The sequence below is a fragment of the Salegentibacter maritimus genome, from assembly GCF_016236975.1.
GTDB lineage: Bacteria > Bacteroidota > Bacteroidia > Flavobacteriales > Flavobacteriaceae > Salegentibacter > Salegentibacter maritimus.
This window is the reverse complement of sequence record NZ_JAEHNY010000001.1, coordinates 115344-230686: the sequence shown is the minus strand read 5'-3', so window position 1 is coordinate 230686 and position 115343 is coordinate 115344. Positions and strand designations below refer to the sequence as shown.

At 36.5% G+C, this 115343-nt stretch carries 113 protein-coding genes, 3 tRNA genes and 1 pseudogene (1 of these 117 only partly in view); 86 read left to right on the top strand and 31 right to left on the bottom strand.

The window, feature by feature from the left end:
- From I6U50_RS01110 to I6U50_RS16135, 9 genes are all read left to right on the top strand, one after another.
- Positions 1-775, top strand: the 3' portion of a protein-coding gene (locus tag I6U50_RS01110) for an anhydro-N-acetylmuramic acid kinase (protein WP_198637555.1). It extends 290 nt beyond the left edge of the window; 775 of the gene's 1065 nt are visible here — the last part of the coding sequence; the start codon falls outside the window, past its left edge; its stop codon occupies positions 773-775.
- A gap of 65 nt (positions 776-840) precedes the next feature.
- Positions 841-2067: a Glu/Leu/Phe/Val dehydrogenase gene (locus I6U50_RS01105; RefSeq protein ID WP_198637554.1), complete on the top strand. Its 1227-nt coding sequence runs from the start codon at positions 841-843 to the stop codon at positions 2065-2067.
- Positions 2068-2290: 223 nt separating this feature from the next.
- Positions 2291-2992, top strand: coding sequence for a MotA/TolQ/ExbB proton channel family protein (locus tag I6U50_RS01100; RefSeq protein WP_193710404.1), 702 nt, complete (start codon positions 2291-2293; stop codon positions 2990-2992).
- A gap of 1 nt (position 2993) precedes the next feature.
- Entirely contained in the window at positions 2994-3386 is a 393-nt protein-coding gene (locus tag I6U50_RS01095) for an ExbD/TolR family protein (RefSeq protein ID WP_198627506.1), read from the top strand.
- A gap of 8 nt (positions 3387-3394) precedes the next feature.
- Positions 3395-4213 (top strand): energy transducer TonB, encoded by an 819-nt coding sequence (locus I6U50_RS01090; RefSeq protein ID WP_198637553.1) that lies wholly within the window; start codon positions 3395-3397, stop codon positions 4211-4213.
- A gap of 30 nt (positions 4214-4243) precedes the next feature.
- On the top strand, positions 4244-5434 hold the full coding sequence (locus I6U50_RS01085; protein ID WP_198637658.1) for a bifunctional folylpolyglutamate synthase/dihydrofolate synthase: 1191 nt from the start codon (positions 4244-4246) through the stop codon (positions 5432-5434).
- A gap of 66 nt (positions 5435-5500) precedes the next feature.
- Positions 5501-5575, top strand: a tRNA-Val gene (locus tag I6U50_RS01080).
- Positions 5576-5668: 93 nt separating this feature from the next.
- Positions 5669-5743: transfer RNA gene (locus I6U50_RS01075), tRNA-Val, on the top strand.
- A 46-nt stretch (positions 5744-5789) separates the two neighbouring features.
- A complete protein-coding gene (locus I6U50_RS16135) occupies positions 5790-6047 on the top strand; it encodes a GIY-YIG nuclease family protein (protein WP_198637552.1) in 258 nt (85 codons plus the stop codon).
- A gap of 98 nt (positions 6048-6145) precedes the next feature.
- On the opposite strand, the gene I6U50_RS01065 is transcribed toward I6U50_RS16135, so the two are convergent.
- Positions 6146-7198 carry a flavin-containing monooxygenase gene (locus I6U50_RS01065; RefSeq protein WP_198637551.1) on the bottom strand — a complete coding sequence of 351 codons (1053 nt, stop codon included), beginning with the start codon at positions 7196-7198 and terminating at the stop codon, positions 6146-6148.
- Between the two features lie 93 nt (positions 7199-7291).
- Between I6U50_RS01065 and I6U50_RS01060 the strand changes: the two genes are divergently transcribed.
- The 3 genes from I6U50_RS01060 to I6U50_RS01050 are packed head-to-tail and all read left to right on the top strand — an operon-like array spanning position 7292 to position 9103.
- On the top strand, positions 7292-8065 hold the full coding sequence (locus I6U50_RS01060) for a creatininase family protein (protein ID WP_227740305.1): 774 nt from the start codon (positions 7292-7294) through the stop codon (positions 8063-8065).
- A 13-nt stretch (positions 8066-8078) separates the two neighbouring features.
- Positions 8079-8411: a CidA/LrgA family protein gene (locus I6U50_RS01055; RefSeq protein ID WP_198637550.1), complete on the top strand. Its 333-nt coding sequence runs from the start codon at positions 8079-8081 to the stop codon at positions 8409-8411.
- Positions 8411-9103, top strand: a complete 693-nt coding sequence (locus tag I6U50_RS01050) for an LrgB family protein (protein ID WP_193710410.1) — start codon at positions 8411-8413, stop codon at positions 9101-9103. The genes I6U50_RS01055 and I6U50_RS01050 overlap by 1 nt, the downstream gene beginning before the upstream one ends.
- Here I6U50_RS01050 and I6U50_RS01045 read toward each other — a convergent pair.
- Positions 9092-10363 (bottom strand): cation:proton antiporter, encoded by a 1272-nt coding sequence (locus I6U50_RS01045; RefSeq protein ID WP_198637549.1) that lies wholly within the window; start codon positions 10361-10363, stop codon positions 9092-9094. The two genes, I6U50_RS01050 and I6U50_RS01045, sit on opposite strands and share 12 nt — an antisense overlap.
- A gap of 167 nt (positions 10364-10530) precedes the next feature.
- On the opposite strand from I6U50_RS01045, the gene I6U50_RS01040 reads away from it, so the two are divergent.
- From I6U50_RS01040 to I6U50_RS01020, 5 genes are all read left to right on the top strand, one after another.
- Complete coding sequence (locus I6U50_RS01040) at positions 10531-10917, top strand: hypothetical protein (protein WP_198627511.1); 387 nt, start codon at positions 10531-10533, stop codon at positions 10915-10917.
- A gap of 10 nt (positions 10918-10927) precedes the next feature.
- A complete protein-coding gene (gene ppsA, locus I6U50_RS01035) occupies positions 10928-13294 on the top strand; it encodes a phosphoenolpyruvate synthase (RefSeq protein WP_198637548.1) in 2367 nt (788 codons plus the stop codon).
- Between the two features lie 11 nt (positions 13295-13305).
- On the top strand, positions 13306-15933 hold the full coding sequence (locus I6U50_RS01030; protein WP_198637547.1) for a cation-translocating P-type ATPase: 2628 nt from the start codon (positions 13306-13308) through the stop codon (positions 15931-15933).
- Between the two features lie 79 nt (positions 15934-16012).
- Positions 16013-16453: a hypothetical protein gene (locus tag I6U50_RS01025; RefSeq protein WP_198637546.1), complete on the top strand. Its 441-nt coding sequence runs from the start codon at positions 16013-16015 to the stop codon at positions 16451-16453.
- 91 nt (positions 16454-16544) lie between these two features.
- Positions 16545-16844, top strand: coding sequence for an HPF/RaiA family ribosome-associated protein (locus I6U50_RS01020; protein WP_198637545.1), 300 nt, complete (start codon positions 16545-16547; stop codon positions 16842-16844).
- Positions 16845-16948: 104 nt separating this feature from the next.
- On the opposite strand, the gene I6U50_RS01015 is transcribed toward I6U50_RS01020, so the two are convergent.
- Positions 16949-17446 carry a DUF456 domain-containing protein gene (locus I6U50_RS01015; protein WP_198637544.1) on the bottom strand — a complete coding sequence of 166 codons (498 nt, stop codon included), beginning with the start codon at positions 17444-17446 and terminating at the stop codon, positions 16949-16951.
- 100 nt (positions 17447-17546) lie between these two features.
- Here I6U50_RS01015 and I6U50_RS01010 point away from each other — a divergent pair, with 100 nt between their 5' ends.
- The 6 genes from I6U50_RS01010 (at position 17547) to I6U50_RS00985 (ending at position 22230) form a co-directional block, all read left to right on the top strand.
- On the top strand, positions 17547-18080 hold the full coding sequence (locus I6U50_RS01010; protein ID WP_198637543.1) for a hypothetical protein: 534 nt from the start codon (positions 17547-17549) through the stop codon (positions 18078-18080).
- Positions 18081-18193: 113 nt separating this feature from the next.
- A complete protein-coding gene (locus I6U50_RS01005; protein ID WP_198637542.1) occupies positions 18194-18556 on the top strand; it encodes a BlaI/MecI/CopY family transcriptional regulator in 363 nt (120 codons plus the stop codon).
- Positions 18556-20004 carry a M56 family metallopeptidase gene (locus I6U50_RS01000; protein WP_198637541.1) on the top strand — a complete coding sequence of 483 codons (1449 nt, stop codon included), beginning with the start codon at positions 18556-18558 and terminating at the stop codon, positions 20002-20004. The genes I6U50_RS01005 and I6U50_RS01000 overlap by 1 nt, the downstream gene beginning before the upstream one ends.
- A 22-nt stretch (positions 20005-20026) precedes the next feature.
- Positions 20027-21142: a tetratricopeptide repeat protein gene (locus I6U50_RS00995; protein ID WP_198637540.1), complete on the top strand. Its 1116-nt coding sequence runs from the start codon at positions 20027-20029 to the stop codon at positions 21140-21142.
- Positions 21143-21181: 39 nt separating this feature from the next.
- Positions 21182-21592: an ExbD/TolR family protein gene (locus I6U50_RS00990; protein ID WP_198637539.1), complete on the top strand. Its 411-nt coding sequence runs from the start codon at positions 21182-21184 to the stop codon at positions 21590-21592.
- Positions 21593-21660: 68 nt separating this feature from the next.
- Positions 21661-22230: a hypothetical protein gene (locus tag I6U50_RS00985; protein WP_232804618.1), complete on the top strand. Its 570-nt coding sequence runs from the start codon at positions 21661-21663 to the stop codon at positions 22228-22230.
- Positions 22231-22398: 168 nt separating this feature from the next.
- On the opposite strand, the gene I6U50_RS00980 is transcribed toward I6U50_RS00985, so the two are convergent.
- Together I6U50_RS00980 and I6U50_RS00975 are read right to left on the bottom strand one after the other, a co-directional pair.
- Positions 22399-22683, bottom strand: a complete 285-nt coding sequence (locus I6U50_RS00980; protein ID WP_198637538.1) for a YciI-like protein — start codon at positions 22681-22683, stop codon at positions 22399-22401.
- Position 22684: 1 nt separating this feature from the next.
- Positions 22685-23731 (bottom strand): glycosyltransferase family 2 protein, encoded by a 1047-nt coding sequence (locus I6U50_RS00975; RefSeq protein ID WP_317192002.1) that lies wholly within the window; start codon positions 23729-23731, stop codon positions 22685-22687.
- A 274-nt stretch (positions 23732-24005) separates the two neighbouring features.
- On the opposite strand from I6U50_RS00975, the gene ruvC reads away from it, so the two are divergent.
- The 10 genes from ruvC (at position 24006) to I6U50_RS00925 (ending at position 31521) form a co-directional block, all read left to right on the top strand.
- The gene (gene ruvC, locus I6U50_RS00970; protein ID WP_198627524.1) at positions 24006-24557 is read left to right on the top strand and encodes a crossover junction endodeoxyribonuclease RuvC; all 552 of its coding nucleotides are present in this window, start codon (positions 24006-24008) and stop codon (positions 24555-24557) included.
- Positions 24558-24580: 23 nt separating this feature from the next.
- Positions 24581-25708: a radical SAM family heme chaperone HemW gene (hemW, locus tag I6U50_RS00965; RefSeq protein ID WP_198637536.1), complete on the top strand. Its 1128-nt coding sequence runs from the start codon at positions 24581-24583 to the stop codon at positions 25706-25708.
- Between the two features lie 40 nt (positions 25709-25748).
- On the top strand, positions 25749-25982 hold the full coding sequence (locus tag I6U50_RS00960) for a hypothetical protein (RefSeq protein WP_198627526.1): 234 nt from the start codon (positions 25749-25751) through the stop codon (positions 25980-25982).
- Complete coding sequence (locus I6U50_RS00955) at positions 25966-26271, top strand: type II toxin-antitoxin system RelE/ParE family toxin (RefSeq protein ID WP_198637535.1); 306 nt, start codon at positions 25966-25968, stop codon at positions 26269-26271. The genes I6U50_RS00960 and I6U50_RS00955 overlap by 17 nt, the downstream gene beginning before the upstream one ends.
- 44 nt (positions 26272-26315) lie before the next feature.
- Positions 26316-27062, top strand: a complete 747-nt coding sequence (locus tag I6U50_RS00950; RefSeq protein WP_198637534.1) for a cyclase family protein — start codon at positions 26316-26318, stop codon at positions 27060-27062.
- The gene (locus I6U50_RS00945) at positions 27059-27409 is read left to right on the top strand and encodes a DUF4260 domain-containing protein (RefSeq protein WP_198637533.1); all 351 of its coding nucleotides are present in this window, start codon (positions 27059-27061) and stop codon (positions 27407-27409) included. The genes I6U50_RS00950 and I6U50_RS00945 overlap by 4 nt, the downstream gene beginning before the upstream one ends.
- Position 27410: 1 nt before the next feature.
- On the top strand, positions 27411-28025 hold the full coding sequence (locus tag I6U50_RS00940; protein WP_193710430.1) for a DUF4230 domain-containing protein: 615 nt from the start codon (positions 27411-27413) through the stop codon (positions 28023-28025).
- Positions 28026-28162: 137 nt separating this feature from the next.
- On the top strand, positions 28163-28528 hold the full coding sequence (locus tag I6U50_RS00935; protein ID WP_198637532.1) for an MmcQ/YjbR family DNA-binding protein: 366 nt from the start codon (positions 28163-28165) through the stop codon (positions 28526-28528).
- Positions 28521-30299 carry a MutS-related protein gene (locus tag I6U50_RS00930; protein ID WP_198637531.1) on the top strand — a complete coding sequence of 593 codons (1779 nt, stop codon included), beginning with the start codon at positions 28521-28523 and terminating at the stop codon, positions 30297-30299. Before I6U50_RS00935 ends, I6U50_RS00930 begins: the two co-directional genes overlap by 8 nt.
- A 214-nt stretch (positions 30300-30513) precedes the next feature.
- Positions 30514-31521: a metal-dependent hydrolase gene (locus I6U50_RS00925; RefSeq protein WP_198637530.1), complete on the top strand. Its 1008-nt coding sequence runs from the start codon at positions 30514-30516 to the stop codon at positions 31519-31521.
- A gap of 22 nt (positions 31522-31543) precedes the next feature.
- Here the strand turns inward: I6U50_RS00925 and I6U50_RS00920 are convergent, their stop codons facing one another.
- On the bottom strand, positions 31544-31840 hold the full coding sequence (locus I6U50_RS00920; protein WP_198637529.1) for a type II toxin-antitoxin system RelE/ParE family toxin: 297 nt from the start codon (positions 31838-31840) through the stop codon (positions 31544-31546).
- A complete protein-coding gene (locus I6U50_RS00915) occupies positions 31828-32010 on the bottom strand; it encodes a hypothetical protein (protein WP_193710435.1) in 183 nt (60 codons plus the stop codon). The genes I6U50_RS00920 and I6U50_RS00915 overlap by 13 nt, the downstream gene beginning before the upstream one ends.
- 160 nt (positions 32011-32170) lie before the next feature.
- Between I6U50_RS00915 and I6U50_RS00910 the strand changes: the two genes are divergently transcribed.
- Together I6U50_RS00910 and I6U50_RS00905 are read left to right on the top strand one after the other, a co-directional pair.
- Positions 32171-33880 carry a DUF885 domain-containing protein gene (locus I6U50_RS00910; RefSeq protein WP_198637528.1) on the top strand — a complete coding sequence of 570 codons (1710 nt, stop codon included), beginning with the start codon at positions 32171-32173 and terminating at the stop codon, positions 33878-33880.
- A 94-nt stretch (positions 33881-33974) separates the two neighbouring features.
- Positions 33975-34556: a PhnA domain-containing protein gene (locus I6U50_RS00905; RefSeq protein ID WP_198637527.1), complete on the top strand. Its 582-nt coding sequence runs from the start codon at positions 33975-33977 to the stop codon at positions 34554-34556.
- A 3-nt stretch (positions 34557-34559) separates the two neighbouring features.
- On the opposite strand, the gene I6U50_RS00900 is transcribed toward I6U50_RS00905, so the two are convergent.
- The 4 genes from I6U50_RS00900 to I6U50_RS00885 all read right to left on the bottom strand — a co-directional run bounded on the left by I6U50_RS00900 (position 34560) and on the right by I6U50_RS00885 (position 38487).
- Positions 34560-35258, bottom strand: a complete 699-nt coding sequence (locus I6U50_RS00900; protein WP_198637526.1) for an ABC transporter ATP-binding protein — start codon at positions 35256-35258, stop codon at positions 34560-34562.
- A 45-nt stretch (positions 35259-35303) separates the two neighbouring features.
- Positions 35304-36020 carry an O-methyltransferase gene (locus I6U50_RS00895; protein ID WP_317192001.1) on the bottom strand — a complete coding sequence of 239 codons (717 nt, stop codon included), beginning with the start codon at positions 36018-36020 and terminating at the stop codon, positions 35304-35306.
- 146 nt (positions 36021-36166) lie between these two features.
- Entirely contained in the window at positions 36167-36532 is a 366-nt protein-coding gene (locus I6U50_RS00890; protein ID WP_198637524.1) for a four helix bundle protein, read from the bottom strand.
- Between the two features lie 89 nt (positions 36533-36621).
- Positions 36622-38487 carry an ABC-F family ATP-binding cassette domain-containing protein gene (locus I6U50_RS00885; RefSeq protein WP_193710441.1) on the bottom strand — a complete coding sequence of 622 codons (1866 nt, stop codon included), beginning with the start codon at positions 38485-38487 and terminating at the stop codon, positions 36622-36624.
- Positions 38488-38629: 142 nt separating this feature from the next.
- On the opposite strand from I6U50_RS00885, the gene I6U50_RS00880 reads away from it, so the two are divergent.
- The 3 genes from I6U50_RS00880 to I6U50_RS00870 all read left to right on the top strand — a co-directional run bounded on the left by I6U50_RS00880 (position 38630) and on the right by I6U50_RS00870 (position 42494).
- A complete protein-coding gene (locus tag I6U50_RS00880) occupies positions 38630-39448 on the top strand; it encodes a polysaccharide biosynthesis/export family protein (RefSeq protein WP_232805845.1) in 819 nt (272 codons plus the stop codon).
- Positions 39449-41920: a polysaccharide biosynthesis tyrosine autokinase gene (locus I6U50_RS00875; RefSeq protein WP_198637522.1), complete on the top strand. Its 2472-nt coding sequence runs from the start codon at positions 39449-39451 to the stop codon at positions 41918-41920.
- A 208-nt stretch (positions 41921-42128) separates the two neighbouring features.
- Positions 42129-42494, top strand: coding sequence for a four helix bundle protein (locus I6U50_RS00870; RefSeq protein WP_198637521.1), 366 nt, complete (start codon positions 42129-42131; stop codon positions 42492-42494).
- Between the two features lie 172 nt (positions 42495-42666).
- Here I6U50_RS00870 and asnB read toward each other — a convergent pair whose 3' ends face one another.
- From asnB to neuC, 3 genes are read right to left on the bottom strand one after another with little or no spacing between them, the layout of a single operon-like run.
- Positions 42667-44487, bottom strand: coding sequence for an asparagine synthase (glutamine-hydrolyzing) (gene asnB / locus I6U50_RS00865; protein ID WP_232805844.1), 1821 nt, complete (start codon positions 44485-44487; stop codon positions 42667-42669).
- A complete protein-coding gene (locus tag I6U50_RS00860; RefSeq protein WP_193710445.1) occupies positions 44432-45124 on the bottom strand; it encodes an acylneuraminate cytidylyltransferase family protein in 693 nt (230 codons plus the stop codon). The genes asnB and I6U50_RS00860 overlap by 56 nt, the downstream gene beginning before the upstream one ends.
- Before the next feature lie 21 nt (positions 45125-45145).
- Positions 45146-46303, bottom strand: a complete 1158-nt coding sequence (neuC, locus tag I6U50_RS00855) for a UDP-N-acetylglucosamine 2-epimerase (RefSeq protein WP_193710446.1) — start codon at positions 46301-46303, stop codon at positions 45146-45148.
- Between the two features lie 786 nt (positions 46304-47089).
- On the opposite strand from neuC, the gene I6U50_RS00850 reads away from it, so the two are divergent.
- On the top strand, positions 47090-47929 hold the full coding sequence (locus I6U50_RS00850) for a polysaccharide pyruvyl transferase family protein (RefSeq protein ID WP_198637520.1): 840 nt from the start codon (positions 47090-47092) through the stop codon (positions 47927-47929).
- Positions 47930-48257: 328 nt separating this feature from the next.
- Here the strand turns inward: I6U50_RS00850 and I6U50_RS00845 are convergent, their stop codons facing one another.
- The 4 genes from I6U50_RS00845 to I6U50_RS00830 form a co-directional block, all read right to left on the bottom strand.
- Positions 48258-48554, bottom strand: coding sequence for a type II toxin-antitoxin system RelE/ParE family toxin (locus I6U50_RS00845; protein WP_198637519.1), 297 nt, complete (start codon positions 48552-48554; stop codon positions 48258-48260).
- Entirely contained in the window at positions 48544-48771 is a 228-nt protein-coding gene (locus I6U50_RS00840; RefSeq protein WP_198637518.1) for an addiction module family protein, read from the bottom strand. The genes I6U50_RS00845 and I6U50_RS00840 overlap by 11 nt, the downstream gene beginning before the upstream one ends.
- 213 nt (positions 48772-48984) lie before the next feature.
- Positions 48985-50121, bottom strand: a complete 1137-nt coding sequence (locus I6U50_RS00835; RefSeq protein WP_198637517.1) for a glycosyltransferase family 4 protein — start codon at positions 50119-50121, stop codon at positions 48985-48987.
- Between the two features lie 13 nt (positions 50122-50134).
- Entirely contained in the window at positions 50135-51463 is a 1329-nt protein-coding gene (locus I6U50_RS00830) for a CDP-glycerol glycerophosphotransferase family protein (protein ID WP_198637516.1), read from the bottom strand.
- A gap of 283 nt (positions 51464-51746) precedes the next feature.
- Here I6U50_RS00830 and gmd point away from each other — a divergent pair, with 283 nt between their 5' ends.
- From gmd to I6U50_RS00770, 12 genes are all read left to right on the top strand, one after another.
- On the top strand, positions 51747-52859 hold the full coding sequence (gene gmd / locus I6U50_RS00825) for a GDP-mannose 4,6-dehydratase (RefSeq protein ID WP_198637515.1): 1113 nt from the start codon (positions 51747-51749) through the stop codon (positions 52857-52859).
- Positions 52859-53794: a GDP-L-fucose synthase family protein gene (locus tag I6U50_RS00820; protein ID WP_198637656.1), complete on the top strand. Its 936-nt coding sequence runs from the start codon at positions 52859-52861 to the stop codon at positions 53792-53794. Before gmd ends, I6U50_RS00820 begins: the two co-directional genes overlap by 1 nt.
- A gap of 615 nt (positions 53795-54409) precedes the next feature.
- Positions 54410-55270: an ABC transporter permease gene (locus tag I6U50_RS00815; RefSeq protein WP_198637514.1), complete on the top strand. Its 861-nt coding sequence runs from the start codon at positions 54410-54412 to the stop codon at positions 55268-55270.
- A 386-nt stretch (positions 55271-55656) separates the two neighbouring features.
- Positions 55657-56934, top strand: coding sequence for an ABC transporter ATP-binding protein (locus I6U50_RS00810; RefSeq protein ID WP_198637513.1), 1278 nt, complete (start codon positions 55657-55659; stop codon positions 56932-56934).
- Complete coding sequence (locus tag I6U50_RS00805) at positions 56921-57679, top strand: TylF/MycF/NovP-related O-methyltransferase (protein ID WP_198637512.1); 759 nt, start codon at positions 56921-56923, stop codon at positions 57677-57679. Before I6U50_RS00810 ends, I6U50_RS00805 begins: the two co-directional genes overlap by 14 nt.
- 6 nt (positions 57680-57685) lie before the next feature.
- Positions 57686-58390 carry a class I SAM-dependent methyltransferase gene (locus I6U50_RS00800; RefSeq protein WP_198637511.1) on the top strand — a complete coding sequence of 235 codons (705 nt, stop codon included), beginning with the start codon at positions 57686-57688 and terminating at the stop codon, positions 58388-58390.
- 213 nt (positions 58391-58603) lie between these two features.
- On the top strand, positions 58604-59704 hold the full coding sequence (locus I6U50_RS00795) for a glycosyltransferase (protein WP_198637510.1): 1101 nt from the start codon (positions 58604-58606) through the stop codon (positions 59702-59704).
- Positions 59705-59714: 10 nt separating this feature from the next.
- Positions 59715-60713: a glycosyltransferase family 2 protein gene (locus tag I6U50_RS00790; protein WP_198637509.1), complete on the top strand. Its 999-nt coding sequence runs from the start codon at positions 59715-59717 to the stop codon at positions 60711-60713.
- 98 nt (positions 60714-60811) lie between these two features.
- Positions 60812-61783, top strand: coding sequence for a glycosyltransferase family 2 protein (locus I6U50_RS00785; protein WP_198637508.1), 972 nt, complete (start codon positions 60812-60814; stop codon positions 61781-61783).
- A gap of 17 nt (positions 61784-61800) precedes the next feature.
- Complete coding sequence (locus I6U50_RS00780) at positions 61801-62634, top strand: glycosyltransferase (RefSeq protein WP_198637507.1); 834 nt, start codon at positions 61801-61803, stop codon at positions 62632-62634.
- Positions 62635-62664: 30 nt separating this feature from the next.
- The gene (locus I6U50_RS00775; RefSeq protein ID WP_262894720.1) at positions 62665-63603 is read left to right on the top strand and encodes a glycosyltransferase family 2 protein; all 939 of its coding nucleotides are present in this window, start codon (positions 62665-62667) and stop codon (positions 63601-63603) included.
- Entirely contained in the window at positions 63594-64523 is a 930-nt protein-coding gene (locus I6U50_RS00770; RefSeq protein WP_198637505.1) for a glycosyltransferase family 2 protein, read from the top strand. The genes I6U50_RS00775 and I6U50_RS00770 overlap by 10 nt, the downstream gene beginning before the upstream one ends.
- On the opposite strand, the gene wecB is transcribed toward I6U50_RS00770, so the two are convergent.
- Complete coding sequence (wecB, locus tag I6U50_RS00765; RefSeq protein WP_198637504.1) at positions 64497-65588, bottom strand: non-hydrolyzing UDP-N-acetylglucosamine 2-epimerase; 1092 nt, start codon at positions 65586-65588, stop codon at positions 64497-64499. The two genes, I6U50_RS00770 and wecB, sit on opposite strands and share 27 nt — an antisense overlap.
- A gap of 258 nt (positions 65589-65846) precedes the next feature.
- Between wecB and I6U50_RS00760 the strand changes: the two genes are divergently transcribed.
- The 6 genes and pseudogenes from I6U50_RS00760 (at position 65847) to I6U50_RS00735 (ending at position 72673) form a co-directional block, all read left to right on the top strand.
- Positions 65847-67079 (top strand): glycosyltransferase family protein, encoded by a 1233-nt coding sequence (locus tag I6U50_RS00760; protein WP_232805843.1) that lies wholly within the window; start codon positions 65847-65849, stop codon positions 67077-67079.
- A complete protein-coding gene (locus I6U50_RS00755; protein WP_198637502.1) occupies positions 67080-68225 on the top strand; it encodes a glycosyltransferase family 4 protein in 1146 nt (381 codons plus the stop codon).
- The gene (locus I6U50_RS00750; RefSeq protein ID WP_198637501.1) at positions 68225-69313 is read left to right on the top strand and encodes a glycosyltransferase family 2 protein; all 1089 of its coding nucleotides are present in this window, start codon (positions 68225-68227) and stop codon (positions 69311-69313) included. The genes I6U50_RS00755 and I6U50_RS00750 overlap by 1 nt, the downstream gene beginning before the upstream one ends.
- A gap of 49 nt (positions 69314-69362) precedes the next feature.
- Positions 69363-70232: a methyltransferase domain-containing protein gene (locus tag I6U50_RS00745; protein WP_198637500.1), complete on the top strand. Its 870-nt coding sequence runs from the start codon at positions 69363-69365 to the stop codon at positions 70230-70232.
- 464 nt (positions 70233-70696) lie between these two features.
- Positions 70697-71600, top strand: a pseudogene (locus I6U50_RS00740) (IS982 family transposase).
- 68 nt (positions 71601-71668) lie between these two features.
- Positions 71669-72673 (top strand): N-acetylneuraminate synthase family protein, encoded by a 1005-nt coding sequence (locus tag I6U50_RS00735; RefSeq protein WP_198637499.1) that lies wholly within the window; start codon positions 71669-71671, stop codon positions 72671-72673.
- A gap of 348 nt (positions 72674-73021) precedes the next feature.
- Here I6U50_RS00735 and I6U50_RS00730 read toward each other — a convergent pair whose 3' ends face one another.
- Complete coding sequence (locus I6U50_RS00730) at positions 73022-73342, bottom strand: GIY-YIG nuclease family protein (RefSeq protein WP_193710472.1); 321 nt, start codon at positions 73340-73342, stop codon at positions 73022-73024.
- Between the two features lie 387 nt (positions 73343-73729).
- Between I6U50_RS00730 and I6U50_RS00725 the strand changes: the two genes are divergently transcribed.
- The 13 genes from I6U50_RS00725 to I6U50_RS00665 all read left to right on the top strand — a co-directional run bounded on the left by I6U50_RS00725 (position 73730) and on the right by I6U50_RS00665 (position 88547).
- On the top strand, positions 73730-75265 hold the full coding sequence (locus I6U50_RS00725; RefSeq protein ID WP_198637498.1) for a glycosyltransferase family 2 protein: 1536 nt from the start codon (positions 73730-73732) through the stop codon (positions 75263-75265).
- A 7-nt stretch (positions 75266-75272) separates the two neighbouring features.
- Positions 75273-77120, top strand: a complete 1848-nt coding sequence (locus tag I6U50_RS00720; RefSeq protein ID WP_198637497.1) for an asparagine synthetase B family protein — start codon at positions 75273-75275, stop codon at positions 77118-77120.
- Positions 77110-78087 carry a glycosyltransferase family 2 protein gene (locus I6U50_RS00715; protein ID WP_198637496.1) on the top strand — a complete coding sequence of 326 codons (978 nt, stop codon included), beginning with the start codon at positions 77110-77112 and terminating at the stop codon, positions 78085-78087. The genes I6U50_RS00720 and I6U50_RS00715 overlap by 11 nt, the downstream gene beginning before the upstream one ends.
- 40 nt (positions 78088-78127) lie before the next feature.
- Positions 78128-78862 (top strand): hypothetical protein, encoded by a 735-nt coding sequence (locus I6U50_RS00710; RefSeq protein ID WP_193710476.1) that lies wholly within the window; start codon positions 78128-78130, stop codon positions 78860-78862.
- A gap of 28 nt (positions 78863-78890) precedes the next feature.
- Positions 78891-79958 carry a glycosyltransferase family 4 protein gene (locus tag I6U50_RS00705; protein ID WP_198637495.1) on the top strand — a complete coding sequence of 356 codons (1068 nt, stop codon included), beginning with the start codon at positions 78891-78893 and terminating at the stop codon, positions 79956-79958.
- Positions 79959-79971: 13 nt separating this feature from the next.
- Positions 79972-80781 (top strand): class I SAM-dependent methyltransferase, encoded by an 810-nt coding sequence (locus I6U50_RS00700; RefSeq protein WP_198637494.1) that lies wholly within the window; start codon positions 79972-79974, stop codon positions 80779-80781.
- Positions 80778-81980, top strand: coding sequence for a glycosyltransferase family 4 protein (locus I6U50_RS00695; protein WP_198637493.1), 1203 nt, complete (start codon positions 80778-80780; stop codon positions 81978-81980). Before I6U50_RS00700 ends, I6U50_RS00695 begins: the two co-directional genes overlap by 4 nt.
- A gap of 79 nt (positions 81981-82059) precedes the next feature.
- Entirely contained in the window at positions 82060-82455 is a 396-nt protein-coding gene (locus tag I6U50_RS00690) for a four helix bundle protein (RefSeq protein ID WP_198637492.1), read from the top strand.
- A 116-nt stretch (positions 82456-82571) separates the two neighbouring features.
- Positions 82572-83678 (top strand): glycosyltransferase, encoded by a 1107-nt coding sequence (locus I6U50_RS16060; protein ID WP_198637491.1) that lies wholly within the window; start codon positions 82572-82574, stop codon positions 83676-83678.
- Positions 83662-85026, top strand: coding sequence for an O-antigen ligase family protein (locus I6U50_RS00680; protein ID WP_198637490.1), 1365 nt, complete (start codon positions 83662-83664; stop codon positions 85024-85026). Before I6U50_RS16060 ends, I6U50_RS00680 begins: the two co-directional genes overlap by 17 nt.
- Complete coding sequence (locus I6U50_RS00675; RefSeq protein ID WP_198637489.1) at positions 84980-85996, top strand: glycosyltransferase family 4 protein; 1017 nt, start codon at positions 84980-84982, stop codon at positions 85994-85996. Before I6U50_RS00680 ends, I6U50_RS00675 begins: the two co-directional genes overlap by 47 nt.
- Positions 85993-87003, top strand: a complete 1011-nt coding sequence (locus I6U50_RS00670; protein ID WP_198637488.1) for a glycosyltransferase family 4 protein — start codon at positions 85993-85995, stop codon at positions 87001-87003. Before I6U50_RS00675 ends, I6U50_RS00670 begins: the two co-directional genes overlap by 4 nt.
- A 149-nt stretch (positions 87004-87152) precedes the next feature.
- Positions 87153-88547, top strand: coding sequence for an exopolysaccharide biosynthesis polyprenyl glycosylphosphotransferase (locus I6U50_RS00665; protein WP_198637487.1), 1395 nt, complete (start codon positions 87153-87155; stop codon positions 88545-88547).
- Positions 88548-88844: 297 nt separating this feature from the next.
- Here the strand turns inward: I6U50_RS00665 and lnt are convergent, their stop codons facing one another.
- Positions 88845-90437: an apolipoprotein N-acyltransferase gene (gene lnt / locus I6U50_RS00660; protein WP_198637486.1), complete on the bottom strand. Its 1593-nt coding sequence runs from the start codon at positions 90435-90437 to the stop codon at positions 88845-88847.
- A gap of 159 nt (positions 90438-90596) precedes the next feature.
- Here lnt and I6U50_RS00655 point away from each other — a divergent pair, with 159 nt between their 5' ends.
- Positions 90597-91349, top strand: coding sequence for a CDP-alcohol phosphatidyltransferase family protein (locus tag I6U50_RS00655; RefSeq protein ID WP_193710487.1), 753 nt, complete (start codon positions 90597-90599; stop codon positions 91347-91349).
- Positions 91350-91768: 419 nt separating this feature from the next.
- Here the strand turns inward: I6U50_RS00655 and lptB are convergent, their stop codons facing one another.
- The 4 genes from lptB to I6U50_RS00635 are packed head-to-tail and all read right to left on the bottom strand — an operon-like array spanning position 91769 to position 94701.
- Positions 91769-92509: an LPS export ABC transporter ATP-binding protein gene (gene lptB, locus I6U50_RS00650; RefSeq protein WP_193710488.1), complete on the bottom strand. Its 741-nt coding sequence runs from the start codon at positions 92507-92509 to the stop codon at positions 91769-91771.
- A gap of 43 nt (positions 92510-92552) precedes the next feature.
- On the bottom strand, positions 92553-92906 hold the full coding sequence (locus tag I6U50_RS00645; RefSeq protein ID WP_193710489.1) for a carboxymuconolactone decarboxylase family protein: 354 nt from the start codon (positions 92904-92906) through the stop codon (positions 92553-92555).
- Between the two features lie 2 nt (positions 92907-92908).
- Positions 92909-93736 carry a twin-arginine translocase subunit TatC gene (gene tatC, locus I6U50_RS00640; RefSeq protein ID WP_193710490.1) on the bottom strand — a complete coding sequence of 276 codons (828 nt, stop codon included), beginning with the start codon at positions 93734-93736 and terminating at the stop codon, positions 92909-92911.
- Positions 93736-94701, bottom strand: coding sequence for a KpsF/GutQ family sugar-phosphate isomerase (locus tag I6U50_RS00635; RefSeq protein WP_193710491.1), 966 nt, complete (start codon positions 94699-94701; stop codon positions 93736-93738). The genes tatC and I6U50_RS00635 overlap by 1 nt, the downstream gene beginning before the upstream one ends.
- An 84-nt stretch (positions 94702-94785) precedes the next feature.
- On the opposite strand from I6U50_RS00635, the gene recQ reads away from it, so the two are divergent.
- Positions 94786-96981, top strand: coding sequence for a DNA helicase RecQ (recQ, locus tag I6U50_RS00630; protein WP_198637485.1), 2196 nt, complete (start codon positions 94786-94788; stop codon positions 96979-96981).
- Positions 96982-97112: 131 nt separating this feature from the next.
- On the opposite strand, the gene I6U50_RS00625 is transcribed toward recQ, so the two are convergent.
- Together I6U50_RS00625 and I6U50_RS00620 are read right to left on the bottom strand one after the other, a co-directional pair.
- Positions 97113-97892, bottom strand: coding sequence for a zinc metalloprotease (locus tag I6U50_RS00625; protein ID WP_198637484.1), 780 nt, complete (start codon positions 97890-97892; stop codon positions 97113-97115).
- Between the two features lie 29 nt (positions 97893-97921).
- Positions 97922-98656: a class I SAM-dependent methyltransferase gene (locus tag I6U50_RS00620; protein ID WP_198637483.1), complete on the bottom strand. Its 735-nt coding sequence runs from the start codon at positions 98654-98656 to the stop codon at positions 97922-97924.
- A 35-nt stretch (positions 98657-98691) separates the two neighbouring features.
- Here I6U50_RS00620 and I6U50_RS00615 point away from each other — a divergent pair, with 35 nt between their 5' ends.
- Complete coding sequence (locus tag I6U50_RS00615; protein WP_198628267.1) at positions 98692-99186, top strand: YkgJ family cysteine cluster protein; 495 nt, start codon at positions 98692-98694, stop codon at positions 99184-99186.
- On the opposite strand, the gene I6U50_RS16130 is transcribed toward I6U50_RS00615, so the two are convergent.
- Both I6U50_RS16130 and I6U50_RS00605 read right to left on the bottom strand, forming a co-directional pair.
- On the bottom strand, positions 99183-99368 hold the full coding sequence (locus I6U50_RS16130) for a PLDc N-terminal domain-containing protein (protein WP_394370605.1): 186 nt from the start codon (positions 99366-99368) through the stop codon (positions 99183-99185). The genes I6U50_RS00615 and I6U50_RS16130 overlap by 4 nt on opposite strands.
- Positions 99369-99549: 181 nt before the next feature.
- On the bottom strand, positions 99550-100779 hold the full coding sequence (locus tag I6U50_RS00605; protein ID WP_198637481.1) for an exo-beta-N-acetylmuramidase NamZ family protein: 1230 nt from the start codon (positions 100777-100779) through the stop codon (positions 99550-99552).
- Positions 100780-100788: 9 nt separating this feature from the next.
- Between I6U50_RS00605 and I6U50_RS00600 the strand changes: the two genes are divergently transcribed.
- The 3 genes from I6U50_RS00600 to I6U50_RS00590 all read left to right on the top strand — a co-directional run bounded on the left by I6U50_RS00600 (position 100789) and on the right by I6U50_RS00590 (position 105285).
- Positions 100789-102021 carry an ABC transporter permease gene (locus I6U50_RS00600; protein ID WP_193710498.1) on the top strand — a complete coding sequence of 411 codons (1233 nt, stop codon included), beginning with the start codon at positions 100789-100791 and terminating at the stop codon, positions 102019-102021.
- A gap of 80 nt (positions 102022-102101) precedes the next feature.
- Positions 102102-103082 carry a PLP-dependent cysteine synthase family protein gene (locus I6U50_RS00595; RefSeq protein WP_198628264.1) on the top strand — a complete coding sequence of 327 codons (981 nt, stop codon included), beginning with the start codon at positions 102102-102104 and terminating at the stop codon, positions 103080-103082.
- A 97-nt stretch (positions 103083-103179) separates the two neighbouring features.
- Positions 103180-105285 carry an amino acid carrier protein gene (locus tag I6U50_RS00590; RefSeq protein WP_198637480.1) on the top strand — a complete coding sequence of 702 codons (2106 nt, stop codon included), beginning with the start codon at positions 103180-103182 and terminating at the stop codon, positions 105283-105285.
- Positions 105286-105345: 60 nt separating this feature from the next.
- On the opposite strand, the gene I6U50_RS00585 is transcribed toward I6U50_RS00590, so the two are convergent.
- Entirely contained in the window at positions 105346-105693 is a 348-nt protein-coding gene (locus I6U50_RS00585) for a hypothetical protein (RefSeq protein ID WP_198637479.1), read from the bottom strand.
- A 285-nt stretch (positions 105694-105978) separates the two neighbouring features.
- A complete protein-coding gene (locus I6U50_RS00580; protein ID WP_198637478.1) occupies positions 105979-106536 on the bottom strand; it encodes a hypothetical protein in 558 nt (185 codons plus the stop codon).
- Between the two features lie 59 nt (positions 106537-106595).
- On the opposite strand from I6U50_RS00580, the gene I6U50_RS00575 reads away from it, so the two are divergent.
- From I6U50_RS00575 to I6U50_RS00530, 10 genes are all read left to right on the top strand, one after another.
- Positions 106596-107300, top strand: coding sequence for an SGNH/GDSL hydrolase family protein (locus I6U50_RS00575; protein ID WP_198637477.1), 705 nt, complete (start codon positions 106596-106598; stop codon positions 107298-107300).
- 43 nt (positions 107301-107343) lie between these two features.
- Entirely contained in the window at positions 107344-108624 is a 1281-nt protein-coding gene (locus tag I6U50_RS00570) for a DUF2851 family protein (RefSeq protein ID WP_198637476.1), read from the top strand.
- 18 nt (positions 108625-108642) lie between these two features.
- A complete protein-coding gene (locus tag I6U50_RS00565; RefSeq protein WP_193710505.1) occupies positions 108643-108873 on the top strand; it encodes a PspC domain-containing protein in 231 nt (76 codons plus the stop codon).
- A 171-nt stretch (positions 108874-109044) separates the two neighbouring features.
- The gene (locus I6U50_RS00560; RefSeq protein WP_198637475.1) at positions 109045-111123 is read left to right on the top strand and encodes an amino acid carrier protein; all 2079 of its coding nucleotides are present in this window, start codon (positions 109045-109047) and stop codon (positions 111121-111123) included.
- A gap of 14 nt (positions 111124-111137) precedes the next feature.
- Complete coding sequence (locus I6U50_RS00555) at positions 111138-112004, top strand: ComEA family DNA-binding protein (protein WP_198637474.1); 867 nt, start codon at positions 111138-111140, stop codon at positions 112002-112004.
- Between the two features lie 118 nt (positions 112005-112122).
- Positions 112123-113292, top strand: a complete 1170-nt coding sequence (locus I6U50_RS00550; protein ID WP_198637473.1) for an acyl-CoA dehydrogenase family protein — start codon at positions 112123-112125, stop codon at positions 113290-113292.
- A 254-nt stretch (positions 113293-113546) separates the two neighbouring features.
- A complete protein-coding gene (gene rpsU, locus I6U50_RS00545) occupies positions 113547-113741 on the top strand; it encodes a 30S ribosomal protein S21 (RefSeq protein ID WP_070055026.1) in 195 nt (64 codons plus the stop codon).
- A 100-nt stretch (positions 113742-113841) separates the two neighbouring features.
- Positions 113842-114735: a tyrosine-type recombinase/integrase gene (locus tag I6U50_RS00540; RefSeq protein WP_193710509.1), complete on the top strand. Its 894-nt coding sequence runs from the start codon at positions 113842-113844 to the stop codon at positions 114733-114735.
- 29 nt (positions 114736-114764) lie between these two features.
- Positions 114765-115067, top strand: a complete 303-nt coding sequence (gene hpf / locus I6U50_RS00535; protein WP_193710510.1) for a ribosome hibernation-promoting factor, HPF/YfiA family — start codon at positions 114765-114767, stop codon at positions 115065-115067.
- Between the two features lie 100 nt (positions 115068-115167).
- A tRNA-Thr gene (locus tag I6U50_RS00530) sits at positions 115168-115241 on the top strand.
- Positions 115242-115343: the final 102 nt, after the last annotated feature.

Here is a 115343-nt window from a genome sequence, read left to right as displayed (position 1 = left end):
TGGCCATACTATTAAACATGAGCCAGAAAATAATTATACCTTACAAATAGGGAATTTACCCGAAATCGCTTATCTCACGGGACAAACTGTAATTTGCGATTTTAGAGTTCGGGATGTAGAACTTGGAGGGCAGGGAGCACCCCTTGTGCCTATTGGAGATCAATTGCTTTTTTCAGATTATAAGTATTGTGTGAATTTAGGCGGATTTGCGAATATTTCTACCGAAATAGGAGACAAACGAGTAGCTTACGATATTTGTGCCGTAAACACTGTGTTGAATTTCTATTCCCAAAAATTAGGTAAAGAGTTTGATGAAGGTGGGAAATTGGCCGCTTCCGGTAATTTAAATAAAGACTTGCTTCAGAAACTAAATGCCCTCTCATTTTATGAAGAGAAGCCTCCCAAGTCTTTGGGAATAGAATGGGTTAAATCTACCGTTTTTCCAATTTTGGAGAAATATAATGAGAATGTACCTGATATTCTTCACACTTATACCCTGCATATAGCCCAACAAATTGCAAAGACTTTAGATAATCAGCCTGATTCTAAGGTTTTAATGACCGGGGGAGGAACCTTTAATAATTTTCTTTTACGTCTATTGAAAGAGGAGTCTAAGTGTCATTTTACAATCCCTTCGCAAGAAATTATTGATTATAAAGAAGCTTTGATTTTTGGACTGCTCGGGGTTTTAAAACTTCGTGGCCAGGTAAATGTATTAAAATCGGTTACAGGTGCTAAAAAAGATCATTCTTCCGGAGTGATATATGAAATTTAATTTTTTTGATGAAAATTTAAAAATATATCACTTAGTTTATATATTTGTGAAAAATTAGAGCGTAAATGAAGGAATTATTAAAGCTATACGAAAATAAAGAGCCGGAAATAGTATTTAATTGGAAAGATTCTGAGACAGAAGCTGAAGGTTGGGCGGTAATTAATTCTTTACGTGGTGGTGCAGCAGGTGGCGGAACAAGAATGCGTTTAGGGCTGGACCAAAATGAAGTGCTTTCGCTAGCCAAAACAATGGAGGTTAAATTTACCGTTTCAGGTCCTCCAATAGGAGGGGCTAAATCTGGTATAAATTTCGATCCTAAAGATCCGCGTAAAAAAGGTGTTCTGGAACGCTGGTATAAAGCAGTCTCCCCTTTGTTGAAGAGTTATTACGGTACGGGAGGCGATTTAAATGTAGATGAAATTAATGAAGTAATTCCTATTACCGAAGATTGCGGAGTATGGCATCCACAAGAAGGTGTTTTTAACGGGCACTTTAAACCTAGTGAGGCCGATAAAATTAATAGAATTGGCCAGTTGCGCCAGGGGGTAATTAAAGTGTTGGAAAACAATCACTTTTCCCCTGATGTAAGTCGTAAGTACACCGTTGCTGATATGATCACCGGATATGGAGTAGCAGAATCTGTAAAACATTATTATGAAATTTATGGGGGAGATTTGACGCAGAAAAGGGCTGTAGTTCAAGGCTTTGGAAATGTTGGGTCTGCCGCAGCCTATTATCTTGCTCAAATGGGCGTTAAAATAGTAGGGGTAATAGATCGTGTTGGCGGTTTAATCAATGAAAACGGATTTACTTTTGAAGAGATTAAGGAGCTCTTCCTTAATAAAGAAGGGAATACCCTTAAACACGACAAGCTAATTCCTTTTGAAGAAATAAATGAAAAAATTTGGCAACTAGATGCCGAAATCTTCGCGCCCTGTGCGGCTTCTCGCTTAATCACTCAAGAACAAATTAACAGTTTGATAGAGAGAAAACTGGAGGTGGTTACCAGTGGTGCTAATGTGCCTTTTGCCGATAAGGAAATTTTCTTTGGCTCTATTATGGAATCTACTGATGAAAAAGTTAGCCTTATTCCAGATTTTATTGCAAACTGCGGGATGGCGAGAGTTTTTGCTTATTTTATGGAAAGAAGAGTACAAATGACCGATGAGTCTATTTTTAATGACACTTCTATGACCATTAAAAATGCTATTCAAAATACTTACGATAATAATAGTGGAAAAACCAATATCAGCAAAACAGCTTTTGAAGTAGCGCTGAAGCAATTGGTATAAATTTTTGATTAATCTTGTAATTTTAGTTGATTGAGATTATTTCTGAAAATCCCGCTTTCGAGCGGGATTTTTTTATGCGTAAACTTTAATGAATTTCGTTTCTGGAAAAAATAAAAAATTCCCAATTAAGATAAACCAGTTTGCCCTGCTAATTATTTTACTAAATTTGGTTCACAATTAAATCTGGTTTATCACGTTACATTAAAAAACCCAATAGAAACCTATGCTATACTTTTTTCAGCAGGACGGCGTTGCCGAAGCCGCCCAGGAGGCAGAGCCGGTAGTAGAAGAGAAAACCCTGTCTTTATTCGATTTAATGCTTAGTGGAGGCCTTGGAGGCCAAATTATCATTATTATACTTTTTATTCTGTTGTTTGCGGCAGTTTATATTTATTTTGAAAGGCTTTTCGCAATAAAATCGGCCAGCCAGGTAGATAAAAACTTTATGCTTCAAATTAAAGACAATGTATTAAACGGAAATATAGAATCGGCTAAAATGCGATGTGCACAAAGTGATTCTCCTGTAGCCAGATTAACTGAAAAAGGAATTTCCCGAATTGGAAGCCCTTTAGAAGATATTAATACTGCTATAGAAAATGCGGGTCGCTTAGAAGTTTATAAGTTAGAAAAAAATGTAAGTATTTTGGCAACTATTGCAGGTGCTGCACCCATGATTGGTTTCCTGGGTACGGTAATAGGTATGGTAATTGCTTTCCATGAATTGGCAACCAGTAGTGGGCAGGCTCAAATGGGGGCACTTGCAGAAGGTATTTATACCGCGATGACCACCACTGTTGCCGGACTTATTGTTGGTATTATTGCTTATATTGGATATAATCACTTAGTAGTAAAAACCGATAAAGTAGTACATCAAATGGAAGCTACTGCGGTAGATTTCCTTGACCTGTTAAACGAGCCCGCTTAATATGAATTTAAGAGGAAGAAATAAAGTAAGCCCCGAGTTCAGTATGAGCTCAATGACAGATATTGTATTCCTGTTATTGATCTTTTTTATGCTCACCTCGCCGGTAATTACTCCAGAAGCTTTAGATCTTATACTTCCAAAGGCAAAAGGAAAAACTACCAGCGTTCAAAATGTATCGGTTAGTATTACAAAAGATCTGCAGTTTTATGTAGACGACCAACGTGTAACGCAGTCTTCTTTAGAAAGTACGCTAAAAACAAAGCTGTCTGGTGAAGAGAAACCTACTATTATCTTAAGGGCAGAAGAAGGAGTGCCTATAGAAAAGGCAGTGAATGTGATGGATATTGCAAATAGAAATAGTTATAAAATCGTTTTAGCGGTTAAACCCGAATAAGCCTAATTATGTTAGATACCAAACACGAAAAAAAATCTTTTACCATCACGGTTATCTTACACGTGTTGTTAATTGCATTGTTATTTCTGTTAGGATTTAAATATTTAGACCCGCCGCCAGAGAGCGGTATTGCCATCAATTTTGGGACATCAGAAGTTGGCTCTGGAAATGAGCAGCCTACCGAGCCGGTAAAATCGGCACCTCAGCAAACTACTGTTCCCGAAACGCAAACCCAACCTGAACCGGTTATTGAAGAGGAAGTGGTAACCCAACAAACAGAAGAGGCACCGGTTATTGAAGAAAAGAAAGAGCCAAAACCGGTAGAAAAAAAGGAGCCAGAAAAACCCAAAGAAGAACCACCGGCCAAAAAGCCTGAACCTAAACCCGATAAATCAACTACCGATGCCATGAGTAGTATTCTAAATGGTCCGGAAAGATCAGGCACCGAAAGTGGAGGGGAAGGAAACGATAGTCAGGCTGGTGATAAGGGAGACCCTAATGGAGACCCTAACGCTAGTTCTTACTATGGAAGCGGTGCTGGCCTGGATGGAGATGGAAACTACCGTTTGGGAGGTAGAAGGGCGTTGAATAAAGAAAAATTTGTTCAGGATTGTAACGAGTCCGGAATTGTGGTGGTTCGTATAGAAGTTAACCAGAATGGACAGGTAATTAATGCTACGCCCGGTGTAAAGGGAACTACCAACAGTGCGTCTTGTTTAACCGATCCCGCAAGAAGGGCTGCGATGGCCACGCGTTTTAATAGCGATAGTAATGCACCCTCTCGCCAGGTAGGGACTATTATTTATAACTTTAAACTTTCTGAATAAGTGGATGCATATACAAAAACTGTTGAATGGATGTTTCAACAGTTGCCTATGTTTCAACGAGTAGGAGCGCAGGCTTTTAAAAAAGATCTTTCCCGTACCATTAAACTAGATGAATATCTGGGGAATCCGCATAAGAATTTTAAATCGGTTCATATTGCCGGTACCAACGGTAAAGGTTCTACCAGCCATATGTTGGCCTCTATTTTACAAGAAGCCGGTTATAAAGTAGGTTTATATACTTCTCCGCATCTAAAAGATTTTCGGGAACGAATTAAAGTGAACGGAAAATTTATTCCAAAGAAAAATGTAGTTGGATTTGTTGAGGGGCATAGGGATTTTTTGACTGAAAATAATCTTTCTTTCTTCGAAATGACCGTAGGAATGGCCTTCGATTATTTTTCGAAGACGAAAGTAGATATTGCTATAATTGAAGTAGGCTTGGGAGGTAGGCTCGATTCTACCAATATTATTACGCCAGAGGTATCGGTAATTACCAATATAGGCTTAGATCATACCGCCTTTTTAGGAGATACTATTGCTGAAATAGCAAAGGAAAAAGCCGGGATAATAAAAGATAATGTACCCGTAATAATTGGAGAAACCCAAAAAGAAACTACCAGGGTTTTTAAAGAAGAGGCACTAAAACATAAGTCAGAAATATATTTTGCCCAAGATCTAAAACTGGAAAATTATGATACAGATCTTAAGGGAGGGTATCAGAACAAAAATATGAAGACGGCAGTTGCCGCTATAAAAGCTTTAAGGGAAAAGGGCTGGGAAATCCCGGAAGAATGTCTTAAAAACGGACTTAATAGTGTAAAGTTGCATACATCGCTTCAGGGACGCTGGGATATTTTACGGGAAAAGCCAAGGGTGATTTGTGATACGGCTCATAATGCAGAAGGCCTTAGTTTGGTTTTTAAGCAGCTTAAGAATGAGAAATTTCAACATCTACACATTGTTTTAGGAGTGGTGAATGATAAAGATTTAGAAAAAATCCTGCCATTGTTTCCGAAAGCCGCACTTTACTATTTTTCTAAACCGGCAGTTCCCCGTGGATTAGATGCTGAGATTTTGCAACAAAAAGCCGCTGATTTTGGCCTTGAAGGAAGTTTATTTGGTTCTATTTCAGAAGCCTATGATGCTGCCCTGGATGCTGCCCTGGATCAGGATTTGGTGTTTATAGGTGGAAGCACGTTTAGTGTTGCCGAAATAATTTAATTTTTTTGAAATTTTTCTTGGTGTAGATTAAAAACTAGTCTATATTTGCATCCGCATTCAAGAATAGGGCGCGTAGCTCAGTTGGTTCAGAGCACTTGGTTTACACCCAAGGGGTCAGGGGTTCGAATCCCTTCGCGCCCACAGAATATAAAAGGCTTCTAAAAAATGAAGTCTTTTTTTAGCTTAGTGAAATTTTTAGTTTTTTAAAGAAAGCTAATTTTATTGAAAATTTTAGGGCGCGTAGCTCAGTTGGTTCAGAGCACTTGGTTTACACCCAAGGGGTCAGGGGTTCGAATCCCTTCGCGCCCACTTTTATTCCCAAATCCCAAAGTTTACCTACTTTAGGGATTTTTTTATGTCGAAACTTTACGTTTATATACTTTTTTCTGAATCACTTAATGGATATTATATTGGTTCCACCCAAAGCATTGATAACAGGCTGAAGAAACATTTGCAGAGCAATAAAGGTTTTACATCGAAGGCTAAAGATTGGTTACTAGTTTATTCTGAAACATTCGAAACCAGAACAGGAGCAGTTCGCAGAGAGCGACAAATTAAGAAATGGAAAAGCAGAAGAAGAGGTTGTCTGAAATGTCTAGCTTCGTCAAGCTGAACTCGTTTCAGCTTCTAAGATGTTTTGATTATCAATATTTTAGATGCTGAAATGAATTCAGGATGACGATTTTAATAACTTTTCAGACAACCTCTTTGTTATAAAAGGGTTTTTTCTTCGGCTTTAATATAATTGGCAAGATATTGAGCATCTTTTTTAATTCCGCCTAAAGTTGCCGAGCCTCTTGTATGTAACCAGGGAAGGCCTATAAAATATAGTCCGTCAATATTACTAACACCTCTGTGGTGTTTAGGATAACCATCCTTTGTAAGTTCTAAACCTTCTATCCAACCAAAATTTGGTCTGTAACCTGTAGCCCAAACAATATTTTTTAGTTCTTTAATTTTTTGATTTTCGGTAAATATAATTTGCTCTTTGGCATTTGTAGTTTTTCCAACGGGTAGTACATTGTCCCTTTGTAAAATACTTTTAACGTCTGTACCAATAATAGGTTGTTTAGACCGACTAAGCTTTTTTCCAAGCCAGGTTTTTCGACTAAAACTTAGAAAACCTATCTTAGTAAACCACCACCATAAGGTTTTTCCCAAAATTTCCTGTGGAAGTACCCGCACGTTAGTAGCACCGGAAAAGTAGGTAGTTCGGTTAGTTTGAGAAATTTCATCTAAAATTTGAAATCCTGAATCCCCGGCACCTACAACCATCGCAGGGCCTTCCTGCAATTGCCCGGGATTTTTATAATAGTTACTGTGAATTTGAAAAATATCTTCTGATATTTTCTGTGAAAAAGAAGGGGTGTATGGAATATGAAATGGACCGGTAGCGATCACTACATTTCTGGATTTTATTTGTCCCTTGGTATGTTTTAGGATAAAAAAATCATCTTCTTTAACAACTTCTTTTACCAGTGTATTTAAGCGAATTTCAATATTAAATTTTGCTACATATTGCTTAAAATAGGCTGCTACGTCTTCCTTGCTGGGGTAATATCCTTTTTGTGCCGGGAAATCCATTCCCGGTAAATTGTTAAATTCTGAAGGTGTAAATAGCTTTAAAGAGTCCCACCTATTTAACCAGGAAGCACCTACTTCCTCTTCTTTATCAATTATCACATAAGTTTTGCCCAATTTATTAAGATAATAGGCCATGGAAAGCCCGGCTTGCGCTCCCCCAACAATTACAAAATCTAGCATCTATCGCATTTTCAGCAAAGATAAGTTTTAATTTCCACCTGTTTAATAGCTCTAGAAAAAGCATAATTGCTAATTTTAAGGCAAAATTAGCTTATGGAAAGAAAAATTAGGCCTTATGTTCTGGCCGAAACAAACTGGAAGCAAATAAGAGATGAAGATTTTAGTGTAGCCGTTTTGCCCTGGGGTGCTACTGAAGCACATAACTATCACTTACCTTATGCTACTGATAATATTTTGGCAGAAGAAGCTGCTACAAAAGCGGCAGAAAAAGCCTGGGGACAGCAGGCAAAAGTCGTGGTTTTACCTACTATTCCATTTGGGGTAAATACCGGTCAAATGGATGTAAAGCTTTGTATGAACCTTAACCCCAGTACCCAATATGCTGTTTTAAAAGATGTAGCCCAGGTTTTGCAAATGCATAATATCGATAAGCTGGTTATTTTAAATGCTCACGGCGGAAATAACTTTAAGCAAATGATTAGGGAATTGAGCCTGGAATACCCCAACCTTTTTACCTGCTCAGTAAATTGGTGGCAGGTTACCGATGCTAAACCATATTTCGATGAACCAGGGGATCACGCCGGTGAGCTTGAAACAGCGGCGGTTATGCATTTACGCCCCGAATTGGTTTTACCGCTGGAAGAAGCCGGAGACGGAAGTGCCAAAACTTTTAAAATAAGTGCTTTAAAAGAAGGTTGGGCAAGTGCACAACGAAAATGGACTAGCGTAACCAAAGATACAGGAGTAGGAGACCCCAAAGCTGCTACGGCTGAGAAGGGAGAGGTTTTCTTTGAAAAAACCACCGATTTGATCGCCGATTTCTTTGTGGAGCTCCACGGGGCAGATTTAGAAGATATGTATCATTAATTAAAGAAAACTTATGCTTAAAGCTCTGGCCTATATCTTTGGATTTTTACTTTTAGGTGAGCTAATCACCTATTTTTTTAAAATTCCAATTGCCGGAAATATCCTGGGGATGTTTTTGATTTTTATCGCTTTAAGGCTTAAAATAATAAAACTTAAGGATGTAAAACCGGCCTCAGATAAACTTATAAAATACCTGGTATTATTCTTTATTCCCTATGGAGTAGGTTTAATGGTTTATTTTGAAGTTATAGCCGATTATTGGATGCCAATTTCTATAGCAGTTATTGCCAGCACAGTGATCACCCTGTATATTTCGGCAATTATTATTGAAAAACTGGAGCGATAATGCATGAATTCTTTCAATTACCGGTATTTGGAGTTTTTATAAGTATAATTGCTTTTGCAGGTGGCCGTGAAATACGTAAAAAGTTTAATTATGTATTACTAAATCCGGTGTTGCTGGCCATTTTATTTATTATTTCATTCTTATTAATTTTTAAAATAGATTTTGAAGATTATAATCGGGGTGGAAAATTTATAAGTTTTTTTCTGGGACCTTCTGTTGTGGCACTAGGGGTTTTCTTTTATGAGAAATATGAAGCCGTAAAGCAAAACTTAAAGATTTTTTTATTTTCTGTACTTATTGGTGGAATAAGCGGAGTCTTAACCGTAATTGTTTTTCTCTTGCTTTTAAAAGTTCCCGATTTTATTGTTGAATCGCTCGCAGCTAAATCGGTTACCACACCTATAGCTATTGAAATTACAAAGCTTACCGGAGGAATTCCTGAAATTACTGCCGGGATAGTAATTGCTGTGGGAATATTTGGCAATGCTTTTGGCCCTTTTATCCTGAAAAAATTAGGAATTAAAAGTAAAATTGCCATTGGCGCAGCCCTTGGTATTGCGGCTCACGGTATAGGAACCGCCCGCGCTTTTGAAGAAAGCAAATTGGCAGGAGTCTATGGGGGACTGGCAATGTGCGTAAACGGAATTATCACGGCACTGGTAACACCGTATTTGCTTCAGTTATTCCTGTGAAATTTCACCTGCCTGGTTTTCGCCTTTTTTAGTTTTTCGCTTAAAGTATGCAATAATTGAAGGTGCGGTAAGTCCGTGTAAAACCACAGAAATTAAAATAATATATGCGGTAATGGCATAGAGTTCTTCTTTATGTTCAAAACCATCAAATTCCATAAAAGCCCAGGAAAGGTAAAAAACCGAGCCTATACCTTTAATTCCCAGGAAACTTATAGCAAGTTTGTTTTTAAAGCTATCTTTAATCCCCATCATACTTATAACACCGGCAAGTGGCCTAATTATTAATACAAAAGCAAAGGCAAAAAGAATCCCCCTCCAGTCAGTAAGGCTAAGCATGCCATTCATGATAGAAGCTCCAAAAAGAATAATCCATACAACAAGAAGTAGGCGTTCTACCTCATGAATAAAATCGTGCATTTTTGTTTTATAATCGCCACTAACTTTTTCGTAATGTCTAAGACTTAGACCGGTAAAGAAAACTGCTAAAAATCCGTAACCATGTAAAAGTTCTGTGGCACCATAGCTAAGTAAAGTGAGGGAAAGTGCCAGAAAGCCGTCAAAAGTTCTAATCCCGGTGTACTTATGAATCCTATCCAGTAAAAAACCTATAGACTTACCAATGGCAAACCCGGCTATGGTTCCAATAATAATTTTTAAAAAGAATTTGTCTAATACCCAATCTGTAAAATCGAATGCGGCCCAGCTACCTGCCTGTGCAACCAACACGGCCATATATGTAAAGGGAAAAGCCAGCCCATCATTTAAGCCTGCTTCGGCGGTGAGCGCAAATCTTATTTTTCCTTTATACTCTTTTTCCCGCTCAGGATCGTCAAGTTGGGTTTCGGCAGCTAAAACCGGATCTGTGGGTGCTAAAACGGCAGCAAGTAATAAAGAAGAGGGAACACTCAAATACAAAAAGTTTTTCCCCAGGAAATAGGCAGAAACTATACAAAGCGGCATCGTTAAAAAAACCAATAAGAAAGGTCTTTTCCAGGCTTTAAAACTATAATTATTTCCAATTTTTAAACCGGCGCCCATCAGGGAAATAATCACAATCATTTCAGAAAAATACATAAGGCCTTTATCGGCCCATAAAGGATCTGGCCAGCTAATTGGTAAACCCAAGGCGAAGAGTAAAAACCCAATAATCAGCAATATTACAGGTCCACTAATTTTTATGCGCTTTGAGATTGAAGGCAGCCAGGCCATAATAAGCGTAGTAAAACCAATTCCGGCTAAAATCCAGTAGTGTTCTTTCATAATTTTAAAAATAACTTTTTTAATTGATCTTCCTTAAAACCTAAAGTTTTTTCACAAAAAACTAACAATATAGATGAATGGGTTTTATAGTTAATTCGCTGATATTTATCATATTAAAATAGTTTTTTAGAAGTTAACTTTGAGAGGATAACCAATGCCTATAAAAGATGGATACTTCTTTATTTCTCGCTAAGTTCTGGGGTTGGTACCTCCTTATATTCTTTTTTGTGCTCAGTTTTAATCCCAGGCGAATACAACAAATTTTTGAGGATTTAAAAGATCAAAAGTTTTTGATATTAGCCGCTTTTGCTGCTATTATTATAGGCTTGTTAAACATTCTTTTTCATAATGTTTGGGAGCTTAACTGGAAATTTATCATCACTATGCTTGGCTGGACTTCACTTTTTATAGGACTTGGTCTTTTTGTGTTTCCTGAACCTACTACACGTAAACTATCTGTACTAAATCTTAAGCTTGTACAGACCATTTATGTATTACTCTTTCTATTGGGGATTTTCCTGCTAAATATGGGCTATCAACTGGTGTTACTCTAAATAAAGGCTTATGAAGTTCATTAAAAAATTTAAGGAGATATCTATAAAAAATCTAGCTGAAGTAGGCGGTAAAAATGCTTCTTTGGGTGAAATGTATAATGAATTATCTTCAGAAGGAGTGTTGGTTCCAGATGGGTTTGCTACTACCTCTGAAGCTTTTTGGACCTTTTTGAAATCTAATGATATAGAAGGGAAATTAAAAAACCTGTTGAGACAACTAAACAGGGAAAATTATAAGAACCTTACCGGGATTGGTTCTGAAGCCAGAAAGCTAATTTTAGAAGCAGAATTTTCTAAAGAGTTTTCCGAAGAAATTATTTCAGCATATAAAGATTTGGGCAAGGGAGAAGATATTCAGGTAGCCGTGCGAAGTAGTGCAACCGCCGAAGATTTGCCCAATGCAAGTTTTGCCGGGCAGCACGATAGCTTTTTAAATATACAGGGAACAGAAACTTTACTTAAGGCGGTTAAAAACTGTTTTGCTTCGCTTTATACGAACCGGGCTATTAAATATCGGGAAGATCAAGACTTTTTACATCACGAAATTGCCCTCTCGGTAGGCGTGCAAAAAATGGTACGCTCTGATATTGGTTGCTCCGGAATTGGCTTTAGTTTGGAGCCAGAGTCTGGTTTTAGAAATATTATTCATTTATCTGGCGTATGGGGATTAGGCGAGAATATTGTGCAGGGTTTGGTAAATCCAGATGAATTTGATGTTTTTAAACCCACCATAGATAAAGCCGAAAATCCTATTATTCAGAAAAAACTTGGTCGCAAAGAACTTTCTATGGTCTACGCCGAGTCCAGTGGTCACTCTTCTACCGTAAATATTGAAACACCGCTGGCAAAACAAGATAGTTTTGTGCTAGATGATAAGGAGATTATAAAACTTTCCCGGTGGATCTTATTAATAGAAAAGCATTATAACAGGCCTATGGATGTAGAGTGGGCAAAAGATGGGGGCTCTAACCAGCTCTTTATTACTCAGGCCCGGCCAGAAACGGTGCACCAGGCTGAAGACAAACGTTTTTATATAGAATATCACTTAAAAGAAAAAGGTGAAATTTTAACCAGTGGTAGTGCCATTGGCTCCAGTATTGCTTGCGGGGTAGCCCGGTTTTTAAAGTCACCCGATGAAGGTTATAAACTAAACCCCGGAGAAATTTTAATAACCAACAACACCAGTCCAGATTGGGATCCTTTATTAAAACTGGCAACTGCGGTGGTAACCGATAGGGGAGGCAGAACCAGCCATGCTGCCATTGTAGCCCGTGAACTTGGTGTGCCGGCAATTGTAGGGACAACCAACGCTACTACAAAAATAAAAGACGGCGAAATGATTACCGTTTCCTGTGAGGGTAAAACCGGCTTTGTGTATAAAGATGCGCTGCAGTTTGAAACTAAGAAAATTGATTTCGGAAAAATTAAGCTTCCCAATACTGAAGTTAAGTTTATATTATCAGATCCAGACAGGGCTTTTCAACTCTCTTTTTATCCCAATACGGGGGTTGGTTTATTGCGAATGGAATTTATAATTACCCATAAAATTAAGATTCATCCTATGGCCCTGGTAAAATATGCTGAGGTAAAAGAGAAGGCCGCAAAAAAGACTATTGATGAGCTTACCTGGCAGTATAAAGATAAAACAGACTTTTTTGTAGAAGAATTATCCCGGGGAATAGCCGTAATGGCGGCTGCATTTTATCCAAAAGAAGTTATTGTTAGGCTTAGCGATTTTAAAAGTAATGAATATGCCAACTTAATAGGAGGTAGGCAATTTGAGCCTTTAGAAGAAAATCCTATGCTGGGTTTTAGAGGTGCTGCCCGCTATTCGCACCCTAATTATAAAGATGCTTTTAGGCTGGAGTGTAAAGCCATAAAAAAGCTTAGGGAAGAAATGGGATTTGTTAATCTAAAAGTGATGATTCCATTTTGCAGAACTATAAAAGAAGCAAAAAGCCTAATTGATACTTTAAAAGAATTTGGCCTTGAGCGTGGAAAGAATTCACTTGAGCTTTATATGATGGTTGAAATTCCTTCAAATGTGATTCTGCTGGAAGAGTTTGCAGCGTACTTCGATGGATTCTCTATAGGTTCTAACGATCTTACCCAGCTTACACTCGGCGTAGATAGAGATTCAGAGCTTATGACGCCTGTTTTTGATGAAAATAATCCGGCAGCAAAAGAAATGATTGCCACCGCAATACATAAAGCCGGAAAAGCAGGGAAAAAAATAGGCCTCTGTGGCCAGGCACCCAGTGATATTCCTGAATTTGCTTCCTTTTTGGTAAAAGAAGGGATTAACAGTATCTCGTTTAATCCTGATGCCCTGCTAAAAGGAATAGAAAATATTAATAAGGCAGAAGCTGTACGTTAAAACATCATAGAATGATTAAGGATGTGCATAGGCTCTCTATTGAAAAAGTTTTAGCAGATTTGGATGTAGATCCCACTAAGGGCTTAGCCTATCCCGAGGTTATATCTAGATTGGAAGAAAATGGTTATAACCGCTTAAAAAAGGAAAAGTCTAAAAACATCTTCCTCATTTTTTTAGAGCAATTTCTTGATCCCATTATTTATATCCTGGCTGCTGCCATGCTATTGGCTTATCTCTTTGGTGAATACATAGAAGGTACTGCTGTTTTAATTGTTATTCTTATCACCACCTTAATAGGATTTTTTATGGAATGGCAGGCGCTTCGCTCGGTAGAGGCACTGCAAAAAATGGTAGAAACCCGGGCCAGGGTTTGGCGTGATGGAAAAGAAAAGCAAATAAAGGCAGTGGGATTGGTGCCCGGAGATATTGTGCTTTTGGAAAGCGGCGATGTGATTCCTGCCGATTGCCGTATGTTAGAAACTGATAGTTTTGCCGTGAAAGAAGCAATTCTTACAGGTGAGAGTAATCAGATAGAAAAAAGTACAGAAAGCCTTTCTGCTAATTTTCCTTTGGCCGAGCGTAAAAATATGCTTTATAAAGGTACTATTGCGGTTAGGGGAAAAGCAAAGGCCGTAGTGGTGGCCACCGGAATTAATACAGAAATTGGACGCATTAGCGAGCTTACAGAAAACGCTAAAAAAGAAAGTACTCCTTTAGAGAAGAAACTTAAAAGATTGAGCCGGTGGCTTATATGGCTTACTTTATTCCTGGCCTTGCTTATTATAGTTACCGGTTATTTTCAGGGAAAAGACTTATTATTAATGATTGAAACCGGAATAGCCCTTGCGGTAGCCGCTATTCCCGAAGGCTTGCCCATAGTGGCAACTATTGCCCTTGCCAGGGGAATGCTTAGGCTTTCTAAAAGAAATGTGGTGATAAAAAAACTGGAAGCCGTTCAAACTTTAGGCGAAACCGGTATTATTTGTACCGATAAGACAGGCACCCTTACCGAAAACAAAATGAGTGTACATTATGTGATGCTTCCTTCTTCAGAATTTCCTGCTACCGAAGGCGAAAAATTCAAAAAAGATCCTGCTTTTTTAAGGTTGATAGATATTGGGTGTCTTTGCAACAATTCAAAAATGAAAAATGGCGAAATGGCCGGAGACGCCGTAGAGATCGCCCTGGTAGAATTCGCTGCAGAAATGGGTTTTAATTGTAAAGAAATTCAGCAAAAATATCCCAGAACTCAGGAAATTCCTTTTGATGCTGAAATCAAAAAGATGGCTACGGTTAATCGCGTTGAAGATGATTTCCTGGTATGTGTAAAAGGCGCCCTCGAAGCTTTGTTAGAATCTTGCGATTTAGTTTTAACTAAAGAAGGATCAAAAGAGTTTCAGGATAAAGAAAAATGGGAAAAACAGGCCGAATTAATCGCTGCCGAAGGTATGCGGGTTTTGGCTTTCGCCTACAAAGAAAGTAAAGAAAAGCCGGGCAGGGAAAACCTGATGGACAATCTCACATTTGTTGGAATTCTGGGTTTTTTAGATCCGCCAAGAAAAGATATTAAGCAAGCAATAGAAACCTATAAAAATGCAGGGATACGGGTGGTTATGGTTACCGGAGACCATCCCGATACCGCAAGAAAAATAGGAGAGGAAGTTGGACTTATCTCAACCAATGCTTCAGATAGTATAGTGGTTAAAGGTGCTGAACTGGAGGAAATAGATACTTTACCTGAGGTTAAGCAAAAGAAAATAATGGAGGCAGCAATCTTTGCCAGAATGGTTCCGGGACAAAAACTGGATTTGGTAGAATTTTACCAGAAGAACAAAGCTATTGTAGGAATGCTTGGCGATGGAGTTAATGATGCCCCGGCACTAAAGAAAGCCGATATAGGTATTGCTATGGGGATTAGGGGCACCGAAGCCGCCAAAGAAGTGGCCGATGTAATTCTAATGGACGATAAGTTTACTTCTACCGAACTGGCCATTAGACAGGGCCGTACCATTTTTGAAAATATTAGGCAATTTGTTGTTTTTTTACTTTCCTGTAACCTGGCCGAGATCATTGCGGTGGCACTGGCTTCTTTAAGTAACCTGCCTATGCCTTTACTGCCGCTTCAAATTCTATTTTTAAATCTTATTACCGATGTTTTCCCTGCCCTGGCCCTTGGCGTGGGAAAAGGAGATCCAAATATTATGAAAGCTCCCCCACGTGATCCTCAGGAACCTATTTTAACAAAAAAACTTTGGTTCGCTACCGTATTATATGGCTTAAGTATAACTGCAACGGTAATTGGAGCGGTTTTATACACCCATTTTAAAATGGGCTTAAACTCAAACCAGGTAAATAATATTGCTTTCTATACACTAATATTAGGTCAATTGCTTAATGTGTTTAACCTACCTGCCAGAAATGCTTCTTTTTTAAAAAACGAGGTGACAAAAAATAAATGGGTTTGGGCTGCCTTGGTTTTTTCTGTTTTAGTGATGCTTCTGGTATATCAAATTCCAATAATGGCCCGGGCATTATCGCTGGTGCCGCTTACTGCTAATCATCTTCTGGTGGTTGTGGTTTTTGGTACTGCCTCCCTGCTGTTATCCCAAATTTTTAAGCATTTAAAATTAGCTAACTAAACTTGTTGGAGACTGAGAGAAATCATTTTTTATAAGTCGGTTTTATGCTAATTTTCATACTACATAAATATTTAAAGTTATGGAAAATATAAGAAAACGGCCTAAGGGAGATTTTATCGCTGAAGCCAATATGGAACAACTTTATGCACTTACAAAACACTGGAATTCAGACCTTCATTTTTTTAAAGACGACCTCAGTTTTCTGCATAAACTTTTAGATAGCTATTTTATTTGGATAGATAAAGATGAGAATTATAGGATAGCTTCACGAATGAAGAATGAATTGCTGAGGCTTAGAGAGCGTTGTGATGATTTATTGGATAAAACCGAAAAGCATACGCAACAAATAGGGAAAATGATCCTTGAAAAGATGGAAGATAGCCGAATTTTTAGATTGGAGCACGAGCATTTAGAAGATGAGATTGCTGCTTTTGTAAAAGCTTTTAGGTTAAATAGGCTTGAACTTTTTAAAATAACCGAATATATAAAAGACACCGATAGGCTGCCCGAGATTTCCTGAAACACGGCAAAATTAAACGAGGCAACGTGACCGTTGTCATATTTTAAAAACAGCCTTGAATATACCTTTGTCTAAACTTAAAACTATTACTATGCTCATCAACATTCAATTTATAAAAACAAAAGGAAAACCAAATTTAACCGAGTTAGTATCAGAACACCTCAACAAATTATCAGAAAAATACGAGTGGCTTATTAGGGCCGAAGTTTATTTTAAAGAAGAAAATGATCCTACGGGAAAGTCAAAAATTTGTGAAATAGAGCTAAGTGCTCCGGGACCAAGAATTTTTGCTTCCTCTACAGAAGAAAGTTTTGAATTAGCCATCAAAAAGACCATCTTCGAACTGGAACAGCAAGTTAAAAAACGTAAAGCTGTTTTTGTAGCTCACTAGGATGTTTGCAGGGACTGTTTGAGAATTAGAAATAGAATCATTCTTTTGGGTAAATTTCAATATCCCCAAGTTGAAGTTTAATCATTTTTAAACAGTCTCTTTTTTTAAAATAGTAAATCCCTAAAGCCCCAAACTTTATAACTAAAGAAAAGGAAGAAGCCTACTGCCACTATCAATTCCATAAAGGTAGATGCCAGTAAGCCAATAAAAGACCCATAGGCCGCTCGCAAAGCCGATTTAGAGTCAGATTTATTGACGATTTCCCCAATAAAGGCCCCTACAAAAGCTCCAATTAGTATTCCTAAGGGGATGGGGGTTAAAATTCCTACAACCAGCCCTATAGTAGCACCCCACATACCAGCTTTACTGCCACCGTATCTTTTGGTTCCCATGGCCGGAATAACAAGTTGTAAGGCATAAATTATGGCGGCCAAAAAAAATGCTATGCCCAAAACCCAGTAATTTATGGGTATAGAAGGCGATAAATAGAGTAGTAGTAATCCCAGCCAACTAAGCGGTACCCCGGGCAATACCGGTAAAAAGCTTCCCAGAATTCCCAATATCATCAAAACTGCACCAATAACTATTAATAGTAAATCCATAGTGTTTTTATAAGTAGATGTTCAAATATAGATGAATTTCAAATAATTTTTCAACTAAAAAATTAGGTTAAACTAAAATCTTAGTTTATATTAGCAACTTATGGAACAGTTTAGCATAAATAGGACGGCCTCAAAGACTTTTATTATTCTATTTTTATTTACAGGAGTTTTGAGTTGCAAAGAGCACGCTCAACAAAAAGTGAAAGATATAACAGAGTTTGAGGGAGTTAATACGTTTAATTTTGATGATAAGCAGGAGTTATTGGAATATAGAGAATTAGCGCTAGATAAAACTCATCCAAATTTATTGAATCCTGAAATATCTAAATCTGAGTATAAGAAAGTGCGAAAATCCTGGGTAGATTTACATCAAAGAGTTGGTGCTTACTTATCCGAAAATAATTTTGAGTGGGAAGTAGATGATTCTACAATAGCTATAGTTCATAAGCTTTATTTCAATTCTAATGGAGAAATTGAGAATTATTTTTTTAATATTCTAAATGAAAATGTATCAGAGATAAAAAAGAAGGAATTCGCGAAATTAATTATGGAATTCTCTAAAACTAATAGAATTGACTTTAAACAGGAACAAGATTTTGCTCAATGTGGTAAAACAAAATATGTTAATAATTAGTATAGGTATTTAAAACTAGACATTTTATATAATAAGAGATTTCCGCCAGAGTGGGAAGGATAAATGCGTATAATAAGAGATTTCCGCCTTCGCGGAAATGACAAGGAAATATTATGAAACAACTAACCAAAGCCGAAGAAGAGATTATGCAAATTCTCTGGAAACTGGAGAAAGCTAATGTAGCTTCAATTATCGAAGAAATGCCAATGCCCAAACCGGCGTACAATACGGTTTCTACCATTGTTAGAATACTGGAAGATAAAGGTTTTGTAGATCACGAAAAAAAGGGAAAAGGCTATTTATATTTCCCGATTTTGGCTCGTGAAACCTATAGCAACCAAAGCATCAATAAGTTGATGAACAATTATTTTAATGGTTCCTTTAAAAGTATGGTTTCGTTTTTTATGAAGAAAAACGATATGGACACCAAAGACCTGGAGGCCATTTTAAAAGAAATCAATAAAAAAGAACAATAATGTTTGAGTATATAATTCAGGTAATCGTTTTTCAACTTGGTTTTTTACTGCTGTACGAGCTGCTGCTAAAAAAGGAAACCTTTTTTACAATAAACAGGCTGTACTTACTAGTAACACCTTTAGTTTCCCTTTTACTGCCAGTATTGAAGTTTGAAAGCCTGGCCACACTGGTACCGGCAGAATCTATCGCTGGCCTTCAGGTTTTGCTTCCCGAAGTTTATATTGGTGGTCAACCAGAAGCTAGTCAGGAGTTACCGGCGATAAAGTTAGCCGCTCAACAGGGCTTGCAAATAAACTGGTGGTTGGTTACTTATGTTGCCGGAGCAGTACTGAGTTTAATGCTTTTGATAAAGAAATACAGGGATCTCAATTATTTGTTTCGTTTCAGAAGAATTTCAGAAGATAAGGAGCTGCGAATTATTGAAGTTCCCAACTCGAAAATTGCCTGCACCTTTTATAAAACCGTGTTTTTAGGCAATAAATTATCTGAAGCTGAAAAGCAACAAATTTTATCTCATGAGTTGGTTCACGTAAAACAAAGACATAGCCTGGACCTGATATTTTTTGAAGCTTTAAAGATCATATTTTGGTTTAATCCTTTGGTATACATCTACCAGAGTAGAATTGCCGTATTGCACGAGTTCATCGCCGATGCAAATGTGGTAAAAACCACAACCAAACGCAGCTATTATGAACACTTGCTCAACTCCGCGTTTAACACGCAGAATATTTCATTCATCAATCAATTTTTTAATCATTCATTAATCAAAAAACGAATTAGTATGTTACAAAAATCAAGATCAAAAACAATTGCGAAATACAAGTACTTATTTGTGCTGCCCTTACTTTTTATGATGCTCACTTATGTGTCTTGTTCTGAAAATAGAGAGATAGATGAAAAAGAAGAACCAATCTACCAACAGTTAACCGAGATTAAATTGGCGGTTCAGGAAGGTAAAGAACTATCGCTTGAAGAGAAGGAGGAATTATTTGAAATAATGAAAGTAGTGATGGATACTGAAAAAGCTCCAATGCCACCATCGCCACCCCCTTTTGAAAAGTCTTCTACTGATAATTCAAACTCAGTTCCTTTTGGAGTGATTGAAGATGTTCCCGTTTTTCAAGGTTGTAAAGATCTATCCTCTAATGAAGAAAGAAAAAAATGTACTAGTAATAAGATTTCACAATTCGTAAATAAAAACTTTGATACTTCTATTGCAGAGAAAAGTGGTCTAACTGGAGTAAATCGTATAATTGTGCAATTTAGGATAGATGAAACAGGAAACATAGCAGATGTAAGAGCTAGAGCAGCAAGACCGGAATTACAAGAAGAGGCTATAAGAGTGATTTCTGAGCTTCCAAAGATGCAGCCGGGGAAACAAAAAGGAGAAAACATTAGTGTGATGTATTCGCTTCCTATAGTTTTTCAAGTAGGTGGTGGTGAATAAAATAAGTATAATCATTTTATTAATGTTAGCCTTTAAAGCCGAAGCTCAAACTTCGGCTTTGGCGGTTTCCGATAGTTTGTATGCCGTAGGGGAATATGCTGAGGCTATAAATAAGCTTCAGGAAATAGAACCTAAAACCGAGAGAACTTATTTAAAACTGGCTAAAAACTATGCGGCCAATCGGCAACCTGAGATTGCCCTGGAGAATTACAAAAAGGTTTTACGCAAAAATCCAAACCGGGTTTTAACCGCGGTAGATTATGGCGAATTATTAGTGAAAACTGGAAAACTACATTCAGCCGACAGTCTTTTTAACAAGCTGAGCAAAAAATATCCTCAAAATGCCAATTTTAAATATCAGCAGGGGTTAATTAAGGAGAAATTAAAAGACAGTACTGCTATGGAGTATTTCTTGTTTACCTTAGGCCTTGATACTACGCATCAGGGAGCACTGTATAAACTGGCAAAAGATAAATTGAAGAATCGCCAGTATACTATGGCGGAACATTTCAGCAAACAAGGCTTGCGTGCCAATCCTAATAATGCCTCATTGCTTTCTATCCTTGCGCAAACCTATTCATCTTTAAAACTGTATAAGGAGGCAATTCCACGTTATGAGAAGTTAATAGTATTAGGAGAAGGTACCGAGTTCATCTATAACAAACTCGGATTTGCCTATTACCGGCTTGGCGATTATAAAAAAGCCATAGCGATGTATAAGGAAGCTTTGAATTTTGAAGACCGAAATTCGGCCACGCATTACACGCTAGGGAAATTATATGCTTTAACCGGAAACTTAGATAAATCTGAAACGCATTTATTGATGTCAATTCTTATAAAAAAACAACCGGTAGATGCCGAATTTTTTAGCCTGGGACTTACCTATAAAATGCAGGAAAAGCACAAAAACGCATTGGAATATTTTAATAAGGCCCTGGAAGAAAATCCCGATCATGAAAGAGCTTTGTACGAACGAGCAGTTGCAGCAGATAATTATATGGCAGATCACGAAGCCGTAATTGGCTACTACGAGACGTATTTTAATAAATATGAGAGTATTGGAAACGACGGAATGCTTTATAGGGCAAAAACCAGAATAAGCGATCTAAAGCAAAAAATACATTTAGCTGAAAACTAATAAACTTTGCAGATTTAAGTACTATCAAACTTATTTTTAATGCTAATTAAACCTATCAAATTTAAAATCATTACATTTTTCTTCAGTTTTTTTGTTTCTATTTTCGCTACTGCACAGGAGGCTTTTGAAGTCAATATTTTTGTTGATGCCGAAAAAAACATCTATTTGGAAGAGCAAAAAGTGAGTATGAGTGAACTTTTAAAAGAAACTAAAGCTTTGATTTATAAGCAGCCGGCGTTGAAATATGACCGACTTATTTATAATATTTATGCAGACAAAAACCTGAAACACGGATTTGTTATGGATATAAATCATCAACTTTTAAGAGCCATGGAAGCTTTAAAGTCAAAGACTAATAAATATCTTTTGGAATATAAAAACCTCGATCTCGATAAGGCTAACTGGCAGTTAGAAATAAAGTCTTTAAAACTGGATGCAATAAAAGATTAGCCCTTCATTTTCAGTGGGCCTTCTCTTAATTTTCCTTACTTTTGCTTAAAGTACAAGTGTATTTGCCAATGAAAAAAGCTTTACTCAATAATCGAGATTTAAAGGCTTTAAAACCTGTCTCGAAATTAAAGTCTTATTTATTCTCTAATAGCCTTTTGATTTTTTTTCGGTATAGTCTACTTGCAGTTGCTGTTTTAATAATTGCTTCCTGTAATTTTGAAACTAGGAAAATTTCATCGGAAGAAGTACTGGAACTGGAAGCAAAGACGCTTAATTGGAAGGAAGTAGATGAATATCCGGCTTTTGAAGACTGCCGGAACGAAACCGAACTTTTAGCAGCCCGGGATTGTTTTGAGCGGGAAGTTGCTGAAAATATCTACGCTTACCTTTCTAAACAACAACCAGTAGTTACAGAATCTATAGACGATACGCTTTATCTTTACCTGGAAATAAATAGTTCTGGGCGTCCCGAAATAGATTCGGTTAAAATAGACTCTACTTTAAATAGCCAGTTACCTGAATTGCGATTGTGGTTAGACCAAAGTATAGATTCCCTTCCAAAAATTTATCCGGCAAGTAAGCGCGGGGTACCGGTTTCTACGGTTTTTAAAATGCCTATTGTAATTAAAGCAGAGTAAGGTTTAAGTTGAACATCTATATCTCTACTTAGAGATTGAAAATTGGGTTTTGACCCGGTCAAGCTGAACTTGTTTCAGTTTCTGGAATGAGGAATTATTTAAGCTTAATTTTAGGCACTAAAATCAATTCAAGCGGTTAAGAATAAACTTAAAAGAGTATTAGTTAGTCTAAACTAAATCATCCCCAATTGCCACATTCCACTTTTTTACCGACCAACTTTTTATAAGTCCGTTTTTTGTATAAGGATCGTTTTCTGCAAAAGCTTTGGCAATCTTATCACTGTTGGCTTTAAAAACCAATACAGCTTCGTTAGCCGAATCTATGGCTCCGCCAAGCAGCAAATATCCTTCATTAAAATACTCGGTTGCGTGGCTTAAGTGGTCTTTTCGATATTTTTCCCGTTCCTCCAGGTAATTTTCAGGGGTAGTGTATGTTAATATATAGTAATTCACCTTATTTTTTAAATTCCCTTCCTTTCCAGGAGAACCCATAAAATAATGATTTCAGGGCGATATAAGTGCTAAAAAAAGGATAAAAAATACTGCTCCAAAAATAGCTTTGTAATACTGTTTCTCGCTTAAAAAATTTAGCCGCACTATATATTAAAATAAAATCCAGGTTAAACTTTATCAGAAAAATTATTAAAACAGTCTGATAATTAATCAGCTGTAAAAAGACTAAAAAAGCGGCTATCACCAGGCTTACATTCATTAAGAATACAGTGATTCCGGTTATTTTAGCAAAGATACTCGTGTAAGCCGGCGCTTTGGAAGCCCATCTAATTCGTTGAGAAATTAAATTCTTAAAATTATTTTGAGCCCGGGTGTAAACAATGGCCTCTTTACTTTTTAAAAAACCTATTGGGTATTTTCTTTGTTGAAATTTTTGAAGCAAAAAAACATCGTCACCGCTGGCAATATTAGTATTTCCCGAAAACCCTAAAACCTTCAAAAAGGCTTCTTTTTTATAACATAAATTGGCGGCATTACACATAAAAGCCCTGTTTATACCAAAAGCACCCGCGGTTGATGCCTGGAGGCTTAGAATATCTAATTCCTCAAAATTCCGTAAAATATGTTTTCGTCCGGTATTGGTGTTTTCTCCGGGAAGTTGAAGTAATGCAACCGGTCCTGCAACTAAACTGCAATTGGTTTTTTGAATAAAACTATTGTAAGTTTTTAGCCAGGTTTTAGAAATTTGGCAGTCTGCATCGGTGGTGATAATATATTCAAATTTTGAAGCCTTAATAGCGGTAGTAATCGCGTCTTTTTTGGGAGCCTTTGAGGTAGGTTTATTTTCTAACAGCTTTACATTTAATTCTGAATAGTTTTCCTGAAACTCTTCGATAATTTTCACCGAATTATCTTCAGAGTTATCGTTTACCAGGATAATTTCAAGTTGTGAATTCGGGTAATTAATTTCAGCAAGGGAATTCAGTAAAGTCGGTAGGTTTTTAGCTTCATTTCTAAAAGGGACAATAATGGAAAACCGCTTTTGCACAGTTGAATTTTCCGAAGAGAATTCAGGGATTTTTTTCCAGCCATACAGCAACATGAGCATTAAGACCGAATAACAAATACAAATAATAACAAAAATGAACATACTCGGTTTTCTAATTTATTGTGCTGTAAAGTAAATTAAATCAATGTGAATTCTGAATTTATTGAAAGAAAAAAGCTAAGTTAAAAAGACTTGAAAGCGAGTAAGGAAACGAAATTGCTTAGCTTTGCGATGTTAGTTGAAATTAGGGAAGTATTATATTGAAACAGTTATTTTGAAGAGTGAGAGAATCATTTTAGGAATTGATCCCGGTACCACGATTATGGGTTTCGGACTTATAAAAGTGGAAAATAAACAGATGAAATTTATGCAGCTCAACGAATTGCAGCTAAGTAAATACAGCGATCCCTATGTAAAACTTAAATTGATTTTTGAACGAACCATAGAATTAATAGATACTTACCATCCCGATGAAATTGCGATTGAAGCACCATTTTTCGGTAAAAATGTGCAATCTATGCTTAAATTAGGCAGGGCACAGGGTGTGGCGATGGCCGCCGGACTCTCACGAGATATTCCAATTACCGAATATTTACCCAAGAAAATCAAAATGGCAATTACTGGTAATGGGAACGCCAGCAAAGAACAGGTGGCAAAAATGTTGCAAAGTTTGTTGGGTTTGAAATCATTACCGAAAAATCTCGACTCAACCGATGGGCTTGCAGCTGCGGTTTGTCACTTCTACAATTCGGGGAAAACTCAAATGGGAAAAAGCTATTCCGGATGGGCTGCCTTCGTAAAGCAAAACCCGAAGAAAATTAAATAATTTAAGCTTTTCAAATTTATAAAATGGCTGGTATTTACATTCATATTCCTTTTTGTAAGCAGGCTTGTCATTACTGTGATTTTCATTTTTCTACCTCTTTAAAAAAGAAAACTAAACTTGTGGAAATGTTATGTAAGGAATTGCTGCTTCGGAAAAATGAGCTTAATCCCCCTGAAATCCATACCATTTATTTTGGAGGCGGAACGCCCAGTTTGTTGGAAGCAGATGAGCTTCAGAAAATTTTTGAGACCATTTATGCGAATTATAAGGTTGCCGATAATCCTGAAATTACCCTGGAAGCCAATCCCGATGATTTAACCGAAGAAAAGTTGAAAATGCTTGCGGTTTCTAAAATAAACCGTTTAAGTATTGGGGTGCAATCTTTTTTTGAAGAAGATTTAAAGCTGATGAACCGCGCCCATAATGCCAAAGAAGCTTTAAAAAGCATAAAACTTGCTAAAAAAACTTTCGATAATATTTCTATAGATCTTATCTACGGAATCCCGGGAATGAGTGTTGAGCGATGGCAGCGAAATGTGGAAATTTCGTTAGAACTTGGTGTGCCTCATATTTCCAGTTATGCGCTTACGGTAGAGCCGAATACCGCATTACATAAATTTATTGAAAGGGGAAAACTAAAACCGGTAGATGACGATGCTGCTAAACTTCATTTCGAAATTCTGGTTGAAACCCTTACTAAAAATGGGTTTGAACATTATGAGTTTTCAAACTTTGGCAAGCCCGGCTATTTTTCAGAGAACAATACCGCTTATTGGTTGGGGAAATCCTATTTAGGAATTGGGCCTGCCGCGCATTCTTATGATGGCAACTCCAGGAAATGGAATATTTCTAACAATCCTCTTTACATAAAGGCTCTCGAAAATGATAAAATTCCGCAGGAAACTGAGACCTTATCACTTTCAGATAAATACAACGAATATGTGATGACGAGGCTTCGCACAAAATTTGGGGTGAATATTGCTGAGGTTTCCGAAAAATTTGGAGAAGATTACAAAAATCACTTTGTGGAGTTTGCAAAGCCATTGCAAAAGGAAAATTTACTTGAGGAAAAAAATGGGCTTTTTCATATTACTGCCAAAGGGAAGTTTTTAAGCGATGGTATTGCTGCCGATTTGTTTTTCCTGGAATAATAAATATCGAAATTAAAGTCAAAAATCGTAAATTTGAGTTATGGCTATAGATATTAAAAACAAGAAAATAGAATTAATTCAATGGTTATCCACTTTGGATAATGAAATCATTATAGATAAATTAATGAAATTGAGAGAGAGTGAGAAGGCTGATTGGTGGAATAAGATAAATGAAGGCGAGAAAAAATCTATAGGGAAAGGAATTGAAGATGCCAATTCCGGGAACTTAAAACCGCAATCTGAAGCCAGGAAACTCTATGAAAAATGGTTATAAGATTTTTTGGACTGTTCACGCACTTTCTGAACTTGAGGAAACAATAGCCTATTTAGAAGAAAACTGGACTGAAAAAGAGCTCCAAAAATTATTTAGACACTTAGATCATACCCTTGAGTTAATTTCTAAAAACCCAACCATATTTCAGGTCTCCTATAAAAAGCAAAATATTCACAGAGCTGTAATTGCAAGATTTAATACGCTGTATTATAGACTGCACAACGAAAAGATTGAAATTTTATCTTTCTTTTCTAATAGAAAGGATCCTGATAAAATTAAGTTTCAATAAATTTTACCGGCTTATTCTACCAACTCTTTTTATAATTTAGCTGAATGCTAACGAACATTAATTTTAAAGCTAAGGATTTTAAAACCGATCTTTCCAAACCCCTGGATATTTCCATTGGTTTGCGGGGCGATGCTAAAAACCCGGTGGCATGGTATTTAGGTGCTCCTAAAATAACACCGGTGAAAGACGGTGATTTTATTGGGAAAGTTTCAGAAGGCGCTTCGGTTAATTTTAATACTATTCAGTTTAATCCTCACGCACACGCTACGCATACAGAATGTGTGGGACATATTTCCAGGGAATTTTACAGCATCAATCAAACGCTGAAAACTTTCTTCTTTCTTTCTAAGTTGATTTCAGTAGAGCCTGAAACCAGGGGAGAAGATAAAGTGATTTCTGAAGCCATTTTAAAAGAAAACATCCAGGCTAACGAAACAGAAGCCTTAATTATAAGAACCCTACCTAATTTTAGGGAAAAACAAACCAAAAAATATTCGCATACCAATTGGCCATATCTTAGCGAAGAAGCTGCAGTTTACCTTAGGAATTGTGGCATAGAACATCTGCTTATAGATTTGCCCTCTGTAGATAAAGAAAAAGACGGCGGGAAACTACTGGCGCACAAGGCCTTTTGGAATTACCCGAAAAAGACCCGGTTTGAGGCTACTATTACCGAATTAGTTTATGTGCCAAATACTATTGAAGATGGTGCTTATTTATTAAACCTGCAAATAGCTTCTTTTGAAAATGATGCCAGCCCATCAAAGCCTGTTTTATATAAATTATTATGAAAATAACACTCGCACTTGAAGAACTGGCAATGTTAATGCTGGGAATCTTTGTATTTAGTCAATTAGACTTTGCCTGGTGGTGGTTTTTGGTTTTATTTTTTACACCAGATTTTGGTATGCTGGGATATCTCTTCAATACTAAAATAGGTGCTTTTACCTATAATCTTTTTCATCACAGGGGATTGGCAATTTTAATTTGGATTTTGGGATTCTATCTGCAAAATGAAGTATTTCAATTAATAGGTGTAATTTTGTTTTCACACGTGGCTTTTGATCGTATTTTAGGCTATGGCCTTAAATATGAAAAAGGTTTTAAATTCACTCATTTGGGAGAAATAGGAAATTAATATGGAATTTTTATTTATCGGATTGGCCGTGGGAGCGGTTGTGGCTTATTTTATTTTCGCCAGGTTTAATAAGGAGAAATCAAAACTTAAAACCAACGAGCAGTCGTTGGTGATTATGGATAAAATTAGAAGTGTTTGTAAGTTCATCACCGTTGAAGGCGATTTTTCTGAAGTTTATCATTACGAGAATTTAAAGGAAAAATACCTAAGCTTGCTTTTAGGAAAGAAAAAGGCCATTGTACTGGTAAATGCCAAAGCACACGTAGGTTTCGATCTTAGTAAAGTGCGAATGACCAGTGAAAACGAAAGAAAAACCATTGTACTAACCAATTTTCCGCAGCCTGAATTGCTTACGGTAGAGACAGATTTTAAGTACTACGATAAGCGCGAAGGTTGGGCAAATCCTTTTACCACATCAGACCTTACCGATATTAACCGGGATGCCAAAAACTATATTGTAGATAAAATTCCACAAAGCGGTTTGTTAGACCAGGCAAGAAAAGAGGCACTGGATACCATTTTGTTAATGGAAAAAATAGTAGAAACTATAGGCTGGAAATTAGATTATACCGCACTAACTTTGGAAGATAGAAATCAGTCAAAAATCGAAAAATAGACGATGACGTCACCCTGAATTCGTCACTTCTAGCAGAGTCGAGAAGTCAGGATCTAAGATGGTTATTGTTTTTTCATCTTAATACAAACCTGAACATTTTTTAGATTTTCGCCTGCGCGGAAATGACAATATTGCATATGGACATCGAATCACTAAGAAATTATTGCATAAACAAAAAAGGAGTGACAGAAGGACTTCCTTTTGGTCCCGATATGCTGGTTTTTAAAGTAATGGGCAAAATGTTTGCTTTGGCCAGTCTGGATGCGATTCCGCTTAGTGTAAATTTAAAATGTGATCCTGAAAAAGCAATTAGCTTGCGGGAAGCAAACGAAAACAATATTTTGCCCGGCTACCATATGAACAAACAGCATTGGAACACCGTAATCCTGGATGGTCACCTGAAGCCCGATTTTGTTTTCCAATTGTTAGACGATTCGTATCATTTGGTCATTTCAGGATTAACCAAAAAACAACAACAAGAACTTAAAGATTTAGATGAATAACCCATTAGAATTTTATACAAAACAGAAAGAAATACACAGGCAGGAATTAGCTAAGATTTCAAAAAAATTATTGGTTTCCAGCTTGATTAGGCTATTGATTTTTTTAGCGATTTGTTTTGCAGTTTATTATTTCTTCGGAAATATGAATGTAATCGTACCGGTAATTATTGGCGGGATTGCACTTTTTTTGTTCCTGGTTTCCAGGCATAGCAACCTAAAAGATGAAAGCGATAAACAAAAAGAAATCATCAAGCTGAATGAACAGGAAATAGATATTCTAAAAACCAGGTATTTTCAAGAGCTCCCCGATGGAAGTGAATTTGAAAAGCCCACACATCCCTACAGTCAGGATATAGATTTATTTGGGCGGGGATCGTTTTTTCAATATGCAAACCGAACCGCACTTTATGAAGGGACCAAAAAACTGGCGGGTATTTTTACCGAAAACAGCATAGAGAATATACCCTTAAAACAGGAAGCCATTAAAGAACTGGCTAAAAAGCCAAAATGGCGGCAGGAGTTTACTGCTTTAGCTAAATTAGTGAAGACTGAAACACCTTCTAAAACTGTTATCAAATGGTTTAAAAACTATAAGAATTTTGTTCCAGATTACGTAAAATGGTTGCCAACAGTATTTTCGGTGATTTCCATTTTGGTAATTGCCGGTTATTCGTTTGATTATTTAAAAGGGATTCACCTTTTTTTATGGTTTTTGGCGGGAGTACTTTTTACAGGGATTTACCTGAAAAAAATCAATTTATTGTCGGGTAGCGTGAGTAAAGTTCAGGATACTTTTCATCAATATCATTTGTTACTTGGCTTGCTGGAACAAGAAGATTTTTCTTCAGAAATATTAAAAAAGAACCAGGCTTTAATCCGTTCAGAAAAGAAAAAAGCTTCTGCCATTTTTAAAGAATTTTCTAAAGCAATTGATGCTTTAGACCAGAGAAATAATATGATTTTTGGCATTTTGGGCAATGGTTTTTTGCTATGGGACCTTAGACAATGCTACAAACTTGAAAAATGGATCTCAAGCTACAGGCAGCACGTAGAAAATTGGTTTGAAGTGATTGAAACTACCGATGCTTATAATTCGTTGGGTAATTTTGTGTTCAACCATCCGGCTTATGTTTTTCCTGAAGTCATAAACGAAAAAAGAGGGATTACAGCAAGAAGATTGGCACATCCACTTTTAGATCCTAATAAAAGGATTGCAAATGATTTCTCTATTGGTAGGGAAGAATTTTTTATAATTACCGGGGCCAATATGGCCGGAAAAAGTACCTTCTTAAGAACGGTTTCCCTACAAATCTTAATGAGTAATATAGGGCTTCCGGTTTGTGCAGAAGCCTGTCAATATTCGCCCATAAAACTTATTACAAGTATGCGCACCAGTGATTCGCTAAGCGATGACGAGTCTTATTTCTTTTCAGAATTAAAGCGCTTAAAATTTATTGTAGATGAAATAAAAACCGATCGTTATTTTATTATTCTGGATGAAATATTAAAAGGAACCAATAGTAGTGATAAGGCCATAGGTTCTAAGAAGTTTATTCGGAAACTGGTGAACTCCAATTCAACCGGAATTATCGCAACGCACGATTTGAGTTTATGCGAAATCACTTCAGAATTATCCCAGGTGAAGAACCATTATTTTGATGCAGAAATCATTAACGACGAACTGCATTTTGATTATAAGTTTAAAGATGGAATTTGCCAGAATATGAACGCCTCTTTCTTGCTTAGAAAGATGGAGATTGTAGACGATTAAACGCTAGAATTAAAGTTTTCGGAACCTTTTCCAGGCTTTAGTTGAGATTATATGAAATGTCTTATTTTCGTCAAGCTGAACTTGTTTCAGCTTCTAACATGATCTTATAAGCGTATTAGACTCGGAAGCAGGATGACGTGATTAAAAGCTTTATTACTATCTAGCTTTTCTTTTCGAAAAGGAGATGTTAAATCGGTAAAGAAAAAAGTTATAAATGGATTCACTAACACAAATAGTACTGGGCGCCGCGGTTGGCGAAGCAGTTTTAGGCAAAAAAGTTGGCAATAAAGCAATGCTGTATGGAGCCATTGCAGGCACCATACCCGATTTAGACACTTTTGCCAGTGCCTTTACCGATACCATTACCGCGATTGAAATTCACCGTGGTTTTACTCATTCTATTATATTTTCTATACTTTTTGCGCCCATTTTTGGCTGGTTGATCTCAAAGATTGAAAAGAAATCTAAGGCCACCTGGAAAAATTGGTCCTGGTTAATGTTTTGGGGCTTATTTACGCATCCGCTGTTAGATTCGCATACCACCTGGGGCACACAGTTATTCTGGCCTCTGGAAGTGCGCCTGGCCTATAAGAATATTTTTGTGATAGATCCACTATATACCTTACCGTTTTTAGTGTTTTTAATCCTGGCAATGCGAAAGAAAAGAGGAACAAAAGAAAGGAGAAAATTCAACAATCTTGGCCTTATAATTAGTAGCGTTTACCTATTGGTAATTACCCCGGCATTAAAACTTTATACCTTTACTAAGTTTACCGAAGCTTTAGAAAATCAGGGTATTGCTTATTATAAAATAGAAACCAAACCCGCTCCGCTAAATGCCATTCTATGGACGGCAAATATAGAGGTGGATGATGCTTATTTAATTGGGAATTATTCAATTTTTGATACACAACCAATAGACTTTGTAGCACATCCCAAGAATCACCATTTACTGGGTCCCTGGACCGAAAAGCCTAATGTAAAACGCCTTATTGCTATTTCAGAAGGCTGGTTTACCATTTCAGAAAAGGAAGGTGAGATTTATTTTAACGATCTTCGTTTTGGTACTTTGAGCCCAATAGCCAGGGTGGATGCCGATTTTGCTTTTAGCTATAAACTCGTGGAAGAAGAGGGCGAAATTAAAGCCATAGAGACCGAAAAAACACGTGGTGATGCAAAAGAACTTTTGTCGCAGTTGGGTACACGTATTTTGGGAAATTAGTGGTGTGGAATTTGAAATGAATTTAGAGATTTTCTGCCTTTAAATTTCTGGCTGAGTGATGAATAGTAAGGATGTCTATTCTTTTGTTATTCAGTATTTTATAGATAATTCGATAGTTCCCTTCAATTAACTCTCTAATTTTAGGATGATTTATTTCAGGGACCGATTTACCTGAATAGATTTGAGTATGAAGAATTTTTGTTCGATTCCTAAGTTTAATAATTTGTAGCCTAGCATATTTTTTAGAATCCCTACCAATGTATTCCCCAATACTTTTTAAATCAGATATGGCTTGAAATGTCCAGTTTATTTGAACCATTTTTCAATCTCCTTATCCAATTGTTCCTCAGAAATAACATCTCCTTTCTTTGACTGATTTATACCATTTTCTACTTTTTCAATAAAAATCAAGCGTTCTACCAACTCATCAATAGAAAATGTCTCCGGCAGTTTTTCAATCTCTTCCCTTAATTTGCTTTTTGTAAGCATTTTTACATCAATTTGAATCCAATAACAAGATACAATTTTAATCTGAGTTTAAATTTAAAGAAAGGAGCTACTGAATAAAAAATATTCGTTTATTCGTAGCAAGCTAAATTCCATATAAACTTCTTTATAAATCTTATCTTAGCGAAAATTCTACCTATTTATGAAATATTATTTGAGCATTGCTATTGTATTTTTATTTATTTCCACTTTTTCTGCGCAGGAAGCTTCCGTAAAATTAGACTCCATAATTAGCAAAATAGAAAATCACAAAGCCTACGATCGCAAAGATTTTCCTTTAGGCCTTTATACCGAAGAATATTATAAAAAACAAGCTGAATTTGCCGAAGCACGTTTAGAAGAACTCAATAATATTAAAGCTAATTCACTTAGTGAAACTGAAGCAATTTCGTTGGAAATGCTAAAGTTTAAACTCCAGGAAACCGTAGATCGTTACACCTACGAAGCCTATTTAAATCCGTTGCTTTCTGATTCTGGATTTCATTTAAGCCTGGCTTACCAGGTGCGGGATTTAAATACCTATGCACAGGTAAAGGCTTATTTAAATAAATTAAATGCCATACCAACTTATGTAGATCAGCATTTCGCTTTGTTGCGGGAAGGTTTAAAGAAAGGCAATACACAACCTCTGGTTATATTTAAAGGTTACGAAGCTACCTATAACAATCAAATTTTAGAAGATCCAAAAGAAAGTTATTTCTATGAACCTTTTCTAAACCTGCCAAAAACACTTTCAAAAACCCAAACGGATTCTGTTTTAAATGCCGCTGAAAATGCGATTGCCGAAAATGTAATTCCGCAGTTTAAAAGAATTAAAGCTTTTTTTGAAACTGAATATCTGCCAAATACACGAACAAGTTTAGGCGTTTCTGAAATTCCTAATGGTAGGGACTATTATCAAAACAGGCTGAATTATTATACAACCTTAGATTTAACAGCAGAAGAAATCCATCAAATTGGTTTAGAGGAAGTAGCGCGGATTAATTCAGAAATGAAAAAAATAATTGCCGAGGTTGAGTTTGATGGAAGTTTTGAGGAATTTATTCATTTTCTAAGAACCGATGAGCAATTTTATGCCAAAACAGGGGAAGAGTTACTAAAAGAAGCCCGTGATATTTCTAAACGTATAGATGCCAAACTCCCCGCTTATTTTAAAACATTGCCCAGGAAACCTTACGGAGTGGCAAAAGTACCCGATGCTATCGCACCAAAGTATACTACAGGACGCTATATTGGAGCTTCCAATGAAACACAACCGGGCTATTATTGGGTAAATACTTATAATTTACCTAATCGTCCTTTATATGTGTTACCATCTTTAACAGCGCATGAGGCCGTGCCCGGACATCATTTACAAAATGCTTTAAATGCTGAATTGGGTGATAGCATTCCAAAATTCCGAAGAAATATGTATTTATCTGCTTACGGAGAAGGCTGGGGCTTATATTCCGAATTTCTAGCTGAAGACATGGGGATATACACTACGCCTTATGAGTTGTTTGGAAAACTAACTTATGAACAATGGCGCGCCTGCCGATTGGTGATAGATACAGGAATTCACGCCATGGGGTGGAGTAGGGAAGAAGCGGTAGCATATTTTGAAAAGAATACAGCGCTTTCAATGCATAATATCAATACCGAAGTAGATCGATATATCTCCTGGCCCGGACAGGCAGTTTCTTATAAGATTGGAGAGATTAAAATCAGGGAATTACGTAAAAAAGCAGAAAAAGCCCTGGGTGCCCAATTTGATATTCGTGATTTTCACGAAGTGATTTTAGAACAGGGAGTGGTTACATTACCAATTTTAGAAGAAAGGGTAGAGAAATATATTGAAGAAGCAAAGTGGTAAGGAGAGAAGTTTTTAAAGTTTTATCTGCCTTTTTGTGATAAAAATATAAGCTCGGGTTTATAATACCCTATCTTCGCGACTTTAAAAATTAAGCATGAGTTTAGAAAAAGAATTAAGGAAACGCAGCGATAGTACTTGCGAACTTTGCAGTGCTACAGATAGTTTACAGGTTTATAGCCTGGAGAATTTCCCGGGGGAAGCCGTAGATGGAAGTTTTATGGCTTGCCGGGTATGTAGCGAACAATTGGAAGATTTTGATAAAGTAGAGGTAAACCACTGGCGTTGTTTAAACGATAGTATGTGGAGTACGGTTCCTGCTGTTCAGGTTGTTGCTTTTCAAATGCTTACTAAACTTAAGGCTGAAGGCTGGCCCCAGGATTTACTGGATATGCTGTATATGGAAGATGAGCTAAAAGCTTTTGCCACATCTCGGTTGGTTTCCGAAGAAAATACTACGCCAGAAGTTATCCATAAGGATAGCAATGGTGCAGTAATCGAGGCCGGAGACACCGTAGTGCTTATAAAAGACCTAAATGTAAAGGGTAGTAGTTTAACCGCTAAACGCGGAACTGCTGTACGCCGTGTTTCTTTAGTTCACGATAATGCAGAGCAAATTGAAGGTAAGGTTGAAGGACAACAAATTGTTATCTTAACAAAGTTTGTGAAGAAGGTTTAAAGCTTATTGGCTTAAGACTTCTTTTCTCTCATCACTTTCTACCATCCCATCGCGAAGCCGTATAATACGATGAGCGTGTTCGGCGATATCTTCTTCGTGGGTAACCAGGATTACTGTGTTGCCCGCTGCATGTATTTCATCAAAAAGGTTCATGATCTCTACCGAAGTTTTAGAATCCAGGTTTCCGGTTGGTTCATCGGCAAGAATTATAGAAGGTTTATTTACCAAAGCCCTTCCAACGGCTACTCTTTGACGCTGCCCCCCTGAAAGTTGATTGGGCTTATGGTCCATTCTATCGCCAAGTCCTACGTTGATTAAAACCTCTTCGGCCCGTTTTTTTCGGTCGGTTTTATTGTAGCCGGCATAGATCATGGGTAAGGCAACATTTTCTAAAGCGGTAGTGCGTGGAAGAAGGTTAAAGGTTTGAAAAACAAAGCCTATCTCTTTATTTCTAATTTCGGCAAGTTCATCGTCGCCCATTTGGCTGGCGTCTTTTCCATTTAAAATATAGGTGCCGGAAGTAGGTGTATCTAAACATCCCAGTAAATTCATTAAAGTAGACTTTCCAGATCCCGATGGCCCCATAATGGCCACATATTCACCTCTTTCAATGTCCAGGTCTATGCCTTTTAAAACTTTTACCACTTCATTTCCCAGTGGGAAATCCCGGGTAATTTGCCTAATCTCAATGACTTTACTCATGCAGAAATAATTTTGTGCTTATAGGACGCAGCTTGGCGCATTTTGTTACAAACGTATTGTAAAATGCTGTTTTGCCTGTTCTTTCCTAAAAAATATAAGTCCGAGGAAAAAGGTATCAATGCTCACTTTAACCCTGGGATGTGCCTTAATTTCTTCCCAGGCAGCTTCCATTCCGGGAGACCAATGAATATCATCAAAGATAAAAACAGAATCGTTATGGGCGGTGGGAAGCAATTGCTGAAAATAATTTAAGGTAGCTTCTTTGGTATGATGCCCGTCAAAATAAATAAGATCGTAATGGGTTTGTTGTTTGTTGTTTGTGGCTTTATTAGAAAACACTACAAATTTTGAAAGAATTTCTTCAAACTCTCCCACTTTAAGATCAACATTACTCAAACCGAACTTGTTCAATTGCACCCGGGCTACATTGGCGGTTTGTGGGCAACCTTCAATACTGGTTACTTTGCTATTTTTATTTGCCGCAAGTGCAGCAGTGCCAATTCCCAGCGAAGTGCCAAGTTCTAATATATTTTTACAGTTTAAATAATTCACTAAGCGAAATAAAAACCTGGCCCTTTTTTTCGGAATTCCTACATTTTTGGCAATCATAGCAATACTGCGCTTATTAGAAGTGAAAACCCTACTTCCTGCACCAAAGTCGGTTACGTGTATGGTTTTATTGTTTTTTAAAAGATCTTTTCGGTAATCGTTTAGAAGTGTATATGCTTTGTATTTCTTTTTATCATAAAAACATTTCGTCACCAAATCGTATACAAAGGGCGAATGTAACCCATGTTGGTTTTGGGACCTTAAAAGGAATTTTATGTAGGATTTTAGGCGCAAGCTTGCTGTTGTCAGTTATGAGTTGTCAGTTTTCAGTTTTTTTCAGTGGAGTATTTGGTTACAATTTATTTGGCCTTCCAACTCTTTTCTACGTATTGTATAAACGAATAAATCTTACCCCCCAAAAGATCGTATCTCTTTCTGAGTGTTGTTATCTCTTCAATCTCATATAACTCATCAATCATTTCTAATTGTGCTAAACACTCTAAAAGTGAAGCGTGGGCGTACACTAAAAATTTAACAAAATCCTGTTTATAACGTCTTCTACCGTAGCCCTCAACGATATTATCTTTTATACTTTTTGAAGAACGCCTTACCTGACTACCTTGCTCATATAATTCAAATTTTGGAAGTTTGAGTGAGGCTTTATGAACTTCGATAGCATATTTAAAAGAAAGATTGTAAATATCTAAATCCCGGTAACTTTTCATAGTGAAATATTTAAAAATTAATTTTAACCCACAACCCACAACCCACAACCCACAACCCACAACCCACAACTCACAACTCACAACTGAATCTACTCCATCTTCGCCCCAAGTTCAAACCAACGTTCGGTTTTGGTTTCTATGGCATCATCTATCTCCTGGAGTTTTATAGAGTTTTCTTTAATTTCATCCGGATTGAGGTTTTCCAGGAATTTTTGCTGAAATTTCTCTTTTTGTTTTTCTAGTTTCGCGATTTCCTTTTCTAATTTTCCAAACTCTTTTTGCTCATTATAACTCAGTTTTGTCCCTGAACTGGTCTTTTTCCAGTCTTTTTTGGTACTCTCGGTTTCTGAACTTTCTTCCCTGGCTTCTGCAATAGCACTGTTTTCATATTCCCTATAATCGGTGTAATTCCCCGGGAAATCCTGAATTTCGGCATTGCCCTGAAACACGAACAGGTGGTCTACTATTTTATCCATAAAATACCGGTCGTGAGAAACCACCAGTAAACAGCCCGGAAAGTCTAATAGAAAGCTTTCCAGTACGTTTAAAGTAACAATATCCAGGTCGTTGGTGGGCTCATCTAAAATTAGAAAGTTTGGGTTTTGGATAAGTACAGTACATAAATAAAGGCGCTTTCGCTCTCCTCCACTTAATTTCTCGACAAAATCGTATTGTTTTTTTCTGTCGAATAAAAAGCGTTCCAGCAGTTGTTGGGCCGAAATTTGCCGCCCTTTTTTAAGCGGAATATAGTCTCCAAACTCCCTGATTACTTCAATAACTTTTTGGCCCGGTTTAATATTAATTCCCGACTGGGTGTAATAACCAAACTTGATGGTTTCTCCAATCACTACTTTTCCGCTATCGGGTTTAATTCCCCCGGTAAGAATGTTTAAGAAAGTAGATTTGCCGGTACCATTTTTTCCGATAATACCAATACGTTCTCCACGTTTAAAATTATAGCTAAAATTTTCCAGTAGTTGTTTGTCCTGAAAAGACTTGCCAATATTGTGAAGTTCTACAATTTTGCTGCCCAGGCGCTCCATGTTTAATTCTAGCTGCACTTCATGGTCCTGGCGGCGTTTATGGGCTCGTTCTTTAATTTCCTGAAAATCGTCTATTCTAGATTTAGATTTAGTGGTACGCGCCTTGGGTTGGCGTCTCATCCAGGTTAGCTCTTTTTTATAAAGCTGTTTTGCTTTTTCGGTATTGGTAGCTTCCAGTGCCATCCTGGCATCTTTTTTATCCAAATAATACCCATAGTTTCCTTTGTAAGTATAAAGTTGCCCGTGGTCTAATTCTACAATTTCATTACAAACCCTTTCCAGGAAATACCTGTCGTGGGTAACCATAAAAATGGTAAAATTTTCTTTCTTAAAATATTCCTCCAGCCACTCAATCATATCTAAATCAAGATGGTTGGTGGGCTCATCCATAATAATGAAATTGGGTTTTTGAAGTAACATCACCGTAAGGGCAAGTCGTTTTTTTTGTCCGCCCGACAGATGTTTTACTTCTTTAGAGAGGTCGTCTAATTTTAGTTTAAACAAAATCTGCTTGTACTGGGTTTCAAAATCCCAGGCTTGTGCAGCGTCCATTTCTTCAAAGGCTTTTTGGTAAGCTTCTGTATCATCGGGGTTTTTAAGCGCTTTTTCGTAGCGGTTTATAATCTTTAGAATCTCATTATCTGAAGAAAATATAGTTTCTTCAATGCTTAAGTTTGGATCTAAGTTGGGTTCCTGTGGAAGAAAGGCTGTAGTTATATCTTTCCTATACACTACTTTACCTGCATCTGGAGAATCAAACCCGGCCAGGATATTTAGGAGGGAGGTTTTTCCGGTTCCGTTTTTCGCGATAAATCCTACTTTTTGTCCTTCGTTGATTCCAAAAGAGATATCTTCAAATAATACACGTTCGCCGTAGGCTTTGGCAATATTTTCAACACTTAAATAATTCACAGACTTGAGTTTTGTGCAAAATAAAAGGAAAATTGCGACTTAATTTTATTATTGGCCTACAAAAACTATATTTGTTAAAACTATCTAAATTAAGATGATAACTCCTTGCATAGATGTGTATTGGTGAATTTAAATTATCTTGATGTCCCGAATCAATAGCAAAATGCTGAAAAGATACACCTTCATTTTAATCTTACTGGCGGCGTTTTTAAGTTTCTCGTCGTGTATTTCTACTAAAAAAACCACTTATCTTCAGGATAAAGAGAAAACAATGGATAGTATTATCCAGGTACATCAATTAAAAAAACCATATCGAATTCAAACAGGGGATCTTTTAAGTATTCGGGTGAAAGCCCTGGACCAGGAGTTGGTAGGAATGTTTAATCCGGTAGGGGAGGCCAATAATAATGCAACTACCGAAGAAAAAGTTTATTTTGATGGGTTTACGGTAGATGAACACGGTAATATTCGTGTACCTACCCTGGGCGAAGTAAACGTTCTGGGATATACCGAAAGGGAAATACGGGAAAAAATTGAGCAACTGCTACTGGAAAATTATTTTAAAGAAGAAGCCAACCTTTTTGTTACGGTGAAACTCGCCGGAATTAGATATACCACGCTTGGGGAAATTGGAACCGGAAGCCAGGTGATTTACAAAGAAAAAGTGACCATTATGGAAGCGGTGGCCAATGCCGGCGGTATTTCTGAATATGGAGATATGGAAAATGTAAAGATTATTAGGCAATACCCGTACGGAGAGGAAATTCATAAGATAGATCTCACTAATATTGATGCTACCAAAAGCGAATATTATTATATTCAACCCAACGATCTTATTTTGGTGAACGCTTTGCCGCAAAAGGCGCTGGGGCTGGGAACCACCGGATTAGAAATATTTAGAACTGGAGTTACCATATTATCTTTTGTAACCACAACCATCTTATTATTTAGCAGGATTTAAATGGCACACGAAGACGATCATATTTCAGATGTTGGCTCAACCTTCGATTTTAAAGGTTTTGTGCTAAAAGTTATCAGTTACTGGAAGCTTATTTTGCTTTCGGTAGGGATTAGTTTGGCGGTTGCTTATTATAATAATGTTCGGAAATTACCGGTGTACAGGCTTGGAAATTCTATTTCTATAAAAGACGATCAAAACCCTTTTTTTACTAGTAATACCAGTTTAACTTTTAACTGGGGAGGAACTTCAGATAAGGTAAATACTGCCATGACGATCTTAAGGTCACGTTCCCATAACGAAGAGGTGGTAGAAGAGCTTCAATTTTATACCCAGTACTTAAAAGATGGCGAATATCAGCGTGTAGATGCCTATGGGAGTACTCCTTTTAAAGTAATTGCAGATACGGCTAGGGTCCAGGCTACTAATGTAAGTATGACCATCACATTTCTAGATTCGCTAACCTATAATTTAAAAGCAAAAGTACCCGGTAATTTAAGCCTTCAAAATTATAAAACGAAAGAAAAAACATTCCGGGAAGTAGATGCCAAAGAGTTTAGTAAGAATTACAAATCGGGGGAAAAAGTAAGATTACCTTTTTTTAACGGTACTATTGTTCGGGTAGATCAGCCGTTACAGGCCGGTACTCCTTTTTATGTGAGTTTTATGAATTTCGATTCGGCTGTAGGGAGGTATCGTAATGTAAATGTGAGTCCGGAATCCCAGGGTTCTTCGGTGTTAAGAATGAATCAAACCGGGGGGAATAAAGCCAGGCTTGTAGATTATTTAAATGGAACCGTACGAGTGCTTAGCGAAAATATGCTGGCTCGTAAAAACCTGTTTGCCACTAAAACCATTCGGTTTATAGATTCCAGTTTAGCGGTACAATCGGAAGCCCTGAAGTTGGTAGAAGCAGAGCTGAACCAGTTTAGAAATGAAAATGCCATTATGGATATTTCTGCGGAAAGCTCTAAACTTTCTAATAAACTTTCAACTTTAGATCTAAGAAAAGAAGAGATTAGAAGGCAGATTTCTTATTACGAAACTTTAAGAAATTACCTTGAAACCCGAAACGATTATTCTAATGTGCCCGCCCCTTCGGTAGCCGGTATTTCAGAAGGAAGTATTTCCAGCGGAGTTTCGCGAATTATTACATTGGCAGAAGAAAGAAGCAATTACCAGTATTCACTAAAAGAAAATTCGCCTGTTTTTGATGATATAGACCGACAAATAAATTCGGTTAAATCTATTTTGCTAGAGAACATTAGTTCTTCCAAAGGCTTGTTACGAGAAGAACAATTGGATATTAATCGGCAAATAGCGCAACTGGAGGCTGAAATTAGCAAGCTACCGCAGGAAGAACAGGATTTACTAAAAATTGAGCGGCGGTATAGTTTAAACGAAAAATCTTACAATATGTTCCTTGAGAAAAGGAGCGAGGCGGGGCTTATTAAAGCGGCGAATGTAAGTGATGTAATGGTAATCGATTCAGCTAAGGATACAGGCGGAGGTCAAATTGGCCCCAACACGCAGTTGAATTATGTGATGGCCGTATTGGTGGGTGGGGTGATTCCTTTAACCTTTGTGTTTCTGTTGGTTTTTCTAAATACCAACATCCATAATGCCCAGGAAGTAACACGTTTATCACCCATTCCTATTTTGGGAATGATAGGAAAAAGTAAGATCGACTCGAATTTAGTTGTTTTTAACAATCCAAAATCATCTATTTCTGAAGGTTTTAGGGGCTTGCGTTCCAGTCTTCAATTTATGTATAAAAAACAGGGGGTTACAGGTTCTAAAACCCTGCTTATTACCTCATCGGTTTCAGGGGAAGGAAAAACTTTTTGTGCCATGAACCTGGCTACGGTTTTTGCCCTGAGTGAGCGAAAAACGGTATTGGTGGGAGTGGATTTAAGAAAACCTAAGATTTTTGACGATTTTCAGCTGAATAACGATCTGGGAGTAGTGAATTATTTAATTGACCAGGCAAGTACCGATGAAATTATTCAGCAAAGTAAAATTCCTTATCTTGATGTGATTACTGCCGGGCCTGTACCACCCAACCCTTCAGAATTATTGATCAATGAACAGATGGATAAACTGATGGAAGAATTAAAACAAAAATACGATTATATTATTCTTGATACACCGCCAATTGGGATGGTGGCCGATGCTTTAAACCTGGTAAAACACGCCGATGCCACAATATACCTAATACGCCAGGATTATACCAAACGCGGAATGCTGGAGTCTATTAACGAGAAATATGGCAAAGGTGAAATTAAAAACATCAGCTTTGTATTAAACCATTTTGTACACCGTGCCAAATATGGTTATGGCTATGGCTATGGCTACGGTTATGGGTACGGCTATGGCTACGGGTACAACCGTTATTCTAAAGGCTACGTAGAAAAATCTGATCCCACCCGAAAACTTAAACGTTGGTGGAAAAAAGCAATGCGGAATTTTGAATAAGTAGTTAGTCTGTAGTTGCTAGTCTGTAGTCGTTAGTGGTTAGAAAAAACTATCGTCTAAAGATTAAAGTCTATCGACTATTCTTGTGCAGTCTGTAGTTGGTAGTCTGTAGTCGTTAGTTGTTAGAAAAAAACTACCGTCTAAAGACTATTGTCTACCAACTATTGTCTACCGTCTATATCGAATACGAATGCAAAAAAATAAGGAGATGGAAAATAAGCCTGTATTTAAGTTTGAAGATTTAATGGTTTATCAAAAGGCTTTGGATTTTGTAGATTTAGCTTATGAGGTATCCAAAAGTTTTCCTAAATCAGAATTATACAACCTGACTTCTCAATTTAAGCGAGCGGCGGTATCTATCCCTTTGAATATTGCTGAGGGATCTGGAGATACAAATGCGCAATTTAATAGGTTTCTTGAAATCGCAAGAGGCTCAGTAAAAGAATACGTTGTTTGTTCTACGATTGCAAAGAGACAGGGCTTTATTAATCATGAAAAGGATTTAGATAATCGAATAAAACTAGCCGAGCTTTCAAAAATGATTTCCAGCTTGAAAAAGTATTTGAAGAAGTAAATGGTTGTTAGTCTGTAGTCGATAGTCTGTAGTCGTTAGAATAAAAAAGTCCCCCTACTACGTGGAAACTACCGTCTCCCGCCTAAAGACTAAAGTCTCCCGACTATGTAGAAACTCCCGTCTAAAAACTCCCGTCTACCGTCTACCGGCTAAAAAAACTCCCGACTCCCAACTAATCTCCCATTAACAAAGCGGTGTTAATCCACTGCCAAATATGAAAACTGCTTTGGTTGTCTCCCGCCTGGTAATTTTTCCATTCTTTTTCTATTTCTTTAAAATTGAACCAATTTGAGGCTCTCGAGTATCTAAGCTTCTCTAAATTATCATCGGTAAAGGTTTTTAACTCTTTAGCCAGCCATTCTCTTTGTGGAGTTTGCAAAGGCCTTTTAGGGGCATAGCTTAAATTTTTTGGAGCAATTTCTTCAAGTATTTTTCTAATTAGAAATTTTTGAATCCCATTAAAAATTTTATGTGTTTCAGGCTGCGAAAAAGCAAATTCTACCAGTCTGTAATCCAGGAAAGGTTCCCTTAATTCGGTGCTATAAGCCATAGAAATGCGGTCATTGAACCTTAAGGCACGCGGAATTTTAGTATAAAAGAGATCCCTGTATTGCAGGTTTTGCAGGTTGTTATTAAATGGTTTCGGATATACCGGTTTTTTAGCTAATTTTTGAAATTCTGGATTCAGCACCTGCAATTTAAAAGGACTCGTTTTTCCCAATCCCTGTATAATATTAATGTTGTTAGAATTTTGATAATAGTCGTAGCCCGCCCATTGCTCGTCCATTCCCTGCCCGTCTAATAGCACTTTTATACCCTCTTTCTTTGCAGCTTCAAATAAGGCTGCATAGGCTAAAGTGGGTATGCCGGCATAAGGCTCATCCTGGATATCACTAAGAAATCGCGCTTTTTCTATAACATTGATAGGCTGTATTTTTACTTTTTTGAGGGGGTTTTGAGTAGTTTTAATCATTTTCTCAACCCAGGCTAATTCATCATAATTCTTATGGCCGGTATAAAAAGTATAAGCTCTAATTTTATTATTTTCCTGGCTCTTGTTGACCAAAGCCAATAATAGCGAGCTATCCACTCCGCCACTAATATTAAAACCTACGGGCACATCGGCTCTAAACCTTAGGGAAATACTATCCTTTAAAATTTCAGTATAAGATTGCTTTGCCTCTTTAAATGATAAAGTGCCGGAATAAGCTTTAAGTCGATTTTTAAAGTTGTACCACTTTTCAAGCTTTAAATTTCCATCCTGAAATTCCAAAAAATATCCTCCCGGCAGTTGCTGTATAGCCTGATAAAAAGTATCTCCGGGCATTCCGTAAGAACCATAAGCAAAATAATTGGCCCATACTCTTTCATTGGGGTCACTATGCTTTAAAATGCTGTTTAGGGCTTTAATCTCACTGCTGAAATAGAACTCATTATCGTTTTTTACATAAAAAAATGGTTTTACTCCAAACCTATCGCGGGCGGCAAAAAGTCTTTTTTCAAGACTATCCCAAATAGCAAAAGAAAACATGCCATTTAGCCTATTGAGACAGAATTTTCCCCAAACGCTATACGCAGCCAGTAGAACTTCAGTGTCAGAGTTTGTTTTGAAATTATAATGCCCTTTTAGCTGCTGTTTTAACTCGATGTAATTATAGATCTCTCCATTGAATGTAAGGTGATAACGTCCCGAATTATCGGTAAAAGGCTGATTGGCTTCTGCAGAAAGATCTATGATGGAAAGTCGGTTATGGCCAAGCCTGCAAAAACCTGGATCTGTATATTCTCCTGTATGGTCAGGGCCACGATGCTTCTGAAGTTTCACCATTTCCTGAAGATCTTCGATGTTATGTTTTGCTGAAATTATTCCTGCGATCCCGCACATTGCTTTTATGTATTTTGATATTTTTTGAGGTCTAATTTCGTCAGCCTCTCCTTCAACTTTTATTACCCAAAATCTCTTCCGCTCTTTTCCAATCTTCTTGTGTGTCAATATTTATATAAGGGTATGCGCTTGTATTTACAAAGCCAATGTTTTTTCCGAAAAGAGAGTTTTTGTTTAAAAGAACAGTGGTTTTAGTTAGGTAAACGGCTCCATCTCTGTGATAGGCTTTTGGTAAATCCTGCCTGCGACTTATAATTTCTTTTTCCCCGGTAGCTATACGAAGAGCTCCCTGGTTTTCTTCAAACACCCAATGCGGATTATACGCTTTGGGTACTTCTCTCACTGAAATCAACGAATCAAATCCCCCATCTTTAAATTTTTGAATGGCCTCATCTATAAGTCCGGTTTTTCTAAAAGGCGTTGTTGGTTGTAATAAACAAATCGCATCAAATTTTATTCCCTGATCCAGGTAGTAATTTAGGGCGTGCATGGCAACCTCTATACTGGAACTGGAATCCTGTGCCAGGCTAGCGGGACGTTTAAATGGAACTTCCAGGTCAAGTTGAGTTGCAAGCTGAATAATTTCTTCAGAATCTGAGCTTAGGATTAGCTTATTTAGAAGTTTAGCTTGTTTTGCTGCTTCATAGGTGTATTGCAATAATGGTTTTCCGCCCAGGATTTTACTGTTTTTACCCGGAATACCTTTACTGCCTCCACGGGCGGGAATAAGGCCTAAAATATTCATAATAAAGCAGGTTTTTTTAAGTTAATAGGTAATAGTTTTAGCATAGGTAAGCTCAGAAGTGGCTAATATCTCAGCGATCTTCTTTCCTGAATCTCCATTCCCATAGATATTTGAAGTTTTAAAATGATGGGTGCCAATCGCTTTTTCGGTTGCTTTTAAAATTTCATTTAAATCATAATTCACATCCATTACATTTTTTGTGCGCAAACGTCTAAATTGCCTGTTACCAATATTCACCACAGGAACACCCAAATAGGCACATTCCCTTAAGCCTACACTGGAATTTCCAATTAAAGCTTTTGAATTCTTTAAAAGTCTTAGAAAGTCTTTTGGTTGCATATTCTTAAAAAAATGGATGTTTTTAGGTTTTTCAAGTTCTCTAAAAGCTCTAATTCCATTAGAAGTACCATCAGATCCTGCATCTACATTAGGCCAAAACCAAAAAGCAGGCATATCTAATTTTTTAACGGCTTTTAAAGTTTCGGTTATATGTGCTTTGGCTTGCTGATATTCGGTAGTAACCGGGTGTTGCATAACCACTATATAAGCGTTCTTCCAGTTTAATGCAGAACCTACGCCTCCATATTTTTCAATAGGATCAAAATCCAGTTGGGGACTTTCCAATATTTCTTTAGCCAAATCTATAGAGGGGCAGCCGGTGTTGATCACTTTCTCAGGGTTTTCTCCCAACTTTATAACTCTTTTTCGTGCATCTTCTGAAGCTACCAGGTGAAGATCGGCCAGTTTTGTATTGGCATGTCTTACTTTTTCATCGATGCTTCCGGTAACCTCCCCGCCCTGTATATGTACCAATGGAATATTTTGATAAGCGGCAGCGATAGAAGTTGCAATGGTTTCAAATCTATCGGCAATGCTCAGTACGGCATCGGGTTTTAGGTTATAAAAAACATTGGTAAGTTCCATAACCCCAAGCCCGGTAGTTTTAGCCATGGTAGTGGGATTTTCACCTTCCAGTACCATAAATACTTTTGCAGAGATCTCAAAACCATCTTTTTCAATAAAATCTATGGCATTTCCGTAGCGATCTAATAAAGCCGAACCTGCAATTACCAATTGAAGCTCTAATTTTGGATGCTCTTTTATGGCCGTAAGAGCAGTTTTTATCCTGCTATATGAAGGCCGGGCGGTAACAACAACGCATATTTTTCTTTTGGGCATTTTCGGTTGTTAGTTATGAATTATCGGTTAATTTCCTGAAGCCTTCCATTTGGCTGAAAGGCTGGTATCGCTAAATTAGCAAATCTCTTTCGAAATGGCTTTTATTGTTTTTTGTTTTTATCCCGGGATTTTTGAAAGTAAAACTACGAGGCCACGAATGCACGAATTGATCCAGTCTTTAGTTTGTAGTCATTAGTCGTTAGAATTATAAAATCTATCGCCTGAAGGCTAAAGTCTAAAAACTAAAGCCTACCGACTAACGTCTAGAGACTAAAGTCTAAAAACTAAAGTCTAACAACTAAACGAGCGTGATAATCTTTTACTGAAATTTTTAAATGTGAAAAATAAAACTACCGACTAAACGGACGTGATAATTTTTTTGAACAGATTACTTCAGTCATTCTTCCATCGAAATGATATGGATGAATTTCCGCCACAAATACACGAATTGATTCAGTCATTAGTTTGTAGTCATTAGTCGTTAGAATTATAAAATCTATCGCCTGAAAGCTAAAGTCTAACAACTAAAGCCTACCGACTAACGTCTAGAGACTAAAGTCTAAAAACTAAAGTCTAACAACTAAACGAGCGTGATATTCTTTTACTGAAATTTTTAAATGTGAAAAATAAAACTACCGACTAGAGCCTACCGACTACCGACTAGAGACTAGAGTCTACAGCCTACAGGCTAAAGTCTAAAGACCAACAACTCCCCACTAAACATATTTTCGATATATTTGAAGTTTCGGTCCCGGAATTACTACTTAAAATTTACAGTTTTATATTTTGAAAAATCACCAACAAACTTCTTTCCAGGGAAAAGAAATTCCGTTATTCTATTGGAGTGAGATCAAATTTATTTTTAGGGATAAAGAGAATTATGGAGATTTACTATCAAAATACCTGGTAGAAAAAATTAGTGGTAAACCAGTAAAATTTGTTCAGCCTAAGAAACAGCCGTGGTATAAACGGAATAAAACAAATTTTCTGGCGGCAGGAAGCATTTTACATCATGCCGATACACATAGTATTGTTTGGGGCAGCGGAATTATAGATCATGAACAGGAAATTGCAAAAGCCGATTTCAGGGCTGTTCGGGGGCCACAAACCAGGAATTTTTTACTGAAACTCGGTTATAAGTGTCCCCAAATATACGGCGATCCGGCACTTTTGCTGCCTAAATATTATAATGCAGAGGTTAAAAAAGAGCATAAAATTGGGATTGTTCCACATTACCACGATTATAAAAAAGCTTTGGAGCTCTTTCAAAATAATTCGGCCATAAAAGTAATAGACTTGCTTACTTTAGATGTAGAGGAAACAACCAGGGAGATAGTAAGCTGTGAAAATATTATTTCTTCTTCTTTGCACGGGCTTATCGTGGCGCATGCGTATAAAATCCCGGCGCTTTGGGTAGAATTTTCAGATAAAATCTTCGGTAATGGCATAAAATACCGGGATTATTTTGAATCTGTAAAGATTCCGTATTATAAAGCCGACTTTATAAAAACTGGAAAATCGGTTGAAGAATTACTGAAATTAATGCAGGATAAACCGCTGTTACCGGAAGATAAAAAGCTGGAAGAAATACAGGAAGGTTTACTGGGTAGTTGTCCTTTTATTTAAGTTAATGTGCAGACTTATCACGAAAAATATTCGTAATAAAACAGGAACAAAGTCTAAGCTTGAGAAGCCCAAAACTCACAGTTCACAAAATTTTAAATCAATTTCTTACGATCTATGAAAAAAGGGTCAGACTATAAAAAGTCTAACCTCTGTTGTTTTAACTTTACACACTTTCGAGATAGTGTCTTTTAAAAAATGGACTTTTAAAAGCTGAAACAATACTTCCAAAAATCATAAATAAACCCCTTACCCGACGTCAGTTAAAATTTATCAAAAACCGAACTCTTTCGATATTTAAAGTGGATTATTCGTTTGGGGATGTTGCAATTCAAGCTCTATCAGTTCCTACTTTTGGATCTCTTTTGGTATGTAAAACAGCATGAACAAATACAATATTGTTTTCTATTGTATAATAAATTCCAAACGGAAATTTTTCAGTGAAACAAACCCTAATACTATTGTATCTCTTTTGGTAATGTTTGGGATTTTCCTTTAGTATTTCCATAGATTTACTAATTTCCTTTAAAAAAAGTTCGGTAAGATGAGTAGCATGAGAGTAGAACCATTTAACAGTTTCAGATATGTCCTGTTCTGCTAATGGTTTTACAATAATTTTATAGCTCATATTCTTTTTTCAAAGCATTCTGTATTTCTTCCCAACTCTTTCCCTCTTTTGGATTTTCCTGATGATATTTTAAACGCTTGTCAAGAACTTCTCTATAAGGTTTAGGCAATAATTCACCTTCATCAGCTTCTATAATAGCATTAATTATCATCAACATACGATCATCAGCACGTTCAATATATTTTCGGATCCGGTCTTTAATCTCTAATGTATCCATCTTATTGCTTTATTTCAAAAGTACAAAAATTGTTTTTGCTTTTCGTTTTTTATTTGTTCTTTATATTCTCAATATCAGTAAGTTAATTGGTTTTTGATGGTTCTGTATAAAAACATGGACATATTTGAATCTTATTTCCGGATAAGAATTTCAAAAAATTAAACCTTTATTTTCACTGCCCGGCTGAACAGTTCCGAATTAACGAATTTCCAATCAGTCAATTACCGATTTATAAAATCTAATATTCTCCTCCACAATCACCTTTGTAGAAAACTTCTCCATAACCCGCTGTCTAGCTGCTTTGCCCGTTTTCCCTGCCAGTTCATTATTGTTAAGCAATACAAGGACTTTGTCGGCATAATTAGCGTGGTTTTTAGGATTTACAGTGAATCCAGTTTTACCATCTATCATAACCTCTTTCGCCCAGCCGATATCTGAAGTGACTACAGCTTTTTCCATAGCCATGGCCTCCAGCCAGGTCATTGGGAGGGCCTCGGCAAAACTAGGTAGGGTGATCACTGCAGATCGCGCTATTTCAAGCTTTACTTGCTCATAAGACAGGCTTCCTTTCCAAACCACTTTGTCCCGACTTTCATTAGTCAGGATTTCTTCAAACAGCTCTTTTGTAGGTTTTCCCGTTTTTATATCCCTAACATCTTTTCCTACCATAACTAAACGGGCGTTGGGATTGTTTTTATGAACTAAATTAAAAATATGAGCGAGTTCCAATACTCCTTTCTTTCTGATAATACTACCAAAATACAGAAGGTTGCCGGGTGCAGCTTCCTTGATGTTGGGCTTAAAAGTATTGGTGTCTATAGAATTCGGGATAATTTTAATGTTTTTTTTAAGCTTAAAAAGCTCTCGGGTTTTATCAGCTGTAAACCTGCTCACAGAAAGTAGGTGATCGGCATTTCTTAAGGCTAGTTTTTCGAACCAGAAATTTTTTTTCTTTTGGGGCCGTCCTTCAAGTTTACAGAAATAGGAATCGCTGCCGTGCATTCTTAATACTAATGGACAAGTGAGTTTTATAAAAGCTGTAATCCCAGTCCAGTCAGGAGCTTCAATGGCATCGATTTTTTCTTCCCGAATAAGTTTGTTGAGGTAAGATTCTAAATATTTCCGGTAACGGTACCATCCTAAAAAATCGTAATTCCTTTGTTTAACAAAATGAAATTTAATGCCCGCTTCTTCAAATACTTCATTTGTCTCCTGCCCGTACACGATAAGACTAATACGAAGTTGTTTTTTAACCAATTCTTCCGCCAGGTTTTTTATACTGGTGCCCAATCCGCCCGATGGGCTTGATTTCGGGTGCGGGTATTCTGGTGTAAGGAAGGCGATGTGCATATTTAGTTTTGAGTTATCGGTTCTCAGTTTTCAGTGTGTTTTGATCCAGAATAATCTCTAATTTTCTCCAAATCCTTTCCGAAGCTTTATCTGCCGGAAAAGTATTTATTTTTTTATACCATTCAAGGGCTTTTTCAATTTTCTGCATTGGATTTTTTAAAGCTTTTTCCAGTTTTTCCGGGATTTCTTCTTTTGAATTTAACCAAAATACTTCTTTGCCTGTGGGCATAGACCTGAAGTGCACAAAATCATAGACCTTTTTATGGCTCCAGGAAGCCTTTGTTTTGGCTTTTACCTCATAATTAAGGTACAAACAAGGCTTTTTGAAAATAGCAAAATCAAAAACCATAGAAGAACCTAAATTTACTACCAGTTCTGAGTGCAAAATTGTATTTATTTGAAGTTTAAGATCTTCCTTTTTGGGCAATACAGAATTCCAATTATCCCCGGTTTTTTTCCAAATGGGGGCTATGGATGTAATGATTTCTCTATGTTTTTCTAAAACTCCATCGTAGCGGTTTGAAAAATCTACAGGACAGCGTCTAAATATGATTTCTAAGTTATGGCCTTTTGCATTTAATAGCTTTATAGCATATGCCAGGTCATTTAAATATGCCGGATCATCTGGTGAGGTGGTAATATCGTCGCCACTAAAACAGATATACTTTTTTGTATAATCGAGTCCATATTCTTTAAAAAAATCTTCCCGGCTTTGTCTCAAATCGCCGTTATAATGAGGCTCAAACTGTGGGGTTCCGGTTATATGTACTTGCGGTTCCTTTATCTGCGGGTAATATTTTAATAATTCAGCCTTCATATATTCGCTCCAAACAAAATAATAATCGGTTTCCACTACCATAGTGGCTTTTGGTAAATTGTCCCAGGAAAAAATAAAAGTAGAAGTAGGGATTTTAAGGTCCTGGGCGACGGTAAGTGGAGCGATAGCATTAACCGGCCGCTGATTGGTGCAAAATACCAGGTCTGGCTTTTCCTCCTGCAGTATTTCTTTACACTTTTGGTAGTAAGCTCCTTTACGTTCGGAAGATTTCATCTTAATTCTTAGCCTCTGTAGTCCCTTTTCATCTTTATGCGTGGCTACTAATCCCTGAACTATTCCGGTTTTTATTTTTGCTATAAGATTCTGGTGGGAATTTGCGAACTTATAGGTTTGATAGACCGGGTCTTTGAATTTTCGACTAAAATAATTGAGTTCAGCCTCAATTTTTGCTCTTTTTAGCAGGTCGGTTTTTGCATTTGCCCTGCCCTCCAGTTTTATCTCTTTATACCCCAGTTTTTCTAAATTAAAAGGAGTATGATTCCAAAAAATCACTTCCCAACCCATTTGCTCTCCGATTTTCACAAAGGAGGTAAAAGCAAAATTTCGCAGGCCAACCCCATCGGGTAGGAGAATTAATATTTTCTTTTTTGAATTCAGGGTAGTTGATGCTTAGCTTGGATTCAAATATAGGATTTTTTGTAAAGGAGTGTTTTAGAATCCAAAAAATGATAAAACTATAATTATACAGAACATCTACCTTATTTTGTTTCAGAATAAGTGCTCTTCTCTTTTGGGGAATATCTAATAATAATCTAAACTTTTATATCTTGGTCTCTTAAAGAATTTGATGAAAAAAGCATTAATAACAGGTATTACCGGCCAGGACGGAGCTTACCTCGCCGAATTGTTGCTGGAAAAAGGCTATGAAGTTCACGGTATAAAGAGAAGGTCTTCCCTCTTTAATACCGAGCGTATAGACCATCTATATCAGGATCCGCACGAGAAAAACATTAAGTTTAAACTACATTTTGGAGATCTAAGTGACTCCATGAATCTTACTCGAATAATCCAGGAAGTACAACCCGATGAGATTTACAACCTGGGAGCGATGTCTCATGTTAAGGTAAGTTTTGACACTCCCGAGTATACCGCAAATGTAGATGGGACGGGAACTTTACGACTTTTAGAAGCGGTACGGCTTTTAGGGTTCAGTGAAAAAACCCGTATTTATCAGGCTTCAACCTCAGAATTGTATGGTAAAGTGGCGGAAACACCGCAAGATGAGAAAACGGCGTTTTATCCGCGTAGCCCTTATGGGGTGGCCAAACTTTATGCCTATTGGATTACAGTGAATTACCGGGAAGCCTATAACATTTTTGCCTGTAATGGAATTCTTTTTAACCACGAATCTCCACGAAGAGGAGAAACTTTTGTTACCCGAAAAATTACCAGGGCTGTGGCCCGAATGGCACTGGGACTTCAGGATTGCTTGTACCTCGGAAATTTAGATGCCGAAAGAGATTGGGGCCACGCAAGGGATTATGTGCAGGCCATGTGGCTGATGTTGCAACAGGATGAACCCGATGATTATGTACTGGCAACGGGAATCACCACCAGTGTAAGGGAGTTTGCAAAAATGGCTTTTGCAGAAGCCGGTATTGAAATAGGCTTTTCAGGAAAAGGTACAGAAGAAGTTGGAAAAGTTATTGTATGTGAAAACCCTGATTTTCAATTGGAAATAGGCAAAACATTAATAAGAATTGACCCCGATTATCATAGGCCTACAGAGGTAGATTTATTATGTGGGAATGCCGAAAAAGCTAAAACTAAATTGGGTTGGAAACCGGAATATGATATTAAAATGCTAGTGAAAGAAATGGTACTTGCCGATCTTGAGTTTTTTAAAAAGGAAAAACTTCTTGATGCTAATGGATTTAAGGGATTAAATTACCACGAATGATGCAGAAAGATTCAAAAATTTATATTGCCGGGCACCGTGGAATGGTAGGTTCGGCTTTGGTGCGAAAACTTGAGGCAGAAGGTTTTAAAAATCTATTGTTTGCCAGGCGTAAGGACCTGGACCTTACACAACAACAAAGCGTAGCCGAATTCTTTGAAAGGGAAAAACCGGAATATGTTTTTCTTGCTGCTGCCAGGGTAGGTGGTATTGTTGCCAATCAAAATCATCCTGCAGGTTTTATGTATGAGAACCTGATGATTCAGAATAATATAATCCATCAGAGCTATCTTTCGGGAGTGAAAAAATTATTGTTTTTAGGTTCTTCCTGCATTTATCCAAAGCATGCACCGCAACCCATTAAGGAAGAATATTTGTTGACCGGGGCTTTAGAGCCTACCAATGAGGCATATGCCCTGGCGAAAATAGCGGGTCTAAAACTATGTGAGGCTTATACTAAAGAGTATGGCTGTGATTTTATTTCGGTGATGCCTACAAATTTATATGGTCCCGGAGATAATTATGATCCTGAAAACTCGCACGTTCTACCTGCATTACTTCGTAAGTTTCATGAAGCTAAAATAAAAAGTGAGAGAACAGGTAGTAATGAACCTGTTCAATTATGGGGTAGCGGTACACCCAAACGGGAATTTTTGCATGTAGATGACCTTGCTGAAGCCTGCTTTTTTTTAATGCAGCGAGCGTCTGTTAAAACTGCTCTGAATATAGGAACCGGGAAGGATATTAGTATTTTAGAACTTGCCGAGCTCATTAAAAAACTTACGGGTTATAAAGGGAAGATTGTACATGATCTTAGCAAGCCCGACGGTACCCCCAGAAAGCTTCTTGATGTATCTGAAATTAATAAGTTGGGTTGGGAAGCTAAAATTACGCTTCAAAAAGGGATTGAGCAGGTTTATAAAGATACGTTTTTGTAGTTTTTAAAAAAGCCGGCTTCGACTTTCTGAATAATCGTCCTCCCGTTCGTTTATTCAGGCTCAGCCTGCCATTCCTGGTTTGTAAAAAAAGCTAATTATTAAAACGGGTTGTCACACTGAGCCGATGGCTTTGGGGTCGAAAGCGAAGTGTTTGGTAGTTGGTCGCTAGAGTTTAAAGTTTAAAAAATCCGGCTTCGACTTTCTGAATAATCGTCCTCCCGTTCGTTTATTCAGGCTCAGCCTGCCATTCCTGGTTTGTGAAAAAAGCTAATTATTAAAACGATTTGTCACACTGAGCCGACGACTTTGGAGTCGAAAGTCGAAATGTTTGGTAGTTGGTCGCTAGATTTTAAAGTTAAAAATCCGGCTTCGACTTTCTGAATAATCGTCCTCCCGTTCGTTTATTCAGGCTCAGCCTGCCACTCCTGGTTTTTAAAAAAGCTAATTATTAAAACGGGTTGTCACACTGAGCCGACGACGCAGGAGTCGGAAGTCGAAGTGCCAAAGATAATTTTTTTTGAAAACAATTTTATAATGAAATAGATTCAGCATATTTTTCAATAAATGCCCTAACACTAAAATTTTTCTTAATTTCACCACAAATTTCTTCAAGCTTTGCAACAACCGGAAGACGATTGGCTCTACGAGATAAGCCCCAAACGTAAGATTATAGACCTGAACTTTAAAGAGATTTGGGCGTATAGGGACTTGTTGATCCTTTTTGTAAAGCGCGATATAGTCACTGTTTATAAACAAACCATCCTGGGGCCGTTGTGGTATTTTATTCAACCCCTATTTACCTCGATAATCTTTACCCTGGTATTTAATAATATTGCCAATATCCCTACCGGTAATGTTCCACCTTTTTTGTTTAACCTTGCCGGAATAACAGCCTGGAATTATTTTAATCAAAGCCTTACACAAACCTCTGGTACCTTTAGGTCTAATGCCGGGATTTTTGGAAAGGTTTATTTCCCCAGGGTGATTATGCCTTTAAAAACGGTGATTGCCGGATTGTTTAAATTCGGCATCCAGTTAAGTATTTTTGTGGTCTTTTATGGGTATTTTTTATTGAAAGGTTATAATTTACAACCGAATATAAATTTGCTTCTCCTGCCGGTTTATGTATTAATGATGGCATTATTGGGACTGGGAGCAGGAATGATAATCTCTTCGTTTACTACAAAATATCGCGATCTTAGCGTGCTGGTGGGCTTCGCAACTTCTTTACTGATGTATATCTCGGCCGTACCATACCCTTTAAGCGAGGTGTCAGAAAAAATACCGGAGTTGGCCTGGTTGGTGAATTATAACCCCCTGGCACAAATTATTGAAGGCTTTAGGTATATGCTCCTGGATACAGGGATGTTTAGTTGGAGCGGATTTTTCTATACCCTTGGATTTTCTGTACTACTTTTTTTAATCGGACTTATTGTTTTTAACAGAACTGAAAAGAATTTTATCGATACGGTCTAAAAACACAGTTTCCGGCAGGCAGTTTTTTAGTATGCAGTAAGCAGCCTCAGTTGGCAGTGGCAGTATGTAGCGATTTAAAGCTTTGGTCGCTGTGCTGGAGGAAGATAGATGCAATCTCCCTGATAAAGTAACGAACAGATCAGTTTGGAATTGAACAATCAAAATAAACAACTCTAAAAAAGGCAAGCATATTCAGGCAAGGTCAAACCGACAACTGATAACTGATAACCCCTAACCGAAAATCCCATAAATTTTTATTACTTTTCCGGCATAATCGCTGTTGTCCATGAATTATAAGGGAAAAACTTAGTCGTTGTAAAGCATTGATATTAACCCCTTTGTTTTCGGGACTGCAAACTGCTTACTCCAATACTGTAAACTAAGCCATGAGTACCATTTTAAAAGCCGAAAATATCTCGAAGCAATACCGACTGGGAAAAGTTGGTACGGGTACTTTGGGTGACGATTTAAAACGTTGGTGGTATCATCTTCGTGGAAAAGAAGATCCTTTTCTAAAGGTAGGTGGGGTAAACGATAGAAGTGCCAAAGCTACCGAAGATTATATTTGGGCCTTGCGGGATATTAATTTTGAAGTAAAGCAGGGAGAAGTTTTAGGAATTATTGGTAAAAATGGCGCAGGAAAATCTACTTTACTTAAGTTACTATCTAGAGTAACCGCTCCCACTACCGGCAGTATTAAAACTAAAGGGCGTATTGCGAGCCTTTTGGAAATAGGTACCGGCTTTCATCCTGAACTTACCGGGCGGGAAAATATTCTTATGAACGGTGCGGTATTGGGGATGACCAAAGCAGAAATTAAAACCAAGCTCGACGAAATTATCGCTTTCTCGGGCTGTGAGATGTATATAGATACTCCTGTAAAACGCTATAGTAGCGGGATGACCGTAAGACTGGGCTTTGCTGTAGCCGCACATCTCGAACCCGAGATCCTGGTGGTAGATGAGGTGCTGGCCGTTGGAGATGCTGAATTCCAAAAAAAAGCCATCGGGAAAATGAATTCGCTTTCCAAAGGAGAAGGCAGAACAGTTTTGTTTGTAAGTCATAATATGGATTCTATTTCTCTTTTAACGGATCGTGTTTTAGTATTAAGTAATGGAAAAGTGAGTTATATTGGAGAAACTAATTTTGGAATAAAAGAATATTTAAAGGCCGAAAATAATAAGGATAATTATAAGTTTACAGGGGAAATCGAAAAGCCAAAAATAAAGGAAATTAAAATTGAAACAAGTTTGCCTGGCAATATTCATGAATTTGGAAAAGAGTTAACTTTTCAATTTGATTTAGCTCTTCCTTATAGAGTAGATAACTTGGCTCTTTCATTTCAAATATTAGATGAGACGCGAAACCCAATTACTCATTTATGGATTATAGATTCAGAAAAAAATATAAAAAGAAGTAAAGGTGATTATAACTTTATTTGCTTAATCCCTTCACCTAAACTATATATGGGAAATTATACAATGAATGTGTTTTTATCCAATTCAAAAACAAAGGAAAAATTTGATATTCTAGAATCCGTTTGCAGTTTTAAAATACAAATGATGAAAAATGTGCGCCATGATTATCAATGGAAGAAAGGCACCTGTAAGTATATAGAAGAAAGCAGATGGAAAGTGTATAAAAATTTAGATGATGCTCCATAGAATTAAAAAAATAATACACAAGAATTTTTTTAAAGAATTTCATCCTAAGAAGGTATCTGGAATCAATTATTCTGATATTAGTAAGAAAGAATGGCAAATTATTGAGGCTGTAAAACCATTTACAATGACCAATCCTGAGAGAATAGTAAATCTTTGCCGTGCTGTAGAATATATTGAAGCAAACTCTATTGAAGGAAGTGTGGTAGAATGCGGTGTATGGAAAGGAGGAAGTATAATGGCTGTACTCAAAATATTATGCAAGCTTAATTCATTTGAACGAGAGATTTATTTATATGATACATTTGAAGGGATGAGTGAACCTACTGATAAGGACGAATCGTTTAGAGGAGAATCTGCGATTAATGCGTACCTTTCTAAAAATGAAGTTTGGAAAAAGATTGAATGCCTATCGCAAATAGAAGAAGTGAAAAAAAATGTGCATAGTATTGGCTATCCAAATAGTAAAATACATTTTATAGAAGGTAAGGTTGAAGACACAGTACCTAATGATATGACTCCTGATAAAATATCACTGTTGAGGTTGGACACAGATTGGTACGAGTCAACCTTACATGAAATGGAGCACTTATTTCCGAAGCTTGTAACTGGTGGTATTATAATTATTGATGATTACGGACATTGGAAAGGATGCAGGGAAGCTGTGGATGGCTATATATCAAAATATAATATAAATTTATTTTTGATTAGAGTAGATTACACTTGTAGAATAGGGGTGAAAATGTAAAGTATAATGAAAAATCAATTTGTTAATATTAATCTGGAAGATTGGAACTTGGATATTTTTATTATAAGGAAATCAATTTTCGAAAAAATTAAAGGAAATCTTGAATTTTTTACAGGTACTTTACTCGATATTGGGTGCGGTAAAATGCCATATAAAGAATATATTTTAAAGAATTCATCCGTAAAAGAATATACAGGACTCGATATAGAAGATGCGCTGCAATATGATCCGGACATAAAACCAGATTTTACCTGGGATGGGAAATCGATGCCTTTTGAAGCAGATTCTTTTGATTGTGCATTTGGTACGGAAGTTTTAGAACATTGTCCTGAACCAGAGGTTATTTTAAAAGAAGTGTTTAGAATTTTAAAACCGGATGGATATTTCTTTTTTACTGTTCCGTTTCTGTGGAACTTACACGAGGTACCCAATGATGAATATAGATATACTCCATTTTCTCTGGAGCGACATTTAAAAAATTCAGGATTTAGTAATGTAAATTTGAAAGCGACCGGTGGTTGGCACGCTTCCCTGGCTCAAATGCTCGGTTTATGGGTGCGAAGGAGCCCAATAACAGGAAGAAAACGGAAATATTTTTCTAAAATAATCAAACCGATTATGATAAAATTGATAAAAATGGATAAATCAGAAAAAATAAAATTTAAGGAAGGTCAAATGATTACAGGTTTATATGGACTTGCGAGAAAATAGGCTATAAATACTACATATTTTCATTCCATAACATTTAATTTGTAGCCTTATCCAATTTAAGATATTGTTGATTTTGAACTTTTAGTTGCTACATTCCTATAAATTATAACATAATATCAATTCTAATGCCCAATGAGGTATTTACTACGCTTAAGTACCTAGACTTTGTCTATAGGACGTATAAAATAGAATATTTTCGTAAACATTATATTTATGCCAAACATAGCAATCATTTCTCCTTCGCAAAATGCATATTCAGAAACATTTATTCAAGAGCATAAGAAATTGTTGACGGGTGAGAAATATTATTATTATGGAAGTTTACAAAATCGAATTTTAGAAGATAAAGGGAGTTTGCTTAAAAATAGAAAGAAATTGATTTTTAAGTTAAAAAGAAAAATTCTTAACAAGTCTCATTCCTGGTATTATTTACAGTTTCTTTTAGATTCTTTTAGAAAAAATGATATTCAGGTAGTACTGGCAGAATATGGCCCTACTGGTCAACAAATCCTACCAGTAGTTAAGGAATTGAATTTGCCTCTTATTGTTCATTTTCATGGTTTTGATGCCTCAGTAACTCAGATAAAGGAAAAAAATAATAATTATAAAGAACTTTTTGATTATGCTTCTTCCGTAATAGTGGTGTCTAGAAAAATGTATAAAGTTTTAATGGATATAGGCTGCCCAAAAAACAAATTGATTTATAATGTATATGGCCCTAATGATGCATTTTTCAAAGTAAAACCTCAATTTTTAAAGGATCAGTTTATTGCCGTAGGAAGATTTGTCGATAAAAAAGCACCGTACTATTTAATTCTGTCATTCTCTATAGTTATAAAAGAATATCAACAAGCAAAATTATTTATTGCAGGTGAAGGAGCATTATGGAACACGTGTAAAAATCTTATTACAGCTTTAAATTTAGAAAATAATATTTTTTTATTAGGAGTAATTTCTCCTGATACTTACAGAAAATATCTATCTGAAAGCTTGTCTTTTGTTCAACACTCGGTGGTTGCTGATAATGGGGATTCTGAGGGAACTCCAGTAGCTATTTTAGAAGCTAGTGCCGCAGGAATACCGGTGATAGCAACTTATCACGCTGGAATACCAGACGTGATCATAAATGGAGAAACCGGATTGTTAGTAGAAGAACATGATTATATTGCAATGGCGGAAAGAATGAAAGATTTTTTAAGAAACAAAGAGTATGCAAAAAAGTTAGGAAAGAAAGGTAAAAAGATAATTAGAGACAATTTCTCTCTAGATCGACATATAAAAGTTCTAGACGGTTTGATCTCTAGAGCTTTGTAAATAGAAGTCTATGGTGAGTAAAAAAAAGAAAAATAAGCTAACTAATAGGCAACCTCTAATCTCCATAATAATTCCTACCTATAATAGGGCTTATTTAATTGGAGAGACTCTAGGCTCTATTATTTCACAAACTTACCAAAACTGGGAATGTATTGTAGTAGATGATGGCTCTACTGATTATACCGACGAACTGATGGAGTTTTATTGTAATAAAGATCATAGAATACAATACCATCACCGCCCCGCAAACCACCCCAAAGGAGCCAATGCCTGTAGAAATTATGGCTTTGAATTAAGTAAAGGAGACTTTATTCAATGGTTTGATAGTGATGATTTGATGTCTCGGGATAATCTTCTGGAAAAAATAAATTTTTTGTTATCCAGTCCCAATTGCGATTTTTGTATCAGTAAGCTAACTAAATTTGAAGGAAATTTTAGAAGTAAAAAATTTGTTGCTAATGAAGCCCAAATCAGGCTTCCAAATAACCTGTATGAAGCTTATATTACCGCGAAAATCTCTATCTTAAATGTTAACCCGCTTTGGCGGAGAGAAGTTTTTAATGTTAACGAGCTTTATGATGAAAAAATTCTTCAATTCCAGGACCTTGAGCTGTATTCCCGGGTGATTTATAAAAATAATCGAATGGGTGTTATCAATAAAAACCTTGTTTTTGTAAGACGCATGAACGATTCGATTAGCACTAAAGATAATGGATTTGTTCTGAATGTAGATTCTTTTTTAAAGGTTAAAGAAAGAATTATGGATCGAACTCCTAAAAATAGAGTAATACTGGAGTATATTGTTAGGGATTTATTATGGGCTATGCGATGGTATATGGCCAAAAAGGAATATGTAAATGCAAAACGATGCTTAAGCTTAGCCTTAAAATATAAAGGTTTTTTACCTGCCAATCTCCAAAAAAAGCTTTTAAAGGTTGCCGTTTTTTTTAAATTATTTAAGACTATAAAAAGAGGAGATACTCGTTTTAGAAAATTTTTAAAGTTGTAAGTTTTTTGATAAAATAAATTTATGGGCGGAAGTCTATTATCGTGTTGCCTAACTCTGAAAAAAAAGATGCTTACATTGACCCTATAAAAAGTAATTCTATGAAGCCTTTGGTTTCCATAATTATCCCAACTTATAACCGCGTTCATCTTATTGGGGAAACCCTGGAGTCTGTATTGTCCCAAACTTACCAAAACTGGGAATGTATGGTTGTAGATGATGGCTCTACCGATTATACCGATGAGTTGATGGAGTTTTATTGCAATAAAGATAATAGAATAAAGTATCATCATCGACCCGCAAATCGCCCCAAAGGAGCCAATGCCTGTAGAAATTATGGCTTTGAGTTAAGTAAAGGTGAGTTTATTCAATTTTTAGACTCAGATGATCTAATTTCTAAAGAAAAACTTTATGGACAGTTAGAAATTTTCAAATCTGATGCTGACGTAGAACTTTCTTTCTGTGCCTGGTATTATTTTAGATTGAATTCTACGGATTATAGGGATTATGGAGTTTTTAAGTCACTTCATAAATGTACTACGCCTAAAAAACTGTTTGATTTTCTAGGGAATAAATCTACCTTTTTAGTGCCTCATGTTTATCTTACAAAAAGAAGTCTATTACAAAGATCCGGTCTATGGAATGAGTATTTAACTATTAATCAGGATGGAGAATTTTTCTCTAGAGTTTTATGCTTTGCAACTAAAATAAAATTTAGTGATAAATCTAAAGCATTTTACAGACAGAATTTAGGCGTGGAAACTTTGAGCACTTTAAATTCAGATAAAAAAATAAAGGATGCTATACGTAGTTGGAGACTAATTGAAAAATATCATAATATGAGATATGCAAATGGGACTATGCCATATATTAGAAATGGGAAAGAAGCTTTATTCCAAAGCCTTTTAAAAATTAAAACCGAAGAAATAGATTTAAATAAAGACTTCTTTGCATATGAAATCAGACAAAATAAATTCAAATCAAAGGCCGTAAAAAAAATTAATGAACTGAGAAATTGCTTTGGTAATTTTGTAAAAAAAATAAACGTTTTAAATATTTTTGATAAACGATAATAAAAATCAAAGGAAGAATGTCAGATATTGAATTATCCATCATAACTCCATGTTATAATCAAGCTGAATATTTAGAAGATTCTTTAGGATCTATTCTTAATCAAGAATATAAAAAATGGGAATGTATTATTGTCGATGATGGGAGTACAGATAATACCAGAAAAGTTGTAAAAAAATGGTTGATTATAGATAAGAGATTTAAATATATATATCAATCAAATGCTGGCGTATGCAATGCGAGAAATAAAGGTATTTATGCTGCGAAAGGTAAATTTATCCTTCCCCTAGATGCAGATGACAAAATTTCTAAAGAATATACATATAAAGCAATGCAAATTTTTAAAGGTAATCCGGAGCAAAGATTGGTATATTGTTTAGCTGAGAAATTTGGAATTTCTTCAGGGTTATGGGAATTGCCTCCTTTTTCTTTAAGAGGTTTGGCAGAACGTAATATGATCTTTAATTCCGCAATTTTTAAGAAAGATGATTGGAGAAGAGTTGGAGGTTATGATAATAAAATGGTAAATGGTTTAGAAGATTGGGAATTTTGGATTTCTATTTTAAAAGATGGTGGTAAAGTAGAGCAATTAAAACATGTAGGCTGCTATTACAGAATTAAAGAAATATCTAGAAATAGTAAACTCAACAAAGATAATACAATTGAATTATATCGTTATCTAAGTTATAAACACTCAAAGTTCTTTATTGATTTTTTAGGCTCTTTTCATCATTTAATATATAAAATTGAAGACATGGAGAAAGATTTTGAAGCTAAATTGAGTAGTGAAAAGTTCGTAATAGATGTTTTCTTAAAAAACAAGTTTGGTTTTACTGTTTTTGGCAAGATTTGACTTCCTCTAACCATCTTAGTATTAAAGTAAATGAAAAATAATCACACTTCGTTGGTATATATTGTAATTGTTACTTATAACGGTATAAGATGGATTAAAAGATGCATGGAAAGTATAAAGGGTTCTGAAATAATTATTATTGATAATAATTCAACTGATGGTACAGTGAATTTTATTGAGAGCAATTATCCATATATTTATTTGGAGAAGCAAAAAGAGAACCTTGGCTTCGGTAAAGCAAATAATATAGGAATTTCAAAAGCTTTAGAGCTTGGTGCCGAGGCAGTTTTTTTAATGAATCAAGATGTCTATTTAAATGAGAGTGTTATTGAAAACCTTTTTGTAGCTCTTAAAAATAATCCTTCATATGGTATAATAAGTCCTATCCATTTAAATGCTAAAGGAAATGAACTAGATAGAGACTTTGCAAGGTACTGCTTGGCCAATAGAAAAATTTATGCAGATTCTTTATTAAATAACAAGAAGGAATCATTATACGAAATGCCTTTTGTAAATGCCGCAGCTTGGTTGGTTTCAAAAGAATGCTTTTGTAAAATAGGTGGCTTTGATCCAAATTTTTTTCACTATGGAGAAGATGAAAATTTTTGCCAAAGAGTAGCTTATCATGGATTAAAAATTGGTATACATAATCAAAATTTTATTTGTCATGATACTCCTGACATAAAATCCCGGCCAAAAAAACTTTTTTCGAGTAAGTATTACTTAGCTTATAAGAAATTTATATTTGTGAAATTTGCTAATATTAATAAAGCTTTTGATGTTTATGCTTTTGAGAAAGAAAAAAAGAATATTGCAAAAAAAATAATTAAATCCTTTGTTGGGCTTAAACTGAAATATTCATTAGGTTATTTTAAACAATTAAAACTTCTATATTCTTTAAAAAAAGAAATTAAAAAAAGTCGTGAGCTTAATAAAAAAGAAGGTAAACATTATATCTCATGTTATTAGAACCAGTTATTTCTGTAATTATTCCAACTTTTAATCGAGCGAAATTACTGATAGAAACTATTGATTCCTTTCTTAATCAAACTTATTTAAATTGGGAAATTATAATTGTTGATGATGGTTCTAAAGATAACACCAAAGTACAGGTTAAAGCTATAAAAGATAAAAGAATAAATTTTTTTATCAGAGAAGAACAGTTTAAAAAAGGTCCTGCCGGTTCTAGAAATTATGGTCTTGAAAAAGCAAAGGGAGATTTAATTTTATTTTTTGATGATGATGATATTGCCCACCCCGATTTGCTTAAAGAGGTGGTTTTAGCTTTTTCAAAACAAAACCTGGATTTTGTGCGTTATGAGAGACAGGTTTTCTTTGGTGATTTTAATTATGAATTTGATAAAACGAAAACAGCAGACACTTTCTTCATAGGTATTCAGGATCTTTATAAAATGATTATAAATAAGCTGCCATTTAATACTTGTGCAGTAATTTGGAAAAGAGAAGCTATAGGTCATGAAAAATTTAACGAAAATCTCTTTTATTCCGATGAATGGGAATTTTTTCAACGTTTGTTATTTAAGAAACTTCACGGTATAAATCTTAATAAAATATTACTTTATGCTCGTAAACACTCAAATTCCAGTACAGGATATTTTAAAAATAGAGATTCACTTTTTTTAAATTCCAGTCGCTTAGCGGCTTTACTAGTGATTGAAAACCTCGAAAACAATGGTTTTTTTAATGAAACTTTGAAGAAATATTTTATAAGAAGAGGATTTGAGCTAGAGTCTTATCCCATAATATATAAGAGTTTGAAAGCTGCCAATTCCCGAATCCTGGAAGTATGGATATACAAAATTGGCTTTAAAGCATATCCGGTTTTGCGCCCGCTATTTTTACTAAAAGGAAAAATCTTTTCCCGATAATATGCTTACAATGCGTTTCCCCGCATTTCCGTCCCATAAATCGGGAATCTTTGTAGTTTTTAGTTTTGGATCGCTAAATAACTTTTCTAAGGTTTTTTTAATTGCTTTGGTCTGGGTTCCGGCAAGTATATTAGTGCCTAATTCTATGGTTTCAGGACGTTCGGTATTCTCTCTTAGAGTAATACAGGGAACATTTAAAACCGTGGTTTCTTCGGTGATTCCGCCAGAATCAGTAAGCACGGCTTTGGCATTGGCCACCAAATAATTAAAATGCAGGTAGCCAAGCGGCTCAATTAAAAATAAATTTTCGTTTTTAAAATTTAGACTTTTGATAATAGCCTTTGTTCTGGGATGTACCGGAAAGATAACCGGGAGATTATTAGAATTTTCTAAGATGGAATTAATAGTACTTTTTAATTGTTTTTCTTCATCTACATTGGCCGGCCGGTGTAGGGTAAGTATAAGATAGTTTCCTTTCTTAAGATCTAAACGATCCCAAATCTCAGGTTTTTGGAATTTTGTTTTAAATCTTAGGAGAGTATCAATCATAGTATTACCCACAAAGAATACCTGTTCTTTGTTTTTTCCGGTTTTAAAAAGATTTTCTGAGGCCTGGAGAGTGGTTGTAAAAAAATAATCGGTTATACTGTCTATTAGTATTCGGTTAATCTCCTCGGGCATAGACCAATCATAAGAGCGCAGTCCGGCTTCTACATGTACAATTTTAAGCCCCATTTTTTTGGCTGTAATGGCACATGCCATACTGGAAGTAACATCTCCCACCACAAGACATATATCGCTTTTTTCCTTGCGCAAAAGATTTTCATAAGCTAGCATGATCGCTCCGGTTTGTTCGGCCTGGCTTCCACTTCCAACCTGAAGGTTTATTTCCGGACTGGGAATTTCCAGGTCTTTAAAAAAATTACCGCTTAAGTTTTTATCATAATGCTGTCCGGTATGAATAAAACGATATTTTATATGCGGTCCATAGGTTTCTATAGCATGAATAATAGCAGCAATTTTTACAAAGTTGGGCCTTGTTCCGGCTATAAGGTCTATTTTCATTTTAGAGAATCTATTTAAGCGAATTTAGGAAATTGTTCCATCACCTCGAAACGGTTTAAAAAGGTTCTCGATACAGCTTTGCTTCACTCTCTTTCCGCAAAGCCACTCGAACTGACGGGTGTCGTCACTTCGAGTGATTTTTTATGGAGCACAGCGGAATATAAAATTGTATCGAGAAGTATTGGAATACAGTGTTGCAAATTCTATCTAGAAGTAATAGCTTTACACTAACTACCCGGATTATTCCAAAATGCCTTGATGAAAAAAATACTTGTAGTAGCAGAATCTATAGACGTTGAAGATAGTAGTGGTACCAAAGGAAGGGTGGCTCTAATAAAAAACCTGTATAAGGCGGGTTTTGAGTTGCAGGTATATCATTATACACGAAAGATTATTGAGCTGGAGAACATCCCCTGCCATGCGATTAAAGAGAACCGAAGAAGTTTGCTGTTTTTTTTAAGTAGGCTAGAACGCTATTTGCGCTACTGGTTTAACCTAAAAGTTTATAAACAGATAGAACAGGCATTCGGATTTTCTTTTACCCTTTTTAATGATAGAAACAGTATTGTTAGGGCATTAAATAAAATAACGGATTTTGATCCAGACATGGTATTAACTTTAAGCAAAGGAGGAAGTTATCGCCCACATCATGCCCTGTTAAAGCTTCCCGGGTGGCATTCTAGGTGGATAGCTTATATTCATGATCCTTATCCTTTTGCTTGCTACCCAAGGCCTTATGACTGGGTGGAGCCGGGTTACTTAAAAAAGAGGAAGTTTTTTTTGAAACTTGGGGAAAAGGCTAGCCATATAGCCTACCCCAGTAAGTTATTGGCAGAGTTGATGGAAAGTTACTACGCTCCTATGCGGGGAAAAAGGCTGATAATTCCGCATCAAACTTTTGAAAGTGACACCACAGCTATAAATTTACCTGCTTATTTTAAAAATAATGCATTTTCATTGGTACATGCGGGAACCTTACTTGGTCCACGAAATCCGCGAAGTTTAATTAAGGCTTTTCAAAAGTTTATTAAGGAAAATCCGGAAGCAGCAGATCATAGCCAATTAATTTTCATTGGTAGAAAATCTAAATATTCAAAAGAGTTTAAGGAGGTAATGAAAGTATTTCCTCAGTTTTATAGTACTGAAGCGTATATTCCATTTTCTAAAGTACTGGCTATTCAAAATAATGCTGCGGTAAATATAATCCTTGAGGCAAAAAGCTCTATAAGTCCTTTCTTGCCGGGAAAATTTTCCCACTGTATTCAGGCAGGTAAACCAATTTTGTTATTGGGGCCTTATTACAGCGAGTCTAAAAGATTACTGGGAAATGATTATCCCTGGTGGAGTGAGATTGATGATGAAGATAAAATATTTGCTATGATAGAAGAACTGTATAGTAATTGGAAATCAAATAATAGTCAATGCGATTACCATAGCCTGGGTAAATATCTTTCAGAAATTTATCTAAGCGATCAAATTTCAAACTTATAAATGAAAATCCTAATGCTCTCCATCTTCGCTCCGCATTTTTTTAACTGGACCAAACAGTTGGAAGATTCGGGGCATGAGGTTTATTGGCTGGATGTTTTCGACTCTAATACCAAAGTTAGGCAGATAGATTTCGTTGAGCAGATCACTGGCTGGCGTTATAAATGGGATTTCCCCGGAAGGTATTTTCTTAAAAGCAATGCACCCGGTATTACCCGATTTATTAATATTTTTAATGAAAGAAATTTTGAGAAACAACTGCAAAAAGAAATTAGAAGGATAAGACCCGATATGGTGCATAGCTTTGTGATGTACCTTACCGGCGTGCCAGCCTTGCCGGTAATGCAGGAGTTTCCCCGAATAAAATGGGCCTATACCGCCTGGGGTAGCGATATGTATTATTACAGGAATCAACCTAAACACCTGGCCGGAATAAAAAAAACACTGCCGAAAATAGATTATATGTTTGCCGATTGCAATAGGGATTATAGTATTGCAAAGGAACTTGGCTTTAAAGGAAAGTTTTTAGGAGTTTTTCCCGGTGGAGGTGGTTTTGATTTTAGTAAAATGGATACATTTATTCGGGAAACCGATAAAAGAAATATTATCCTTATAAAAGGCTATCAGGGCTTGCATGGTAAATGTATTGAGGTATTAAAGGCTATTCAAATAGCAGAAAAACACTTAAAAGATTACAGGTTGGTAGTGTTTGGGGCAGCTCCGGAAGTTTTTGATTTTGTAAAAAATTCCTTTCTTAAAGAATTTGGGAATCTGGAAATATATGGAAAATTAAACCATCAGGATCTTATGAAATTGATGGGACAGGCTTTAATTTATATAGGGAACAGTAGTTCAGACGGAATGCCTAATACTCTATTAGAGGCAATTGTGATGGGAGCTTTTCCCATTCAATCCAATCCCGGTGGAGCCACAGCAGAAATATTGGAGCATGGAAAAAATGGATTTTTAATTGAAGAACCTGAGGATACTAAGGAAATTAGTAGCTTGTTGCTGGAATCTTTAAATAATTCAGAATTAATAGAAAAGGCCGTTTGCTGGAACTCACTAAACATCAAACCTGAGCTGGAAAGAGAACGGGTTAAGGAACGGGTTTTACAAGCTTATAAATCAATAGAAAAAGATCTGTAATGGAGCAGGTAATTTCAATTCTATATGCCCATCGTAACCGTGACACCAAAAGAATAAAAATATCTTTTGAGTCTTTGCAAAGGCAGGAGTTACAAAATTTCGAAGTGGTCTTTGTAGATTATGGAAGCAAAAATGCGCTTGTAGAGGAACTGAAAGTGCTTGCCGCCGAATTTCCGTTTGTTCGTTTTTTTCATTTGCCTGTACCCCAGCTTTTATGGAATAAAAGTAAAGCCCTTAACTATGGGATTTTAAAGGCAAAAGGAGATTATGTCTTTATCGCCGATATCGATCTTGTTTTTCATTGGCGAACAACTGCTTTATGGAATAAGCTATTGAATCCCGATAGGTTTTATTTGTTTCAGTTGGGATATTTAGAAAAAGAAGAATCAGAAAAACTTTTTGGGAATTATGAATTTAATGCTTTAAAACCGGGCAGAACAGGAATTGTAAACGGCATGATTTTAACTTCCCACGAAAGCCTTCTGGAGGTGAAGGGTTTGGACGAATTTTTTCATTTCTATGGGTCTGAAGATGAAGATTTATTCGCCCGATTGGAAAATGCGGGCTATCAAAGAGAACTAAGAAAGGAAGCATATGTTTACCACAATTGGCATCAAAGTTTTTCAGGTTCAGAAGATAAGCTGCTTACAGGGAATCCACGGATAAAAAATATTATGCGTATTAATCAAAGACACTTTCAACGTAATAGAGATCGGGGTATAATAAAACCTTTAAGGCAGGGAAAAATAGGGAAATTTATAACTTCCGAAAGATCTACAGTTTTAAATAATCCAGATATAATACTTGAAATTCCCAATATACTTGCCAGGGTAGAGCATTTTTTAAGAGAAGAGCTGCCTTCCCGAAAAGGAGAGGTGGTAAAGGCTGTATTTTTTGAGGAGGATTACTATAAGTCTACCAAATACAAATTAAAGCTAAGACTAGGAAAACAAACACAGCCCTATGTCTCTATGAAACAGGTGAATGATATGATCTTAAAAGAGATTTTATATAATTATAGAGATCATAATTATTCTTTTCGGGTAGAGCAAAACCTAAAAAGAATTGTTTTTATTTTAGAGGTTTAAATAACTTGCGCTACCTAAACTCTAAACATTATAATATACAAGAGATTTAATGTCCCTAAAGTTAAAATTTAAAGAAAGCTTATTTCACCTATTGGAGCTGCTGCCCGCGAAACAGGGCTATTATGCTTACCATACAATTCAAAACCTCGCTAACAGGCAGAATATGTTAGATCGGCTAAAAACCAACGTTTTTAGTTTTCGTGGTTTGCAAAGATTGTTACAGGAAAATAAGCTATCCTTAGAAGGGAAAAATGTTTTAGAAATCGGTTCGGGATGGGCACCTGTTATGCCTTACCTGATGCTTTACAAGGGGAAAGCAAAATCGGTTTCCAGTTTCGACCTAAACCGGCATTTTAATAGGAAACGAATTCGCGAATTGAACGAGGTTTTTCTATCGGAATATGGTATTAATGTTAGGGCCGAGTCTAAAAGTGAATGGGGTTTACCAAAAGAGATTGCGTATTATCCCAATACCAACCTAATAAATATAGAATTGCCGGAAACAGACCTGATATTTTCCCGGTTTGTTCTGGAACACGTAAAGCCGGAAGATCTTCGGTTAATGCACCAAAAATTTAAAGCCGATTTAAAGCCGGGGAGCATAATAGTACATTTAATTTCCCCAAGCGATCACCGTGCCTATGTAGATAAAAAATTGAGTTTGCAGGACTTCTTGCAATACAGCGAAACCCAGTGGCGAAAGAAACAAACCAGATTTGATTATCATAACCGATTAAGGCTTCCACAATATAAAGCTATTTTTAAAGCCGCAGGGTTGGAACTGTTGCATATTGAGTATGATCAACCCGGTGTTGACTCTTTTAAGAGGTTCAAATCTTTAAACATACATACAGATTTTAAAAAATTTACAGATAAAGAATTGACGGCAGGATCCATTAATGTGGTTTTGAGGGTGTAAAGGGAAATAAAACCTGTTCCTTTCTCCAGGTAACCGGTGTATCGAAGCTAATTCGGTTCTAACAAGAATTTCTATTACTATCAAGCACTTCGACTTTCGCCTCCTGCGTCGTCGGCTCAGTGTGACAGCGTGTTTTATGATGGGTAACTAACAAATCAATATTGTCCTGCTGAGCCCATATTTCTGCCCGGAGGGCTGGAATATGGAAAGTCGAAGCAATGTCAGGCTGAGCGCAACAGAAAGGAGGATTGCTATCACCAATTAACGAATCCCGAATTAACGAATCAACCAATCACCAATCAACGAATCCCGAATTAACTAATCAACCAATCACCAATTAACTAGTTAACTAACGTGAGTTCGATATAAAATGGAATAAAAAAGAAAAAATAAACAATAAAGAAAAAGCAGAAAATCAGTATATTTAAGTATCTAAAATTCAAATATTTAACTGTTTTCTGCTTATGATTTCTACTGATAAAATTATTGAAATTTTTTGTTTTATTGATGAATTTCATCAAGAATTTGAACAAGCTCAAAATGGACATCTTCTTCAATCTGATTGCGGGGTCAGAAAGAGAAATAGAAAATCCAAGCTTTCCAATAGTGAGGTAATGACCCTTATGGTATTCTTCCATTGCGGAAATTTTAGAAACCTAAAACACTTTTACCTTTTTTATGTAAAACAACATTTGAAAAGTGAATTTCCTGAAACAGTATCTTACAACCGTTTTGTGGAACTTCAACAAAAAGCAGTGGTGCCAATGGCCTTATTCCTAAAAATGTGTTGTTTGGGTAAATGCACAGGTATTTCCTTTATAGATTCAACACCCTTACGATCTTGCCATATCAAAAGGGAAAAGCAGCATAAGACTTTTAAAGGAATGGCCGCTAAAGGCCAATGTTCCATAGGATGGTTCTTTGGCTTTAAACTTCATTTAATCATTAATGATAAAGGAGAAATCCTGGATTTTAATGCTTACCCAAGGCAATGTTGATGACAGGGAACCCTTAAAAAATAATAATTTCCATAAGAAGATAATGGGTAGGCTCTACGGCGACAAAGGCTATATAGGCAAAGACCTCTTTGAAAAACTATTCGTCGATGGAGTCCATCTGGTCACTAAAATCAGAAAAAACATGAAGAACAGCTTGATGCATACCTACGACAAAGTGATGTTGAAAAAGAGGGCCATTATAGAAACAGTAAATGATGAACTGAAGAATATGTGCCAAATCGAACATACCAGGCACAGAAGCTTTGATAATTTCCTATCAAACCTACTCTCGGGACTTATCGCATACAGCTTCTTTCCTAAAAAACCTTCATTAAACCTGGAGATTATAGATCAAAGATTATCTGCTTAAGTCGAACTCACGTTAACTAAATAACCAATCAAATTAATTAACTTGCTTCTAAAATTTGAAAACTATTTATGTTTATAATCGCTGAAATTGGGCAGGCCCACGAAGGAAGTCTTGGAATGGCTTTATCTTATATAGATGCACTGGCAGATACCGGGGTAGACGCCGTTAAATTCCAGGTGCATATGGCAGCGGCCGAAAGCAGTGAGTTCGAGCCTTTCCGTATAAAGTTTAGCCAGCAGGATAAAACCCGTCTCAATTATTGGAAACGTATGGAGTTTTCCCCGGAAGAATGGAAGCTATTAAAGCAAAAATGCGAAGAAAAAGCAGTGGAGTTTCTTGCTTCACCTTTTAGTAATGCTGCCGTAAATCTTTTAGAGGAACTAGGGGTAAAAAGATATAAGCTTGGTTCGGGAGAAGTTAATAATTTTTTGTTATTGGAAAAAATAGCCGGAATCGGGAAGCCGGTAATTCTTTCCTCCGGAATGAGCTCTCTTAAAGAATTAGATAAAACGGTAGAATTTCTTAAAAGTCGGAATGTTGAATTTTCTGTGCTTCAATGCACCACGGCTTATCCTACTACAGCTCAAAATTATGGGCTCAATGTGATTAGGGAATTAAAAGAGCGGTATGATGTGCCAATTGGTTATTCCGATCATTCTGCGAAAATAGAAACCTGTATTGCCGCTACGGTCCTTGGTGCTGAAATTCTTGAATTTCACGCAGTTTTTGATAGGCGTAGCTTCGGACCCGACGCAACTTCTTCACTTGAAATTGATGAGGTAAAAACCCTGGTAGAAGCCGTAAATAACATTCAAACATCTTTGCGTTGTAGGGTAGATAAAACAGACAACTCTCAGTATAAAGAACTGAAAAATATTTTTGAAAAATCCCTGGCTGTAAATAAGCATTTACCTGCTGGCCATAAATTAACTTTTAATGATCTGGAAGCAAAAAAACCAAAAGGCTATGGTATAGATGCCTCAAAATTTGAACAGGTATTAGGCAAAGAATTAAATAAAGAAAAGAGGCAATGGGAGTTTTTAAATTGGGAAGATGTTGGGGGTAGTCTATAGTCTTTAGAAGATGATTTTTTGTGACAGCGCGTTTTAATAATTAGAGCAATGTCAGGTTGAGCGCAACTGAAAGGAGGAAAAGCTTACTCTGAGCGCGTAGCTGTGGAAGGGTCGAAGCCGGCTTTTTAAACTTTAACTCTAGCAGCTTACTATCAAGCACTTCGACTTTCGACTGTTGTGTCGTCGGCTCAGTGTGACAGCGCGTTTTATAATGGGGAACTAACAAACCAATATTGTCATGCTGAGCCCATATTTCTGCCCGGAGGGCTGGAATATGGAAAGTCGAAGCAATGTCAGGCTGAGCCCGACTGAAAGGAGGAAAGTCGAAGCCCCCTACCGCTATTAAATTTATTCCTCTAAATTTTCGTCTGGTTTTCCGAATTGCCCGTAACTTTTTGAGAATTTTATAAGAGCCTTCCAATTGCTATTGATTAAAGCTTGTTTTTTTCTGCGGCTCCATCCTTTAATTTGTTTTTCTACCATAATGGCATAGTTAGGATCTGTAAACTGCTCCTGCCATTTTAATACTACAGGGCGTCGGGTAAAGGTATATGCACGCTTAGCATAGCCGGAGTTATGTTCCCATAATCTTCTATTTAGGTTATTGGTGATACCTGTGTAATAAGACTTGTCTTTACATTCAACTATATAGACATAATATAATTTCATATTACAATTTAAGCAATAAAATTATAGTTGTTTACTTATGAGTTACAATGCTGATTTTAATTTGTTTAAAGCCACTAACTAACTTAACCCCGGTAGCTATTACTATCAAGCACTTCGACTTTCGACTCCTGCGTCGTCGGCTCAGTGTGACAGTTGGTTTTAATAATTAGAGCAATGTCAGGCTGAGCCCGACTGAAAGGAGAATTGCTATCACCAATTAACCAATCCCGAATTAACGAATCCCGAATCAACCAATCACCAATCAACCAATCCCGAATTAACTATTCTCCACGCTCTCCACTCTTTTCTCTAAAGCTAAAAACTACAGCCCCAGGCTACCGACTACCGACTAATTTATTTACATTTGTTTGAACCTGAAAATCACCTATGCTTCAAATTGTTCACCAGCGTGCTGAAAAGATTATCTGTGTAAATTATAAAGGAACGCCTTTGGAGATTGAAGAAACGAATCTTTGTAAGGCTTTTTGGGTTTTAGCCGAAAACTATCCCGATGAGTTGATTTGCTGGTGTGAAGAAACCTATACCCAGAAGTTTGACGAAAGTTTTTTAAAGGAAATATTTGGCCACAATCTTATCATGGCCTCCTATGCTTTGGAGCACTCTTATTTTTCCGAAAAGATTGGCTATATAGACCAACATCCATCTATAAATATTAATCCCGAAGTGCCTTATGGTACCTGGAGGATGAGTACAGATGCCGGTGGTATAAAGGGGGGTATCTTGTCTAAATTTCAGCAAACATTTGGGAACATAAAGGATTTTGGATTTTTATTAAATGCTATTGCTAAATCTGGACAACACAATGGGCTATTCTGTTATTCAGACCCTCGTTTTTTTACTCCCAAACTGAAAAAAGACTATAATCTGCGGCCTGTAGCAGGTGTTTCAGAGCTATTTTCTTTTGTGTATGTTCATTATAAAACAGCAAGACTTTGGTTATTGTTTTGGTGTTTTGTAAAGTTTGAAGGCTCTTTTCCTATACTTTCCCTTTTGCGATCATTGTTTAGAAAAAAAGTTTTTCTAAAGGAAATTGATTTTGGAAAGGTAGGGTTGAAAAGAATAGAAAAGACAGTAAAGCCTTATAGTCTGGATGTGATTATACCAACCCTGGGACGAAGAGAATATTTATTACAGGTTTTAGACGATTTAAAAAAACAAAGTGTATTACCGAAAAAAGTAATCGTCGTAGAGCAAAATCCCGATCCTAATTCTCAAACAGATTTGCCGGAACTTACTGCTGAAGAATGGCCATTTAAACTGATACATCATTTTATACACAAAACAGGTGCCTGTACAGCCAGGAATATGGCTCTGGAAGAAGTAGATGCCGATTGGGTCTTTTTTGCCGATGATGATAACAGGATGGAAAGTGATGTTCTGGAAAAATCTTTAATTGAATTAGAGGCATATAATATTAATTGTCTAACCCTTAATTATATTCAACCCGGGGAGACTTTATTTTTTGATAAAAGAAAACAATGGGGAACCTTTGGGGCCGGAAATAGTATAGTTAGAGGTGTTTTTGCGAAAAAAATAAGGTTCGATGCGGCTTTTAATTATGGCTACGGTGAAGACATGGAGTATGGTATGCAACTGCGAAATGCCGGCTGTGATATTATTTATCATCCAGATATAAAAATTGTTCATTTAAAAGCTCCCAGGGGTGGGTTTCGGGAAGTATCATTACCGCCCTGGAAAGAAGATGATCCAAAACCGGCACCTACCATTATGTTGTTTGCTGAAAAATATTATACTTCTATACAGAAAAAAGGTTTTAAGACAGAACTTTTTCTACGTAATTATAGTCTAAGCAAAAACCTTAATCCCATAAAGTATTGGAAAAATATGCAACTGCGTTGGCTTAAAAGCGAGACCTGGGCTAAAAAACTAATGCTAAAATAACTTTGGAATGAAGTTTTTAATAAGTCAGAGAGCCCTTACCGAAAATGATTTCCAGAAACTGGAGCAAAAATATAAGTTTCAGGAAATAGCAATTGGCCCCTACAACATTTTGAAAGAAAATGAAACCGAAGTGTATGATGGGAGCGAATGCAAGGCTTTTATAGATGGGTATATACGGGATTTTAATGTTTCCTGTTCGCAGCTGGGATTTCAAATTGAAAGTGCTATTGACTTAATTAGCAAACAATGGCCCGTTCCCAACTCAATAAGTGGCTCTTTTTCTGCTGCGATTATACAAGAAAGCAGTGGGGAGCTTATTATTTGTAATGATGCCATTGGCGTATATCCGCTATATTATTTAACCGGGGAGAAAGGTTTTTATATTTCTAATAGCCTGGCCTGGTTAGGAGCATTATCGGAAACGGCTGGAGATGAAGTGGGTTTATTTCAACGCGCTTATTGCCCTGAATTTGCAAATATTGGATCCAGAACAATCTTAAAAGATGTAAAGCGCCTTTTACCCGGCGAATGGATTAGGTTTGGTAAGTTGGGGTGCATCCTGGAAAAAAAATACGATAATGAATTATACCAGGAACTTTCTAAAAATATTTCGCCTTCAAATTACTGGCAAGCTTTTAAAAAGGAGCTGTCTTATTGTTTAGCAGAAGAGAAGAACCTACATATAGCCCTTAGCGGGGGAATGGATAGTAGGTTGCTAATTGGTGGTGTTCAGAAGAATAAAAGAGTCTTTTGTCATACCTATGGTGATAAAGATTTTTATGAGACCCGTATCGCCAGGCGCATTGCCGGGATTTACAAGGCTGATTTTAAGAATTATTCATGCCCGCAATTAAACTTTCCGGAGAAAAAAATTATTGAAAAATATACCCTTGAAACAGAGGCCGTCTATATAAATAATTGGCTTGAAATTTTAGAAGGACAAGATCTAAAGAAAAAGGAAAGTATTCTGGTAGGGGATATGACAGAGTCTTTACAGGGAAGAAACCTACCGATGAAAAAAAGCTGGAAAAATTTTAATCAGTATTATCATGGGCGAAAGGAGTATTCTTTAACCGGGAATACCAGGGAAAAATTTCAAGACTGGAAAAGAACTATAATAGGGAAATATACCGGTTTGGCTTCTCAAAAGCATATTGATAGGTTAAAATTAAATATATCGGAGAAAAATCTCAAAGATGAAATTATAAAGGATATAGAAAAGCTAATAGATAGAATAGAAGCCCATAACCTTGCTTATATGGAGCTTGTTGCCGAATTATTTTCCTGGTTTACACATTCCCGAATTCCTATGGGGAAACAAATACTTATCTTAAATTCTAAGTTTAAAGCCTATTGCGTGCCTATGTCTGTTCAAATACTTCGCTTAACCAGTAATATACATCCGGGTTTAAGGCTAGGTGGCAGGTATATAAAATCTTTGTTTACTTCGGTAGCAGAATTAAGGCCCGGAGCGAGTGTGCCTACAGCCCAAATACCATTTGTAGCTTTTAAATCGCCGGAAATATTCAAGTTACCAATTTGGTTTTTAAGATCTGAAATAGACGATTTTCTTATTAAACGCTTAATGAAGTCTGCCAACCCAAATAAAAGATATCGCTTGTTAAAATCCTTTAATTGGGTAAAGGTGTATCAGCAGCCCCAAATGGAAACAAGATTGCGATCTTATTTTAAAAAGTCTTATTTAGGGAAAGAATATACCAATGCTATAATTGCCGGGGCTTTGGCGAGAAAAGACCTGAAGCAATGGCCCCTTAGTAATACCAATATAATTAATGCTGCAGCATTAAATGAAGAATTAGCTCTTATAAAACTTCTTACAAAGAATGAAATTTAACTTAATTGTTTGTACATATCGGCGAAGTAAAGCAATAGAGCGGTTAATGCAATCGGTAAAAGAGCAAACTTTATATCCCGATGAGATTCTTGTGATTGATGCTTCTCCAAACGATTTAACTAAAAAGCTGTTGGAGGTAAAGAAGTATCCGGCTTTAAAGTATTTTAAGGTAGGAAAGGAAAACAGTGGCTTAACCCGGCAGCGCAATTTTGGGATAAAACATTCCGCTAAGGCTATGGATGTGCTTTGTTTTCTTGATGATGATATAGTGCTGGAACCTAATTATTTTGAGAAATTAATTGCTAGCTACAAACAATATCCTGATGCCATTGGAGTTGGAGGGCAAATAAAGGATGATGTTAATTGGAGAAAAGTGCCGGCGAATTATAAAGCTCATTTTAAAGAATTTGTAATTGATAATTATGTAAGGCCCCTGGGACAAAGAAATGTGCTTAGAAAAAGCTTGGGATTACTTTCTGATAAACCTCCGGGTTTTATGCCCGATTTCTCCCATGGTTTTTCCACTGGCTTTTTACCGCCTTCAGGAGAAATATATCCGGTAGAATTCTTTATGGGTGGAGTGGCCTCATATAAACATCGACTTTTTTCAGAAATAAATTTTTCAGAAAAGTTTATAGGATATGGCCTATATGAAGACATGGACTTTTGTTTACGAGCTTCGCGATTAGGCCAATTATATGTAAATACAGCAGCTAGAGTAGCACATTTGCACGATGAGGCTGGTAGGCCTAATCATTATAAATATGGAGAAATGGTGGTTAAAAATGGCTACTATGTTTGGAAATTAAAAAATCCAAACCCTTCAGCTAAAGCAGCCATTAAATTTTGGGGAATCCATATTTTGTTGTTATTGATTAGATTTGTTAATGGATTTAACAAAGATAAAAGTGGGTTTGATGATGCCAGGGGAAGATTTAAAAGTCTTATCGCTATGATTAAACTCTAATATCCAATGATAGAAATTAGAACTTATTTGCCGTAATTCAATGAGTGGTCAAAGAACAGATATTATTTTATTATTAACGGGTACTATTGAGAGAAACTCTTCAGATGTCCTTGCAGTAAAGGATCCGGAGATAAGAAAGCAACAATACCTGGATGCTATCTCGTTCTATTTAAATCATACATCTTTTAAAATTATTTTTGCTGAAAACTCGGGAAATTCCCTGGCCAACGATTTTCCGGAGTCAGATAGATTGGAATTTATAAGCTTTAACTCTCCAAAAATTTCACCGGATAGGGGGAAAGGTTATAAAGAATTAGAGATTATGGATTATGCCATTAAAAATTCAAGGTTTATTAAGAATTCCAGTTTAATTGTTAAGATAACAGGTAGGTTAAAGGTTTTGAATATTAATAAGTTAGTTGGTTTTACTCATAATTTTGATTATTCAAATAATGGATTAATACTTTCTAATATTTACAAAAGACTAAAAATGGACTCGAGATGTTTTTTGTTTTCTATAGATTTCTGGCCTTACCTTCAGGAAAATGGAAAGGCAATTAATGTAGGTTTTTCATTTGAAAAAGCTTTATGGAAGGCAATTGTAGACTTTAAAAATAAAGGCAGTGGAACATATAGACAATTTTCTCAACCTTTAAGGATTAAGGGTATTAGCGGTGGCTTCGGAATGCCATATAAACATGGGGTATTAATAATTTTTGCTAAAAAGCTAAAGCACTATCTGAATTTTTATACCTATTCAGAAATTTTAAAATAAGTAGTTAAAAATGACTAACGATTAACTAATGCAAACCGTTTTTATAGCTTTTACCTTAAAGAATTCTTCGGTGGCCGAATTTTTTGTGAGCCTGGCAAATAAACTATCAAAAACGCATAGGGTATTTGTTTTTACATACGCTACTGAAGCTCATGATTTAAGTCTGGATAGTTCTATAGAAGTTTTGGAGTGGCCTTCCAAAAGACCTACAAAACTTGCAGATTTTAGGTTTTTAGTGAAAAATATCAGGGAATATAAGCCCAAAACTTTAATTGCCAGTTTTGGAGCGGTAAATCTGTTTATGCTCGCAGGTTTTCTATTAAAAGTGAAACATCGGGTGGCCTGGTACCATACCCTAACCAGCCAATTAGAATTTAAGCGCCTGCTTTTTTGGAGGAAAAAAGCTATTTATAAACTTGCAACACGAATAATAGCCAACTCAGCATCGGCAGAATTAGATGTGATAAAGGCCTTTGGTATTAATAAAAATAAAGTAGAAGTTATTTCGAATGCTGTAAATAATCCTTGTATTACTGCTGAAACAAATAGGCATAAACTGGTTTATGCAGGAAGGTTACATAGTATAAAAGGAATTAAAGTACTTTTTAAGGCCCTGGAAATTGTTAAGGAAAAATATCCGGATATAATATTGGAGGTTATAGGTGGGGAAGATGAGCCAGGAATGATGAGCGAACTCCTGCAGCTTACAAAGAAATTAAAATTAGAGGAAAATGTTCAGTTTGCCGGTAGCCGCCAAAAAGACTATGTACTGCAGGCCTTTTCAACAGCTTATTGCAGTATTGTTCCTTCTTATTTTGAAGCTTTTGGATATGTTGTAATTGAAAGTTTTTCGGTGCATACGCCGGTAATAGGGTCTAATACTACAGGGATAGCCGAAATTATTCAAAATGAATCAAGCGGCTTATTGTTTGAACCTGGAAACCATGGGGAGTTGGCATCGCAAATAAATAGATTATTAACACGGCCGAAATTGAGGGATAAACTTTCAGAAAAGGCATATGAGCAGTTTTTGAAGAAGTACGAATTAAACCGGGTAATAGGTGATTTTGTTGGGCAATCTATTATCTTTAAATAAGGTTTTTGGTTAAATGAACAGGGAAAGGGAGGAAATAAATAAAAGGCAAAGAGATTTTTATCAAAATTTCGATAAGAATTTACCCAGTAAGGCCTGGTCTTATTTTAGAAATAAGGCTTTGAATAGCCTTAAGAAACAAATTGGTGTAGAAAAAGATATTTATAATTTACATAAAAGCTGGTTTGGAGATCTTGCACAAAAAAAAGTACTTGATCTTGGGTGTTATGCCGGAAATGTTTTGAGCCTTCACCTGGCCCAACATTCTAAGGAATACCTGGGAATAGATCTTAGTCCTAAAGGGATAGCAGTTCTAAATAAAAGACTGGAAGGTATTGAAGGCGCCAACGCAAAAGTTATAGATTTTCTTTCAGAAGATTTTAAAGAGAAAGATTTCGACCTGATCTATGCTTACGGTGTTTTACATCATTTTAAAGATGTAGAGGAATTGATTGAAAAATTACAGGAAAAGCTAGCCCCCCGTGGAGAGATTATTGGTTATGATCCACTTCAAACCAGCAGGCCTATAAAACTTTTAAGGAATCTATATAGACCTTTTCAAAGCGACCGGGATTGGGAATGGCCTTTTTCAAAAGAAACTTATTATAAATTTGAAAAGGCTTTTGATGTAAAAGAGCGGAGGGGAGTTTTGGGAAGGGCCAAATGGAGTGCCCTTCTAAATCTTTTACCTATTTCCGAAGAAAAAAAAATAACAAAGGCCAAAACCTGGCACCAGGAAGATTGGGAGAAATCTGTTAATAATGATAAACATTTGTTCTCCTGTATGCATATAAGTTTACGCCTTGTTAAAAAGCCTGTAAAATGAAATTTGCTGTTTTTACTCACGTAATTCATGGCATAAAAAACGGCAGGTTTTATGCTTATAGTCCTTATATACGGGAAATGAATCTATGGCTGAAATATGTAGATGAAGTAGAAATTGTAGCAGCTTTAGAAGAAGAGAGTAATAAAGAAGAGGAGAATAGCCCACAAGGAGAATATTACAAGCATTCTAATATTACTTTTACCGAAATTTCATCTTTTCATCTACTAAACTTTCTTGCGGTTTTAGATACTTTGCTAAAAATCCCATTTATTTTCTTTAGAATCCTGGGCGCGATGCACAGGGCAGATCATTTACATATACGGTGCCCGGGCAACATTGGATTATTGGCTGCAATTGCCCAATTTTTTTTTCCAAAGAAGCCCAAGACGGTAAAATATGCCGGGAATTGGGATCCTAAAGCTACCCAGCCCATCACCTATAAACTTCAGAAGAAAATTTTAGGAAATACTTTTTTAACCAGGAATACAAAAGTTTTGGTGTATGGTGACTGGCCACAACAGTCTGATAATATTTTTCCTTTTTTTACAGCGAGTTTTTCTGAAAAAGAAAAAGAACTTATTAAGAAAGACTTTAAACCACCTTATAAATTTATTTTTTCTGGAAACCTTGTAGAAGGGAAAGGGGTTGACAAGGCAATTGAATTCATTAAAATTTTACGCACTAACAACCTGGACTGCCGGTTGGAGATTTATGGAGATGGTATCCTTGAAAATGACTTAAGAGAACTGGTAGAAAATGAAAATTTAAAAAAACATGTGCATTTTAAGGGACGGGTAGGTTTAGCAACTTTAAAAGAAGCTTATCGCGATGCACATTTTACGCTGCTTTTGTCCAAAAGTGAAGGCTGGCCTAAAGCAATTGCTGAAGGAATGTGGTATGGATGTATTCCAATCGCTACTTCTGTAAGTTGTGTGCCATGGATGCTAAATGCACCTTCCGTCCCCAACGGGGAAACCAATATAGTTACTCTTACTGAGAGAGGAATTGTTATCGGTTCAAGGTTCAAGGTTCAAGGTTCAGGGTTTGAGGGTTCAAAATTGTTGGATCAAATGGTACCTGATGTTGAGGCTTTAACAAATGATACAGAAAGGATGAAAAAAATGTCTATTGCCTCCCAGAAATGGAGTCAGCAATATACACTGGAGAGGTTTGAAAGGGCAATCCGGGGAATGATTTAGGGTTTAAGGTTCCGCGTTCAGGGTTCAACGTAAATGCTTACTTTGCTATACATTATTGTTGAATATAAATATTTATTAGATGGCAAAGGTTGAACATTTCGAAGATCTGGAGGTTTGGCAGTTGGGACGGGAGATATGTAGGGAAGTTGAATATCTTTTTTTAAATACGTCGCTGGGTAAAAGATATAAATTGAGAGATCAAATGGATAGTAGCTCAGGGTCTATTATGGATAACATTGCCGAAGGATTTGGTAGGGGAGGAAATATGGAATTCCGTAACTTCCTTGGATATTCTAGAGGATCCTGTACCGAATTAAAATCTCAGCTTTATCGAGCCAGAGATAAGAATCTGATTTCAGAAGAAAGGTTTAAAAATTTATCCGAAAAATGCGAAAAGGAAATCGCAAAGCTCACAGCTTTTATTTCATTCCTAAACCGATCAGATTTCAAAGGCTCAAAATTTAGAAAAGAATAAAGATGAAGGTTCAGGGGGCAATTTTCAATGATTACAGTTTGACATCACGTTGAACATTAAACGTTAAACGAAGAACAATTTGAACATTAAACGGTGAACATATTTAAAAAGTACAGGTGATTAAAGGCCAACAGAAGAAACTAAGAATATTACAACTAACCGATACCTTAAACCCCGGTGGAGCAGAGCGTATGGCAGTTAACCTGGCTAATTCCCTGAAGCTGGAAGTAGAGGCTTCCTATATATGTTGTACCAGGCAGGAAGGAATGTTAAAAAGGGAGCTGAAAAATGGAGTTGGATATTTGTTTTTGAACAAAAAACACAGTCTCGATCTACGAGCATTTTTGAAATTAAAAAGCTTTGTAAAAAAAGAACAAATAGAACTTGTTCATGCCCACGGGACTTCCTGGTTTTGGGGAGTTCTTTTAAAATTATCTGGATTAAAAATAAAGCTGGTTTGGCATGATCACTACGGGGAGTCGGAGCATCTGAAGCAAAGGAATATTAGAATTTTAAAACCTCTTTCCCGATATTTTGATGGAATAATTTCGGTTAACGAGGCCCTTAAAAATTGGGCGCAAGTAAAATTAAAGTCGCAAACAGTAGTCCAGCTGAACAATTTTATTTGCGTTTCAGACAGATCAAATACCGATAGTTCTTTAAAAGGCAGTTCCACTGATTTTAAAATTGTCTGTGTCGCTAATCTCCGTCCACAGAAAGATCATCTAAATCTGCTTGCAGCTTTTGAGAAAATTAGTATAAAAGGGGTTAGTTTGCATCTTATTGGAGCCGATCCGGATACTGCTTATTCAAAAAAGCTTAGGAAAGAAATCCTGAACTCTACGAAGCCAATTTATTATTACGGAAGCATTACAGAATTGGCAGGTTTACTTCATCAGGCTCATTTAGGAGTGTTGAGTTCTCGTTCTGAAGGTTTGCCGCTAGCACTTTTGGAATATGCTTTTGCCGGGTTGCCGGTAGTTTATACCAATGTTGGCCAATGTAAGGAGGTTATGGCAGAAAATGCTTTGGGAGTTCCTGCAAATAACGCAGATGCCCTGGCTGCAGCTATTGAAAGATATTATTCGAATAAGGAATTTAGAGAGCAGGATGCGAGATGCCTACAAAAAAGGATTAAAAAATTATATTCAAAAGAAGAGGTTCTTCCATTATTTCTAAAATTTTATAATAACTTGATAAAAGATAATGGCCGGTACAAGTAGATATCAATTTAATTATGTAGAACTGCTCCTGATTCATTTGGGAATGGCTTTTGCCGTATATTTTTTTCGACCTTCATCTCCATTTATTCTGTTAGGGGTTATTGTTTATTTCTTGTTTTTAACCATTGTAAATGAAAACAAGAATAACGAAGCACTCATGGGAGCGGCGTATATTGCCGGAGGAGAAGTGTTCTTTAGACAAACTGATGCCATGTTTTTTTACGAAACGGGAAAATATATGGTAATTGTTTTCTTACTAATAGGGATGTTTTTTAAAGGCACCTCTTCCCGTACCGCACCTTATTGGACCTATCTTTTTATACTCATTCCGGGAATAGTGGTGGCATCTATAACTATGAGCTATGATTCTGAAGTTAGAAAATTAGTTGCATTTAATTTAAGTGGCCCTGTTGCTTTAGGTGTCAGCGCAATTTATTGTTACTATAAAAAAATTCAAGAAAGGGATTTTAAGTCGGTTATTTCTTTTTTGTTAATGCCATTAATTGCCCATATGTTTTACTTATATCTTTATACACCCAGTATGATGGATGTAGGAATTAATCTTCAGGCAAATTATGCTGCTACCGGTGGGTATGGCCCTAATCAGATTTCTACGGTTTTTGGTTTTGGGGCTGTTTTGTTGGCTATGCGTTTATTTGTGGTTAGGCATAAACTTATAAACTTAATAGATCTGGTTTTATTAGGGATGATGGGGTATCGGGCTTTGATAACATTTTCTCGTGGAGGGGTGTTTACTGCTGTTATCTGTATAGCTGCATTCCTTATTTTCCTGTATTATAAAAGAGGTGCTCGTGAGAGGAATCGTTTAAATTTTAAGATCTTTCTTCTTGGAGGTACAATTTTACTATTATGGTTGTTTTCATTAGTCCAAACCGGAGGGCTATTGGGAAATCGTTATACCAATAGGGATGCTGCCGGAGAATTGAAGAAAGATATAACCACCGGCAGGGCCGAATTGATAGAAACCGAATTACAGGCCTTTATTAATCATCCGGTTACCGGAATAGGAGTTGGAAAGGGATATGAATATAGACTGGAGAACCAGGGCATATCTATTGCCACCCACAATGAACTTAGTAGAATGCTATCTGAACACGGCTTGTTGGGGCTGGTTGCTATTCTTATTCTTATCCTGGTTCCTATAATTTTCTGGACAAAATTTAAGAACAATTATTATTTTTTGGCGTTCTTAGCCTTTTGGTTTTTAACCATTAATCATTCGGCTATGCGAATTGCCTTACCGGCATTTGTGTATGGATTGGCCTTATTATATATAGTAGATGACAAAAAGCATCCTGTACATAGGAAACGACTTGCAAATCAATAGCTTTACAGCTACTTATATTTCTTTTTTTAGCAAAATGTTGCGTAAGGAAGGTTATAAGGTAAAAACTGCTTCTACCCGAAGCAATAAGGGCTTGCGGCTTATTGAAATGTTAGGTCTTATTGTACGCTATCATAAAACAACCGATATTGTCCTTATTGATACCTATGGCGCGATGAACTTTTACTATGCCTATTTGGTTGCCAAAACCTGCCAGGCTTATCATGTAGATTATATTCCCATTTTACATGGCGGAAATCTTCCCGATCGTTTACGTGCTTCTAAGAAATTTAGCCAAAGCCTGTTTGGAAGGGCAAAGGTTAATATAGCGCCATCTAAATTTTTGTACGATATTTTTAAAGCTGAAGGCTTTATTAATACCCAAATTATTCCAAATGCAATTCAAATGGAGAATTATCCGTTTAAAAAGCGAGAGGGATTTGCGCCTAAGTTGTTGTGGGTTAGGCGTTTTCAGAAGCGCTATAATCCTATTATGGCTTTGGAAGTTTTGTTATTACTTAAAAAAGATTATCCAAAGGCAGAACTTTGTATGGTAGGGCCAGATAAGGATGGAACTATGAAAGCCTGTAAAAAATTTGCAGAGAAACACCAACTTAATGTGCGGTTTACGGGGAAGCTAATGAAAAAAGATTGGGCAAAGCTTTCAAAAAATTATAACTTTTTTATAAATACCACCAATATAGATAATACCCCTATTAGCGTTATTGAGGCTATGAGTCTTGGATTGGCAGTGGTTTCTACCAATATTGGTGGTATGCCCATGCTTATTGATCATAATAAAGATGGGATATTGGTGCCGGTTAAGGATGCAAAAACCATGGCTACCGAAATAAGTAAACTTGTTGAGGATAGTGAAAAGGCACAACTCCTGTCTAAAAATGCCAGGGATAAAGTAGAAGCTTTTGCCTGGAAAAAGGTGAAAACCGATTGGAATGAGATCCTAAACTTATGAAAAACTTGCTTTATATTGGTAATGAGTTACAGCCCAGGGGAGGTAGCCCAACTACAATAGATAGATTAGCGCCACTCTTTAAAAATGAAGGTTTTCAGGTGAAAACATCTTCCTCAAGAGAAAATCAGTTGTTGAGATTGGCAGAGATGATGACTTCTGTTATTAGCAATAAACCCTGGTTAGATGTGGTGCTTATAGACACTTATAGTACCAGAAATTTTTGGTATGCGGTGCTTACCGCAGAACTTTGCAAAAAACTCGCTTTGGATTATATTTTGTTGTTACATGGGGGCGAGCTGCCAAAAAGAATAAAAAAAAGCCCGGGATTATCGGCTTCTTTATTCGAACGTGCAAAACTAAATATTGCTCCTTCTTATTATCTTTTTCAAAAATTTAAGGAAGCGGGTTTTAGAAATATTAAGTACATACCTAATTTCATTTGTCTTGAAGATTACCCCTATAAAATAAGAAAAACTGTAGCTCCCAAATTACTATGGGTTCGGGCTTTTGCAAAAATTTACAATCCGATATTGGCCATAAAAGTTTTAGAAGAAGTTTTAAAAAACTATCCTAACGCACAGCTTTGTATGGTGGGGGCAAAAAAAGATGAATCTTATAAAGAATGCCTAACTTATGCAGAAGAGAATAACCTACCCGTAAAGTTTACCGGAAAACTATCAAAACCTGAATGGATTGAGCTTTCTAAAGATTATGATATTTTTCTAAACACCACGAATGTAGATAATACCCCTGTGAGTATCCTGGAAGCCATGGCTTTGGGGTTTCCTATTATTTCTACTGAAGTAGGAGGAATCCCTTATTTAATTCAGGATAAACAAAACGGATTGCTCGTGCCGCCAAAAAATAAACTGTCTATGGTAAATGCCGTTAAAAGCCTCTTAGGAAATTCGGTTTTAGCCGAAAACTTAAGTCAAAATGCAAGACAGAAGGCCGAAAAATTCGACTGGCAAATAGTAAAAAAAGATTGGAATGAGGTTTTAAAATAAATATGGAGGAAATAAGAAAGTGGTTTGTAATAACAGTAAAAAAATAGGAAATATTGGAAACTCCCGCAGCGATGATTTTTTCCATTTTATTTGATAATAAGAGGTAGAAATCAAAAAAAATATATCTTTAATCCCTAAGTAGGTAAACCATGTCTCAAAGGCCACTTTTACATTTTGAAATCTCTGAGCGTAAGGTATTACTACGCTTGTTAGACTCTGTGTGTATTTTAACCAGCCTTGGTTTAATAGGAGTTATCTTTGAATTCGATTACTTTAGAATAAATTCTGAGAACTGGTATTGGACCCTGGTATTGCTGCTTTATTTTAACTTTTTTGCAAGTATATTTGAACTCTACGATCTGCAAAAGGCTTCTAAGTTTGACAGTGTTTTGCAAAATTCTATACTTTGTTCTGCAACCACTGTGGGCTTCTATATGCTTACGCCTATTTTAACACCAAGCCTTCCAGACAACAGGTTACAGATTCTTTTTTTCTTTCTTGCCATTTTGTTGCCATTGTTATTGTGGCGCTTAATTTATATCACTTTAATTTCATCTCCACGTTTTTATAAACGAGTTTTGGTAGTTGGCAATTCTTTTGATATTAATCGAATTAGCTCCGATCTTCAAAAGACCGATCCAAACTATTTAGTGGTAGGTTATATTAAAACCGAAGATCAAATTCCATTAGAAATTAAGGAAGAAAAGTTAATTAGGTTTGAAGTTGAAGATATCAAGGCGGCTATTAAAAAATACCATATCAATGAAATTGTAGTAGCCAGTGGATATAAAAGGGGCTTAATGTTGTCGCTGTATAATCAATTAAGTTATTTATTAAAAAAGGGTTTCTCTATTAAGGATTATACCCAGGTTTATGAAGAAGTAACCCAAAGGATCCCGGTGCAACACGTAGACAAAGACTTTTACAGATATTTTCCTTTTAGTAGAAGTAATAAAAATACGTTTTATCAGGTTTTTTTTAGAATATTTGATGTGGTTATTGCCGTTATGGGCTTACTGTTTTTCGCATTCATTCTTCCTTTTATCTTATTGGCAAATCTATTAGGTAATCGTGGTTCACTTTTTTACCGACAGGAAAGAATAGGTAAATATGGCGATGTTTTTAGGATTTTAAAGTTAAGGACTATGGTTAAAGATGCTGAAGTGAATGGGCCACAATATGCCGAAAAAAATGATTTACGAACCACGCGCTTCGGAAAATTCTTAAGAAGATCGCGAATAGATGAAATTCCTCAGTTTTATAATGTTTTAAAGGGAGAGATGAGCCTGATAGGCCCAAGGCCTGAAAGACCTGTTTTTGTTGCAGAATTATCCAGGGCGATTCCTTTTTATGAAACCCGCCACGTTGTAAAACCCGGTCTAACGGGTTGGGCCCAGGTAAAAGGCGAATATGGTAATGGCCAGGCCGATAGCCTGGTAAAATTGCAATACGATCTTTATTATATAAAACACCGAAGCATTTTTTTAGATTTAAATATTCTCTTAAAAACTTTTAGCACCGTAATTTTCTTTAGAGGGCAGTGATCCAGTATCCAGTATTCAGTATTCAGTGGCAGTAAGCAGTTTTTTAGTTCCCGGTTTTCAGTTTATTAACGGACCACAGTTAATTTGAGAAGATATTTCGAGCCTCCTAGATAAAAATTTAAAAACAGCAGTGTTCAAAGTAAATTAAGAAGTGAACTCTCACTACAATCTTCTCCCATTTTTTTAGGGTAGGTGGCTAAGGCGGAGGGGGTTCTTGTTGAAAACTATTCTTGTGTCAATTAATCATAAAATTCGTTATTGATATAGGAAGGTAGTAATCTATTGTTGTTTGCTGCTTTAATCTGGTCTATTTCGTTTATATTTTACAACTGCAAATAAGAAAATAAATAAAGCCAGAAATTGAGCAACCCGTGCTAAATAATCTCCATGTTTTACATAAAAAGTTTTATCGGTATTCAAATGGATAGTAGACTTTATGCTTCCCTGTTTTTCATAGCCCAGGCTTTTAGTGATCTCTCCTTTTTGATTGATAAAGGCTGAAATACCGGTATTGGCGCTACGTACTACATCACGCCTGGTTTCAATAGCCCTTAATTTTGCATAGCTTAGATGTTGGCGGTGGCCCTGGGTATTTCCCCACCAGGCATCATTGGTGATTATACTAAGGAAATTTGAACCATTATCAATATAACCCGTAACAAATTCACCATAAACTGATTCATAACAAATAATAGGACCTGCATAATTCTCATTGTTTAGAGCAAAGGCTTCTCGTTCTTCCTGCGTGGTTTTCATGGCTACTGTGCCGCCAAGATCAATCATTACGTCCCCAAGAATAGGTTTTAAAACTTCCTGATACGGGAAATTTTCTACACCTACAACAAGCTTCGATTTATGGTATAGTTCAGGTTTATTTTGGGCATTCATTAAAAAAGCCGAATTATAATCGTCGTACCAGTCGTTGGGGCCTATTTGATTGCTTTGTTCCCTAACTTTTGCCGGATCATTGAACCGTTCGTAGAAAGATATTCCACTAAGGAAATTAACCTGTGGGTGGCTGTTAATAAGTTGTCTTGCAAAAAATGCAGCTTCAGATTTTTCAAAATTTGATAATACCGTGCCATCGGCAAAAACAGTTTCCGGGGCCACAACCAATTGTGTGTTTTCGCTAACTTTTTCTTCGCTTAGTTTTAATAATAATTCTCCAATTCGGGTATCGGTAGTATTGTATTTTTCGGTGTAAGGGTTAATATTGGGCTGTAAGATTACCACTTCCATGGTATCTCCTTTTTGCTCTATTTGGCTTAATAAAAGGTAAGAAATGCCAATAGGAATTATAACAATAAGGCCTAATTTGAAAATGCCCCTATAGATTAAGTTTTTATCTTTAAACTCGTTATAAAGCAATACGGCTTTAAAGACGGCAATGTTGCCTAGCCATACCCAAAGTGTACCGCCAAAAGTCCCGGTATATTCATACCATTGTACCCAGTTTTGAAATTCTGAAAAGGCGTTTCCTAGATTTAGCCAGGGCCAGGAAAATTCCCAGGCAAGGTGTATTTTTTCAAAAACCATCCATATACTTACCAAAAAGGCTGCAGCCGCACTAAATCCGGTTCGTTTAGCTACAATATGATACAACATAAAGACCAGTGCCATTAGAAGGGAATTCACCAAAATCGCAAAAGCTCCACCAAAAGGTGTAGAGAAGTAGATCCAATAGGTTGTGATGAGGTTCCACAAGAAAAAGCTTAGGTACGCAAGGCCAAAAACTTTCCACTTTATATATTTTTCACCGGAATTTCGAACTTTAAATTCTGCATAAAGCAGAGGAACAAAAGCAAAAAATAAAAGTAAAGGAAAACCGTAAGTGGGCCAGGCAAGTGCTAATAAAAGTCCGCTTAATACTGCGTAAATAAGATTTTTCATAAAAGGAAATTCTGCTCAAAAATAGCAAACTATTCTCTTTTAAAGAGGCTTCTGGCATTTCTTTGAAGTTAAAGCTTTTGTAATTGTTATTTCAGAAATTGAAAAAACTTGTAAAAACAGGTGGCAATTGCTTAGTTTAGTATTTTAGAAAACCAACCTATGACTATAAAAAGACATATTCCGAATTTTATAACGCTTTTGAATTTACTCTGCGGAACTATTGCTGTTATTTTTGCTGTGCAGGGAAGCCTCATTATGGCTGCCATATTTGTAGCAGCCGGGATTTTCTTCGATTTTTTTGATGGCCTGGCGGCAAGAAGTTTAAACGTGGCCGGCGAGCTTGGGTTGCAATTAGATTCGCTGGCCGATGTGGTAACCAGTGGGGTTGTTCCGGGAATAGTGATGTATCAATTATTAAATAATGCGCTTCCGGGAGTTCCTCTCGCAGAAAATACCGGTTGGGATACAAACCAGGGCTGGTGGGAATGGAATTTTAATACGCTTGCGTTAATAGGCTTGTTAATAAGTTTAGCTTCGGCATATAGGTTGGCAAAGTTTAATGTGGACGATCGCCAAACCGATTCTTTTATAGGGGTGCCCACCCCAGCCAATGCGCTTTTAATTTTAAGTTTTCCGCTTATTTTAACCTATCAGCCAGATAGTTTTATCACCGATTTGATTTTAAATGAATGGTTTTTAATAGGGCTAACTTTTTTAAGTTGTTACCTTTTAAATGCCGAAATAAAGTTATTTGCGCTTAAATTTTCCAATTGGGGTCTTGCCGATAATAAACTACGTTACTTTTTCTTGCTTTTATGCCTGGTGCTTATCCTGGTTTTTCAATTTGTAGCTGTACCCTTAATTATATTAAGCTATGTACTTTTATCAATAGTATTTCCGAAGAAAGACTAGGTGGGGTAATTGATTTATTGGTACCGCCAAAGGATGTAATACCCAAAGGCTTGCCTCGAAATTAAAAATTTGTTTCCAACGAATGTCTCTTGGGCTTGCCCCAAGTTAGTTTACTGTTTAGATAAAACCGCATTAGATCGTCGAGGCTGTCTGAAATGTCTGGTTTCGTCAAACTGAACTTGTTTCAGCTTTTAAGATGTTTTGATTACCAATATTTTACCTCCCCGATAAAGAATCGGGGCAGGCTCTGAAATAAATTCAGGATGAGGATTTTAGGAAGTTTTCAGACAGCCACTTTTGTATTTGACTCCAAAACAAAATTCGGGATAGAGTCTGAAATAAGTTTAGCATGACGTCTTTTAAGCTCTTGTCTGGAAAGTAAAGCTTTTAAGGAGCAGCAATTATCTGTAACTTATTAATTACTTAAATATTTTTTTCTTTCTAAGTTCGAAGTTTTGGCCCAGGTAAACTTTTCGAACCATTTCGTCTTCGGCAAGTTCTTCGGGTTGCCCGTGTTTTAGGATACTTCCTTCAAACATTAGGTAAGTACGATCTGTAATAGCAAGGGTTTCCTGTACGTTATGGTCGGTAATAAGAATCCCTATATTTTTGTTTTTTAATTGGGCTACAATTCTTTGAATATCTTCTACTGCCACGGGGTCTACTCCCGCAAAAGGTTCATCCAGAAGAATAAAATTTGGGTCGGTTGCAAGTGCGCGTGCAATTTCAGTACGTCTTCTTTCCCCACCACTTAAAAGGTCACCTCGATTTTTACGAATATGGTTTAATCCAAATTCTTCAATAAGGGTTTCCATTTTTTCATGGCGTTCTTCTTTAGAGAGATCGGTGAGTTCGAGCACGCTCATTATGTTGTCTTCAATACTTAGTTTCCTAAAAACCGAAGCTTCCTGGGCAAGATAACCAATACCATGTTGTGCCCTTTTATACATTGGATATTTGGTGATATTCACTTTGTCTAAAACAATATTGCCCGAATTTGGTTTAATAAGCCCAACGATCATATAAAAAGAAGTGGTTTTTCCGGCACCATTGGGCCCAAGCAAACCAACGATCTCCCCCTGGTTAACTTCCAAAGAGATACCCTTTACAACTTCCTTTCCTTTGTAGGCTTTAACTAAATTTTCGGCACGTAGTTTCATTTAAAAAAGTGATTTACAGCTAAGGTACATTTTTTATGCCAGCCTATTTCTGGTTAGCATCTTCTAAGGCGTCCCAATATTCATGGGCTCTTCGCAGGTGTGGAATAACAATAGTACCACCGATTAGAGTACCAATGCTTAAGGTTTCCATTACCTGGTCACGGCTTAAGCCTTCTTTATAACTGGACTCCAGGTGGTATTTTACACAATCGTCACATCTTAAAACCAACGAGGCTACCAGGCCAAGCAGTTCCTTTGTTTTTTTATCTACAGCGCCCTCGGTGAAGGCATTAGTGTCTAAATTGAAAATTCTTTTAAGCACCTTATTGTTTTCGCCAAGAATTTTATCGTTCATCTGCTGACGGTAAGCATTGAATTCGTCAACTTTATTGCTCATAGCTATCTTTTGTTAATTCTTCTTTGTTCTTGTTTATAGATTACTTTTGAAATAAGAATACTTACTTCATAAAGAATCAGTACCGGAATAGCGACAATTATCTGGCTCACTATATCGGGAGGGGTTATTATAGCTGATAGAATCAGTACAATTACCAAAGCATACTTTCGGTATTTTTTTAAGAATTGCGGTGTTACTACCCCAACCCTGGTTAGGAAATAAATCACGATGGGCAATTCAAAAATAAGTCCGCTGGCAAGCACTGAAGCTCTAACCAGGCCTATATAACTACTTAAATCGAAATCGTTAAAAACGGCTTCACTAACCTGGTATTTTCCGAGGAAATTTATAGATAGAGGAGTTACTACATAATAGCCAAAAACAACTCCAATAAAAAATAGTAGGGAGCTTATAAAAATAAATCCTTTGGCGTGTTTTCGCTCGTTATCGTGCATGGCGGGAGCCACAAACTTCCAAAATTGGTAAATAACATAAGGAAACGCAATAATAAACCCGGCCGTTATAGAGGTCCATACGTGGGCAGAGAATTGCCCGCCCATGGTTCTACTTTGAATTCTAAAAGGCATTTCATCAAAACAAAACCCGGCATCCAGGCCAAGTGATGTAGAAATTCTACATAGCATGTCGTAAGAAAAGAAATCGCCTCTACTTGGGCCAAAAAGTAATACGTCAAAGATAAATCCTTTTAAAAGAAAGGCTATAGAGCCGGCAATTACTATAGAGATAACCGCTCTTATTAAGTGCCATCTTAAATCTTCTAAATGGTCCAAAAAGGACATCTCTGGTTCAGGGGTGCCAATTTGCTTCATTATAAAATTCCTTCTCTAATTAAATTATGGATATGTACAACACCTGCGTAAGTATTATTTTCTACGGCCAGTAATTGGGAGATTTTATTTGCCTCCAACAATTCTAAAGCGTCTACCGCCAGGGAATCCTGTTCTATGGTTTTTGGTTTTGGGCTCATAATGTCGATGGCCTTAAGGTCTTTAAAGTTGGTGTTGTTTTTAAGCATTCGCCTAATATCACCATCGGTTATTATTCCTATAATTTTATTGTTTTCAACCACTGCGGTTACCCCTAACATTTTTTCAGATATTTCAATAATCGCATCGGTAACCGAAGTCTCGGGAGTTACCTGGGGTTTCAGGTTTTGAGCCGTAATATCGCTTACCCTTAAATACAGTTTCTTCCCAAGGGAGCCACCGGGATGGTATTTAGCAAAGTCTTTTCGGGAAAAGCCTTTCAGCTTTAAAAGGCAAATAGCCAGGGCATCGCCAATAACCATTTGTGCAGTAGTGCTGGTTGTAGGGGCAAGATTGTTTGGGCAGGCCTCTTTTTCAACAAAAGAGTTTAACACAAAATCAGATTCTTTACCCAGAAAAGAATTCTTATCTGCCGTAATTCCTATAAGCAGGTTTTGGAAATCTTTAATATAAGGTACCAGTACTTTTATTTCTGGACTATTTCCACTTTTAGAAATACAAATTACCACATCGTCTTTTTGAATGGTACCAAGATCTCCATGAATAGCATCGGCTGCATGCATAAAAATAGCCGGCGTTCCGGTAGAATTTAAGGTAGCTACTATTTTGGTAGCAATAATAGCACTTTTTCCTATCCCCGTAAGGATTACCCTGCCTTTAGATTTGTATATTTGTTCTACGGCTGATGCAAACTCATGATCAATAACATTTTCCAGGTTTGCAATTGCTTTGGCCTCTATGGAAATGGTTTCTTTAGCTGCGGTAAGAATTTTTTCCTTCAGTTTCAAATTTTGATAAAATTAAGGATTGTGAGTTTAAAGAAATATGTATCTTTAGTTATGCAAATGTATGTAAAATTGTAAGACAATTGAATGAGTTTGACGGAAATTGATTTATACCAACAGCTAAAGAAGTACTTTGGATTTAGTCAGTTCAAAGGGCTTCAGGAAGAGGTGATTACCAGTATTGTAAAAGGAAATAATACTTTTGTGGTAATGCCCACCGGAGGGGGAAAATCCCTATGTTACCAACTCCCTGCGTTGATTGAAGAAGGAACAGCCATTGTGGTCTCGCCCCTTATTGCTTTAATGAAAAACCAGGTAGATGCTATTCGTAGTGTTTCTGAAGCACATGGCGTAGCCCATGTACTTAATTCGTCCCTCAATAAAACTGAAGTGAAGCAGGTGAAAGCCGATATCGAAAACGGTGTTTGTAAGTTGCTCTATGTAGCTCCTGAATCGCTTACCAAGGAAGACCATGTTGAGTTTTTAAAGCAACAAAAAATATCTTTTTTGGCCATAGATGAGGCTCATTGTATTAGTGAATGGGGGCACGATTTTAGACCCGAATATCGTAATTTGCGAAGTATTATTAAACGTATTGGGGATAACATTCCTATTATAGCGCTAACGGCTACCGCAACACCAAAAGTCCAGGAGGATATTCTAAAGAACCTGGGGATTCCTGATGCCAGAACATTTAAAGCCAGCTTTAACCGTCCAAATTTATACTACGAGGTAAGACCCAAAACAAAAAACGTAGATGCAGATATAATTCGGTTTATTAAACAGAATAGCGGAAAATCGGGAATTATCTATTGCTTAAGCAGGAAGAAGGTAGAAGAGCTTGCTCAAACCTTACAGGTAAATGGAATAAATGCTGTGCCATATCATGCCGGGCTGGATGCAAAAAAACGAAGTAAGCACCAGGATCAGTTTCTTATGGAAGATATTGATGTAGTTGTGGCTACTATTGCATTTGGTATGGGGATAGATAAACCTGATGTTCGTTTTGTTATTCATCATGATATTCCCAAAAGCATAGAAAGTTATTACCAGGAAACCGGTCGTGCCGGTAGAGATGGCGGAGAGGGGCATTGCCTTGCTTTTTATTCTTATAAAGACATAGAAAAGCTTGAGAAGTTTATGAGTGGCAAACCTGTGGCCGAACAGGAAATTGGTCACGCCCTCTTACAGGAAGTAGTAGCTTATGCCGAAACTTCAATCTCCCGAAGAAAGTTTATTCTACATTATTTTGGAGAAGAATTTGACTCAGAGAACGGTGAAGGGGCTTCCATGGATGACAATGTTAGAAACCCCAAGAAACAACATGAAGCCGGGGAAGAAGTGGAGCTTCTTCTAAAAACTGTGAAAGAAACCAAACAGCTATATAAATCTAAAGAAGTGGTAAAAACACTAATTGGGAAATCTAATGCTGTTATTTTATCACATAAAACCGATTCTCATCCTTTATTTGGAAAAGGAAAGAATAGGGACGGAAAATATTGGATGGCCTTAACTAGACAGGTTTTGGTCGCGGGATATCTAAAGAAAGATATTGAAACTTATGGTGTGATAAAACTTACACCCAGGGGGCAAGAGTTTTTAGATAATCCGGGGTCTTTTATGATGACAGATGATCATATTTTTGACAGTACTACCGAAGCCGTTCCTGCAGCAAATCAAGCCGGTGGAGGCGTAGATAAAACGCTGGTAAAAATGCTTAAGGATTTACGAAAAAAAGTTGCCGTAAAAAATGAGGTTCCTCCGTTTGTTGTGTTTCAGGACCCTTCCCTGGAAGATATGGCCATTAAATATCCTATCTCTATAGAAGAACTAATCAATATTTATGGGGTAGGTGAGAATAAAGCGAAAAAGTTTGGAAAAGAATTCGTGGCTTTAATTCAGCGTTACGTTGAAGAAAATGAAATTATTAGGCCAGATGATTTGGTAGTCAAATCTACCGGGGCAAATTCGGCTTTAAAACTTTATATTATTCAAAATGTAGATAGAAAGCTGCCTTTAGATGATATTGCTTCGGCTAAAGGAATGGAGATGCCCGAGTTTATTAAGGAAATGGAAGCTATTGTTTATAGTGGCACCAAATTGAATATTAACTATTGGATAGATGATATTTTAGATGAAGACCAGCAGGAAGAAATCCATGAATACTTTTTAGAAGCTGAAACCGATAAAATTGATGAAGCTATTGAGGAGTTTGATGGCGATTATGACGATGAAGAACTTCGTTTATACCGAATTAAATTTATTAGTGAAGTGGCAAACTAGAGGTTGACGGAGCAGAAGCGTTCTATTGATTTTTAGAATCTTCACCCTGAACTTGTTTCAGCGTCTAAGAAACTTGTAGTTTTAAACATTTTAAAAGCTTGAAACAAGTTCAGCTTGACGGGAGGGTAAAATTATCTACCACCGGCGGCTTGAAGATCTCTAATACATTCGGGGCCTAATTCAGGAATTCGGCCGCCTTCAATCTCATCTAGAATACCGCTTCCAAATTCAATAGAAGCGCGCATCAGGCAATCTTCTACATTGCAATGTCCTTCGTTATCATCGTCTTTATGGTCAGATTGTGGCTCTGTACCAATATCAACCAGCCCAAATAAATGGCCAAATTCGTGATTTAATACTGCAGATTCAATATCGCTTTTAACAGGGGCATTTGGCCTGGAAGCAAAATCGTCTATAGTGGCACCATATAAAACCATGGATGTATTTCTAAATGCCGAGCCAAGTGTTAGTTTGTTTTCTTCATCTTTTTCACTTTTTCCATCGGCTATATAGATATACACGGCAATTTCATCTCCAGCATTATAGGCAGTGCGGGTTTCTTCTTCAATATCTACAATTTCCTCTATAGTGAACGGTGCTTTTCCGGAAGATGAAACTGCTCTCAGGTTAATTTTAATTCCATCGGGTTTAAAAGTACGTTCTTCCAGGAATTTTTTAAAATTGGAAAGGGCGGCCTGGCTGGGGGCAAATCCGTTTACATATACAATTTCTATATTCATAGAAGTAAATTCAGCGTCGCTTAAAAGCTGCGAAGCAGAATCACCAAGACCTTGTAAGTTTGCGGTTTTATCTATTCCCGGTGTTACATCATCTTCGGCATTGTCTGAAGAGCATGAAACACTTAACAGAGAAATAAAAATTAAAAGAAGTGTGTATTTATATTTAAACATTAAAAGGCATTTTTTGTAAAAATAGAAATTTATTGATTTAAAGGCTGTAATTCAGCTAAATAATCGAAGTGCTTTCCTTTTTTTATAAGCTTGCAACTAAAATTATTGGTTTCGGCGGCAAAGTTAAGCGTCTGGAAATCTATATAAAGCCAGTCAAAGTAATTTGAGCTTTCTCCTTTATAGGAAACTTTAAATTGCAACTCACCATAATAAGCCGCTTCAGAATCTACCCAAATCCCACCATCTTCATCGCGGTCAAATAAATAACTGAGATCTGAAGAATCCAGCAGTATTTTACCACCGGTATGAAGTAGTTGCTTTGCTTTTTTAAAGAATCTATCTAAGTTTTTTAACTTCCCAATAATTCCGCTACCATTCATAAGTAATAATATGGTATCGAATTTTTCACCTTTTAATTCAAAAAAATCAATATTTCGTGCATCTTTAATTCCGCGAAGACGGCAAACTTCAACAGCACCTGTAGAAGTGTCGATAGCCGTAACTTTTAATTTTTTTTCTTGCTGAAGATAAATCGAATGGCTTCCTGCTCCACAACCTACATCTAAAACATTGCCGGTACAAAGTTGTAAGGCTTTTTGCTCTAAAGCAGGCATTTCGGCATACTCCCTAAACAAATAAGGAACCGGAATCACATCATCGTCAAAATCTGGTGAATGTACCGTAATGTCGGTCGTATCTTTTTTGTGATAAAAAGCAGAGATAGCTTTTCCAAAAATATCTTTTATTGAAGTTTCCTGATTCATGAATTCGGTATTGCCTGGTTTTATATCTTTGCCCTATGGAAGAAATCCTGAAAAATCTCCCTGAAAAGGCCAAAGATAAGCATAAGGAAAATAAGAAGTTTTTTGCAAAGCTTAGAAAAAAGCCGCCTAAAAACCTGGATAGGCAAATGCAGGAAATGCACGAAGAGGAATTTTCCCGAACCAATTGCCTGGATTGTGCTAATTGTTGTAAAACTACCGGCCCTCTTTTTACCAATAAAGATATAGAACGCATTAGCAAGCATTTAAAACTAAAGCCTCAGCAATTTATTGAACAATATTTGCGTATAGATGAAGATAAAGATTATGTGTTACAGCAGGTGCCCTGTACATTTTTAGCAGCAGATAATTATTGTTTAATCTATGAGGTGCGACCAAAAGCTTGCCGGGAATTCCCTCATACAGATCGAAAAGATTTTCATAAAATATCTAATCTTACCTTAAAAAATACCGCAATATGTCCTGCTGCTTTTAATATTGTTGAGGAGATGAAGAGAAGGCTAAAAGTCTAATGTTTTTGCCTGAAATAACCTACTCTTCTCTTTACTAGGTTTACTTTTCGGTACCTTTTTATAATTAAAAAATACAAGATTGGTCCAAACAATGGCAAGAAGATAATTATTAGTAGCCAAATTAGTTGATGCCTTCCTTTGAAGTTCTTTCTTAATAAACTTACAATAGCTAACACTGCCATCATTAGGACGGCCAGCATAAAAGCCGAAGCCCAAAAGCCAGAAGTATCTATATTGATCACAATGAAATATTTACCCGATAATCAAGATTTATCCCGATAATTATCGGGACTCCGAGGCTTACCTCGAAATAATAAATCTTTCTATTTAATGCCTCGTTGATTTACCACGAGGTATCTTACCTTAATATAGTAAATATTTTTCTCGTTTTTCTGAAAATTTTGCTAATCCTTCTTGCCAAGATTCCCTTATTTTTCCTGCAGATAATCCTTTTTCTATTTGAGTCTGCAATTGTTTAGTTCCGGCCAGTTTGGTAAAAAAGGCGTTAAAGAATGTGTCTTTATTTTCGGTGTTTTGATAAGCTTCAATGAGCCATTCTAAATTTATTTTATCTATAGGTTGTATTTCGCTAAGATCTCTTCCATAACATTTTTTTTCTAAGTGTTTTGGGTTTTTTGCCCCGGCTTTAGATGTTGGCGTGTAGGTGAAATCAAAATAATCTTCAGCTAAATAGGGGGAGCCAAATACCTGGAACTGCTTATCGGTTCCACGACCGGCGTTTACATTTGTGCCTTCAAAGAAACATAAACTTGGGTATAGGTTTATTGCCTGGGCATTGGGTAAATTTGGAGAAGGTTTTACCGGAAGATCGTAAGCTTTGGAGTGGTTGTAATTTTCCATTTCTACTACCTTTAGCTTACATTGAATACCTTCTTTTAACCATTTTTCGCCATTTATCATTTTTGCGTATTCTCCCATAGTTAATCCATGAACTGTAGGAATAGGGTGCATCCCCACAAAACTTTTGAATTCGGTTTCCAGTATTGGTCCATCTATATAATGGCCGTTTGGGTTAGGGCGATCAAAAACAATAAGCTCCACATCATTTTCAGCACAGGCTTCCATTACATAATGTAAAGACGAAATATAGGTGTAAAATCTTGTGCCTACATCTTGCAGGTCAAAAATTAAAACATCAAGCTCTTTTAATTGTTTGGCTTTTGGCTTTTTGTTATCGCCATAAAGTGAAATTACCGGAAGACCGGTTTGTGCATCTTTACCGTCTTCTACTGCTTCTCCCGCATCAGCAGTGCCGCGAAAACCGTGCTCGGGAGCAAAACCTTTTACCAGGTTAACCTCCAGGGCAAGTAACGAATCTACCACGTGCGTAAATCCTCCTTCTTTATTCTTCATAATAGAAGTTTGGTTTCCTACAATCCCTACTTTTTTTCCTTCCAGGAGTGGAAGATAGGCTTGGGTACGGTTGGCTGCCAGTATTATTTCCTGATCTTCAACTTCTTTATTAGTAATTGCAATATCTTTTGAGTTTTGCTCTTTCTTATTTTGGTTTCCGCAGGAAAGAATACCTATAAAAGCGAATAAAAACGTACTTTTGAATAACCTTTTAAGCATTGTGATAGATTGAATTTTGAATTTTTTGTTGTTAAACGCCTAATTGGCGGTAAAGATCATAAAAGTAGTATTTCTGCACCTATTATAAAAATAGCAATTGCAGCAATTGCTATTGGAGTGGTGATGATGTTGGTTTCTTTTGCCACAGGACTTGGTTTGCAGGAAAAAATAAGGGATAAAATTGCCGCGTTCAACGGGCATATCAATATCTCTAATTACGATAATAATAGTTCGCAGGTTACCCTTACACCGGTAGATAAAAACCAGGAATTTTACCCTGAATTCAATTCCATAGACGGCATCGCCCATGTACAGGCGGTAGCTACCAAGTTTGGGATTATTAGAACTGAAACCGACTTTGAAGGGGTGGTGGTAAAAGGGGTAGGAACCGATTATAACTGGAGCTATTTTAAAGACTTTTTGGTTGAAGGAGAGCTGCCCAATGTTGAAGATAAATTAAATGATGAGGTTATTATCTCTTCTTATCTGGCTAATAGACTTCAACTAAGTGTAGGCGATAAAGTACCCACCTACTTTTTAAGGGATGGAAGTGAACGCCCTTTAACCCGTGGCTTTGTGATTACCGGAATTTACGATTCGGGTTTTATGGAGTTTGATAAGCTGTATGTATTGGCAGATATTCGCCATATACAACGCCTTAATCGTTGGGAAGCTAATCAGGTAGGGAATTTTGAGATTTTCCTGGATGATTTTAATGAAATTGATATAAAAGGCCAGGAGGTTTATGAAAACACAGGCTCGTTTTTAGACACCCAAACCATTACCCAAAATTATTATTCCATTTTTGAATGGCTCGCACTTTTCGATTTTAATATTGCGCTAATTATAGGAATTATGATTTTGGTGGCGGGAATAAATATGATTACGGCTTTATTGGTTTTAATTTTGGAACGTACCCAAATGATTGGTATTCTAAAAGCACTGGGTGGAAACGACTGGAGTATTAGAAAAATTTTTCTTTACAATGCGGGGTATCTTATTGTAAAGGGACTTTTTTGGGGGAATTTAATAGGGCTGGGGCTGTTGTTAATTCAGAAATATTTTAAACTAATTCCATTAAACCCGGCAACCTATTATGTTACTGAGGTTCCAGTATATCTAAACTGGGACTATATTTTTGCCGTAAATTTAGGTACGCTGGTTTTGTGTATGCTAATGCTGATTATTCCTTCAGTAATAATTTCAAAAATTTCTCCGTCCAGAGCTATAAAATTTGAATAAAGTTTAAAAAATCAAGAGATTTTGCTATTTCTGTTGAAGTAGATTCAATTTTTTACCTTTGCAAATTCAAAAATAGAGACATGGACTATGTAGATAATATATTGGGAACCATTGGGAATACCCCTATGGTGAAGATGAATAAGATTACTAAAGAGATTGATGCCCTTGTTTTGGCTAAATACGAAACTTTTAATCCGGGGAATTCGGTGAAAGATCGTATGGCTGTAAAAATGGTGGAAGAAGCTGAAGCTACCGGGAAATTGAAACCGGGAGGAACTATTATTGAAGGTACCTCGGGGAATACCGGAATGGGGCTCGCACTTGCTGCCATTGTGAAAGGTTATAAAATGATTTGCGTGCTTTCTGATAAACAGAGCAAAGAGAAAATTGATATTTTAAAAGCGGTAGGCTGCCAGGTAGTAGTTTGCCCTACCGAAGTAGCACCAGACGATCCCAGGTCTTATTATTCGACTTCAAAAAGAATGGCCGAAGAAATACCAAATTCCTGGTATGTGAATCAATACGACAACCTGGCAAATACCAAAGCGCATTATGAAAGTACCGGCCCCGAAATTTGGGAACAAACCGATGGGAAAGTGACGCATTTTGTGGTAGGAGTTGGTACCGGAGGAACTATCTCGGGGGTTGGTAAATATTTAAAAGAAAAAAATCCCAATATTAAAGTATGGGGTATTGATACCTACGGCTCGGTTTTTAAGAAATACCACGAAACCGGTGAGTTTGATGAAAATGAAATTTATCCCTACGTAACCGAAGGGATTGGGGAGGATATTTTGCCCAAAAATGTAGATTTTAGTGTAATTGACGGTTTTACCAAAGTAACCGATAAAGATGCTGCTATTTATACCAGAAAGCTAGCCGAAGAAGAAGGTTTCTTTTTAGGAAACTCGGCAGGAGCGGCAGCAAAAGGTTTGCTTCAGTTAAAAGAACATTTCACCAAAGACGATGTTGTGGTAGTTTTGTTTCATGACCATGGTAGCCGCTACGTAGGTAAAATTTTTAACGACGATTGGATGAGAAAACAAGGCTTTTTAGATTAACCTATGAGAGCTAACTGATTTTAGGTGACCTATAAATTAGAAGGCTTGGTTAGGAAGAATATTTTAAAATTAAATATTAATATAACAGATTTATTTTATGAGGAATTTATGGCTTTTTACAAGTATATTCTTAATGCTAACAGCCATTACCAGCGCACAGGAAAACAAAAAAAATAATTCGGGATTTGAAATAGAGGTGATTTTAGAAAATCCGTCCCGTGAAATCAATAATGGCATCGCCGAAGTTAAAGTTACCGGAGGTAAAGCACCATACCAATACAAATGGACTAATCAATCTACCGCATTAGATGCCAAAAAATCTACAGGTCTTATAGAGGGTATGAAGCATACCGTTAAAGTGACCGATGCCAATAACAATACCCTTACTACTTCTTTTACAATTCCGGCAAAATCTATAACCGAAATATTCAATAGTAATGTTCAACCTGCGGTAGATTTTCTTGGCGGAATTCTTTTTTGGGACCCATTTGCGTCTTTGGGTCTTTTTGATCCCATAGTTTACACACCCAGTAAACAGGTTCCCATCCCACAATGGGACGCCACAAATGAAAAAGCCTATACCCTAAAAAAATGGTTGCTAGAAAAGGAAAGTGAGGTTAAAGAGGGTGATGAAATTGCGATTATTGAAAGCGATGCAGGAGAAGAGATTACTGTTTTATCTCCGGTTGAAGGGAAACTCAGTTATTTGGTAGAAGATGGGCAAATTATTTTTGACCCTAATAGTACCAGTGATGTTATAGAGCAGGATGCCCATATGCTTGCAGAAATAATCTATGCCGAACCACAACCACTATTACACCCAAATGGCGATAAAAAGAAAAACTCCATTCCGTTTATTGTAATGTGGTTAATTATTGGAAGTATATTTTTCACTTTTAGGTTAGGTTTTATAAATATTCGCGGATTTGGACATTCTATAGATTTAGCCAGAGGAAAATATGACGATCCAAACGCACCAGGAACAATTACGCACTTTCAAGCTATGGCAACTGCGGTTTCGGCCACAGTTGGGCTTGGAAATATTGCCGGGGTAGCCGTTGCTATTTCTTTAGGGGGTGCAGGCGCAACTTTTTGGATGTTTTTAGCCGGTTTCTTTGCTATGTCCTTAAAGTTTGTAGAGTGTACCCTTGGGGTGAAATACCGATTTATAAATAGTGAAGGCCGAATTTTTGGTGGCCCCATGAATTATTTACGCTATGGTTTAGAAAAAAGAAATATGAAGACCCTGGGGAAGTTCCTGGCCAGTCTTTTTGCAGTATTGGGAGTTGGAGCTTCGTTTGGGGGCGGAAATATGCTTCAATCTAACCAGGCGTTTAAAATTGTATCAGAACAAATGCCTTTTCTGGAAGGTCATGGCTTTTGGTTTGGTGTTTTCTTCGCTATTCTGGTTGGAGTGGTTATTATTGGAGGAATTAATAGTATTGCCCGGGTTACCGGTAAAGTAGTTCCTTTTATGGCCATGGTGTATATTATTGGTTGCTCTATTGTAATTGGTACACACATCGAAAACATTGGCGGAGCTTTTTCTGCGATCTATAATGGTGCACTTTCGGCTGATGCCATGAAAGGTGGATTTATAGGAGTTTTGATTATTGGTTTACAGCGTGCCGCTTTCTCCAGTGAAGCAGGAGTAGGTTCTGCCGCAATTGCACATAGTGCTTCTAAAACCAATAACCCTATTGCCGATGGTTTTACCTCTCTGGTTGAACCTTTTATCGATACTATGTTGGTGTGTACTATGACCGCCCTGGTTCTTATCTTTACGGGAATGCACGAAGTAAACGGACTTGGTGGGGTAGAACTTACCTCTGATGCTTTTGGTAGCGTGATCTCCTGGTTTCCGGCTGTGCTTGCCTTTGCCGTATTTTTATTTGCTTTTTCTACCATGGTTTCCTGGTCTTATTACGGAATGAGGTCCTGGACCTACCTTTTCGGAAAAAGCGTAAAGTCAGAAATGGTCTATAAAATCATGTTTTTACTATTTGTGGTATTGGGAGCTTCAACCAGTTTAGGTGCTGTGCTTAGTTTTTCAGATATGATGATTCTGGCTATGTCTTTTCCAAATATTATAGGGCTCTATATTATGTCTTCTGAAGTGCGAAATGATATGGCGGTTTATTGGGACCGACTTCAAGCGGGAAGTTTATATATCAGTGAAAAGTTTAGAAAAGCTGAAGCCTAGTTCGCAAAACTAAAAATCAGGATGGTTTTGATGGACCATCCTGATCTTTGACCTGTTTTTTTAAGGTGCTTTTTGTAGAAAATAGAAAATGATACTTCCTGCTAAATAGAGTAAAACATCTCTATAATCGGCGGTATATCGCCAATGAATAGGAGGAAGTATCATTTCAAAATAAATACTGTACATTAAAAAAACCGATGATATCGTACTTATGTTTAAGCGAATGCTTTTATCTTTTTTAACTAGCTGTACCACAAAAAGACAAATGCTTAAAACAATAGGCATACAAAGAAAATCTGCCAGGTAATTTCTTATAAAACCTGGGATAGGTTGATCTAAAAAATAGAAAAGTTGAAGTATAGTAAAAACAATACAATATAAAATAAATACTGTTTTTAAGCTTTTCATAGTAAAAACAGGGAAACTAAAAATGCAAGTACCCCGCCAACTACCATAACTATCATCCAGATGGAATAACCCAATTTTGAAAAGAATTTTGAAAATGCACTCTTGGGTTTATTCTTTTCAGAAGGTGAAGAAGGGGTGTTTGTTGTGTTTTTCTGGGTTGATTTCATTCCTGTTCTGTAATTCACTTTTTATAAATGATGGTAAATAAGTTTTTTAAGATTTGAGAACTTCGCCTAAATAATAAACATTGTTTGGGTTGGTTGTTCCGGATAAAGATGATTAAAATTAATTTGTTTCCCAACCCCAGGGTGCTACAGGAGTGGCTGCTGGATTTGAAAGATCAAATTTTACTGTGAAATGCCCTTCTCTTCCTATTCTTTTAAGGTTGTAAGTGAAAGATTCTTTATCTAAGGTTATCCACCATACATTGGTTGCTGCGGCAGGAAGTAGTGTAGCGGTTTCCGTATCTGCAGGAAAAACCTGAACATTTGATAAGCCGGTATTGGTAGAAATACCACCATATTGTGTAATTTCTTCTTCACTTCCATCAGGTTTTCGATGATCGTGTTTTAGTTGAATTCTATTATTCTTAAATCTTAAAATCCATGTTCGGGACTTATTTTCCCCTACAAAAAATGGAATTTTAATTTCACTTTCATTACAAGACCTTACATGCATCAGTAATTTTTTATTGGCAAAATCATCATTCCCCAAATCTTTTGTAATAACACCCTCATAAGTATTTCCGCAATGTTGTTGAAGTTGCTTCCAAAAGCTTGCTGCGGGATTTTCCTGGGCAAATAATGAAACACTTAATAGAAGAAAAATGAACTTTAATTTCATGTCACAAATGCTGTAAATGTTTTAAATTGCTGCAAAATACGCTTTTTAAAAGTTTTACCATGAACAAATTTTACATCATATTTTTAAGCTTTATTATAATTGGCTGTGGCACTTCAAATGTTATTTCTGAAGATTCAGAAACCGGGAATTCCTATGCTATGGATTATAGTTATTTGGCGCTTGGTGATTCTTACACAATAGGCGAGAGTGTGCCAGAAAGTGCACGCTGGCCGGTACAACTTGCAGTGAGGTTAAGAGAGCGAGGATATAAAGTTGCCCCACCTAAAATTATAGCAAAAACAGGCTGGACTACCGGAAATCTTTTAAGCGTTATGCGATCTGAGCTAAATTATACCAGGAAATTTGACCTTGTTTCTATACTAATTGGTGTTAATAATCAATACCAGGGAAAAAGTATTGAAGCTTATGAGAAAGAGTTACGTGAAATATTTAAGTTGGCCCTTAATCATTCAAAACAACGGGAAAAGGGTGTTTTTGCAGTGAGTATCCCAGACTATGGGGTAACCCCTTTTGGGCAGGAAAACGCTGAAACTATTGCCACGGAAATAGATCAATTTAATGCTGTATTTAAAAAGGTGGCGGGAGAATTTGAAGTTGACTTTTATAACATAACTCCAATATCCAGAGAAGCCGCCAGGGATGATGCACTTATTGCACCCGATGGTCTACACCCAAGTGAATTGATGTATCGTTATTGGGTGGATGAGATTATAGATGATATCCCCCAAATGTTGCCACGGTAGTCTAAACAATACATTTTGAACCGTATTTTTTTAATTTTAAAAGATGCGGGAAGACTTTTTACATTATCTCTGGAAATATAAGAAATTCGATTTTACCAATGCTGTTACTACGCAAGGAGAGAAGGTACTTCTAATAGATACCGGAACTCATAACTATAATTCAGGTCCCGATTTTTTTAATGCCCGGGTTAAAATTGGAGATCAAGTTTGGGCTGGTAATGTAGAGTTGCATATAAAAGCTTCCGATTGGTATTTTCATCAGCACGAAAACGATCGCAATTACGATAATGTAATTTTGCACGTGGTTTGGGAAGATGATGTTGAGGTGCAAAGGCGTAATAAGAGTACAATTCCGGCTTTAAGTCTTAAAAATTTAGTAGATAGGAGCTTAATTTCCGGGTATCAAAAACTTTTTGTTTCCTCTCAAAACTGGATTAATTGCGGAAAAAGCTTCAAGAATACCAGTAGTTTCACCTTAAGACATTGGCAGGAGCGCCTTTATATAGAACGCCTGGAAGAAAAGTCGGTGCTTATTCAGGACTTATTAAAAAAATCTGGAAATAACTGGGAAGCGGTTTTATTTCAGATGTTGGCTAAAAATTTTGGACTAAACCTGAATGGAGATGCATTTTTAAGTATGGCGCAAAGCTTCAAATTTTCGGTTTTACAAAAAGCTTCCCAAAATAATTTACAGATGGAAGCTTTGCTTTTTGGGCAATGTGGTTTGCTGGAAAAACAACTTAATATTCCATATTTTCTTGAGCTTAAAAAGGAATATGCCTATTTGAGCCATAAATATAAACTATCAAATTTAGGTGTGATAAGACCTAAATTTTTTAGGCTTAGGCCAGATAACTTTCCAAATATAAGATTGTCTCAACTGGCTTCGCTTTACCATAAGCATAGAAAATTATTTTCAGAATTAATTGTTTCAAAATCCCTGGAAGTGGTTTACCAAATTCTGGAGATAGAAACTTCTAATTTTTGGAAGACACATTTTACATTTCAAAAGAAACATAAAGAAAGAAGAAAATCTTTAAGCCTGGCTTATAAAAATCTACTGCTTATTAATACGATTATCCCACTACAATTTTGTTATTCTAAAGCGATGGGAAATGGTAAAGTGGAGGAGCTGATATCTTTAATGGAACAATTACCTCCCGAGAATAATAAAATTATTCAAAATTATAATGAGCTTAAAAAAGACTGTGTAGAAAATTCCCTGCACTCTCAGGCAATGGTACAGTTAAAACAACGCTATTGTGAATTCAATAAATGCCTTGATTGTGCTATTGGTGTAAAATTATTACAGAGAAAGGCTTAAAGTATTATATTTGTGGGGATGACAAGAATGGTACACAATATTCGTTATTATTTGGAAAAACATGGCTTCTACGTGTCGTCACGAGTGGCCGATAAATTAGGAATGCGCGCTAAAAGTGTGCGTTTGTTTTTTATTTATGCATCTTTTTTTACCCTTGGTTCCTGGTTTGTGGTTTATTTAATCCTGGCTTTTTGGCTAAAGCTTAAAGATCTTGTATATACTAAAAGAACGTCAGTTTTTGATCTTTAAGTTGTTTTTGGAGGAGTTTTTTTAATAAAACAGGTAATAAGTAAAATTAATGAAATTATTATTTAACAATTTCTTTACAATTTAACTCCTAAAAATTTGAAAAAGCCTAATTTTTTAGCATCTTGCTTCGCGGAAAAAAATTAATTCGAAATTAAACAACCAATTTACTATATGAGAAAGTATCTACTTTCAATGTTCTTTTTGTTTTCGATTTTTGCAGGTAATGCACAAGAACTGGATGTAAAAGCCAAAGTAGGCAACCTGTCAAATATTATTAATGACGGATTTATAGACCTTGAGGTGACAGGAGGAGAGCCTCCTTACCAGTACAAATGGTCAAACCCTGAAACTTCTCTCCAATCTTCCCGGGCCGAGGGTTTAACCGAAGGCGTCCCTTACGAGGTTACTGTAACCGATAGCCAAAATAATTCTGCTACCAAAACTTTTGAAATAGAAGCTAAGGCTATTACCGAGCATTTTAACGGAACCTTTGTTCCTATTGTAGAAGCGATGACTGCAGTGCTTTTTTGGGATCCATTTACCGCAATTGGTGTTTATGACCCTAAAGTGTATGCCGAATTAAGTAATGTGCCTACTCCTGAGTGGAGTGCCGATGTTGAAGATAAATTTACTTTAAATGAATGGTTGGTAGAAGAAGGCGCTCATGTAAATGAAGGAGATCTTATCGCAATAGTTAGTTCTGAAAATAGCGGTGAATTACAAGTTACAGCTAATGCTAACGGAACAGTAAAGTATTTAGTAGAGGAAGGTAAAACCATTTGGGATTATCAAAACAGTTCAGATCTTATTGAAACCAACGCGCATATGTTGGCACAAATTCAATACGATGAGCCGCAGATTTTAACCAATCCCAACGGGACACCACAAACCCATAATATTCCTTTTATTGTAGTTTGGTTGATTTTTGGAGCAGCATTCTTTACAGTAAAGATGGGCTTCATTAATTTTAAAGGATTTAAACACTCTATAGACCTGGCGCGAGGAAAGTATGACGAGCCTAACGCACCGGGTAGTATTACGCACTTTCAGGCGTTGGCTACAGCTGTTTCGGCAACTGTTGGCCTTGGTAATATCGCCGGGGTTGCCGTTGCTATTTCCCTTGGAGGGGCAGGAGCCACTTTTTGGATGATTATTGCCGGTTTATTGGGCATGGCATCAAAATTTGTAGAATGTACCCTTGGGGTGAAATATCGTTTTATAAATTCTGAAGGTAGAATTTTTGGTGGCCCTATGAATTATTTACGCTACGGATTGGAAAAAAGAAACATGCGTGGTTTAGGTAAATTCCTGGCTGCCTTTTTTGCAATTTTGGGTATTGGTGCTTCTTTTGGTGGTGGAAATATGTTTCAGGCCAATCAATCTTTTGAGATTCTTTCAGGACAATTTTCATTCCTTATAGGAAATGGTTTTTGGTTTGGAATAGCTGTAGCAATCCTTGTAGGGATTGTAATTATTGGTGGTATTCAAAGTATTGCTAAAGTAACAGGTAAGGTAGTGCCCTTTATGGCTGCGGTATATGTGCTTGGTGCTTTAACGGTAATCTTTATAAATATAGAAAATATAGTTCCGGCATTTGGAGCCATATACGATGGTGCTTTTAACGCTACTGCAATGAAAGGTGGTATTATAGGGGTGTTGATTGTTGGGTTTCAACGTGCGGCTTTCTCTAATGAAGCCGGTGTTGGTTCGGCAGCGATTGCGCACTCGGCAGCAAAAACAAATCATCCACCATCTGAAGGTTTTGTGGCTTTATTAGAACCTTTTATTGATACGGTGGTAGTTTGTACCCTAACTGCTTTAGTGTTAATTTTTACTGGAATGCACGAAGTAGAAGGAGTAGGTGGGGTTCAATTAACTTCAGATGCTTTTGCAAGTGTGGTGTCCTGGTTCCCGTATGTGTTGGCCATGGCAGTTTTCTTATTCGCTTTCTCTACCATGATTTCCTGGTCTTATTACGGAATGCGTTCCTGGACTTATTTATTTGGAAAGAGCAAAAAAACAGAACTGGCGTATAAAATATTGTTCCTTATTTTTGTTGTAGTGGGTGCTTCTATTAGTTTGGGAGCCGTGCTGGATTTCTCTGATATGATGATATTGGCAATGTCTTTCCCTAATATTATAGGGCTTTACATTATGTCTACCGAGGTTAGAAGAGATCTTAATGAATATTCCAGAAAGCTTAAAGCAGGAGAATTGTTTAAAAGACAACGGGAGGCTAAAGCCAGCTAATCTTATGCAATAATATGAAACCGATAAAATCCCATTTTGTGTTCAGCAGGAGCCAACAAAATGGGATTTTTCTTTTGTTATGTATTATAATTATTCTTCAGGGGGTCTATTATTTTTTAAACTTTAGACCTGATGATTCAACTGAAGAATTAACCACGGAAGAAATACAGGATTTCCAGGCTCAAATAGATTCATTAAAACAGCTTCAGGCCGATGCGAATGAAGTGAAATTTTTTCCTTTTAATCCAAATTATATAACAGACTTTAAGGGTTATACGCTGGGGATGAGTATTGCAGAAATCGATAGGTTGCACCGGTTTAGAAATAAAGATAAATGGATTAATTCTGCAGAAGATTTTCAAAAAGTAACCGGCGTTTCAGATTCTTTGCTCGCTTTGATTTCTCCCTATTTTAAATTCCCCGACTGGGTGGTTGATGCCCAAAAGCAAAAAAACAACACAAAAGTATTACCTGTAATACCTATTTCAGATTTAAATGAAGCTGATGTAAATGAATTGCAAAAAGTAAGCGGGGTAGGAGAGGTGTTGGCTAACCGAATAGTTAATTACAGAACAAAAATTGGCGGATTTAGAAGTGAAATTCAGCTTAAGGATATTTATGGTTTAAACTATGAGACCCGCGAGAAACTTCAAAAACAATTTCGCGTTTCTAGAAATGTAAATTTCAATTTGATTAATATTAATAAGGCGAAAGTTTTAGACCTGGTAAGCGTTCCTTATATTAAATATGAATTGGCAAGGGAAATAATAGATTATCGCCAGCTTCATGAAGGGATTAAGTCTTTTGCCGAGCTATCGAAAATAGAAAGTTTTCCTTCAGATAAAATCGATAGAATTCAATTATATTTGAGCTTAAATTGAATATTCGGTACTATTGATTATCTATAGGTTTAACATACCGAATTGTTGAAAAAAGTGATATTGTTTGATTTGTAGGGCGATAGCTTTGCTATGAAGAAAAAGAAAAAAATAATTTAATATGAATTCATTGTATTTTACCGAGGAACATGAGCTTTTTAGGAAGAGTTTTCAGGACTTTTTACAAAAAGAAGTGGTACCACATATTGATAAATGGGAAAAATCTGGAACCATAGACCGGTTTATCTGGAAGAAATTTGGAGAGATGGGATATTTTGGCCTTAACCAACCGGAAGAATATGGTGGAATGAACCTCGATATTTTCTACACCGTTATTTTCCTGGAAGAACTGCAAAAAATAAACAGTGGCGGTTTTGCTGCTGCAATTTGGGCCCATGCATATTTAGCAATGACGCATGTAAACAAAGAGGGTGATGACAAGATTAAAAAGAAATATCTAAGCCCTAGTATAGATGGTGAAAAAATAGGTTGTCTTTGTATTACTGAGCCTTTTGGAGGATCTGATGTGGCAGGAATGCGCAGCACTGCAATAAAAAAAGGAGATAAATATGTCTTAAACGGATCTAAAACCTTTATTACAAACGGTGTTTATTCAGACTACCTGGTGGTTGCTGCTAAAACCGATCCTGATAAAGGAAATAAAGGAATGAGTATTTTTATTGTAGATAGGGATACCCCCGGTATTTCAGCTTCAAAGTTAGATAAATTGGGGTGGAGAGCTTCAGATACCGCCGAGCTTGCTTTTGATAATGTTGAAATCCCGGCTGAAAATCTTATGGGTGAAGAGGGGAAAGGCTTCTCTTATATTATGCAGCATTTTGCTTTAGAAAGACTTATTATGGGGATAAATGCCCATGCTCGTGCTCAATTTGCCTTAGATTATACGCTGGGTTATATGGCTGAACGGGAGGCTTTTGGGAAATCCATAGATAAGTTTCAGGCTTTAAGACATTCGGTTGCCGATATGGCTAGTGAAATAGAGGTGAATAGGGAGTTTAACTATTCTATTGCCAAGCGCCTTAATGATGGACAATATGTGGTAAAGGAGGCCAGTATGTCTAAACTGCTTTCTACCAAAATGGCCGATAGGGTTATTTATGACTGTCTTCAATTATTAGGGGGGTATGGCTATATGGAAGATTATCCTTTGGCCAGAATGTTTAGAGATAGTCGCTTAGGCCCAATAGGCGGAGGAACTTCAGAAATTCTTAGAGAGATTATTGCTAAAATGGTGATCGATAAAAAAGAATACAAGCCAGCAGCGAAGTAATTTTTTTAGATCGACATTTTTGCGAAAATTCCACTTTTATCGCTAAAATGGTGATCGACAAAAAAGAATACAAGCCGGCGGCGAAGTAATCTTTTTAGATTGACATTTTTGCGAAAATTCCACTTTTATCGCTAAAATGGTGATCGATAAAAATGAGTATAAGCCGGTAGCGAAATAAATTAAAAATTGGTTGTGGGTTCTTAGATTTAGATTATCTTTGCAGCCTATTTCTAAAGAAAGGAGGTGATGACACTATGTTAATAATACCAGTAAAAGACGGAGAAAATATAGATAGAGCGCTAAAGCGTTTTAAGCGAAAATTCGACAAGACCGGAACAATGCGCCAGCTAAGAAGCCGCCAGCATTTCACGAAGCCTTCTGTTGCGAAGAGAGCTCAGCATCAAAAAGCCGAGTACATCCAGCATTTGAGAGATCAGGAAGATATCTAGTGAAAAGGATGTGATCGAATTTTCTGATTTTTTTCAGAAAATATAAAATTAACTGTTGATAGATTAAAGTTTGCTAACTTTGTTTGTCAACAGTTTTTTTATGTCTTTTTCCCAATTTTTAGATTATCTTCAGGTAGAGAAAAATTATTCTCTCAATACGCTAACAGCTTATAAGGCAGATTTAGAATCTTTTTCTGAGTTTATTTTTTATGAATTTGATGAAGAGGATTTAAGTAAATTACATTATTCACAAATAAGAAATTGGATTATTTGTTTGGTAGAGCAAGGAGTGTCTAACCGCAGTATAAATCGTAAAATTTCTTCTTTAAAGTCTTATTATCGCTTTCTTCAGAAAACCGGGGATATAGAATTCTCACCGCTAGCAAAACATAAGGCTTTAAAAACCGCTTCTAAAATTCAGGTACCTTTCTCTGAACTTGAAATTAAGAATGTCCTTGATCAAATTGACACCTCTGGTTTTGATGGATTAAGAGATAGGTTGATTGTAGAGCTTTTTTATACTACAGGGATGCGGCGTATAGAACTTATTGAAATAAAGCTTCAGGATCTTGATTTGGCAGGGAAACAATTAAAAATATTGGGTAAGCGACAAAAAGAGAGGATTGTTCCGCTCTTGCCGGGTGTAATTGCGAATCTGGAGAGGTATTTAGATGTGCGTGCTGGTATAATGGCTGGCCGGCAGGAATCTTCCCTTTTTGTTTCCCAAAAAGGTATTAAATTATACGAAAGTCTTGTTTATAGGATTATAAATAATTATTTTAGTAGGGTATCTGGTAAGATAAAAAAGAGTCCGCATATTCTGCGACACTCTTTCGCAACACATTTGTTGAACCAGGGTGCTAATCTTAATGCTGTAAAAGAATTGCTTGGGCATTCCAGTCTTGCTGCAACGCAAGTTTATACCCATAATAGTATTTCAGAGCTTAGTAGGGTGCATCAAATGGCGCACCCAAGAAATAAAAAAGCCAATTAAAATAATTGTTTAATTAAATTATACAGAATATGAAAGTAAATGTGCAATCTGTAAACTTCAACGCCGATCAAAAATTAATTGATTTTATTCAGCGTAAGCTGGATAGGCTAGAAAATTATTATGACAAAGTTATCTATGCAGATGTCTTTTTGAAAGTGCAAAATACTAGTGCGAAGGATAATAAGGTTACTGAGATTTTGTTGAGTGTTCCTGGAGATGATATTATGGTGAAAAAAACATGTAAAAAGTTTGAGGAGTGTGTAGATGAATGTGTTTCATCCTTGCAGAGGCAATTAATTAAGCGTAAGGAGAAATTAAGTGCGCACGTTTAGATATTTTTTTTAAAAATTGTTTTGTGAAAGAAATAATTTATATACATTTGCAGTCCGTTAGAAATAGCGGACTTTTTTATGCTAAAAAAGTAGTGTAAAAGCCGATGTAGCTCAGCTGGCTAGAGCAGCTGATTTGTAATCAGCAGGTCGTGGGTTCGAGTCCCTCCATCGGCTCTTGAAATTTTGAAATAAGTAGTTTTTAAAACTTAATTTGTTGAAAATTAAGTTGCTGAAAATTTTATAGAAAAAATTTTAAAAATGCTTTGGATGGTGCTG

Excerpts from the sequence above, each read along its gene's own strand:
- I6U50_RS00585 (WP_198637479.1), bottom strand. The coding sequence starts at position 105,693 with ATGAAAAGCTTAAAAACAGTATTTATTTTATATTGTATTGTTTTTACT.
- I6U50_RS00940 (WP_193710430.1), top strand. The coding sequence starts at position 27,411 with ATGGAATTTTTATTTATCGGATTGGCCGTGGGAGCGGTTGTGGCTTAT.
- I6U50_RS00605 (WP_198637481.1), bottom strand. The coding sequence starts at position 100,779 with ATGCTTAAAAGGTTATTCAAAAGTACGTTTTTATTCGCTTTTATAGGT.
- I6U50_RS00805 (WP_198637512.1), top strand. The coding sequence starts at position 56,921 with ATGATGCTCCATAGAATTAAAAAAATAATACACAAGAATTTTTTTAAA.
- I6U50_RS00670 (WP_198637488.1), top strand. The coding sequence starts at position 85,993 with ATGAAAAACTTGCTTTATATTGGTAATGAGTTACAGCCCAGGGGAGGT.
- I6U50_RS00950 (WP_198637534.1), top strand. The coding sequence starts at position 26,316 with ATGCTAACGAACATTAATTTTAAAGCTAAGGATTTTAAAACCGATCTT.
- rpsU (WP_070055026.1), top strand. The coding sequence starts at position 113,547 with ATGTTAATAATACCAGTAAAAGACGGAGAAAATATAGATAGAGCGCTA.
- I6U50_RS01085 (WP_198637658.1), top strand. The coding sequence starts at position 4,244 with ATGTTTCAACAGTTGCCTATGTTTCAACGAGTAGGAGCGCAGGCTTTT.
- tatC (WP_193710490.1), bottom strand. The coding sequence starts at position 93,736 with ATGAAGCAAATTGGCACCCCTGAACCAGAGATGTCCTTTTTGGACCAT.
- I6U50_RS00800 (WP_198637511.1), top strand. The coding sequence starts at position 57,686 with ATGAAAAATCAATTTGTTAATATTAATCTGGAAGATTGGAACTTGGAT.
- I6U50_RS00590 (WP_198637480.1), top strand. The coding sequence starts at position 103,180 with ATGAGGAATTTATGGCTTTTTACAAGTATATTCTTAATGCTAACAGCC.
- I6U50_RS01065 (WP_198637551.1), bottom strand. The coding sequence starts at position 7,198 with ATGCTAGATTTTGTAATTGTTGGGGGAGCGCAAGCCGGGCTTTCCATG.
- I6U50_RS01060 (WP_227740305.1), top strand. The coding sequence starts at position 7,292 with ATGGAAAGAAAAATTAGGCCTTATGTTCTGGCCGAAACAAACTGGAAG.
- I6U50_RS00675 (WP_198637489.1), top strand. The coding sequence starts at position 84,980 with ATGACAAAAAGCATCCTGTACATAGGAAACGACTTGCAAATCAATAGC.
- I6U50_RS00780 (WP_198637507.1), top strand. The coding sequence starts at position 61,801 with ATGTCAGATATTGAATTATCCATCATAACTCCATGTTATAATCAAGCT.
- I6U50_RS00990 (WP_198637539.1), top strand. The coding sequence starts at position 21,182 with ATGCTAATTAAACCTATCAAATTTAAAATCATTACATTTTTCTTCAGT.
- I6U50_RS00810 (WP_198637513.1), top strand. The coding sequence starts at position 55,657 with ATGAGTACCATTTTAAAAGCCGAAAATATCTCGAAGCAATACCGACTG.
- I6U50_RS00695 (WP_198637493.1), top strand. The coding sequence starts at position 80,778 with ATGAAATTTGCTGTTTTTACTCACGTAATTCATGGCATAAAAAACGGC.
- lptB (WP_193710488.1), bottom strand. The coding sequence starts at position 92,509 with ATGAAACTACGTGCCGAAAATTTAGTTAAAGCCTACAAAGGAAAGGAA.
- I6U50_RS00745 (WP_198637500.1), top strand. The coding sequence starts at position 69,363 with ATGTCCCTAAAGTTAAAATTTAAAGAAAGCTTATTTCACCTATTGGAG.
- I6U50_RS00845 (WP_198637519.1), bottom strand. The coding sequence starts at position 48,554 with ATGAGCTATAAAATTATTGTAAAACCATTAGCAGAACAGGACATATCT.
- I6U50_RS00890 (WP_198637524.1), bottom strand. The coding sequence starts at position 36,532 with ATGAAAAGTTACCGGGATTTAGATATTTACAATCTTTCTTTTAAATAT.
- I6U50_RS01010 (WP_198637543.1), top strand. The coding sequence starts at position 17,547 with ATGGAACAGTTTAGCATAAATAGGACGGCCTCAAAGACTTTTATTATT.
- I6U50_RS00690 (WP_198637492.1), top strand. The coding sequence starts at position 82,060 with ATGGCAAAGGTTGAACATTTCGAAGATCTGGAGGTTTGGCAGTTGGGA.
- I6U50_RS00760 (WP_232805843.1), top strand. The coding sequence starts at position 65,847 with ATGAAAAAAATACTTGTAGTAGCAGAATCTATAGACGTTGAAGATAGT.
- I6U50_RS00920 (WP_198637529.1), bottom strand. The coding sequence starts at position 31,840 with ATGGTTCAAATAAACTGGACATTTCAAGCCATATCTGATTTAAAAAGT.
- I6U50_RS01045 (WP_198637549.1), bottom strand. The coding sequence starts at position 10,363 with ATGAAAGAACACTACTGGATTTTAGCCGGAATTGGTTTTACTACGCTT.
- I6U50_RS00775 (WP_262894720.1), top strand. The coding sequence starts at position 62,665 with ATGAAAAATAATCACACTTCGTTGGTATATATTGTAATTGTTACTTAT.
- I6U50_RS00785 (WP_198637508.1), top strand. The coding sequence starts at position 60,812 with ATGAAGCCTTTGGTTTCCATAATTATCCCAACTTATAACCGCGTTCAT.
- I6U50_RS00540 (WP_193710509.1), top strand. The coding sequence starts at position 113,842 with ATGTCTTTTTCCCAATTTTTAGATTATCTTCAGGTAGAGAAAAATTAT.
- I6U50_RS00880 (WP_232805845.1), top strand. The coding sequence starts at position 38,630 with ATGTCCCGAATCAATAGCAAAATGCTGAAAAGATACACCTTCATTTTA.
- I6U50_RS00835 (WP_198637517.1), bottom strand. The coding sequence starts at position 50,121 with ATGCACATCGCCTTCCTTACACCAGAATACCCGCACCCGAAATCAAGC.
- I6U50_RS01055 (WP_198637550.1), top strand. The coding sequence starts at position 8,079 with ATGCTTAAAGCTCTGGCCTATATCTTTGGATTTTTACTTTTAGGTGAG.
- I6U50_RS01030 (WP_198637547.1), top strand. The coding sequence starts at position 13,306 with ATGATTAAGGATGTGCATAGGCTCTCTATTGAAAAAGTTTTAGCAGAT.
- I6U50_RS00770 (WP_198637505.1), top strand. The coding sequence starts at position 63,594 with ATGTTATTAGAACCAGTTATTTCTGTAATTATTCCAACTTTTAATCGA.
- I6U50_RS00550 (WP_198637473.1), top strand. The coding sequence starts at position 112,123 with ATGAATTCATTGTATTTTACCGAGGAACATGAGCTTTTTAGGAAGAGT.
- I6U50_RS00935 (WP_198637532.1), top strand. The coding sequence starts at position 28,163 with ATGGACATCGAATCACTAAGAAATTATTGCATAAACAAAAAAGGAGTG.
- I6U50_RS01090 (WP_198637553.1), top strand. The coding sequence starts at position 3,395 with ATGTTAGATACCAAACACGAAAAAAAATCTTTTACCATCACGGTTATC.
- I6U50_RS00830 (WP_198637516.1), bottom strand. The coding sequence starts at position 51,463 with ATGGGTTGGGAAGTGATTTTTTGGAATCATACTCCTTTTAATTTAGAA.
- lnt (WP_198637486.1), bottom strand. The coding sequence starts at position 90,437 with ATGAAAAATCTTATTTACGCAGTATTAAGCGGACTTTTATTAGCACTT.
- I6U50_RS01005 (WP_198637542.1), top strand. The coding sequence starts at position 18,194 with ATGAAACAACTAACCAAAGCCGAAGAAGAGATTATGCAAATTCTCTGG.
- neuC (WP_193710446.1), bottom strand. The coding sequence starts at position 46,303 with ATGCCCAAAAGAAAAATATGCGTTGTTGTTACCGCCCGGCCTTCATAT.
- I6U50_RS01100 (WP_193710404.1), top strand. The coding sequence starts at position 2,291 with ATGCTATACTTTTTTCAGCAGGACGGCGTTGCCGAAGCCGCCCAGGAG.
- I6U50_RS00905 (WP_198637527.1), top strand. The coding sequence starts at position 33,975 with ATGAGTTTAGAAAAAGAATTAAGGAAACGCAGCGATAGTACTTGCGAA.
- I6U50_RS01025 (WP_198637546.1), top strand. The coding sequence starts at position 16,013 with ATGGAAAATATAAGAAAACGGCCTAAGGGAGATTTTATCGCTGAAGCC.
- I6U50_RS00960 (WP_198627526.1), top strand. The coding sequence starts at position 25,749 with ATGGCTATAGATATTAAAAACAAGAAAATAGAATTAATTCAATGGTTA.
- I6U50_RS00645 (WP_193710489.1), bottom strand. The coding sequence starts at position 92,906 with ATGAGCAATAAAGTTGACGAATTCAATGCTTACCGTCAGCAGATGAAC.
- I6U50_RS00985 (WP_232804618.1), top strand. The coding sequence starts at position 21,661 with ATGAAAAAAGCTTTACTCAATAATCGAGATTTAAAGGCTTTAAAACCT.
- I6U50_RS00555 (WP_198637474.1), top strand. The coding sequence starts at position 111,138 with ATGAAACCGATAAAATCCCATTTTGTGTTCAGCAGGAGCCAACAAAAT.
- I6U50_RS00560 (WP_198637475.1), top strand. The coding sequence starts at position 109,045 with ATGAGAAAGTATCTACTTTCAATGTTCTTTTTGTTTTCGATTTTTGCA.
- I6U50_RS00820 (WP_198637656.1), top strand. The coding sequence starts at position 52,859 with ATGCAGAAAGATTCAAAAATTTATATTGCCGGGCACCGTGGAATGGTA.
- I6U50_RS00715 (WP_198637496.1), top strand. The coding sequence starts at position 77,110 with ATGAAATTTAACTTAATTGTTTGTACATATCGGCGAAGTAAAGCAATA.
- I6U50_RS00720 (WP_198637497.1), top strand. The coding sequence starts at position 75,273 with ATGAAGTTTTTAATAAGTCAGAGAGCCCTTACCGAAAATGATTTCCAG.
- ppsA (WP_198637548.1), top strand. The coding sequence starts at position 10,928 with ATGAAGTTCATTAAAAAATTTAAGGAGATATCTATAAAAAATCTAGCT.
- I6U50_RS16130 (WP_394370605.1), bottom strand. The coding sequence starts at position 99,368 with ATGGCAGTGTTAGCTATTGTAAGTTTATTAAGAAAGAACTTCAAAGGA.
- I6U50_RS00995 (WP_198637540.1), top strand. The coding sequence starts at position 20,027 with ATGTTAGCCTTTAAAGCCGAAGCTCAAACTTCGGCTTTGGCGGTTTCC.
- I6U50_RS01050 (WP_193710410.1), top strand. The coding sequence starts at position 8,411 with ATGCATGAATTCTTTCAATTACCGGTATTTGGAGTTTTTATAAGTATA.
- I6U50_RS00655 (WP_193710487.1), top strand. The coding sequence starts at position 90,597 with ATGACTATAAAAAGACATATTCCGAATTTTATAACGCTTTTGAATTTA.
- I6U50_RS00915 (WP_193710435.1), bottom strand. The coding sequence starts at position 32,010 with ATGCTTACAAAAAGCAAATTAAGGGAAGAGATTGAAAAACTGCCGGAG.
- I6U50_RS00575 (WP_198637477.1), top strand. The coding sequence starts at position 106,596 with ATGAACAAATTTTACATCATATTTTTAAGCTTTATTATAATTGGCTGT.
- I6U50_RS00680 (WP_198637490.1), top strand. The coding sequence starts at position 83,662 with ATGGCCGGTACAAGTAGATATCAATTTAATTATGTAGAACTGCTCCTG.
- I6U50_RS00795 (WP_198637510.1), top strand. The coding sequence starts at position 58,604 with ATGCCAAACATAGCAATCATTTCTCCTTCGCAAAATGCATATTCAGAA.
- I6U50_RS00790 (WP_198637509.1), top strand. The coding sequence starts at position 59,715 with ATGGTGAGTAAAAAAAAGAAAAATAAGCTAACTAATAGGCAACCTCTA.
- I6U50_RS01020 (WP_198637545.1), top strand. The coding sequence starts at position 16,545 with ATGCTCATCAACATTCAATTTATAAAAACAAAAGGAAAACCAAATTTA.
- I6U50_RS00875 (WP_198637522.1), top strand. The coding sequence starts at position 39,449 with ATGGCACACGAAGACGATCATATTTCAGATGTTGGCTCAACCTTCGAT.
- I6U50_RS00750 (WP_198637501.1), top strand. The coding sequence starts at position 68,225 with ATGGAGCAGGTAATTTCAATTCTATATGCCCATCGTAACCGTGACACC.
- I6U50_RS00595 (WP_198628264.1), top strand. The coding sequence starts at position 102,102 with ATGGACTATGTAGATAATATATTGGGAACCATTGGGAATACCCCTATG.
- I6U50_RS00710 (WP_193710476.1), top strand. The coding sequence starts at position 78,128 with ATGAGTGGTCAAAGAACAGATATTATTTTATTATTAACGGGTACTATT.
- I6U50_RS16135 (WP_198637552.1), top strand. The coding sequence starts at position 5,790 with ATGTCGAAACTTTACGTTTATATACTTTTTTCTGAATCACTTAATGGA.
- hpf (WP_193710510.1), top strand. The coding sequence starts at position 114,765 with ATGAAAGTAAATGTGCAATCTGTAAACTTCAACGCCGATCAAAAATTA.
- I6U50_RS00735 (WP_198637499.1), top strand. The coding sequence starts at position 71,669 with ATGTTTATAATCGCTGAAATTGGGCAGGCCCACGAAGGAAGTCTTGGA.
- I6U50_RS00580 (WP_198637478.1), bottom strand. The coding sequence starts at position 106,536 with ATGAAATTAAAGTTCATTTTTCTTCTATTAAGTGTTTCATTATTTGCC.
- wecB (WP_198637504.1), bottom strand. The coding sequence starts at position 65,588 with ATGAAAATAGACCTTATAGCCGGAACAAGGCCCAACTTTGTAAAAATT.
- I6U50_RS00860 (WP_193710445.1), bottom strand. The coding sequence starts at position 45,124 with ATGAATATTTTAGGCCTTATTCCCGCCCGTGGAGGCAGTAAAGGTATT.
- hemW (WP_198637536.1), top strand. The coding sequence starts at position 24,581 with ATGGCTGGTATTTACATTCATATTCCTTTTTGTAAGCAGGCTTGTCAT.
- I6U50_RS00615 (WP_198628267.1), top strand. The coding sequence starts at position 98,692 with ATGGAAGAAATCCTGAAAAATCTCCCTGAAAAGGCCAAAGATAAGCAT.
- I6U50_RS00945 (WP_198637533.1), top strand. The coding sequence starts at position 27,059 with ATGAAAATAACACTCGCACTTGAAGAACTGGCAATGTTAATGCTGGGA.
- I6U50_RS00625 (WP_198637484.1), bottom strand. The coding sequence starts at position 97,892 with ATGTTTAAATATAAATACACACTTCTTTTAATTTTTATTTCTCTGTTA.
- I6U50_RS00840 (WP_198637518.1), bottom strand. The coding sequence starts at position 48,771 with ATGGATACATTAGAGATTAAAGACCGGATCCGAAAATATATTGAACGT.
- I6U50_RS00725 (WP_198637498.1), top strand. The coding sequence starts at position 73,730 with ATGCTTCAAATTGTTCACCAGCGTGCTGAAAAGATTATCTGTGTAAAT.
- I6U50_RS01040 (WP_198627511.1), top strand. The coding sequence starts at position 10,531 with ATGGATACTTCTTTATTTCTCGCTAAGTTCTGGGGTTGGTACCTCCTT.
- I6U50_RS01095 (WP_198627506.1), top strand. The coding sequence starts at position 2,994 with ATGAATTTAAGAGGAAGAAATAAAGTAAGCCCCGAGTTCAGTATGAGC.
- I6U50_RS00705 (WP_198637495.1), top strand. The coding sequence starts at position 78,891 with ATGCAAACCGTTTTTATAGCTTTTACCTTAAAGAATTCTTCGGTGGCC.
- I6U50_RS00910 (WP_198637528.1), top strand. The coding sequence starts at position 32,171 with ATGAAATATTATTTGAGCATTGCTATTGTATTTTTATTTATTTCCACT.
- I6U50_RS00570 (WP_198637476.1), top strand. The coding sequence starts at position 107,344 with ATGCGGGAAGACTTTTTACATTATCTCTGGAAATATAAGAAATTCGAT.
- I6U50_RS00730 (WP_193710472.1), bottom strand. The coding sequence starts at position 73,342 with ATGAAATTATATTATGTCTATATAGTTGAATGTAAAGACAAGTCTTAT.
- gmd (WP_198637515.1), top strand. The coding sequence starts at position 51,747 with ATGAAAAAAGCATTAATAACAGGTATTACCGGCCAGGACGGAGCTTAC.
- I6U50_RS00930 (WP_198637531.1), top strand. The coding sequence starts at position 28,521 with ATGAATAACCCATTAGAATTTTATACAAAACAGAAAGAAATACACAGG.
- I6U50_RS01000 (WP_198637541.1), top strand. The coding sequence starts at position 18,556 with ATGTTTGAGTATATAATTCAGGTAATCGTTTTTCAACTTGGTTTTTTA.
- I6U50_RS01105 (WP_198637554.1), top strand. The coding sequence starts at position 841 with ATGAAGGAATTATTAAAGCTATACGAAAATAAAGAGCCGGAAATAGTA.
- I6U50_RS00665 (WP_198637487.1), top strand. The coding sequence starts at position 87,153 with ATGTCTCAAAGGCCACTTTTACATTTTGAAATCTCTGAGCGTAAGGTA.
- I6U50_RS00700 (WP_198637494.1), top strand. The coding sequence starts at position 79,972 with ATGAACAGGGAAAGGGAGGAAATAAATAAAAGGCAAAGAGATTTTTAT.
- I6U50_RS00870 (WP_198637521.1), top strand. The coding sequence starts at position 42,129 with ATGGAAAATAAGCCTGTATTTAAGTTTGAAGATTTAATGGTTTATCAA.
- I6U50_RS00925 (WP_198637530.1), top strand. The coding sequence starts at position 30,514 with ATGGATTCACTAACACAAATAGTACTGGGCGCCGCGGTTGGCGAAGCA.
- I6U50_RS00565 (WP_193710505.1), top strand. The coding sequence starts at position 108,643 with ATGACAAGAATGGTACACAATATTCGTTATTATTTGGAAAAACATGGC.
- I6U50_RS00620 (WP_198637483.1), bottom strand. The coding sequence starts at position 98,656 with ATGAATCAGGAAACTTCAATAAAAGATATTTTTGGAAAAGCTATCTCT.
- I6U50_RS00900 (WP_198637526.1), bottom strand. The coding sequence starts at position 35,258 with ATGAGTAAAGTCATTGAGATTAGGCAAATTACCCGGGATTTCCCACTG.
- I6U50_RS00755 (WP_198637502.1), top strand. The coding sequence starts at position 67,080 with ATGAAAATCCTAATGCTCTCCATCTTCGCTCCGCATTTTTTTAACTGG.
- I6U50_RS00955 (WP_198637535.1), top strand. The coding sequence starts at position 25,966 with ATGAAAAATGGTTATAAGATTTTTTGGACTGTTCACGCACTTTCTGAA.
- recQ (WP_198637485.1), top strand. The coding sequence starts at position 94,786 with ATGAGTTTGACGGAAATTGATTTATACCAACAGCTAAAGAAGTACTTT.
- I6U50_RS01015 (WP_198637544.1), bottom strand. The coding sequence starts at position 17,446 with ATGGATTTACTATTAATAGTTATTGGTGCAGTTTTGATGATATTGGGA.